The 115,343-nt window shown below is 55.6% G+C and carries 108 protein-coding genes and 6 pseudogenes (2 of these 114 running past the window's edge); 61 read left to right on the forward strand and 53 right to left on the reverse strand.

The window, feature by feature from the left end; translation table 11 throughout:
• The 5 genes from fabF to fabD form a co-directional block, all read right to left on the reverse strand.
• Positions 1–246 carry the beginning of a beta-ketoacyl-ACP synthase II gene (gene fabF / locus R8G34_02730; GenBank protein MDW3221795.1) on the reverse strand. The gene continues 1,014 nt to the left of window position 1, outside the view, so the window shows 246 of its 1,260 coding nt (coding positions 1–246); its start codon is at positions 244–246; the stop codon falls past the left edge of the window.
• An 88-nt stretch (positions 247–334) separates the two neighbouring features.
• Positions 335–868 (reverse strand): GNAT family N-acetyltransferase, encoded by a 534-nt coding sequence (locus tag R8G34_02735; protein MDW3221796.1) that lies wholly within the window; start codon positions 866–868, stop codon positions 335–337.
• Between the two features lie 166 nt (positions 869–1,034).
• Positions 1,035–1,268: an acyl carrier protein gene (locus R8G34_02740; GenBank protein ID MDW3221797.1), complete on the reverse strand. Its 234-nt coding sequence runs from the start codon at positions 1,266–1,268 to the stop codon at positions 1,035–1,037.
• A gap of 252 nt (positions 1,269–1,520) precedes the next feature.
• Entirely contained in the window at positions 1,521–2,258 is a 738-nt protein-coding gene (gene fabG, locus R8G34_02745; GenBank protein ID MDW3221798.1) for a 3-oxoacyl-[acyl-carrier-protein] reductase, read from the reverse strand.
• Positions 2,259–2,267: 9 nt separating this feature from the next.
• Complete coding sequence (gene fabD, locus R8G34_02750; GenBank protein ID MDW3221799.1) at positions 2,268–3,200, reverse strand: ACP S-malonyltransferase; 933 nt, start codon at positions 3,198–3,200, stop codon at positions 2,268–2,270.
• Between the two features lie 203 nt (positions 3,201–3,403).
• Here fabD and R8G34_02755 point away from each other — a divergent pair, with 203 nt between their 5' ends.
• Positions 3,404–4,603, forward strand: a complete 1,200-nt coding sequence (locus tag R8G34_02755) for a cytochrome b/b6 domain-containing protein (protein MDW3221800.1) — start codon at positions 3,404–3,406, stop codon at positions 4,601–4,603.
• A 68-nt stretch (positions 4,604–4,671) separates the two neighbouring features.
• On the opposite strand, the gene R8G34_02760 is transcribed toward R8G34_02755, so the two are convergent.
• Positions 4,672–5,244: a YceI family protein gene (locus R8G34_02760; protein ID MDW3221801.1), complete on the reverse strand. Its 573-nt coding sequence runs from the start codon at positions 5,242–5,244 to the stop codon at positions 4,672–4,674.
• Between the two features lie 420 nt (positions 5,245–5,664).
• Here R8G34_02760 and rpsF point away from each other — a divergent pair, with 420 nt between their 5' ends.
• From rpsF to rplI, 3 genes are read left to right on the forward strand one after another with little or no spacing between them, the layout of a single operon-like run.
• The gene (gene rpsF / locus R8G34_02765) at positions 5,665–6,018 is read left to right on the forward strand and encodes a 30S ribosomal protein S6 (GenBank protein MDW3221802.1); all 354 of its coding nucleotides are present in this window, start codon (positions 5,665–5,667) and stop codon (positions 6,016–6,018) included.
• Between the two features lie 26 nt (positions 6,019–6,044).
• Positions 6,045–6,272 (forward strand): 30S ribosomal protein S18, encoded by a 228-nt coding sequence (rpsR, locus tag R8G34_02770; GenBank protein ID MDW3221803.1) that lies wholly within the window; start codon positions 6,045–6,047, stop codon positions 6,270–6,272.
• Between the two features lie 10 nt (positions 6,273–6,282).
• Positions 6,283–6,912, forward strand: a complete 630-nt coding sequence (rplI, locus tag R8G34_02775) for a 50S ribosomal protein L9 (GenBank protein ID MDW3221804.1) — start codon at positions 6,283–6,285, stop codon at positions 6,910–6,912.
• 88 nt (positions 6,913–7,000) lie between these two features.
• On the opposite strand, the gene R8G34_02780 is transcribed toward rplI, so the two are convergent.
• Complete coding sequence (locus tag R8G34_02780) at positions 7,001–7,639, reverse strand: MliC family protein (protein ID MDW3221805.1); 639 nt, start codon at positions 7,637–7,639, stop codon at positions 7,001–7,003.
• 184 nt (positions 7,640–7,823) lie between these two features.
• On the opposite strand from R8G34_02780, the gene R8G34_02785 reads away from it, so the two are divergent.
• Together R8G34_02785 and R8G34_02790 are read left to right on the forward strand one after the other, a co-directional pair.
• Positions 7,824–8,315 carry a lytic transglycosylase domain-containing protein gene (locus R8G34_02785; protein ID MDW3221806.1) on the forward strand — a complete coding sequence of 164 codons (492 nt, stop codon included), beginning with the start codon at positions 7,824–7,826 and terminating at the stop codon, positions 8,313–8,315.
• Between the two features lie 122 nt (positions 8,316–8,437).
• The gene (locus R8G34_02790) at positions 8,438–10,396 is read left to right on the forward strand and encodes a bifunctional 2',3'-cyclic-nucleotide 2'-phosphodiesterase/3'-nucleotidase (protein ID MDW3221807.1); all 1,959 of its coding nucleotides are present in this window, start codon (positions 8,438–8,440) and stop codon (positions 10,394–10,396) included.
• An 806-nt stretch (positions 10,397–11,202) separates the two neighbouring features.
• On the opposite strand, the gene tig is transcribed toward R8G34_02790, so the two are convergent.
• On the reverse strand, positions 11,203–12,534 hold the full coding sequence (tig, locus tag R8G34_02795; GenBank protein MDW3221808.1) for a trigger factor: 1,332 nt from the start codon (positions 12,532–12,534) through the stop codon (positions 11,203–11,205).
• 375 nt (positions 12,535–12,909) lie between these two features.
• Between tig and R8G34_02800 the strand changes: the two genes are divergently transcribed.
• The 5 genes from R8G34_02800 (at position 12,910) to R8G34_02820 (ending at position 21,069) form a co-directional block, all read left to right on the forward strand.
• A complete protein-coding gene (locus R8G34_02800; GenBank protein ID MDW3221809.1) occupies positions 12,910–14,250 on the forward strand; it encodes an aspartate aminotransferase family protein in 1,341 nt (446 codons plus the stop codon).
• 572 nt (positions 14,251–14,822) lie between these two features.
• The gene (locus R8G34_02805) at positions 14,823–15,155 is read left to right on the forward strand and encodes a hypothetical protein (GenBank protein ID MDW3221810.1); all 333 of its coding nucleotides are present in this window, start codon (positions 14,823–14,825) and stop codon (positions 15,153–15,155) included.
• A 274-nt stretch (positions 15,156–15,429) separates the two neighbouring features.
• Complete coding sequence (locus tag R8G34_02810) at positions 15,430–17,319, forward strand: CHAT domain-containing protein (GenBank protein MDW3221811.1); 1,890 nt, start codon at positions 15,430–15,432, stop codon at positions 17,317–17,319.
• Complete coding sequence (locus R8G34_02815; protein MDW3221812.1) at positions 17,316–19,043, forward strand: hypothetical protein; 1,728 nt, start codon at positions 17,316–17,318, stop codon at positions 19,041–19,043. Before R8G34_02810 ends, R8G34_02815 begins: the two co-directional genes overlap by 4 nt.
• Before the next feature lie 172 nt (positions 19,044–19,215).
• Entirely contained in the window at positions 19,216–21,069 is a 1,854-nt protein-coding gene (locus R8G34_02820) for a hypothetical protein (protein ID MDW3221813.1), read from the forward strand.
• Positions 21,070–21,155: 86 nt separating this feature from the next.
• Here the strand turns inward: R8G34_02820 and R8G34_02825 are convergent, their stop codons facing one another.
• A complete protein-coding gene (locus R8G34_02825; GenBank protein ID MDW3221814.1) occupies positions 21,156–22,010 on the reverse strand; it encodes a hypothetical protein in 855 nt (284 codons plus the stop codon).
• Positions 22,011–22,304: 294 nt separating this feature from the next.
• Here R8G34_02825 and R8G34_02830 point away from each other — a divergent pair.
• Positions 22,305–22,489: pseudogene (locus R8G34_02830) on the forward strand (integrase).
• On the opposite strand, the gene R8G34_02835 reads toward R8G34_02830, so the two are convergent.
• Positions 22,436–22,693: a hypothetical protein gene (locus tag R8G34_02835; GenBank protein MDW3221815.1), complete on the reverse strand. Its 258-nt coding sequence runs from the start codon at positions 22,691–22,693 to the stop codon at positions 22,436–22,438. The pseudogene R8G34_02830 and the gene R8G34_02835 overlap by 54 nt on opposite strands.
• Positions 22,694–22,845: 152 nt before the next feature.
• On the opposite strand from R8G34_02835, the pseudogene R8G34_02840 reads away from it, so the two are divergent.
• A pseudogene (locus tag R8G34_02840) lies at positions 22,846–23,321 on the forward strand (transposase).
• 528 nt (positions 23,322–23,849) lie between these two features.
• Positions 23,850–24,096: pseudogene (locus tag R8G34_02845) on the forward strand (DDE-type integrase/transposase/recombinase).
• Positions 24,097–24,110: 14 nt separating this feature from the next.
• Here the strand turns inward: R8G34_02845 and R8G34_02850 are convergent.
• From R8G34_02850 to R8G34_02885, 8 genes and pseudogenes are all read right to left on the reverse strand, one after another.
• Positions 24,111–24,230: pseudogene (locus R8G34_02850) on the reverse strand (IS3 family transposase).
• 252 nt (positions 24,231–24,482) lie between these two features.
• Entirely contained in the window at positions 24,483–25,976 is a 1,494-nt protein-coding gene (locus R8G34_02855) for an amidohydrolase family protein (protein ID MDW3221816.1), read from the reverse strand.
• Complete coding sequence (locus tag R8G34_02860; GenBank protein ID MDW3221817.1) at positions 25,973–26,626, reverse strand: aspartate/glutamate racemase family protein; 654 nt, start codon at positions 26,624–26,626, stop codon at positions 25,973–25,975. Before R8G34_02860 ends, R8G34_02855 begins: the two co-directional genes overlap by 4 nt.
• On the reverse strand, positions 26,623–27,507 hold the full coding sequence (locus tag R8G34_02865) for a polysaccharide deacetylase family protein (GenBank protein MDW3221818.1): 885 nt from the start codon (positions 27,505–27,507) through the stop codon (positions 26,623–26,625). The genes R8G34_02860 and R8G34_02865 overlap by 4 nt, the downstream gene beginning before the upstream one ends.
• Complete coding sequence (locus R8G34_02870; GenBank protein MDW3221819.1) at positions 27,504–28,433, reverse strand: polysaccharide deacetylase family protein; 930 nt, start codon at positions 28,431–28,433, stop codon at positions 27,504–27,506. Before R8G34_02870 ends, R8G34_02865 begins: the two co-directional genes overlap by 4 nt.
• On the reverse strand, positions 28,430–29,212 hold the full coding sequence (locus R8G34_02875) for a BtpA/SgcQ family protein (protein ID MDW3221820.1): 783 nt from the start codon (positions 29,210–29,212) through the stop codon (positions 28,430–28,432). The genes R8G34_02870 and R8G34_02875 overlap by 4 nt, the downstream gene beginning before the upstream one ends.
• Positions 29,203–30,222: a carbohydrate kinase family protein gene (locus R8G34_02880; protein MDW3221821.1), complete on the reverse strand. Its 1,020-nt coding sequence runs from the start codon at positions 30,220–30,222 to the stop codon at positions 29,203–29,205. Before R8G34_02880 ends, R8G34_02875 begins: the two co-directional genes overlap by 10 nt.
• A gap of 1 nt (position 30,223) precedes the next feature.
• Positions 30,224–31,336: an SIS domain-containing protein gene (locus tag R8G34_02885; GenBank protein MDW3221822.1), complete on the reverse strand. Its 1,113-nt coding sequence runs from the start codon at positions 31,334–31,336 to the stop codon at positions 30,224–30,226.
• Positions 31,337–31,472: 136 nt separating this feature from the next.
• Here R8G34_02885 and R8G34_02890 point away from each other — a divergent pair, with 136 nt between their 5' ends.
• From R8G34_02890 to R8G34_02910, 5 genes are all read left to right on the forward strand, one after another.
• Positions 31,473–32,273: a DeoR/GlpR family DNA-binding transcription regulator gene (locus tag R8G34_02890; protein ID MDW3221823.1), complete on the forward strand. Its 801-nt coding sequence runs from the start codon at positions 31,473–31,475 to the stop codon at positions 32,271–32,273.
• 171 nt (positions 32,274–32,444) lie between these two features.
• Positions 32,445–33,491: an extracellular solute-binding protein gene (locus R8G34_02895; GenBank protein MDW3221824.1), complete on the forward strand. Its 1,047-nt coding sequence runs from the start codon at positions 32,445–32,447 to the stop codon at positions 33,489–33,491.
• On the forward strand, positions 33,488–34,570 hold the full coding sequence (locus R8G34_02900; protein MDW3221825.1) for an ABC transporter ATP-binding protein: 1,083 nt from the start codon (positions 33,488–33,490) through the stop codon (positions 34,568–34,570). The genes R8G34_02895 and R8G34_02900 overlap by 4 nt, the downstream gene beginning before the upstream one ends.
• Positions 34,567–35,499 (forward strand): ABC transporter permease, encoded by a 933-nt coding sequence (locus tag R8G34_02905; GenBank protein MDW3221826.1) that lies wholly within the window; start codon positions 34,567–34,569, stop codon positions 35,497–35,499. The genes R8G34_02900 and R8G34_02905 overlap by 4 nt, the downstream gene beginning before the upstream one ends.
• Positions 35,496–36,311 carry an ABC transporter permease gene (locus tag R8G34_02910; protein MDW3221827.1) on the forward strand — a complete coding sequence of 272 codons (816 nt, stop codon included), beginning with the start codon at positions 35,496–35,498 and terminating at the stop codon, positions 36,309–36,311. The genes R8G34_02905 and R8G34_02910 overlap by 4 nt, the downstream gene beginning before the upstream one ends.
• Positions 36,312–36,416: 105 nt before the next feature.
• Here R8G34_02910 and R8G34_02915 read toward each other — a convergent pair whose 3' ends face one another.
• The 10 genes from R8G34_02915 to R8G34_02960 form a co-directional block, all read right to left on the reverse strand.
• Entirely contained in the window at positions 36,417–37,283 is an 867-nt protein-coding gene (locus tag R8G34_02915; protein MDW3221828.1) for a polysaccharide deacetylase family protein, read from the reverse strand.
• Positions 37,283–38,791: an amidohydrolase family protein gene (locus tag R8G34_02920; protein ID MDW3221829.1), complete on the reverse strand. Its 1,509-nt coding sequence runs from the start codon at positions 38,789–38,791 to the stop codon at positions 37,283–37,285. The genes R8G34_02915 and R8G34_02920 overlap by 1 nt, the downstream gene beginning before the upstream one ends.
• Complete coding sequence (locus tag R8G34_02925; protein MDW3221830.1) at positions 38,788–39,510, reverse strand: aspartate/glutamate racemase family protein; 723 nt, start codon at positions 39,508–39,510, stop codon at positions 38,788–38,790. Before R8G34_02925 ends, R8G34_02920 begins: the two co-directional genes overlap by 4 nt.
• A complete protein-coding gene (locus R8G34_02930) occupies positions 39,507–40,787 on the reverse strand; it encodes a TRAP transporter large permease (GenBank protein ID MDW3221831.1) in 1,281 nt (426 codons plus the stop codon). Before R8G34_02930 ends, R8G34_02925 begins: the two co-directional genes overlap by 4 nt.
• Entirely contained in the window at positions 40,774–41,388 is a 615-nt protein-coding gene (locus R8G34_02935) for a TRAP transporter small permease (GenBank protein ID MDW3221832.1), read from the reverse strand. Before R8G34_02935 ends, R8G34_02930 begins: the two co-directional genes overlap by 14 nt.
• Positions 41,381–42,424, reverse strand: a complete 1,044-nt coding sequence (gene dctP / locus R8G34_02940; GenBank protein MDW3221833.1) for a TRAP transporter substrate-binding protein DctP — start codon at positions 42,422–42,424, stop codon at positions 41,381–41,383. The genes R8G34_02935 and dctP overlap by 8 nt, the downstream gene beginning before the upstream one ends.
• Positions 42,425–42,668: 244 nt before the next feature.
• On the reverse strand, positions 42,669–44,180 hold the full coding sequence (locus R8G34_02945; protein ID MDW3221834.1) for an amidohydrolase family protein: 1,512 nt from the start codon (positions 44,178–44,180) through the stop codon (positions 42,669–42,671).
• A 49-nt stretch (positions 44,181–44,229) separates the two neighbouring features.
• Positions 44,230–45,186, reverse strand: coding sequence for a tripartite tricarboxylate transporter substrate binding protein (locus R8G34_02950; protein ID MDW3221835.1), 957 nt, complete (start codon positions 45,184–45,186; stop codon positions 44,230–44,232).
• Between the two features lie 12 nt (positions 45,187–45,198).
• On the reverse strand, positions 45,199–46,722 hold the full coding sequence (locus R8G34_02955) for a tripartite tricarboxylate transporter permease (GenBank protein MDW3221836.1): 1,524 nt from the start codon (positions 46,720–46,722) through the stop codon (positions 45,199–45,201).
• Entirely contained in the window at positions 46,723–47,208 is a 486-nt protein-coding gene (locus R8G34_02960; protein MDW3221837.1) for a tripartite tricarboxylate transporter TctB family protein, read from the reverse strand.
• 193 nt (positions 47,209–47,401) lie between these two features.
• On the opposite strand from R8G34_02960, the gene R8G34_02965 reads away from it, so the two are divergent.
• The 5 genes from R8G34_02965 to R8G34_02985 all read left to right on the forward strand — a co-directional run bounded on the left by R8G34_02965 (position 47,402) and on the right by R8G34_02985 (position 51,758).
• Positions 47,402–48,196 carry an aspartate/glutamate racemase family protein gene (locus R8G34_02965; GenBank protein MDW3221838.1) on the forward strand — a complete coding sequence of 265 codons (795 nt, stop codon included), beginning with the start codon at positions 47,402–47,404 and terminating at the stop codon, positions 48,194–48,196.
• Positions 48,177–48,863 (forward strand): GntR family transcriptional regulator, encoded by a 687-nt coding sequence (locus R8G34_02970; protein ID MDW3221839.1) that lies wholly within the window; start codon positions 48,177–48,179, stop codon positions 48,861–48,863. Before R8G34_02965 ends, R8G34_02970 begins: the two co-directional genes overlap by 20 nt.
• A 321-nt stretch (positions 48,864–49,184) precedes the next feature.
• Positions 49,185–49,739 carry a hypothetical protein gene (locus R8G34_02975; GenBank protein MDW3221840.1) on the forward strand — a complete coding sequence of 185 codons (555 nt, stop codon included), beginning with the start codon at positions 49,185–49,187 and terminating at the stop codon, positions 49,737–49,739.
• A gap of 668 nt (positions 49,740–50,407) precedes the next feature.
• Entirely contained in the window at positions 50,408–50,770 is a 363-nt protein-coding gene (locus tag R8G34_02980; protein ID MDW3221841.1) for an aminotransferase class III-fold pyridoxal phosphate-dependent enzyme, read from the forward strand.
• Positions 50,771–51,203: 433 nt separating this feature from the next.
• Positions 51,204–51,758, forward strand: a complete 555-nt coding sequence (locus R8G34_02985; protein MDW3221842.1) for a hypothetical protein — start codon at positions 51,204–51,206, stop codon at positions 51,756–51,758.
• A gap of 506 nt (positions 51,759–52,264) precedes the next feature.
• Here R8G34_02985 and R8G34_02990 read toward each other — a convergent pair.
• From R8G34_02990 to R8G34_03015, 6 genes are read right to left on the reverse strand one after another with little or no spacing between them, the layout of a single operon-like run.
• Positions 52,265–53,026: an ABC transporter permease gene (locus R8G34_02990; protein MDW3221843.1), complete on the reverse strand. Its 762-nt coding sequence runs from the start codon at positions 53,024–53,026 to the stop codon at positions 52,265–52,267.
• A complete protein-coding gene (locus R8G34_02995) occupies positions 53,023–53,838 on the reverse strand; it encodes an ABC transporter ATP-binding protein (protein ID MDW3221844.1) in 816 nt (271 codons plus the stop codon). The genes R8G34_02990 and R8G34_02995 overlap by 4 nt, the downstream gene beginning before the upstream one ends.
• Entirely contained in the window at positions 53,831–55,252 is a 1,422-nt protein-coding gene (locus R8G34_03000; GenBank protein ID MDW3221845.1) for a dihydroorotase family protein, read from the reverse strand. Before R8G34_03000 ends, R8G34_02995 begins: the two co-directional genes overlap by 8 nt.
• Positions 55,249–56,043 carry an SDR family oxidoreductase gene (locus R8G34_03005; protein ID MDW3221846.1) on the reverse strand — a complete coding sequence of 265 codons (795 nt, stop codon included), beginning with the start codon at positions 56,041–56,043 and terminating at the stop codon, positions 55,249–55,251. Before R8G34_03005 ends, R8G34_03000 begins: the two co-directional genes overlap by 4 nt.
• Positions 56,044–56,048: 5 nt before the next feature.
• On the reverse strand, positions 56,049–57,086 hold the full coding sequence (locus R8G34_03010) for an ABC transporter substrate-binding protein (GenBank protein ID MDW3221847.1): 1,038 nt from the start codon (positions 57,084–57,086) through the stop codon (positions 56,049–56,051).
• Positions 57,083–57,874 carry a cysteine hydrolase family protein gene (locus R8G34_03015; GenBank protein MDW3221848.1) on the reverse strand — a complete coding sequence of 264 codons (792 nt, stop codon included), beginning with the start codon at positions 57,872–57,874 and terminating at the stop codon, positions 57,083–57,085. Before R8G34_03015 ends, R8G34_03010 begins: the two co-directional genes overlap by 4 nt.
• A 110-nt stretch (positions 57,875–57,984) precedes the next feature.
• Between R8G34_03015 and R8G34_03020 the strand changes: the two genes are divergently transcribed.
• The 3 genes from R8G34_03020 (at position 57,985) to R8G34_03030 (ending at position 61,004) form a co-directional block, all read left to right on the forward strand.
• Entirely contained in the window at positions 57,985–58,896 is a 912-nt protein-coding gene (locus tag R8G34_03020; GenBank protein MDW3221849.1) for a LysR family transcriptional regulator, read from the forward strand.
• Positions 58,897–59,361: 465 nt separating this feature from the next.
• Entirely contained in the window at positions 59,362–60,168 is an 807-nt protein-coding gene (locus R8G34_03025; protein ID MDW3221850.1) for an ABC transporter ATP-binding protein, read from the forward strand.
• A complete protein-coding gene (locus R8G34_03030) occupies positions 60,165–61,004 on the forward strand; it encodes an ABC transporter permease (protein MDW3221851.1) in 840 nt (279 codons plus the stop codon). The genes R8G34_03025 and R8G34_03030 overlap by 4 nt, the downstream gene beginning before the upstream one ends.
• A 54-nt stretch (positions 61,005–61,058) precedes the next feature.
• Here R8G34_03030 and R8G34_03035 read toward each other — a convergent pair whose 3' ends face one another.
• Both R8G34_03035 and R8G34_03040 read right to left on the reverse strand, forming a co-directional pair.
• Positions 61,059–62,105 (reverse strand): ABC transporter substrate-binding protein, encoded by a 1,047-nt coding sequence (locus R8G34_03035; protein MDW3221852.1) that lies wholly within the window; start codon positions 62,103–62,105, stop codon positions 61,059–61,061.
• 153 nt (positions 62,106–62,258) lie between these two features.
• Positions 62,259–63,758: an amidohydrolase family protein gene (locus R8G34_03040; protein ID MDW3221853.1), complete on the reverse strand. Its 1,500-nt coding sequence runs from the start codon at positions 63,756–63,758 to the stop codon at positions 62,259–62,261.
• A 314-nt stretch (positions 63,759–64,072) separates the two neighbouring features.
• Here R8G34_03040 and R8G34_03045 point away from each other — a divergent pair, with 314 nt between their 5' ends.
• From R8G34_03045 to R8G34_03085, 9 genes are all read left to right on the forward strand, one after another.
• Positions 64,073–64,909: a transporter substrate-binding domain-containing protein gene (locus tag R8G34_03045; protein ID MDW3221854.1), complete on the forward strand. Its 837-nt coding sequence runs from the start codon at positions 64,073–64,075 to the stop codon at positions 64,907–64,909.
• A 63-nt stretch (positions 64,910–64,972) separates the two neighbouring features.
• Positions 64,973–65,716: an amino acid ABC transporter ATP-binding protein gene (locus R8G34_03050; protein ID MDW3221855.1), complete on the forward strand. Its 744-nt coding sequence runs from the start codon at positions 64,973–64,975 to the stop codon at positions 65,714–65,716.
• Between the two features lie 7 nt (positions 65,717–65,723).
• Positions 65,724–66,407 carry an amino acid ABC transporter permease gene (locus tag R8G34_03055; protein ID MDW3221856.1) on the forward strand — a complete coding sequence of 228 codons (684 nt, stop codon included), beginning with the start codon at positions 65,724–65,726 and terminating at the stop codon, positions 66,405–66,407.
• Entirely contained in the window at positions 66,407–67,072 is a 666-nt protein-coding gene (locus tag R8G34_03060; protein MDW3221857.1) for an amino acid ABC transporter permease, read from the forward strand. The genes R8G34_03055 and R8G34_03060 overlap by 1 nt, the downstream gene beginning before the upstream one ends.
• 15 nt (positions 67,073–67,087) lie before the next feature.
• Entirely contained in the window at positions 67,088–68,017 is a 930-nt protein-coding gene (locus tag R8G34_03065; GenBank protein ID MDW3221858.1) for an N-carbamoyl-D-amino-acid hydrolase, read from the forward strand.
• Between the two features lies 1 nt (position 68,018).
• Positions 68,019–68,648 (forward strand): flavin reductase family protein, encoded by a 630-nt coding sequence (locus R8G34_03070; protein ID MDW3221859.1) that lies wholly within the window; start codon positions 68,019–68,021, stop codon positions 68,646–68,648.
• Entirely contained in the window at positions 68,645–69,592 is a 948-nt protein-coding gene (locus R8G34_03075; GenBank protein ID MDW3221860.1) for a dihydrodipicolinate synthase family protein, read from the forward strand. The genes R8G34_03070 and R8G34_03075 overlap by 4 nt, the downstream gene beginning before the upstream one ends.
• Positions 69,593–69,616: 24 nt before the next feature.
• Positions 69,617–71,077: a dihydropyrimidinase gene (hydA, locus tag R8G34_03080; protein MDW3221861.1), complete on the forward strand. Its 1,461-nt coding sequence runs from the start codon at positions 69,617–69,619 to the stop codon at positions 71,075–71,077.
• A gap of 11 nt (positions 71,078–71,088) precedes the next feature.
• Positions 71,089–71,736 (forward strand): aspartate/glutamate racemase family protein, encoded by a 648-nt coding sequence (locus R8G34_03085; protein MDW3221862.1) that lies wholly within the window; start codon positions 71,089–71,091, stop codon positions 71,734–71,736.
• A 327-nt stretch (positions 71,737–72,063) separates the two neighbouring features.
• On the opposite strand, the gene R8G34_03090 is transcribed toward R8G34_03085, so the two are convergent.
• Positions 72,064–72,198, reverse strand: coding sequence for a hypothetical protein (locus R8G34_03090; GenBank protein MDW3221863.1), 135 nt, complete (start codon positions 72,196–72,198; stop codon positions 72,064–72,066).
• 1,668 nt (positions 72,199–73,866) lie between these two features.
• Here R8G34_03090 and R8G34_03095 point away from each other — a divergent pair.
• The 5 genes from R8G34_03095 to R8G34_03115 are packed head-to-tail and all read left to right on the forward strand — an operon-like array spanning position 73,867 to position 77,484.
• Positions 73,867–74,505, forward strand: a complete 639-nt coding sequence (locus tag R8G34_03095) for a DUF2796 domain-containing protein (GenBank protein ID MDW3221864.1) — start codon at positions 73,867–73,869, stop codon at positions 74,503–74,505.
• A 13-nt stretch (positions 74,506–74,518) separates the two neighbouring features.
• Entirely contained in the window at positions 74,519–75,220 is a 702-nt protein-coding gene (locus R8G34_03100) for an ABC transporter ATP-binding protein (protein MDW3221865.1), read from the forward strand.
• Positions 75,217–76,467, forward strand: coding sequence for an ABC transporter permease (locus R8G34_03105; GenBank protein MDW3221866.1), 1,251 nt, complete (start codon positions 75,217–75,219; stop codon positions 76,465–76,467). Before R8G34_03100 ends, R8G34_03105 begins: the two co-directional genes overlap by 4 nt.
• Before the next feature lie 16 nt (positions 76,468–76,483).
• Positions 76,484–76,999, forward strand: coding sequence for a DUF3299 domain-containing protein (locus R8G34_03110; GenBank protein ID MDW3221867.1), 516 nt, complete (start codon positions 76,484–76,486; stop codon positions 76,997–76,999).
• Positions 76,996–77,484, forward strand: coding sequence for a DUF3299 domain-containing protein (locus R8G34_03115; GenBank protein ID MDW3221868.1), 489 nt, complete (start codon positions 76,996–76,998; stop codon positions 77,482–77,484). Before R8G34_03110 ends, R8G34_03115 begins: the two co-directional genes overlap by 4 nt.
• A gap of 887 nt (positions 77,485–78,371) precedes the next feature.
• Here R8G34_03115 and R8G34_03120 read toward each other — a convergent pair.
• The 4 genes from R8G34_03120 to pufB form a co-directional block, all read right to left on the reverse strand.
• Entirely contained in the window at positions 78,372–79,424 is a 1,053-nt protein-coding gene (locus R8G34_03120; protein ID MDW3221869.1) for a PucR family transcriptional regulator, read from the reverse strand.
• The gene (locus tag R8G34_03125; GenBank protein ID MDW3221870.1) at positions 79,421–80,881 is read right to left on the reverse strand and encodes a PucC family protein; all 1,461 of its coding nucleotides are present in this window, start codon (positions 80,879–80,881) and stop codon (positions 79,421–79,423) included. The genes R8G34_03120 and R8G34_03125 overlap by 4 nt, the downstream gene beginning before the upstream one ends.
• A 98-nt stretch (positions 80,882–80,979) precedes the next feature.
• The gene (locus R8G34_03130) at positions 80,980–81,333 is read right to left on the reverse strand and encodes a light-harvesting protein (protein ID MDW3221871.1); all 354 of its coding nucleotides are present in this window, start codon (positions 81,331–81,333) and stop codon (positions 80,980–80,982) included.
• Between the two features lie 12 nt (positions 81,334–81,345).
• Positions 81,346–81,501, reverse strand: coding sequence for a light-harvesting antenna LH1, beta subunit (gene pufB / locus R8G34_03135; GenBank protein MDW3221872.1), 156 nt, complete (start codon positions 81,499–81,501; stop codon positions 81,346–81,348).
• 770 nt (positions 81,502–82,271) lie between these two features.
• Here pufB and R8G34_03140 point away from each other — a divergent pair.
• Together R8G34_03140 and R8G34_03145 are read left to right on the forward strand one after the other, a co-directional pair.
• Positions 82,272–82,709, forward strand: coding sequence for a universal stress protein (locus R8G34_03140; GenBank protein MDW3221873.1), 438 nt, complete (start codon positions 82,272–82,274; stop codon positions 82,707–82,709).
• Between the two features lie 14 nt (positions 82,710–82,723).
• A complete protein-coding gene (locus tag R8G34_03145) occupies positions 82,724–84,274 on the forward strand; it encodes an alanine/glycine:cation symporter family protein (GenBank protein MDW3221874.1) in 1,551 nt (516 codons plus the stop codon).
• Between the two features lie 133 nt (positions 84,275–84,407).
• Here the strand turns inward: R8G34_03145 and R8G34_03150 are convergent, their stop codons facing one another.
• From R8G34_03150 to R8G34_03165, 4 genes are all read right to left on the reverse strand, one after another.
• Positions 84,408–87,341, reverse strand: a complete 2,934-nt coding sequence (locus tag R8G34_03150) for an ABC transporter transmembrane domain-containing protein (GenBank protein ID MDW3221875.1) — start codon at positions 87,339–87,341, stop codon at positions 84,408–84,410.
• 600 nt (positions 87,342–87,941) lie between these two features.
• A complete protein-coding gene (locus R8G34_03155) occupies positions 87,942–88,514 on the reverse strand; it encodes a hypothetical protein (GenBank protein ID MDW3221876.1) in 573 nt (190 codons plus the stop codon).
• 91 nt (positions 88,515–88,605) lie between these two features.
• On the reverse strand, positions 88,606–89,328 hold the full coding sequence (locus R8G34_03160; GenBank protein ID MDW3221877.1) for an RlmE family RNA methyltransferase: 723 nt from the start codon (positions 89,326–89,328) through the stop codon (positions 88,606–88,608).
• The gene (locus R8G34_03165; protein ID MDW3221878.1) at positions 89,328–90,443 is read right to left on the reverse strand and encodes a Ppx/GppA phosphatase family protein; all 1,116 of its coding nucleotides are present in this window, start codon (positions 90,441–90,443) and stop codon (positions 89,328–89,330) included. The genes R8G34_03160 and R8G34_03165 overlap by 1 nt, the downstream gene beginning before the upstream one ends.
• A 298-nt stretch (positions 90,444–90,741) precedes the next feature.
• Here R8G34_03165 and R8G34_03170 point away from each other — a divergent pair, with 298 nt between their 5' ends.
• From R8G34_03170 to R8G34_03215, 10 genes are all read left to right on the forward strand, one after another.
• On the forward strand, positions 90,742–91,038 hold the full coding sequence (locus R8G34_03170) for a virulence factor (protein ID MDW3221879.1): 297 nt from the start codon (positions 90,742–90,744) through the stop codon (positions 91,036–91,038).
• 47 nt (positions 91,039–91,085) lie between these two features.
• Entirely contained in the window at positions 91,086–92,012 is a 927-nt protein-coding gene (locus R8G34_03175) for a methylenetetrahydrofolate reductase (GenBank protein MDW3221880.1), read from the forward strand.
• A 15-nt stretch (positions 92,013–92,027) separates the two neighbouring features.
• A complete protein-coding gene (locus R8G34_03180; protein ID MDW3221881.1) occupies positions 92,028–93,110 on the forward strand; it encodes a methyltetrahydrofolate cobalamin methyltransferase in 1,083 nt (360 codons plus the stop codon).
• Positions 93,111–93,345: 235 nt separating this feature from the next.
• Entirely contained in the window at positions 93,346–93,621 is a 276-nt protein-coding gene (locus R8G34_03185; protein ID MDW3221882.1) for an STAS domain-containing protein, read from the forward strand.
• Positions 93,618–93,983 (forward strand): response regulator, encoded by a 366-nt coding sequence (locus tag R8G34_03190; GenBank protein MDW3221883.1) that lies wholly within the window; start codon positions 93,618–93,620, stop codon positions 93,981–93,983. The genes R8G34_03185 and R8G34_03190 overlap by 4 nt, the downstream gene beginning before the upstream one ends.
• Before the next feature lie 9 nt (positions 93,984–93,992).
• Positions 93,993–96,302: a chemotaxis protein CheA gene (locus R8G34_03195; protein ID MDW3221884.1), complete on the forward strand. Its 2,310-nt coding sequence runs from the start codon at positions 93,993–93,995 to the stop codon at positions 96,300–96,302.
• Positions 96,299–96,757: a chemotaxis protein CheW gene (locus tag R8G34_03200; GenBank protein ID MDW3221885.1), complete on the forward strand. Its 459-nt coding sequence runs from the start codon at positions 96,299–96,301 to the stop codon at positions 96,755–96,757. The genes R8G34_03195 and R8G34_03200 overlap by 4 nt, the downstream gene beginning before the upstream one ends.
• Positions 96,754–97,602 carry a protein-glutamate O-methyltransferase CheR gene (locus R8G34_03205; GenBank protein MDW3221886.1) on the forward strand — a complete coding sequence of 283 codons (849 nt, stop codon included), beginning with the start codon at positions 96,754–96,756 and terminating at the stop codon, positions 97,600–97,602. Before R8G34_03200 ends, R8G34_03205 begins: the two co-directional genes overlap by 4 nt.
• Before the next feature lie 37 nt (positions 97,603–97,639).
• A complete protein-coding gene (locus R8G34_03210) occupies positions 97,640–98,026 on the forward strand; it encodes a response regulator (GenBank protein ID MDW3221887.1) in 387 nt (128 codons plus the stop codon).
• Between the two features lie 2 nt (positions 98,027–98,028).
• Complete coding sequence (locus R8G34_03215) at positions 98,029–98,400, forward strand: hypothetical protein (GenBank protein ID MDW3221888.1); 372 nt, start codon at positions 98,029–98,031, stop codon at positions 98,398–98,400.
• Between the two features lie 413 nt (positions 98,401–98,813).
• Here R8G34_03215 and R8G34_03220 read toward each other — a convergent pair.
• Positions 98,814–99,358: pseudogene (locus R8G34_03220) on the reverse strand (integrase core domain-containing protein).
• A gap of 14 nt (positions 99,359–99,372) precedes the next feature.
• Here R8G34_03220 and R8G34_03225 point away from each other — a divergent pair.
• A pseudogene (locus tag R8G34_03225) lies at positions 99,373–99,860 on the forward strand (hypothetical protein).
• Positions 99,861–100,403: 543 nt separating this feature from the next.
• Here the strand turns inward: R8G34_03225 and lon are convergent.
• The 3 genes from lon to tgt form a co-directional block, all read right to left on the reverse strand.
• Complete coding sequence (gene lon / locus R8G34_03230; protein MDW3221889.1) at positions 100,404–102,815, reverse strand: endopeptidase La; 2,412 nt, start codon at positions 102,813–102,815, stop codon at positions 100,404–100,406.
• 197 nt (positions 102,816–103,012) lie between these two features.
• Positions 103,013–103,858: a methyl-accepting chemotaxis protein gene (locus R8G34_03235; protein MDW3221890.1), complete on the reverse strand. Its 846-nt coding sequence runs from the start codon at positions 103,856–103,858 to the stop codon at positions 103,013–103,015.
• Positions 103,800–104,924: a tRNA guanosine(34) transglycosylase Tgt gene (gene tgt, locus R8G34_03240; GenBank protein ID MDW3221891.1), complete on the reverse strand. Its 1,125-nt coding sequence runs from the start codon at positions 104,922–104,924 to the stop codon at positions 103,800–103,802. Before tgt ends, R8G34_03235 begins: the two co-directional genes overlap by 59 nt.
• Positions 104,925–105,019: 95 nt before the next feature.
• Between tgt and R8G34_03245 the strand changes: the two genes are divergently transcribed.
• The 4 genes from R8G34_03245 (at position 105,020) to rimK (ending at position 109,489) form a co-directional block, all read left to right on the forward strand.
• Positions 105,020–106,732, forward strand: a complete 1,713-nt coding sequence (locus tag R8G34_03245; GenBank protein ID MDW3221892.1) for a pentapeptide repeat-containing protein — start codon at positions 105,020–105,022, stop codon at positions 106,730–106,732.
• Between the two features lie 108 nt (positions 106,733–106,840).
• Positions 106,841–107,737: an SPFH domain-containing protein gene (locus R8G34_03250; GenBank protein MDW3221893.1), complete on the forward strand. Its 897-nt coding sequence runs from the start codon at positions 106,841–106,843 to the stop codon at positions 107,735–107,737.
• Positions 107,734–108,009: a hypothetical protein gene (locus R8G34_03255; GenBank protein MDW3221894.1), complete on the forward strand. Its 276-nt coding sequence runs from the start codon at positions 107,734–107,736 to the stop codon at positions 108,007–108,009. Before R8G34_03250 ends, R8G34_03255 begins: the two co-directional genes overlap by 4 nt.
• Before the next feature lie 100 nt (positions 108,010–108,109).
• Positions 108,110–109,489, forward strand: coding sequence for a 30S ribosomal protein S6--L-glutamate ligase (gene rimK, locus R8G34_03260; GenBank protein ID MDW3221895.1), 1,380 nt, complete (start codon positions 108,110–108,112; stop codon positions 109,487–109,489).
• Between the two features lie 42 nt (positions 109,490–109,531).
• Here rimK and R8G34_03265 read toward each other — a convergent pair whose 3' ends face one another.
• The 3 genes from R8G34_03265 to R8G34_03275 form a co-directional block, all read right to left on the reverse strand.
• Positions 109,532–111,334, reverse strand: a complete 1,803-nt coding sequence (locus R8G34_03265) for an NAD(P)/FAD-dependent oxidoreductase (protein ID MDW3221896.1) — start codon at positions 111,332–111,334, stop codon at positions 109,532–109,534.
• Positions 111,335–112,338: 1,004 nt separating this feature from the next.
• Positions 112,339–112,821, reverse strand: a complete 483-nt coding sequence (locus tag R8G34_03270) for an IS3 family transposase (GenBank protein ID MDW3221897.1) — start codon at positions 112,819–112,821, stop codon at positions 112,339–112,341.
• Positions 112,822–112,829: 8 nt separating this feature from the next.
• On the reverse strand, positions 112,830–112,961 hold the full coding sequence (locus tag R8G34_03275) for a hypothetical protein (GenBank protein ID MDW3221898.1): 132 nt from the start codon (positions 112,959–112,961) through the stop codon (positions 112,830–112,832).
• A 311-nt stretch (positions 112,962–113,272) separates the two neighbouring features.
• Here R8G34_03275 and R8G34_03280 point away from each other — a divergent pair, with 311 nt between their 5' ends.
• The 3 genes from R8G34_03280 to R8G34_03290 are packed head-to-tail and all read left to right on the forward strand — an operon-like array spanning position 113,273 to position 114,578.
• A complete protein-coding gene (locus R8G34_03280) occupies positions 113,273–113,635 on the forward strand; it encodes an SUF system Fe-S cluster assembly protein (GenBank protein MDW3221899.1) in 363 nt (120 codons plus the stop codon).
• Positions 113,636–113,644: 9 nt separating this feature from the next.
• Positions 113,645–114,211 carry a sugar O-acetyltransferase gene (locus tag R8G34_03285; GenBank protein ID MDW3221900.1) on the forward strand — a complete coding sequence of 189 codons (567 nt, stop codon included), beginning with the start codon at positions 113,645–113,647 and terminating at the stop codon, positions 114,209–114,211.
• Positions 114,212–114,233: 22 nt separating this feature from the next.
• Positions 114,234–114,578, forward strand: coding sequence for an iron-sulfur cluster assembly accessory protein (locus R8G34_03290; protein MDW3221901.1), 345 nt, complete (start codon positions 114,234–114,236; stop codon positions 114,576–114,578).
• Between the two features lie 3 nt (positions 114,579–114,581).
• Here the strand turns inward: R8G34_03290 and R8G34_03295 are convergent, their stop codons facing one another.
• Positions 114,582–115,343 carry the 3' portion of a 2-oxoglutarate and iron-dependent oxygenase domain-containing protein gene (locus R8G34_03295; GenBank protein ID MDW3221902.1) on the reverse strand. Its footprint extends 144 nt past the window's final position, so 762 of the gene's 906 nt are visible here — the last part of the coding sequence; its start codon lies off the right edge, out of view; the stop codon is at positions 114,582–114,584.

Raw genomic sequence — 115,343 nt, forward strand, 5'->3', positions numbered from 1 at the left:
AAACATGATAAAGGTATCGACCTTGCGCTGATCTTTCGGCGCCAGATACGTATCCGCATTGAAGGTCCCGTCCGAGCCATCACCCAACGGAACTTCGCACGCGTATTGTGTGACCAGTTTTCCGGGGTCAAATCCGGTGATTGGTCCCGCGCCTGATTGACCCTCAAGAAGCCGAGACCAGCTCGCTTCAACCCCGTCAGCCAGCGGTGTAACCAGTCCCAAGCCTGTGACAACAACTCTGCGCATCGTAATGCCCCTCTTCTTTTCGTCTCCCCCCATACAGCCTTGCGAGGTTTTTGTGCAAGGGCGCGGCGGGGTGGTGACCTTCGACCTATTATTGCGGCGGGCCTTTTCGCACCATCAGGCGTACGGGACTGCCCTCATATTCGGCATCGCGCAAATGCACATACCCCGCGGCTTCGGCAATCTTTACGGATGCGCTGTGTTCGGGCGCAATCATGCACACCAATTGCCCCGTCACGACGCGGTCAAACCAGTCATGAGCGGCACGTACCGCTTCTATCCCGAATCCCTGACCATGGGCCTCCGGGGCCAAAACCCAACCCGCCTCCGGAAACTCATCGAAATCCTCACCCAGATCGCGCTTGTTGTAGGAAAAACCAACCTGACCAGAAATCTGCGGCATCCGGTGTTGCTGAATGGCCCAAATCCCGAACCCAGTGATTTGCCAATGGCCGGCATGGCGCAGGAACGCCGACCATGCTTTGCTCCGGGGCCAGATTTCTCCGTTGATATGCATCACAACTTCCGGCATGGCCCAGATTTCCGCGAACCTGCCGAAGTCCTCAGGCCGCATGCCACGCAACGTCAGCCGGGATGTATTGATCGTCGGAATGGTGCGCGACATCTCGCTGCCTCTGTTCTGGTGGCGGGGTTTTGCGCCCTCTGGACTGAGAGTTGCGCAATAGGGTGCATCTTTTCAACCCCCAAGCGATGTCGCAATAGCAAAAGGCGTCCCTCCCTGCGGAAAGACGCCTTTGTATTTTTAAAGAGCGGGCAGAACCCGCATACCTTCAGGAGGCTTCGGTAATGAACTTCACCGCGTCACCAAAAGTCTGGATGGTTTCGGCAGCATCATCGGGGATCTCTATGCCGAACTCTTCCTCAAATGCCATCACCAGCTCAACAGTGTCGAGGCTGTCGGCGCCAAGGTCGTCGATGAACGAAGCGTTTTCTGCCACTTTGTCCTCTTCAACACCCAGGTGCTCCACAACGATTTTCTTAACGCGATCTGCGATGTCGCTCATATTAGTCCCTCATTCGTTCGGGCCAAAACTGGCCCCTTTCGGTTGTTCCCCGCCTCGGCTCTGTCGAGATCGGCAAACGTGTGCCCCAAAAAGGGCGGCTCTGCCCAGCAAATCGCAAACACGCTGCGGTTTTGCCGGATCGTTCTGCATGCCTCTACGCACATACAGGGTCAAAACTTTGCCCCCTTTAGCACAAGCGGCACGGATGGCAAACGGAATGTGCACTCTCTATACGGGAGGCACAAACCGCATCTACAACATGGCCATACCACCATTCACATGCAAGGTCGTACCTGTAACATAGGCGGCCTCCGGACTTGCAAGGTACAGCACTGCTGCGCTGATCTCGCCAGGCGTTCCCATCCGGCCAGCGGGAATTTGTCCCATGATTGCAGACTTTTGATCATCGTTGAGCTTGTCCGTCATCGCCGTTTCGATGAATCCCGGGGCCACGGCATTTACCGTGATGCCCCTGCTTGCAACCTCATAAGCAAGGCTTTTGGACATGCCGACCATGCCCGCTTTGGAGGCGGCATAATTCGCCTGTCCAGGATTACCGGTCGCCCCAACTACGCTCGAAATATTCACGATCCTACCCCAACGGGACTTCATCATGCCACGCATGACGCCCTTGCAGAGCTTGAATGTCGCAGTAAGATTCACATTCAGAACGGACTGCCATTCGTCATCCGACATGCGCATGAACAGGTTGTCGCGCGTAATCCCGGCGTTATTCACCAAAACATCGACCGACCCCATCGCCTCCACGGCTTGTTTGGGCAAGGCGTCTACCGCCTGCATATCGCTGAGGTTACAGGGCAAAACATGCGCGCGTTCACCCAATTCGGCCGCCAAAGCCTCCAATGGATCAACCCGCGTGCCAGACAAGCCGACCGTCGCGCCTGCCGCGTGAAGCTGGCGCGCAATTTCGGCACCAATGCCCCCGGATGCGCCGGTGACCAGCGCGTTCTTTCCCGTCAAATCAAACATAACCACCCTCTATCCTTCCAATGCCGCTTTGATGTCATCGGGTGTGCCGATGTTGCGCGTCGCGCAGTCCTTCGCAATGCGCCGGATCATACCGCTGAGCGCTTTTCCAGCCCCAATTTCCCAAAACTCTGTCACGCCCTGCGCCACCATCCACTCTACGGAGGATTTCCAGCGCACGCGCCCGGTGACCTGATCAACCAACAAGGAAGCGATCATAGCAGGATCGCTTACAGCCTCCGCAACCACATTTGCGACCAGCGGCACTTTTGGCGCTTTCAAGGTGACGGTTTCCAGTGCCCGCGCCATTTCAGCCGCCGCCGGTTCCATCAACGCACAGTGAAAAGGCGCCGATACCGGCAGCATCAACGCGCGCTTAGCGCCCGCTTCCTTGGCCAGACCAACCGCGCGCTCAATGGCTTCCTTGTTTCCGGACACCACATTCTGAGCTGGGTCGTTTTCATTTGCGACCTGACAGACCTGACCTTCAGCCGCCCGTGTAGCCACATCAGAAGCTGCGTCAAAATCCAAACCCAGAATCGCGGCCATCGCCCCCACGCCCACCGGTACGGCTTGTTGCATAGCCCGTCCCCGAATGCGCAGAAGACGCGCCGCATCCGCGATGCTGAAAGTGCCGGCCGCTGCCAGCGCCGAATATTCGCCCAGCGAATGGCCTGCCACAAAACCCGCGCGCTCCATCCCCAGGCCCTCTGCCTCCAGGCTACGCAGCGCCGCAATTGACGTTGCCATCAAAGCAGGCTGCGCGTTTTCCGTAAGCGTCAGGGTTTCGATGTCCCCGTCCCAGATCAGATCGCTTAGCTTTTCGCCCAGAGCATCGTCCACCTCGTCAAAAACCGCACGCGCGGCCGGATAGGCATCCGCCAGAGCGCGGCCCATGCCAATGGCCTGTGCGCCCTGACCCGGAAAAACAAATGCGATGCTCATGAAATCGCCTCCCCCTCTTTTTTGTTACATCCCGCTTAGCCTGCGCGCGCAAGCGAGGCAACGGTCCTCCCCGCAATTTCATGGACATCGCAACCAGAGCCATCCCTCGCGGTCGCGCGCAGAAGCTGTGCGTGCGGGGCCATTGCCGTCTGGGGAAGAACCGTTAAGTTGACAACAAAACGCATGAATTTGTGAGGCGCGCAATGTCACTGTCAAATACTGCCACGCATTACGGCGCAGTCACCAAAACCTTCCACTGGCTGACAGCTCTGCTCATTCTTACTCTTATTCCGCTGGGCATCTATGCCAACGGTCTGCCTTACGAAACGTCAGAGCAGCTGGCTCAGAAAGCCTGGCTGTTCTCGCTGCACAAAACACTGGGCGTCACGGTCTTCTTTACCGCGCTGGCGCGCATTCTCTGGGCGCTGAGCCAGCCAAAACCTGGCCTGCTGCATCCGGATCGCAAGTTGGAAAGTCTTGCGGCTGAAACCGTGCATTGGCTGCTTTATGGATCGCTGTTGCTGGTGCCGCTTTCCGGCTGGATACATCACGCCGCCACCGATGGTTTTGCACCGATCTGGTGGCCATTCGGGCAAAACCTGTTTTTCGTGCCAAAGTCCGAAGCCATCGCCGGTGCCGCCGCCGGGTTGCACATTGTCTTTGAGCGTGTTCTCGCGGGTTCAATATTGCTGCATTTTGCCGGCGCTTTAAAACACCATTTTGTCGACAAGGACGTAACCCTGCGGCGGATGCTGCCCGGTACCCCCACAGTATCACAGGGCCAAAGCGGTCACCGTATCGCCGCGCCCCTCTTCAGTGCCCTCGCAATCTGGGCGGGCGCTCTTTTCATCGGCAATGCGCTGAACCTCTATGCGGGCCATGATGCCAATATCACGGCGGCGTCTCTCGAAGAGGTTCAATCAGATTGGGCGGTTCAGGAGGGTGATCTGGCGATCGTCGTGCAACAGTTGGGATCCGATGTGCGCGGCACATTCGCGGATTGGACTGCTGACATCAGCTTTGATGAAACCATCGAAACAGGCGTTGCAGGTACGGTCGAAGTCACCATTTCAATTGGCTCGCTCACCCTTGGATCAGTAACAGGGCAAGCTCTTGATGCGGATTTCTTCAACGCAGAGGCTTTTCCAACCGCCCTGTTCCAAGCTGATATCCAGCGATCCGAAACAGGATATGTTGCAGAAGGCACCGTAACGATCAAAGATCAATCCAATCCCGTCACGCTCCCCTTTACACTCGAGGTCGTCGATGGGGTCGCAACCATGCAAGGCAGCACGCAATTGGACCGCCGCGATTTCGCGATTGGAGACAGTCAAAAAGACGAAGCATCGCTGGGATTTGGCGTGGACGTTGAAATATTGCTGACTGCTGTACAAGCGGAATAAATTCCGGCGCGAACGAAAAAGGCCGCGCTGAACAAAGCGCGGCCTTTACCTTGAATATCGGTGGGCGATTATTCAGCCTTCATCGCCTCAATGGAGATGACAACTTCGATCTCGTCGCTGACGAAAGGCGCAAAGTTGCCGACGCCAAAGTCTGAGCGCAACAGGGTTGTGGTTGCGTCAAATCCTGCCCAGGGCTTGCCGGCTTGTGGGTGATCGCCCATCTGGTTCAGTTTTGCGTCCAGCACGACGGATTTTGTCATGTCATTCATCGTCAAATCGCCGGTGATCAACGCAGTGTCGTCCCCGGTTACCTCGATAGCCGTTGACGTGAATGTGATCATATCGCTCTCCTCCGCGCCGAAGAAATCGTCCGACATGAAGTGATTTTCGCGTTTTTCCCAGCCTGTAAACATGCTCATAAGCGGCATGGAGACATTCACCGATGATCCGCTTGGGTCTGCTGGGTTCAACATGATTTCGCCCTCAAAACCCGAAAACATCCCATAGGTCGTCGAAAACCCTAAGTGGTTGTAGCTAAACACAACCTGGCTGTGACTGGCATCCAGCAGGTATTTTTCGGCGGCGGCTGATGCCATGCCGGCGGTTGCGGTCAAAGCAGCTGCAAGAAGAAGCGATTTCATTGAGAGAGACTCCTGTTGGTTGAAGATATGTTTTATGTGGGGTGACGAGGCTGTATGGCAATTCTGCAGCTACAAACAATTTCTGCGCGTTCATGAACAAAGAGCGCGATATTTTTTGGTTATCTTGCGACAGCGCACAATATACTGCGCTCTGTTACGGGCGTGCATCCCCGTGCCCAAATGTCATCAGCGCTTCAGCCATTCTCTGCGCAATCAATTCACCCCCGAACCGCGCCCCATCCATGTCAGTCTGCGGAGGCCGTTTTAGTCAAAACGATCAGGCTTGCGTCACGGGCCAGAGCGTGTATATCGGCCCTTCCTTTTGCAAACGTTTTTGAACCGCGCAGTCTCTCGTGGCGGGGCCGCAAAAGGATCAGGCCCCCCCTTTGAAATGCGCCTTGATATAAATAAGGAAGTCACATGCCAAAGTATGAGCATGTTATGATCGCGCGTCAGGACCTGTCCAACACGCAAGCCGAAGGGCTGATCGAACATTTTGGAGCCGTCCTGTCCGACAATGGCGGCGCACTCGTGGATCACGAGTATTGGGGCGTCAAAACGATGGCCTATAAGATCAACAAAAACCGTAAGGGGCACTATGCCTTCCTGCGTTCGGATGCCCCTGCACCGGCCGTTCAGGAAATGGAACGCCTGATGCGTTTGCATGACGATGTGATGCGCGTTTTGACCATCAAGGTTGATGATCACGCCGAGCTGCCCTCCGTGCAGATGCAGAAACGTGACGAACGGCCTGACCGCCGTGAGCGCCGTTGATCGACATTAGGACAAGGATATAACCCATGGCCGCTAAACCATTTTTCCGCCGTCGCAAGGTCTGCCCTTTCTCGGGTGATAACGCGCCGAAAATCGACTACAAAGACACACGTCTGTTGCAGCGCTACATCTCTGAGCGTGGCAAGATCGTGCCTTCCCGTATCACCGCAGTCTCCGCCAAGAAGCAACGCGAACTGGCCCGTGCCATCAAACGCGCCCGCTTCCTCGCCCTGCTGCCCTACGCTGTGAAGTAAGGAGAACATCATGCAAGTTATCCTACTCGAACGCGTCGCGAAACTGGGTCAGATGGGCGAAGTCGTCGATGTGAAACCCGGCTACGCCCGCAACTTCCTGTTGCCACAAGGCAAGGCGTTGTCAGCTTCCAAAGCCAACATCGAAGCCTTCGAAGAGCAAAAAGCGCAACTCGAAGCGCGCAACCTTGAGACCAAAGCCGAAGCCGCTTCGCTGGCCGAAAAACTCGACGGACAGCAGTTCATCGTGATTCGCTCTGCCTCTGACGCTGGCGCTCTTTACGGCTCCGTCACCACGCGCGACGCCGCCGAAGCCGCCACAGAAGCTGGTTTTTCAGTGGATCGTAAGCAGGTTGTGCTGGAGCCCATCAAGGAACTTGGCATTCATGTCGTTCAGGTTGTTTTGCACCCTGAGGTCGATGCCACTGTGGAACTGAACGTTGCGCGGTCGCCCGAAGAGGCCGAATTGCAAGCCGCCGGTAAATCCATTCAGGAACTGGCAGCCGAAGAAGAAGCCGCAGCAGAGTTCGAAATCTCCGAACTCTTTGAGGACATCGGTGCTGCAACTTCTGAGGATGACGATCTGGCCGAGGCCATTTCTGAGCCGTCCGGTGATCAAGAAGACACGGCTGGCAAAGCCTGATCTTCCGCCATATCTACAATCCAATGCCGGGCTCTTTCTTCAAGCGCCCGGCTTTCTTCTGCAATGTGCAAACATTAAAAAGCTCTGATCAGCGTTCCTGTGCGATCACGCAAGAAAAGGTCGCCCCATCAGGATCAGGGTCGCGATAGCTCGCTTCGTTGCCCTTGATCCAGATAGACCTGCCAAAGTTACCCTCGTATTTCGATCCGGACGCGGTTGGCACGAGCGTGCCTGTGTCAATCGTATCGCCACGCTCAAACCGAACGCTTGGCAGTGTTGTATCAAAAAACGACGTAACGACTTCGTTTGCCGGATTGTCGTCGCATGCCCAAAAAACCACGGATGCCGGGCTTTGCAACATCCATTCAGTGACAAGCTGGGCCTCGCGACGCAGATAGGAAAACGCCACGCAATCTCGTAAATCGCTGGCCTTCCAACACTCATCCCGCCCCTTGATCCATCCCCGTTGCGTGGCGCGCAGCTTATTTTTTGCGTCCTCAGTACCACTGTCCATGCCATTGATTACATCAATCGCAGCCGCATATCGCGCTGATACCGTCTGATCCAAACGGGCTAATTCGGCGTCTTCGCACACCAGTTCTTCAGCCGAACTCTCTGCTTTGGTGCAATCAAACGAAGGACCTCTATCTTGTGCAAAAACCGGGGCCGTTCCCAGCAGCAAAAGTGCAATTGGTATCCTGACCATATAGCTATAATTCAACCTCATTCATTGCAGCCCTGAAGCCAACCTTAGTCCGGGGGCTGTGCAACTCAAGTCAAAGCCGCGGGCTGCAAGCCGATAGTTCTTGTCACCACATAAAGCGACACGCCGCCGACCTCCCCATTTATCGCTTGAACAGACAGACAGGGTCCATAGTGTCGCGCTTAAATTCAACGGAACCCGGAACACCATGTCCCACAGTTTTCACCAAAAGCAACGGCAGACCAGACGCGTCTTTTTAGCTTTTTCAACGGCTGCTTTGCTTTGTGCATGCTCTGCGTCTGATGTGGACAGTCTTGATCCACCACTCTACCCCAATGAGACGCCTGAGTTACGCGCGTTGATCAACCAATACGCTGATCTCTACGACCTGCCCCGCCCGCTTGTGCACAAGCTGGCCATTCGCGAAAGCACGCACAGGCCTTGGGCCCGGAATGTTCCCTACTATGGATTACTGCAAATTCTGCCGCAGACCGCGCGTACGATGGGGTTTCGCGGGCAACCAAACGACCTGTTGGATGCCGAAACCAACCTTAAATATGCTGGGAAATACCTGCGCGGTGCATGGTTATTGTCGGACGGAAATCAGGATACTGCGATCAGTTGGTACGCGCGCGGGTATTACTATGAGGCCAAGCGGCGCGGGATGCTGGTCGAAACCGGGCTGCGACCTGCTGTGTAATTGCACCCATAGCGTGAATTCCTGACTTGACGCGCCCCTGTTTGTGAGATGATCGTGGGGTGGTCAAACTGCGCGGTTTGAATGGCCGTCGTTTTCCAACACTCACACAAAGGATGCATGTCATGACCCTTCGCCTCTCTCGCCGTTCCTTTATCGCTGGCAGCGCGGGCCTGATGGTGCTGCATCCGTTTTCCGTGAACGCTGCGGCAGGTCAGGCGCACCTGCGTTTGATGGAAACAACCGACCTGCATGTGCATGTTTTTCCATATGACTATTATGCTGACAAACCCCGCGACACCGTGGGGCTGGCACGCACGGCCTCGATTATCGGCGACATTCGGGCCGAGGCGACAAATTCCGTTTTGCTCGACAATGGCGACTTTTTGCAGGGCAATCCCATGGGGGACTACATCGCCTATGAGCGCGGCATGAAGGACGGCGACATGCATCCTGTGATTGCGGCGATGAACGCGGTTGGCTTTGATGCCGCTACGCTGGGCAACCATGAATTCAACTATGGTCTTGAATTTTTGATGAAATCTTTGGCCGGAACCGATTTCCCTGTGGTTTCCGCAAATGTGGTCAAGGAAATGGGCAGCGCGCCCACGCAGGATGTGACGTTGGTGAAACCCTACACCATCATCGAACGACAGCTGACAGATGGGGCGGGTGAAACGCATCTGATCAAGATCGGACTCATCGGGTTTGTGCCACCGCAAATCATGAACTGGGACCGTCGTCATCTTGAAGGTAACGTTCAGACCCGCGATATCCTCGAAGCCGCGCGGGCCTATGTGCCCCAGATGAAGGAAGAAGGGGCCGACATCATCATCGCATTGTCCCATTCCGGTATCGGGTCAGCGGATGAGACTGAGATGATGGAAAACGCATCTGTGCCCTTGGCTGCGGTGCCGGGAATTGATGCCATCCTGACCGGACACAGTCACCTGGTTTTCCCCTCGCCCACCTATCAAGACTATGCCGCCGTCGATGCAGGCGCAGGCACGATCCATGGCAAGCCCGCGACCATGGGCGGTTTCTGGGGCAGTCATCTGGGCCTGATTGATCTGATGCTGGAGCGCGATGGCGCGGGATGGCGCATCGCCGGGCATACCAGCGAAGCCCGACCGATTTCCAAGCGCAATGAGGATCGTTCTGTTACGGCGCTGGTCGAAAGCGACCCAACCGTCCTTGCCAGCGCGCAGCAGGCGCACGACGAAACATTGGCCTATGTGCGCCGCGCGGTTGGGAAAACTGACGCCAACTTGCACAGCTATTTTGCGCTGGTCGCGGATGATCCCTCCGTGCAGATCGTCTCAAACGCACAGGTATGGTACATTAAAGAAATGCTGCAAGGCACTGAATACGAAACGCTTCCAGTACTATCTGCTGCCGCTCCCTTCAAAGCTGGCGGCCGTGGCGGTCCAGAGTATTACACGGACGTTCCCAAAGGCGATGTCGCCATCAAGAATGTCTCTGATCTGTACCTTTATCCCAATACCGCGCGGGCGGTTCTGGTCACGGGAGCAGAGGTCAAGGACTGGCTGGAACGCTCTGCGGGTCTGTTCAATCAGGTAACGCCCGGCCAGGCAGATCAGGTCCTGATCAATGACAGCTTTCCATCCTACAATTTCGATGTGATGGACGGTGTGACCTATCAGATTGACCTCAGCCAGCCGTCAAAATTTGACGCCAAGGGCGTGCTGATCAACCCGGATGCCAACCGCATTACCGATCTTAGGTTCGACGGGCAACCGATTGATCCTGATCAGAAATTCATCGTGGCGACCAACAACTACCGTGCCAGCGGTGGCGGCGATTTCCCTGGCGCAAAAGGGGATAGTATCGTCTTTGAAGGACCCGATACCAACCGCGATGTCATCGTGCGCTACATTGTGGAAAATGGCACCATAAGCCCGCGTGCGGATGCAAACTGGACGTTCAAACCGCTCGATGGCGCTTCCGTGCTGTTTGATACCGGCCCCAAAGCGCAGGATTATGTAGATGACGTCAAGGGCATCACGCTCGCGCCGGCTGGCGAAGGCACGGATGGGTTTGCCCGGTTCCGCATTGATTTGTAACTGGCCGTCTCTCCAGTTTGTAGAGGTTTCGCACCTTCCGGGTCGCGGTTCCGCGCGACGGGGTGACTGTTGTTGCGCGAGGATATAACCGCGTGGTTCCACACGCCCGGTGTATCACAATCGCGCTTTCGATCACCGGTGACCTGTCCTGCAAACAGTCAAAACGCCGCTTGCGGACACAAGACGTGCAGACCTAGCAACGTGCTGAAGAACGAAAATCGCGTTCCGGAACTGACGCGGCTTCAACGCTTTCAACGATTGCGCCTGCCTAGAGCGCCCATCGCGCCACGATGGATTTGTCGGATACACCTTGCGCCACCTGCCATTTTTTGCGTGCCGTTGCCGCCAGCGCCTGACCGGTGTGACGGCCACAGATGCAGACCCTCTCGCGAGCGTCTCGTCGTTCCGCGGCATCATGCAGTGGTATGTCCGCTTAAACACAAAGGACGTCCCACGACAAAGCGCTTATCTTTGCCCGCCAGGCCAATTCCTCTCTCGGGGAAATAGGTCGAGCTTGCCCGGCAATATTTGGCAACGCGAAAAGATCCAGACAGGATGACCGACTCGAAAGCGCGACACATATCAAAGCCATTTCAGGGCACAAGCATACGCGCGGCGCAGAAAAGGCGATCCTGCAAAGTACTCACGCGATCTTGCGGCACGTGGGGTTCTCTGTTCAAAAACAACAGGTCAACGGCCAGTTTTTAACGCTCGCCTCGCGCAGATCTGTCTTAATCCTTCATACGCCAACAAAAAAGGCCGCCCTTACGGGCTACCATTTCCTTGGGCATACGCCATCAGACGTCTTACTCTTCTTCCAGCGCTTCTACTGCTTTCTGCAGATCGTCTTTGGAAACCGTCTTTTCATTCAGCGTGGCCTGCTCAAACACATGATCCACGACTTTGTCCTCAAAGAGGGGCGCGCGCATTTGCTGTTGCATCTGCTGGTTCTGCTGCACGAATTCAAAGAACTGGCGTTCCTGACCGGGATACTGACGCGCCTGGTTCATAATGGCTTGCGTCATCTCGGCATCTGTCACTTCAACTTCGGCCTTCTGACCAATTTCCGCTAGCAAAAGACCCAGACGCACGCGCCGCGTGGCCAGTGTTGTATGCTCATCCGTGGTTTCGATTTCCGGGTGATCATGCCCTTCCACATCGGGGTTATCTTCGTGCCACAACTGATGTGCGATCTGCTTGGCTTCGGCCTCGACCAGAGACGGCGGCAAGTCGAAATCAACCAAACCATCCAACGCGTCCAACAGTCCACGTTTCATCACTGCGCGCGCAGCACCCGCATATTCCGCCTCAAGACGTTCGGAAATCTGGGTTTTCAGCCCAGCCAGATCTTCGGCCCCAAATTTTTTGGCCAGCTCATCATTGATTTCTGCGGCAACGGGGCCTTTGACTTCCTTGATGGTGCAGTCAAAGACCGCCTCCTTGCCCGCAAGGTTCTCTGCCTGATAGTCATCGGGGAAGGAAACCGTTACGGCCTTCTCTTCGCCCGCCTTGCACCCCACCAGTTGCTCTTCGAAACCGGGGATGAAGGAATTGGAGCCCAGCACCAGCGGATAATCCTCAGCAGCACCGCCGTCAAAAGCTTCGCCATCTACCTTTCCAAGGAAATCCATGACAACCTGATCGCCATCCTTGGCTTTTGAGCCTTTCTTGCGGGCTTTGAAATCCTGTGCGGTTTCCGCCAGATTTGCCAGCGCTTCCTCAACCGCTTCATCCTCGGCCTTCACAACCATTTTTTCCAGTTCGATCGTTGCGTAATCAACGTCGGGAATCACAGGCAGCGCTTCATAAGACATCGCAACCTCGACGTCGTCGCCCTCTTTCCAGTCCTCGTTGGTCATTTTGACCTCAGGTTGCAAGGCTGGGCGGTCACCTGAGCTTTCAAAGTGGTCACTCATCGCGCCGTCAATGCTCTCCTGCATCGCTTCGCCCATGACTTTCTGGCCAAACTGTTTTTTCAGCAGCGCCATCGGCACCTTGCCCTTGCGAAAGCCCTTCATCTCGACCTGAGGCTGCGCTTCGGCGAGTTTTTCGTTAACCTTGGCGTCCAGTTCAGCGGCAGTGACCGTGATGGCATAGCCGCGTTTCAGACCTTCGTTCAGCGTCTCGGTGACCTGCATGTGTGCTCCATGTAAATAAGGCGCGCCGGGCGGGCGCGGGCAGAAATTTCCGCTCTTCTATTTGGCCTGCAACAAAGGTGCAAGAGGACTTCACCCCAAAGCATTTGCAGCACACCGTATCAGGCATTGATCCGGACCTCGGCAAAGCCAGATCCCGCCCTGATGTGACGATCACAATCCGGACGTTCAAATCACCCTGCAACTTGTAAACCCAACCATTCTGGCGTTAGGTCAGGGCACGGGATAAAGGCCGGTCACCTGAGGTCCCTGGGCATTTGCAGGGTGATGGATGGCGCGTGATTATCCCAAGTGATCCCTAAAAGGTTCTGCAGCATGGCTCAGAACGCTGAATGACAAAACCAAAAGGATTGAACCATGAGCCATGTTTTTCCGCGCCACTGCCATTCAGATTTGCCAACTGCCTCCGGGGGGGATGGCTGCTTTTTGATCGACACGGAGGGCAAACGGTATTTTGACGGCTCGGGCGGGGCCGCCGTTTCTTGTCTGGGTCATTCCAACGCCCGGGTGACGGAGGCGATAAAGACCCAGGTCGACAAACTGGCCTTTGCCCATACCGGGTTTTTAACCTCTGAACCGGCTGAGGCGTTGGCGGATCTCTTGATTGCTCACGCCCCCGGCGATCTGGACCGCGTCTATTTCGTGTCTGGCGGATCAGAAGCGGTTGAAAGTGCGATCAAACTGGCGCGCCAGTACCATCTGGAAAACGGCCAACCCGAACGTCGCCACCTGATTGCGCGACGTCAAAGCTATCACGGCAATACGCTGGGGGCGCTGTCAGCTGGGGGCAATGCCTGGCGACGCCAGCAATTTGCGCCTCTATTGGTGGAGATGAGCCATATCGCGGCTTGTTATGAATATGCCGAACGCCATGATACCGAAACGCTGGAAGTATACGGGCAGCGCGTCGCGCAGGAACTGGAAGACGAAATCCTGCGGCTTGGGCCGGAAACGGTCATGGCATTCATAGCGGAACCGGTTGTGGGCGCGACCCTGGGGGCGGTTCCATCTGCGCCTGGTTATTTCAAACGCATCCGCGAGATCTGCGACAAATACGGGGTTCTGTTGATTCTGGACGAGGTCATGTGCGGCATGGGACGCACCGGGCATCTATTCGCCTGTGACGGCGACGGTGTGACACCGGATATCCTTTGCATCGCCAAGGGATTGGGCGCGGGTTACCAGCCGATTGGAGCGATGCTGTGCAGCAAGACAATCTATGAGGTGATTTCGGCAGGCAGTGGATTTTTCCAGCATGGGCACACTTACATCGGTCATCCGGTGGCCACGGCCGCAGGGCTCGCGGTGGTTCAGGAGATTCTGGAGCGTGATCTGATAACGCAGGTCCGCGCGCGTGGCCAATATCTGGAAACTCAGTTGCGCCGCCGCTTTGCACAACATCCCCATGTGGGCGACATTCGAGGGCGTGGGTTGTTCTGGGGAATTGAATTCGTCGCGGATCGTAAGAGCAAGCAACCTTTTGATCCCAAACTGAGACTGGCCGGAACACTGAAGAAAGCAGCCTTTGCAGAAGGGATGATTTGCTATCCGATGCCCGGTACACGGGATGGCCGCAGGGGCGATCACATCTTGCTCGCGCCCCCCTTCATTGCAAGTGAAGCCGAACTGGATCAAGCTCTGGACATGATGCAGCGTGCCATCGACGTGACTTTGGCAGATGCAGGCGTTTCCGCCTGACCCGCGCTGTTGGAGGGATATGAAGACCATGCGCCAAAACAGGATGGTGCCCTCCGGGTGCGTCGACGATAGTGGGCAGTCGATTTTTGTCCGGCCTCCTCTGTTGGGCGATGATCAACCGGACGCAAAAACACGATAGCCCATCCAGGGCATGGCAAATTGGCGCGTATTATTTGCGGTGATTTGGCAGGCCCTGATGCGCCCCGCCAAATCGCGGCTTTTGAACCGTAAATCAGAGCGCGCGGGGAAAAGCGTGCTGAAACCGAGGCCGCACTTGGCGTTTCCGTCCGGTCCAAGGGCCGCTCCGCAGGACTCAGAGAACTGCGCCGCATACCTTTATTTTCAAAGGCTTATGGTTCACTAATCCTGTTTTTAGAAACAGTGGCGCATTTGAGCAGAGCAACCTAGAGCCATTTGGCGCAGACGACATTTTGTCTGAGATAGAGGGTTAAGCAAGCATTCTTGAGGCTAATCCAGAAGTTATCTGAGTTCGCAGCACAGGATGATCCAGGCGGTTTTGAAAGGTAAGACGCTTGAAACACCGGTGCGTTTTGCTTGCCGGAGATGTCGCCATGACACAGAATGGCAGCAGAATTTCCGGTCAAAAAACGGCCACCACGTCCAAAGCAAGGAACGAAAGGCCCGGACGCAAGGCAATTTCACCTATCGCGTTGCGGCTTGCACCAGGGGAGCGCAACAAGCTGGAGGAGATGACAGCACGCATGACGCTCCGTGCCTTGATCCGCGCGTGTATATTTTCGGAAGAAACCAAACGCCGGAAACAACGCCCCAAAGATGTAATTGCCGATCAGAAAGCGGCGGCTGAGGCCTTGGCATTGCTGATTCAGTCCCGGATTGCCAACACCCCAATAAACTGGCGTTTCAAGCCAACATTGGAGCTTTGATACGTGGGGAACCCGAGACAGCGCAGGTTACTGAAGCGACGAGGTATCTTGCAGACTTGCGCTCAGTTTATTCACGCCCTCGCTAAAGCATGAGATCAGCCGCGGCGCGTGACTGCCGTCATTTGCAAAATAAAGGCTTCCGATGATAGACTTCTGACATTAATTTTATTGGTTCATTATGAACGTTTTTTCGATCCAAATTCGACCTGCCGAGACCGATAGGGAATTCGCTGTTCACATTGGAAAAAACGGCACGTTCAGCGCGCCGAGTGACTTGGCAATTGACCTGTCGGCCACGTCCAGGTTTAACCGGGTCGTTGCTGATATTCGTGACGGGTATTGCAAGCTTGACGATCTGAAAGACGCCGGTGCACATCTGTGGTCGGGTGTTGTAAATGACGTCAACGAGCGCATTTTTCGTGAGATGCTCGAAGAGGCAGGCGCGCAACCTGTTTACATCGCGCTCGATGTTCCCAAAGACTTGGCGCAATTGCCCTGGGAAAGCATTTATGACGAGACGTGCAACCGGTTCTTTCTGCTGCAACCGCAAATTCGTTTTATTCGCAGTGTTCAGGATGCCGCCCCTCCCAGCCCTTCACCAAGCCTAGGTAGCAACGACAAACTGCGCGCGCTGGTTGTTATTCCGGATGTTGCGGATCTGAATGCTGGTCAGGAATGGACCAATATCAAACGCATATTCGAAAGCGCGGAAATCGCCGAGCGTGTGCATGTTGACCGCTTGGAAGGTCGGGTGACAATTGATCGGCTGGACGATGCGATAAGGGACGGTAATTACGACATTTTCCACTTTATCGGGCATGGAGAATTAGACGAGAAACAGAATGTCACGATACGGCTGAACCAAGAGGATGGTGTCGCCAATGAGTTCTGGGCCAATGGTGAATCTTTTGCCGAATTATTCAGCGATAGCAGTATCCGCCTGGCTGTTTTGAACTGCTGTTTTGCAAGCCAAAGCTCAGCGAACAGACGGACTAGCGGATTAGGCGAAGGGTTGTTAAATCGTGGGCTTTCAAGCGTCGTTGCCATGCAATTTGAGGTGGATGACGAGCAGGCAATTCAATTTTCTGAGACCTTTTACAAAGAACTGCTGCTGGGCAAAACACCGGGCCAGGTTGGCGAAGCAACGCGATTGGCGCGTCGAAAAGTTCATATGAACAGCAAAGACAGCACCCGGCGAGGTTTCATCGCACCGGTGTTGTTCACACGCCCTGACGCAGACCCGACCTTTGCCATCAATCCGAACCAGGATAAGCCAGTGTCCACATTGGCCGCGCCACCAACGGCAGCAGTAATCGAGGATACAAAGCTGCCACCCGGGCTGGTAAATGCCGTACGAAATGGTCGCTGCCTACCGGTGATTGGGCATCATTTTCTCAGCGAATCGACAACGCGTCGCGGACCGTCCACGGGGGCAGGTCCATTACGACTGGCACGATTTCTGGCGGCAAAATGCGATTATCCTGCGATGGATGAATTGGATATTGGCGAAACATCTGCCGCTTGGTGGGCGTCGTCGGTTTTGCAGCGGGTTTGTGAGTTTTATGTGAGCCGGGAAACCGGATTGCAACGCATTGATCTTTGCGAGGCGATCCGCGACCACTATGACAAAAATCAAGTCCCGGAAAGTTTCCGCTCCATTGCCGGATGGAATATTCCAGGGGCAATTTGCACATATTTTGACGGGCTATTGGCCCGCGCATTCGAGGAAGATCGACGCTATCCAAAAGTATTGTCCAACGCTGCTCAGTCGACAGAAGATGTCGATGAAGAACCCCGTCTGGTTCATATCTGCGGTTTACCCCGGGAACCGGAATCGCTGGTTCTGACGGAGACTGATCATGACATGATGTTTGATCGGCTGGAGGAACCGGACGGAACAAGATCGTGCATGGTAAACAGCGCCTATGGGCTGTCAGTGTTGATGCTGGGCGTGTCACCCCGTGATCCAATGGTGCGCAGATTGGCAAGCATCCTGCTGCGCGCTGATGCCGGCCGCGGAACCATCCCTATCCACTTTGTCAGTACCGAAGACGAGCCATTGGCGAGACTTTTTTGGGGGCGATTTAACGTAAGTTGGTATCAAACCTCGCCTGAAGAATTCGTTCAGCAATTGACGGGAATTGCGTCGGAGGACGCGCAATGAGCGATATTGCACTGTCTTCGGTCGATGTGTCGGTTGATGGCGCCAAGACCGCTGATCAAAGCATATCAACGCGCGACGCACTGGATAAGGGTGTTTCAAAATCCGGGCCGTTTCAGTTTCTCGACTATTTCAAAGAGAAGGATAGCGCCAAGTTCGCAGGGCGCGAGCAGGAGATCACCGATATTGTCGAACAAATCACCCGCGCGCGAACCACGATTCTTTATGGCAAATCCGGCCTTGGCAAAACGTCGCTTTTGCAGGCTGGCGTGCTTCCGGAAATGCGTAAACGTCGTTTCACCCCAATCTACGTCAGGACATTGCAGGCCCCGCTGGACGATTTCATTGTAACCGTCGATCATGCTGTGGCGGACCACTTGACTGACCCCGACGCAATCTCCGAGGCCAAGGGTGATTTGGTCAAGGGTTTCATCGCACTGAACGAGGCCAAGGGGCCCGTGGTCGTCTTTTTCGACCAATTCGAAGAGTTTTTCATTCGGTTCAAAGAAAAGCGGGCAGAGCGCAAACTTTTCATCGACGCCGTCATCGGCATCGCGAAAAACACATCAATCGATGTCCGAGTTGTCTTTAGCCTACGAGAAGACTATTTGGCCGCGCTCGATGATTTTCGGTTTGGCCTGCCCAACCTGTTTTCAAACGCAAATCGCCTGATGCCTTTAACAGCCTTTGGCGCCCGCCAGGCAATACTTGCGCCACTGCTTGCCGAGGAGGTCCCGTTTGATCGCTCGATTATTGCAAACATCGTTGATGGGCTCGAAGTGCACAATTTTGATCCGCCGTTGCTACAAATCCTTTGCACAGAGGTTTACCGCGTCGCATTTCAGCGGGACGGCGAAGAGGCCGCCCTCAAGAGCTCTGACGTCGACGCCGTTGGCAGTATAGACGATATTTTTGAAAGCTACATTCAGCGCCTTTTGGATCAGACACCCCAAAATTTGCATTTTCTGGTAAAACTTGTCCTGAACAAGTTGATCACCAGCGATAACACTAAAATGGCCTTGCGCGCCGAGGACCTTACCCACGGCAATTTTGTCATCACCCTACCGCAATGTCAGGAAGTATTGAAATTTCTGGTCGCTGGGAAAATTGTGCGCTGTGACACGCGGCAAGGTACGGATTGGTTCGAGTTGGTCCACGAACATATTGTTGATTTCATTCAGCGATGGCTCAACGATGATCCCGACTTTTTCGACTTCCGGCAAACCATTGGGCATATTGAAAACGGCGTGCGCGCCTCGGATTGGGACGAACGGATTGACCGGTTGCTGCCCGGTGGCTTGCTGGAAGACTACGTTTACCGTTTTCGCAAGCAGCTTCGCCTAGAACCAGACGTGCAGAAATTTATTGTGCGCAGTTGCATTGCCGCGCGCCAGTCAAGCCAGTTGTCTTTTTGGTGCCACCGTGTGGGTGAAGAGGAAAGCAAGGCCATCATTGAAGACATGATGAAATCAGACGAAGCCGCAGCCAGGGCGGCCGCCGCCGAAATGGCCAGCACTGTCATCGAGGGACACGGACTTGCAGGATTGCACCTCGAAAAGGCGCTGACAGACGAAGACGAAGACGTGCGACGAAACAACGGCGCCGCATTTGCAAAGGTTGCGACGAAGGCTGAGTTGATTTCACTGCGCCAAGCATTGAATGCGCATGCAACCCGCGCGCGCGCTCTGGATATACTGGCAGATGTATATGGCCATGCAAGATATTGATCGCAAAACCATAAAGTCCGTCTTTTCACGGCGCCAGCTCCGCAAAAGTCGCAAGATTTGGCGCCGCCGGACATTGGCACCGCATTTGGATAACCTTAACGACGCCGCCGCTGGCGGGGCCTTGGCTGGATTCCTATGCACATTCCTGTTTTTTGTGACCTGCGGAATCTCAATGATATTTTTCGCCATTTGGACAACGGGTTTAGATTTGGTCCTTTACGAGGATGGTTGGGTATTTCTTGGATTATCCATCGCGGGTTACAGTCTAATTGTTTTGGTTCTGCTGGGCACATTCATGGGCTGGCGCATGGGAAAAGGCGCAACCAAATTGGCCGTGCTCAGCGACTTTTCAATTCCCAAAATTGCAACTTCTCCGTGGGCCACATCCATCAGTCTCATGCCCGCAGCGGGTCTGCTTATCTTTTTCGCGATCATGATCTTTTTGGTTTTCATTTTGGAGTCATTTGCGCAATTCCCATCGATGGAATTGTTTTTTGTTGAGTCATTTACGTGGATAGACCGTAGAATGTCGTCACTTGAGCTCACAAATGCTACTCTTTTTGTGACTTCACTGGTTGTTATTTGGATCGTGATCATAGCTGTGCTGACTGTCATTGTGCTGTTCGTGGCATTTGGACTGGCCAGGATCGTGGGACAATTGGCCAGGCTGCAGTTCTGGTTGGCAGGATATCACAGACCAGACTCGATAGCCCAAAAACGCCTTTTGAGACTGCGTATGTGGCTAGCGACATTCGCGTTGACTGCATTCGCAATTGTGTTTTCACTGGGTCTTGTGTGGTTGTTTATCGAATTCATCGTCTATGGTGAGTTCGCAATTTTCAGTGATAGCGTACGCAGGGAAATTGCATCTTTTCAGCGTGATATGGAGCGTGATCCTGAAATCTGGCTGGTGTTCTTTTTGTTGTTTCTGGCGACCATCCTGCAAATAATTACCTATTCCACAATCGCGACATATATTTCGATCTCGACGCTTTGGGCAGGACACTACAAAGATCGCATTCCGGAAAAAATTCAAACAACATCTTACAAACGCCGCGTCGCTGGCAGTGCCATTTCAATCGCCATCCTTGTCGTATCAATCGGATGGTATGAGGCCCATTATAGTTTCACAGACAGCATTCCCTTTGCCGGTCCAGATTACCAAGTATCTTTGACCTGCAACGACAACCGTGCATCTTTGCCATTACCAGAATTTGGACGGGGTTTTCCAGATACCCATAACCAAACAATAATCGTGAATGAGGAATCAGGACGGGTCGGGTTCGACACCCATTCTATCGTCGCGGTTTACGCTAATCTGGACAAAGGCGTCAGCGCGAGGTTCAACGGGCGTTACATAAGCGATTACAACAATTTTGCGCCAGAAGAGGCTGCATTTTTTGTACCCAAAGGCCGCGGCTTTGCTGGTCGCCTAAATTCAGCCAGTCATGTGCACAACCTATCGGAAGACCAGCGAGACAGTGGCGAGTTCGCAGATAGCGAATTTTCTGCAATCATCGAACGGAGATGTTTGCATCCAACCCAATCTTTGCAGATTGAAGGAACCTCGCGGAAGTACGAACTGATTGAATTGACGCCATCAAGAACGGCGAATGGCCTGACTGTGTGGTCCACCGATGTCAGTTTTAGTTCTGACCTAACTCTCGTAGACGTCCCCCGGTTAGACATTCATTTCTTGTTCTTTTCTGGGGTCGAGTATCGGGATTTAAACATTGACGCAAACTTGCGCATCACAGGCACCGCACAAGGCGAGACCTACGACCTTCGGAATGCACGATCAGACACAATCGTGCAAACCAAAGTCGGGTTTTGGTCCCTAAAGGAAAATTATCGAGAATTTTCCGATGCCTATAACGGCATGTCCTTTCGCCCAAATCTGCCGGAAATTGGTGGCGAACATCTGACATTTAGGGTTTTTGAGATTGCAGAGGACGCGCAAAACGAGTTAGGCGCGCTGCCCGTGTCCGAATTGCCAAAAATCTCGTTGGTATTGTCACTGCGCTAATGCGTAACCCGGGGGGGCGCGCGGACAGTCTTTGAGCAAACCTAAGGCGTCATCCCCATCGGTTACGCCACCTGGAGACGCCCGTCTTATGACGTCTCGTTCCCCAAGATGTTTTTCCATTCCGCATAGGCCTCTATCGGCATCCCGCGTTCAAAAAACGTTTTTATTTGACCTCTGAAATCCAACCAGAAATTCCCATCGATCAGACGAGTAACCCATCGGGTTGTACTGAACGCTTGGATGTACCCTGCTGCATCAATCGGATCTGACCCATCCGAGGTTTCAAGGACCAGTTTCAATGAATGCGACTCGATCTGCAATTGAATGGTGTCGTTGGCATCCTCTAACCGCCATCTTGCGCCGGTACCCATCATGATTTCGGTTTCGACACAGCGCCTGGAGGCCTCGACGCTCAAATCGCCGGTTTCCAGCCCAGCGTCGATTTCAACCCCTGCAGACGCCCCGCCCGCCGGATGCACATTCATTGCGTCAAGCGTGCCCTTGGCCGACATATTCAGTTTTCCCGAAAACGTGCCCCGTGCCAACAGTGTCTCTCGCTCGGCAGGGTGCAGTTTTAGCACGCGAAACTCTGCATTGTTGCCGTCGGCCATGAACAACCGAAAAACACATTCGATCCGGTTGAAACCCGAATGCCGCTTGGGAAACAACGTCAACGGGATTTCAACATCCCAGAGTTTATTGTCAGGTTTGGTCGGGGTTTGATCGCCCGCATGGGGCCGGATTACCAATTGTTCGTGAAAACCAACGAGCTCTTGCTCGATCGTCGCCTTAAGTTCCAGAATCCTGTCTTTTGGAGAGGTTTTTGCCCCCGAACGACCAGATCGCACCTGCCCCGCCTGGACAAACGCATCGTCCCAGAGATCCGCAGTAACATCCAAAGGGGAAACCTGTCCGATCAGGGCATCTAGTGCTTCGGCCATTGTAATCTCCTTGGCTCAAATTCAGTAAAATCAATAAATCACTTTCCTAATATGTACTCTAAATCCAAATCTCGCAAATTCCTGTTATGACTACGCGAGCTTCGGGCGCCAAGTCAGAGAAGAAGCGAACCATGCCGCAACTGACCTTTGCAATGCGAGACATTGAACTTTGGGAACACTGCCGAAAATCGCACTGCAATTTCCAATATCGACTGCCACTCTGCGCATATTTGATTTGGCGATCGGTTTTCTTACAGAATGATCGGTGGGGGTGGGAGAGAAATGCGAACCAGTCTCGAGCCTCGTGGAGCCGGAACCCACTCGTTGCGACAGACCAAAGCGCCGGAAGTTTACACAAACCCGGCAATCTTCGGGCGGTGCAGCTTTTGCTGGAACACACGAAGGTAGACAGCACAGTGCGCTGCTTAGGCGTCGAGCTTGAAGATGCGCGGAGCATCGCTGAAAAGATCGGCCTTTGAACGACCGTGGCGGGTGGCGATTGCCATGGAAGCAGCAAAACTGCGGCTTGGATGAGATTTCCAAAACTGCTTTGCAATGACCGTTTCCGCGACGCGGGCTGCAACGCAGCAAAACATGCACCGCTTATGCAAAGCACTTAATGCAGTCATTGGAGCACATGCGGCAAATGGTGATTTTGTTCCGTAGAATGTGAGTTCAATCAACTGCGGATTTTGCGAGCGCGGCGAATGTCGGCAAAGCGGGCTGCGAGTACATCATTGTTATGTTGTGGCCAACGGCGGCCAGTGGGATGTACAGGCTGCTTCACCCAGCAGGTAAGCTGAGCGAAGTTTCACCTGCATAGAGAAGAAGTAGCATGGCAAAGACTGATTTGGGTGAGGTGATGTCGATTGGGACTGACATAAGAAAAGACACATTTCACATTGTGGCGTTCGACCCTGATGGCAATTCGGTAGTGCGGCGACAAATCAAACGGCTGGCACGGGTTTTGACATTTGAAATGCTACCAAGATGTGTGGGTGGCATGGAAGCTCCCCTCAGTGCCCATCTCGTCAGTCGAACGTTGCGCGAACATGGTTTGCGCCTCGGATTACGCCAGCGATCTATGTGAAGCCCTGCATCAAAGGACAAAAGAACGGCTTCAACGATGCGGAAGCGATTGCCGAAGCGGCTTTGCGCCCCAATCTACCGGTGGTACCGGAGAAGAGCCAAGACTGGCTTGATCTGCAAGCGCTGCATCGTGTCCGGTCGCGGCTTGTGTCGCGTCGTAGGGCGACGATCACTCCGAGGCGGGCTTTCTTAATCGAACAAGGGATCATGGTCCGCAGAGGATTGCGGCAGAGCAAGCGCTTGAATTTCGGTTGTTCAAAAAAGCATGACAGGCCCCCCTCATTGAGTGCTTTGCAATCAACTGCCCGGCGATGGGGGCAGTCAGGAATGAGGTATCTATTGCCGGGCAAGCGATTTGGCTAAGCCAAATCTGGCCAGAGGGCAGCGTCCGAGAGGCGGGAGATCATCTGGTTGCTCAAAAAAGTCATCCATCAGCGCGTCAGACATGAGTCAAACTCGGCATCCCCCGGACGACTTTCTATGGTTCGGATGATCGGTACCTTCAGCGCTGCGAGGCCGGATTGCAGGATCAATCCTCCAAACCCAAACACGTTTGGAACCGCGTGCCTGACGCGGTGACGGGTAAGGTCGTCGCTTTGCCTTCCCCAGCAGCACTTCCTACGATTAGTATACGCGTGTGTCGACGGCGGCGTTGACGCGCTGGCAACCAATCCCCCGACCGAGACTGGTGTGGAACATATCCCGGACGATATCCGCCAGGCATTCGTCGAATTTGCGCTTGACTGCGAGGATCTGACTAAAACTAGGGCCCATTTGGAGATCTACGCGGCCGATGAGTTCCATCACAAGACCAGCCGCATGAAGGAGTTGTGACAGAACCACGATCACCTATCTCAAGTTTATTGGCTGGGGCTGGTTTTATCTCAGCACGATACTGGACGATTACAGCCGCTACATCATCGCGTGGAAACTCTGCATCATCATGCGAGCCGAGGATGTGACCGGCACCCTTGAACCAGCGCTGGACGCTTCGGGAAGCTTATAACTGCCGTGGGAGCAGTATTGACTGCCTCGATCAGTATGATGAACGCGCGCCTCGGGCGCTTGTCGCAGCGCAACGGACGTATTCAATGTCCGTGGCGCTAAAAAACGTTTCATGCGATTGCTGACCACTGCCCGGCAGTGCATCGTGCAGGAATATCACGACAGGGACCCGCCCATTCTTGATTGGGCCGATCTGCTTGGAGTTCGGTCGAGCGGGTTGCCGCGAGCAGTTGATTTCGGAACTGCTGTAAACTTTCCTGAGTGAACCCTTTGTGCAATCTGGAAAGGCCAAGAGGCCAACTTGCCCGCCTGAGCCCCAATACTGCCAGCAACACCTCTTTTTTCAAATAGCCTGAAACCAGCCGCATTCGTCATTTCCTAATACCAATCGCGATAGAAATCCCGCACCGGTTTAATCAGGTCCGAGGCTAAACGCCGAAGCGCAGCTTCCGCATCCGTATCAGGCCGGTTCAGCGCCATCGCGATATCCGCCAGCACCTCTTCCCGGTCGACATTGGGAAATTGACCTTCATGATAAACCATTTCACCTTGGACAAGCACTGTCTGGACCGCCCCGGCCTTGGCCCGTCGCAAAAGGACATCGATCAAAGGTATCGCCTGATCCTGCCATGGAAATGTCACAGCATCCCAATCCAGAAGAACGATGTCAGCTGCCATACCGGGAGCAAGCCGGCCAATGCAGCCCGAAAAGGGCGTTGTCGCAGCGCCGTGCTCTGTTGCCATCCGCAAGATGTCATCAGCGCTCGGCGATGGTGCATTGTGGCCCGCGGGTCGGTGCAAAGTCAGAGCGAGACGCATTTCCTGCAACATGTCGCGGTCATCGTTCAGTCCGGCTTCATCAATTCCAAGGGCTACTGGCACACCGCTCGCCAGAAACGCGTTCAAGTCTGCGATGCCGCTTTTTAACCGCAGGTTCGACGAACAGTTATGACAAAGACATCCCCCACGCTCCGCAAGCAGCGAGAGATCGTCATCCGTCATCCAAACCCCATGTCCGATCGTCAGCTGGGGACCCACAAGCCCGAAACGATCGACATGCTCCATCGCCGACCCACCGCTGCGCCGCTTGGCATACTCCTTTTGGTAGGGGGTTTCGAGGAGATGCATGTGTAAGGGCGCGCCCGTTTCTTCAGCCATCCGCGCCGCACTTTCCAGAGCAGCATCTGACAACCAATGCAGGTTCGACGGCGCAATCTGGATACCCACAAGCGGGTTCTTCACCCAATTTTCACGGAGCACGTGAAAAACTGCGATCTGCTCGGCAAGCGGCAGACCGAACCCGCCCAGATAGGCTGCGGCAGGTGCTTGCAGCGCCTCGGAAAGCGACGCGATAAAACGCTCATCCGCCTCGTAGATCATCCGGTTCTGGTCGCGCAGCGCAAATGAATAGGACACACGCATGCCAACTTCGGCATACGCCCTGATGATGGCGTCGCTACGCGCCAAAACCATACTACTGTCACCGGGCGCCCGGCTTTGAAGGTGCTGCACACAGGTAACGCCGGAGGCGATCATCTCGAAAGCCGAGAACAACACGTCAAGTCGCGGGTCCACGTCCCGCATCACGAGTCGCTCGGGAAACCAGAGCTCCAGTGGTTGATCCCGCGCGCCAAGCTGAAACGGCGTGAGGCCGACATGATGATGCGCATTGATGAGCCCGGGCATCGCCACCCTGCCCCGCCCGCCAATTTCGCGGGCCCCGGGAGCGGCCCGTCGCATCACAGCACTTGCACCAATCTCGACAATTTCGCCGTTCTCGATCAGGACAGCACCATCCGACACAATCAGTGGCGCGCCTTCGCTGTCGAAGCCACAAATGACGTGATCAGCAACTATCAGCGTTTGGGTCATACGCAAACCTCCAGTCCCAGACGCGAGAAAGTTAAGCGTACAGCTGACGGAACAGGCTCTATCAGCGGAACAGGCGACTGCCCCGCAAGCGCGCGGGCGGCCATGGCAAGCGGACCGCCTCCGATTACGACAGCAATCACCTCCGCCTCGGCGACGGCCCTGGCAATCGCAGTACGAAGAGCTTTTTGAAGCGCTGCCGGATCGGCCAATAAAGCGGCAGCGTCCCCCGACGTTGTCCAGGTTCCGGCAAAACCCGCGTGCCCCAAGCCGGCGGCGGTATCGGCAATGCGTGGCGCCAGATCCGGCGTTGTTGTCACGACCGCAAAACGACGACCGCCTGCCCCCGCTTCTGCCATGGCTGCCTCGGCAATTCCTGTGACCGGTATTTCAAGCCTGTCACGTAGAGCCTGCACGCCCGGGTCTCCGAAGGCTGACACAATGACCGCATCGAAACCTTCCAAGACCCGTGCAAGGACAGCGACGGCATCAGTAGAGACGTCAAGTGCATGCGGCTCGGTAATGAGAGGCACCCCAAAACCGGCGGTGAAACCAGCAATTGTCACGTCAGGCCCAGCCGCCTTAGCAGCAATTTCCACCATCCTTTCGGTGGTTTCGTCTGACGTGTTCGGATTGACAAGCGCGATCCTCATGACACCGCCTTGGAGAAGGCTTCTGCGATGTCCATTCTTCGGGCTATCCATAAGCGTTCTCGTCGGGCCACAAGCTCCTCAAGAACACCTGTGAAAGCCTTGAACCGTCCTGGCCGTCCGACAATCCGGAGGTGAAACCCGATATTCAGCATGCGCGGCAGGCCGTCTGCCGCTTCCTTTTCCAGCACGTCAAGGGCGTCGGAGACGTATTCGGTCATTTCCCGGGCCCGTACGAACCCATTGGGATGAAAAAACTTCATGTCATTGGTATCGAGCGCGTAGGGCACGACGACCAACCCCGAAGGATCGCGGTAGGGGATATCGTCGTCAAAGCCATTCGACGTGTAGAGGTATCCGCGCTCCGCGAGCAAATCACGGGTCCAAGGGCTCTCTGAGCCCCGGCAGAAAAACCCAACGGGTGCTTTTCCTGTCGCCCGCTCAATGGCTTCGGATGCGCGATCGAGGTCTGCGGCTTCAGCCTCGCGACTTTCGTAATCCGCATGAGGCCGCCAGAGCCAACCATGGCAGGCAACTTCATGCCCGTCGCCAGCTAACATGGCAAGAACGGGAGCCGCGCGTTCTGCCGCGCGTCCGCAGGCAAAGATCGTCGCCGGGATCGCGCTGTCCCGCAGCGCCCTTGCCATTCGCGAGGCCCCGGCGCGGGTCCCATAAGCAAAGAGTTGTGCCTGCCCCAGGTCAGGCCGTCCGTCTGGCACAACCGAGATCACTTCGCCAACCCGCTCGCTTACATGATCGCCGTCAAGCACTTGCTGTTCGGCCCCCTCCTCGAAATTTACCACAACAGATACCGCAAGACGCGCGCCGTTAGGCCAAGTGAAGTCTGGCCAATTACCGCCGTATCCAACAAGATCTCGGGTCAAGCGAAATCCCCGCGTGGCGTTGCAGGCGACCATTCGGGAAGCCCCAAACCGGCGCGCCATGCGGTCGCAATTTCGGCCCGCGTCGCGAACCAGACGTCGCCCAAGCCAAGCGCGTGGTCCAGAACCGCTTCAAGCCCACCGATGCGTGCGGGCCGTCCGATGATCCGGGTGTGAAGACCAATCGACAGCATGCGTGGGGCTTTTGCACCTTCCGCATGAAGCCGCTCCAACGCTGCAATCGTATAGCGCGCAAAGTCCTCGGCAAAAACGAACCCGCCGCCATTGTAAAATCGCATGTCATTCGTGTCGAATGCATAGGGAAGAACAACATGCGGCCCGCGCGCGGTCTCGACCATATAGGGCAGATCATCGTCGTATGCATTGCTATCATACAAAAAACCGCCCTCATCGACCAACAGATCGCGGGTCCTTGGAGATGTGGCCGAGCGTGTGTGCCAACCTACCGGCCGCGTCCCGCCGGTCTGCGTTATTGCGTCCACAGCCCGTGAAATGGCCGCACGTTCGGTCACAGCATCCATATGCACATGCCTCTCCCAGCGCCACCCATGGGCCGAGATTTCGTGACCATCGGTCACCGCCTCTTCGATCAACCAAGGTGTCGCCAGTGCCGCGCGCCCACAGGCATTGATCGTGACGCGCACGCCCCGGGAGTTCAACGCATCGCGGATGCGTGGCCAGCCTGCCCTTGGACCGTATTCGAAGTGGCTTTCCATGCACAGATCGCGCTCACCCTCGACCACCTCAACCGCCTCATAGATATGCTCATTTCGCTCGTCTCCATCGCTGAGCGTCAGCTCGGCCCCTTCTTCAACATTCACCACAACAGACACCGCCAACCGCGCGCCGCCTGGCCAGGTGATATCCGGCGCTGCTCCCCTGTAACCTTCGAAGTCGCGTCTGGTCATTTTTGCGCCCTTTCCATGAAGCGCCGACAAAGATCCATATCCCATCTGACAAGATCGTCTTCATGTGCGCCTTGCCGCATCAGCGCACTCGACACGATAACGCCGTCGCTGGCCGCCAAAGCCTCAGCAACGTTTTGCTCGGTCACACCTCCGCCGATCAAGATTGGCTGTGTCGGTACGGTCTTTTGCACAGCCTCGATCCGCTCCAGCGTGTCCGCAAAACTGGTGCCCGTAATGATCAACCCGTCTGCGCCGGTCTTGGCGGCCCAGTTCGCGGCAAAGGGCTGGCTTTCATCCGAAAGCGGCCGCGCGGTCCTGTCGTGCACATCCGCAAGAATGGCGATATCGGCCCGTCCGAGATCTCCACGATACCTGACTGCTGCTGCACCAAGCCCGGTCCGTGGTCCGTCTGCCGTCATTGCGCCGCCAACGAATATCTTCAGGCGCACAAAGTCGGCCCCGGACGCATAAGCGACGGCAAGAGCCGCCATCGGGTCGTGCGCCTCAACGATGATGCCCAACCCGATCCCGGGTACCTCCGCACGGATCAACCGCGCGAGCGACGCCATCATGGCAAGCGTGTCCGGCGCGGCGGTGTCTGCTGTTCGCGTCTGGTCCTGAAGCTTGAGATAGGGCACGCCCGCTTGCGCAAAAACGCGCGCGTTCGCGACAGCGTAGTCCTCGTACCAGGCGACACTTCGATGTCGCGACAGCGCGAAATCCGGAAGATGCAATGCAGCGATAACAGGCGGAACACCTTCAAACATTTTCAGAGACATGCTGGCTCCTCAGAGTTGAGCAAATTACGTGCCGCCTCCCGGTCAGCCGGCAGCGCACCATCCGCCCCAAAAGCACCAACAATGCGCGCCGCTGAAATTGCGCCGAAACGGGCCGCGGCAATCGGGTCGCTGGTCTCAACCAGTCCCGCCAGAAAGCCGCCTGAAAATCCATCACCCGCACCGGTTGGATCAACCGTTTTAACTTTATGCACCGGGACCAGCACCGTGGATTTAGTCGTCCGGTCCCATACCAGAGCGCCCATTGAGCCAAGCTTCACTGCCACAGCGCCATCTGTGCGGTCCGCAAGTTTGGCCAGCGCATCCGCCAGGCCTGCATCGGGGACAAGCGCGCGCAATTCGACCTCGCTCGGTAAAAAAGCATCCAGCCGTGACAGGATCGGACCGATCTCATCCAGTGGGCGGGCTGCGAGTTGCCATCCCGGATCAGCAGTGACAATCGGCACCGCAGCGAACCGGTCGAGCATGGCCATCATGACGTCCGGCTGACTCGGCGCAAGGTGAACACCTTTGGTGTTCACCCATGTCTCCGGCACCTGTACGGGCATGAGGGGATGCAGATCGCGGAACTCCGAATAGCCGATCTCGTCGTCATTCTGTCGTTCCGCGAGTAACAACCGCCATTGAGCAACCTGCCGACGCGTAAGGTGGTCACTGGGAAATCCCGCAGCAGAAAGAGCCTCAGGCGGGCTCGTCAGGCCCTCATCGCGGTCACCGGCATCATCGTATATGAACCAACTGCACGCAGTGAGACGTTCGGAATACCAGGAGACACCCGCCAGATCGACGCCCGCCGACTCCAGTTTGGCAAGTGTCGCCTTTGGATAACTTTCGACTGCAGCGCTTACAAGACCGATCCTGTGAGCCCAGATTGATGCGCCGACAGCTGAAAAAGCCCCGTTTCCGCCTGCCAGTTCCAAGGCAACCCGACCTTCCGCCGAAACAACATTGTCGACCGTCAAGCCCCCGACCGTAACCAGATCGGGGGTCATGTCAGACACCCAGCCGCGGGGCACCGAGACCGATGGCATCCCGTTCCATCGCGGCATGATACCCAAAGAGGTGCAGCGGCACGCTATATACGATCGGACGGGTATCTTCAGCAACATCCGGCAGATGCCAGGCGATGTCTGCAACTTCCGAAATCTCGGTTTCGCCTTCCGGCAAAAGCGCTACGCAGATGCCTTCGCTGGCGTGGCTCATGATTGCCGTCTCAAGTGCGCGCTCATGACTGGATTGGTCCGCAGCGACGAGGAACATCACGTCGCCCGCCTTCTGCGTCCGGTAATGATGATATTCTTCCAGTGGGAAGGCATAGGCATGAATTGGAGCAAGCTCACGCAACTTGGCCGACCCGAATTCCGCCGGCGCCAAGTATGGCCCCGCGCCTGTTAACAACACAAGGTCCGCCGAAGCAAAACGCTTCGCCGCCTCGCGCGCAGGCTCAAAAAAACCATGGGCAACAGCGTCGACCTGATCGGGGAGCGCCTCCAGCGCCGCCCGTAGCACGCTTACGTCCTGCCCTTTGGCCTCAGCGACAGAAGCAGTCAATGCGAGTTTCAGGCTCATCGCCGCGGTCGACGACTGCGTCGGCCAGCCGCCTCGCGTGGCACAGATTTGGAGCGCGCCCGGAAACTCTTCCATGAGCGGCGAGCCAAGGGTATTCGACAGACCAATTGTGTAAGCGCCACGTTCAGCAGCGCCTTTCAAGCCATCAATGACCGGTTCGGTTTTACCGGACGAGCTGAGGCCAATAACGACCGCCTCGGAATCAATGGTGTCGAGTCCATAGGTTGCAAAATCAAATGCTTCGCTGGGTTCAGCCACTGCGCCAAGATAGCGCTCAATTGTTTGTCTAACGCCCACTCCAGAAACCCAACTGTCACCGCAGCCAACCATGACAACCCGGCGAATATTGCGTTCCGCCAGATCCTTTGCGATTGCAGCCAGCGGCTCAACATTCGCCTCCAGCGTCGCTCGGATCGCTGCGCCTTGCGTCATCATCTCGGTTTCGGTCAGTGCAACGCGCCGAAAACGCTCAGGATCGCCCGGGGCATCAGAGGAAGACTCCCGACGGATCTCTTTAACTCGCCGTTCGAAATTCACGATAGCACCCTCCTCGCGTTTAAGATCAACAAAGCGTTGCGCACGATCCCGATATCGCAAATTCAGCAATCACTCGCATCGTGTTTCGATATCTGATACAGCATCATAAAATGCAAGTCGAATAAAAAGGCAAGCCGTGACCGACATTGCGAGTACACAGACTGTCAATTTACGCCAAGAGCAAATTCTTGAGATTCTGTCTCACGAAAAAGTTGTTGACGTCGTGCAGCTTTCTGAGCAGCTGGGCGTTTCAGCAGTCACAATACGCTCGGATCTGGATACGCTGGATCGGCGCATGCTGCTCCGCCGGATTCGTGGCGGAGCTACCTCCGTGCAACCTGCACGTTTCGTGCGCCCTTTGGAATTGTCGAGCCAAAACTTCAGCGCGGAAAAAGAGAGGATCGGCGCGATGGCGGCGCGCATGGTACGCAATGGCGAGACAATTATACTCGACGCCGGGACAACGGCCCAGGCAATGGCTCTGGCCCTGCCGGAGGAACTGCGGGATGTCGTTGTCATTACGAACAGCCTCGAAATCGCGATATCCCTTGAAAAACATGATGGTGTCACGGTTATGGTGACAGGTGGCACCATCAAGCGGACGGGCCGAAATCCACACTCGCGCTCGCTGATTCCGCCGCTTGCCGGACTCCTGCTTGCACAGGTAAACGCGGATTGCGCCTACCTCTGCTGCGCCGGAATTGATGCCACGCGGGGCTTCACAAACGCACATTTCGAGGAGACCGAAGTAAAGCAGGCGATGTTATCGGCCTCTCGCCGCACCGTGATGCTGGGAGATCACGGCAAGATCGGACATGTGGCGGGCGCCCGCATCGCCGCACTGCACGAAGTATCGACGCTGGTAACCGACAGCGCGGCCCCGCCTGCCGACGTGCATGCGCTTGAGTCGGCCGGGCTGAATGTCATACTCGCATGATTATCCAAGCGCCGAATTATTCAGCGATCACGTGAGGCGTCGATCAAAGAACACGCAACCTGGAAACTTTCGAATCTTTTTCTTTACATAAATTTCGCAAAATATCGTATGATAAGGCGTTGTTGAGTCGTGGACAGAGATCCGCGGAAACCTTCTGACAGGGGAAATAAAATGAATTTGAAAAGACGCACGGTTCTGGGTGGCCTCGCTGCCACCACGATACTTCACACACCCACGGTTCTGCGTGCACAGTCGCGCGAACTCGTCATGGTCGGATATGGCAACGAATCGGACGCCCCACTCATTGCTGCAGGCGAAGAGCTCGGGCGCCGCAACCCCGGTGTTTCACTCCGTGTGATCGGCGGGCTTTCGACAGAGGCGCTTGCCCAGATCAAAGCGGCGCGCGGAAATTCGCCCTACGACCTCGCGGTGATGGGCTCGCCTGCGATCGTCAATGCCCTGGCGGAAGACGTGATTGTACCGCTGGATTTTTCCAACATTCCGAACTCCGCAAATGTTGATCCACGCTATACGCCATACGGTTACGACGTGGGTCAACCCATTTGGTTTGAGGGTATCGGCATTGCGTATGATACGTCCAAGATCGAAAACCCGCCAACGACCTGGGAAGCCCTCTGGTCCGGCGAGTACACCGGCAGGATCGGCATGTGCCGTCCGCAATCAAATCTCGGCCTGGGTGTATTGGCGGCAACCTGCGAAGCCTTTGGCCAGCCTCAGGATAACATGCAGTTTGCGCTTGAAAAGTGGGCGGAACTCGATCCGCTCGTTGGCCGCAGCCCGCCGCTTCTCCAGCAGATGATCGAGCGTGGAGAGGTGGATCTTGCCCCCTTGTGGCACGTCAATTCGGCTTTGGCGGCAAACTCAGGGCTTCCGATCGGATACGTAAAGATCGCAGGCCCGGGCCCGTTGATGCTGCCGACAAATATCGTCCAGTTCATCAATACAGCGGAAGGTACCGCAGACCTCGTCACCCAGTTTGCCGATATCCTTCTGACCGAAGAAATCCAGAAAATGGCAGGCAGCGCGCCGATCTACTTTGGGACTGTGGTCGAAGGTATTCCCGTGGCCGCAGAAGCCGCCCCCTACGTGCCCTCCTCACCCGAAGAACTGGACGGCACGACCTCGCTCGAATGGAAGTCCTTTGCTCCGCTACGGGGCGAGACGGTTGAGACGTTTGATCGAATGTTTGCAACATGAAGCACGGGGCCACGGGTCCCTCGACGAAAGTTGCCGCCACGGCCTCTGTGCTCAGCATCGAGGCCGTGAGCAAGCGTTTCGGTGCAACAAAAGTGCTGCAGGAATGCTCCCTGGACATTGATGAGGGAGAAATCGTTACGCTCCTCGGGCCATCTGGTTGCGGCAAAACCACTCTGCTTCGCTGTATCGCTGGGTTCTGGGACGCCGATGGCGGCTCCATCGGGATTGACGGCGAAGATATGGCGGACGTGCCGGTGAACCGCCGCCCCGTCGGTGTCGTTTTTCAAAGCTATGCCCTTTTTCCACACATGACGGTCGCGCAGAATGTAGGATATGCGCTCAGGATGAATGGCACACCAAAGGCGAGCGCCAAGGAAAAGGTCCTGGCGGCACTGGCCACCGTTTCTCTCACCGGTTTTGAAAATCGCTATCCAGCGCAGCTCTCGGGCGGCCAGCAACAGCGTGTCGCCATAGCCCGGGTTCTAGTGATGGAGCCCAGAGTGCTTTTACTCGATGAGCCTTTCAATGCGCTTGACGCAAAACTGCGCGGATCAATGCAGATTGAACTGCGCCAACTGATCAAAACGCTTGGCCTGACCTCGATCTTTGTCACCCATGATCAGGAAGAGGCGCTGACCATGAGCGACCGGATTGCCGTCATGCGCGCTGGCCAGATTGAACAGGTAGACAGTCCGGACGAGATTTTTGATCGCCCGGCAACCGCATACGTTGCGGATTTCATCGGCATTTCAAATTTTTGGGATGCTCAATCGAACGCCGGACAAGTGATTTTGCCCGACGGGCAGTCGGTCGTTTCGGACATCGAAGGACCCGTACAGGTCATGGCGCGACCTCACAACTTGCGCCTTGCGCCGCCGGATGCAGGCGACTGGACTGGCACGATTACGTTTCATCGCAATGTCGGTCCTTTGATTGAATACTACGTCCAAACGTCAACAGGCGAAACGCTGCGCATCGCGACGATGCGTCAAGAGCGCGGCCGGCCCATCGCCGACCATGCAAACGTCAGCATTAAAGTGATCGAGCCGGCCGATTGCGCGATCTATCCGCGCTCATGACCGATGCGAGGGTGACCCAAAATTACGCGGCACCACGTTTCGGTGAACGACTGGCAGATGCACTTTTGTCAGGCCGTGGGATATGGCCTGCCGTTCCCGCGATTGCCGTGCTTATGATCGTCGCGGTGATCCCTTTTATTATTCTGTTATCGCTCGGTTTTTCGGACATCGAGATTTCACGTGGCGACATCGTGAGCCAGACTTTCTCACTGGTCCATCTCTCAAACGCGCTCAGTGACCCGCTTTACTGGATCACCTTCCAGCGCTCGCTCAGCCTCGCCCTGACCACAACCGCGCTTTGCCTCCTCTTCGGTTATCCTGTGGCTTATCTTTTCCTGTCCGGGGGAAAGTGGACAAAACGGGTGATCCTCATTCTGACGATCGCACCGCTTCTGACGAGCGGCATTGTGCGCACCTATGCGTGGCTGGTCATCCTCGGGGGTCGCGGCGTTGTCAACCAGACGCTTATAGGGCTTGGCCTGATCGACCAACCACTTCGTATCATGAACACGCATTGGGCGGTTCTGATCGGCATGGTGCAGATCCATTTGCCCGTCATGATCCTGCCGCTGATCGCGGTAATGAGCAGGCACGACCGCGCAATCGTGGAGGCGGCCGAAAACCTTGGTGCCTCACGTCTTGCGACGCTGCGAACGGTCATCTTGCCGCTCAGTGTTCCAGGCGTTGGCACGGGGGCTGCACTTGTCTTTACGCTCAGCTATACAACTTTTGTTGTCCCGCAGCTGCTCGGTGGAGGCAACTATCTCAATGCGGCAACCATGATTTACGAGCAGGTCGTCTTTTCACTGGAGTGGTCCAAGGGGTCCGTCAGTTCCCTGCTTCTGATGGTAACTTGCCTGATTGTTCTGTTGTCTATCGCGCTCGTGACGAACCATTATACACGCTGGACGAAGGGACGCGATACATGAGGCGTCTGAGAAAGACATCACTCGGCGATGCGCTGGGAATCGGGTTGATCTTCGTCGTGGCCGTTTTCTCCCTGGTGCTGCTCGTAGCGCCGTCGTTGATCGTTGTAATCATCTCATTCGATACGCGCGCCTACGTCAGTTTTCCGCCCGAAGGTTTCACACTCAAATGGTATGGCGAAGTCTTTAAACAGGGTGAGCTTGTCGAAGCAATGCTCAACAGCCTGCAGGTCGGCGTTACGGTGACACTACTTTGCATTTTGCTGGGCGTACCTACCGCACTCGCCTGCGCGCGCGGACGTTTTCGTGGCACAACAGCACTATCGGTGTTTGTCATGGTGCCGCACATGGTCCCCGGGATCGTGCTCGGCGTTGCAGTTCTTTTTGCAGGTGCGCTGATAGGGGTCTCGCCATCGATCTGGCTACAGTCAATTTCAATCACTGTGTTTATTCTTGCCGTTATGGTGCGCACCGTCCAGAGCCGCCTGCTGCGGCTTGACCCTGCGCTTGAAGAGGCGGCCGCCAACCTGCGCGCGACGCCGTTCAACAGCCTGCGTACGGTGACTTTCCCACTTTTGATGCCAGCGATCCTTGCAGGCGCCGTCTTCACTTTCGTTGAAGGCTTCGACAACCTGTCGGTCGCGATTTTCACGCATGGTTTTCTGGACAGGCCACTTCCTGTAGAGCTTTTGTCGCTTGTGCAGTTTACATCGTCGCCGCTTGTTGCTGCTGTATCAGGGGTGCAGATCGTACTTGCCATTGTTGCACTTGTGATCGTCTCAATGGCGGTCGGCCTCGACAAGATAAATGAGTAGAAAATAAACCGGCTGAGCCTGTGCTTCTTATGAGGAGTTGGTCTTTTCGGCTGTGTACGCAGATGCGATCAGGCGTTTGCAGGACAGTCACCGGAAACCGTGAACTTACCCTACGGCCAGATGCGGCTCGGCGAGAACAGCGGCGTAAATCTCTTTCGGAGTGGTCGCCCAGACTTCAGGCATCGCTGCAATTTCCGCAAGGGCTGCAATCACTGGACGCGCACGCCACGGCTGGCCGGAAATGAAACTGTGCAGGACCACGCTCATGACCACCGGTCGCGTGCTCAGTGCAAACTCATGGGCCTCATCGAGGAGGGCCGTCGCGAAGGTACCGGGGTTCATTTGCCGTCCCACCATCGTGGTGCTGTCGTTCAATTCGGCAGCGTATGGTATCGAGAGAATGCGCCCTGCTGCGCTCATCAGCCAAACCGGCTGATCGTCGAGACGGAAATCCAGCACATACTTGTACCCGGCGGTTGTCAGGCTGGCCAAAGAGGTCGGCGTATGGGCCAGCCAGGGGCTCGACCAGCCATCCGGCAGCTCCCCCTCGTTTGAACCGATGCGCGCGCGCACGTCAGCGACATACTCGCGTTCCGCCTCACCTTTCAGATCCGTAAGGCTGTCGGAATTCGATTTGCCATGCGCCACAAATTCGGCGCCCGCAGCGCGCGCGGCAGCAATCACCGCCGGAGCCTGGTCGTAAAGATCCGTGTTCAACAGCACCGCAGGCGGAATGCCTGTACGCGCAAGGCTGTCGAACAATCGAAACGCACCGACGCGATTCCCGTACTCGCGCCACGCCGCATTCACCAGATCAGGGGCCGCACCACGGGGCAGAATATCCTCGGTCATGCCCTCATCAGGTCGGTAGCTCTCGACACCGACGGCCACCCAGAGCGCCACTTTCACCCCATTTGGCCAGCGACCTTCGGGACGATCGGGTGTTGCGGAGTAGGTCCAGGGCAGCATCATCAGACTTCCTGTTTCAGCTTGCGGGAAAAGCCTAAATCGATAGCCGCCGCGCGGTCGTGCATGGCGCGGTAGATGGGCACCAACTCGGCCACCTCTTCTGCGGCGCGGCGCAACACGGGTGCGATGCCGTCAAAGACCACCCGCGCCTCGGCCAAAAGGGCTGTTTCGTCAATGCTGGTGACATGCCCGTTCTCAGCAACAACGCGACCAGCAACCATCGACAACCGAACGGAGGTGCCTTGTTCCACATGCACAAGCTGTCGTGGCAGGTCGTTCAGCGGCAGAAAGGCCAGTGTTGACAGATCCACAAGGATCAGATCAGCCGGTGCACCAAGAGCCAGTGTTCCAAGACCAGGCTGGCGCAACGCATGGCCACCGCCCTCGGTTGCCGCACGCAGAATCTGCCGGGCCGAGGGCCACAGATCCGGATCATCGCCAGACAAGGTATGGATCATGCCGGCTGCCTTCATCACGGACCACATATTTACCGCGTCATCAGCAATTGCTTCGTCCACGCCAAGCGAGACGCTGATCCCACGGTCGAGCATGTCACGCAGTGGCATGACGCCGGAGCCGAGCCGCAAATTGCTGATCGGATTATGCGCAACATTGGCACCGGTATCGGCAATCAGGTCCAGATCCTGCGCATCCACCCAGATTGCATGAATGACCTGCATCCGCTCGGACAGCAGGCCAAGGTCATGGGTATATTGCACCAGCGACCGCCCGCCCAATTTCTCTTGACCAAGCACCCGTTGCAGCTTGGTTTCAAGCATATGCGCCAGAAAGGGCAGATCATGGGTGCGGCTCAGCGCGTCCAGAGCGGCAAAATACTCCGGGGTGACGCGTTGCGGCGCGGAACAACTGACCGCCGCGCTGATCCGCCCGTCTGCCGCCCCGTGCCACTGCGCGATGAGGTGATCATAGAGCGCTAGAAGAGCACAGGCCTGCAGTTTCGGCCGCCGCGCAAGGCTGGCATGGAACTGCTCCGGCGCGATGTCCTCCAAAAACGGCAACTTTTCGAATTCCGATAACTCCGGCTCATCCAGCGCCAGTTTCGCCCGCATTCCACTATCGGCATAAGCTTGCGCGACCGCGTCGATGATCTCGGGTGTCGGCTCCGGCACGAAAAAGCAATCGTCCATGACCGCAGTCGTCCCGGTGCGCAGCATCTCGATACATCCAAGCATTGTACGCAGATAGGCTTGCCGGGGCGTCGGCCGCAACGTCTCTAAAGCGGGGCTCTCAAACAGCATGAACACCTCGAGCGGCAAACACGGCAGCCGCCCTTTCATGTGATTGACCGATGAATGGAAGTGAGCGTTCACGAGACCGGGCATCAGCAAATCACCCTTGCCATCGATCGTCGAAACACCCTCAGGCGCTGTAATGTTTGGCCGTATGACGGAGATCCTGCCGTCTTCGACCAACAGGTCACAGGCAGCAGTCATGCCATCAGGATGGTCAAGGTCCAGCAGATGCACGTTGCGAAAGAGCGCGGCACTCATGTCCTCTTGCCCGCAATCAGATCGGCAAGCGACGCGGGCAGCCCCAAGGTCCCCGCCACCGGCACCGGGCGTTCCGGCAGTGTCTCACCTGTCGCGATCCGTTTCATGCACAGCGGAACGGCTGCTGCCGCGTCGCTTACTGGGATCGCTGCGCGCAGAGCAAGGCGCGCAGCCATACCCGCCACCACCGTGCCCAACAGAACCGCGACCTTAGCACCGCGACCGGCAAGGCGCGCAATCGCGTCAAGCACAGCCGCATCATGCGCCTTTGCGTCAAGATAGGCTTCGCGCGAGGCAAATTCGACAACCTCCCATGCGATCGGGTCGCGCCCGTACCCTGAAAGGAGACGCGCATAGAGCGGCTGGCTCGACGCCCCGAAACACACCACCCCAAGCGGCCCCCTGCCCGCCTGCGCCAACGCGGCTTCGGTCACCCCGACCACAGGCACAGGCAGCACTTCGGACAGAGCGCGCAACCCGGTATCAAAGGAGATCGCAAGGATCACGCCGTCCACACCTTTGGCATGGTCTGCCGCCAGTTGCAGGGCTGCATGGGCGGCGATCAGGTTTTCAGCCTCACTGGTGACAATGCGTGCGCCGAAAGCACCTGTAACGCCCTCAAATGTTACCCCATCCGGTGCAATCCGCCGCGCTTCAGAGATAAAAGTCGCCGTAACCTCGGGCGACGTATTGGGATTAAGGGCGAGAATCCGGGTCATATCAGGATGCCGGGAAAGATCGTGATCAGTGCCACAACCGAGAGGATGCAGAGACAAAATGGCAAGACCCCCACGATCACCGTACTGACATCACCACGCCCCCGCACCGATTGCGTCACATAAAGGTTCATGCCGACAGGCGGTGTGATCAGTGCCAGTTCGCACATCAGCACAAGGAAAATGCCAAACCAGATGCTATCATAGCCGATCAACGTTACAATCGGCAAAATGATCGGGATGGTTGCGATCATCATTGCCAGTGCATCCAGAAAGCACCCCAGCACCATGTAAAGAACCACCAGCAGAAGGATCATGGTCACGGGCTGGACATCAAATGACGACACAAACGTCGACACTTGCCCCGGCACACCAAGCACACCCAGAATGAAGTTGAGATAAAAGGCCGCCACCAGGATCAGCAGAGTCATGCCCGTGGTGGTGACCGATGACAGCATCGCCTCGCGCAGCATGCTCCAGTTGAGCGTTCGGTAGAAAGCGGTCAGCGCAAGAGCTGCCATGACGCCAACACCGGCGGCTTCGGTGGGTGTGGCAAAGCCAAGATAGATCGACCCCATAACCAGAATGAAGATCACGATGGGTGGGACCAGATCCACAAGCCTCTGACGGCGCTCCGACCATGGGGCCATGCGTTGCGGACGGCCTGCAATGGCCGGGCTGATGATGCAGGCAATCATGATCATGCCCATGAAAGCCGAGGCGAGCAATATGCCCGGCAAAATACCCGCCGTAAAAAGCGCCCCGATCGAGGTATTGGTTATTGCGCCGTAGATAATGAGGTTGATCGAGGGCGGGATCAAAATGCCGAGCGTCGCGCCCGAGGCCACGCTGCCTGCGACCCAGGCTTCGGCGTAGTTCTGGCGCCTGAACGTCGGGAAAGCCACTGTCCCGATCGTTGCAGCGGTCGCGACCGAAGACCCCGAGATTGACGCAAAGACCGTCGAGGCGGCAATATTGGTGTGCAAAAGCCCTCCCGGCAGGGGACGGGTCCAGTCCGACAGGGCCCTGTACATGCGTTCGGTGACACCTCCACGCACAAGGATTTCTCCCATGAAGACGAAGAGCGGAATTGCCACCAGAAGGAAGTTGTTCAGTGTGCCCCACATCATCGTGCCAAAAGGCCGGATCATCGTGTCGCCAAAAAAGGTGTAAGCTCCGAGGGCTGCTACAAAGAAAAGAGCCGATGCGATATGAAGCCCGATAAACAGCAAGAACAGTAAGAGCCCGAAGCCGAGGGCGGCCCCTTCAATCCCGAGCATCGTGGCTGTTCCTTTCTTTGGTGTCGACGTATTGCTCAACCTCTTCGGCCACCGAAGGGGATCCGTAGAAAAGGCTGACGGCACGCCGGTCCGTGAAGTAAAGCCAGATCGCGTGAGCCGATGTCAGACAACAGGTCAGCGCAAAGAAGATCATGCCCGCCAGCCAGATCGATTGCGGTACCCAGAGCGGTGTCTGCAGCGGCGTATTGGTGATAGCACCGAAGCGCAGTGTTTTTTCAAGCTCACCCCAGGCCTGCCAGGCCATGAAAACCGCAAACCCGGCAATCGTGATTTGCGCCAGTACATTAAGTGTGTCTCGTACCGCATTGGGAAAAAATCGAAAAAACAGATCGATCCTCGGATGCCCCCGCCGCATGAGGGTCAGCGCCATGCCCAGCGACCCGACGAAGGCCAGAACATAGCCGCCAATTTCATCGGTACCCTGCACCGAGACGCCAAAGACGTCACGGCCGACAATGTCGATCGTGATGAGAACGGCCAGAAGCGCGATGGTGATGCCCGCGCCCAAGGCCAGCATTGTGCTGATGCGTTCGACCGCGCGCAAGACGCGCGGCCGTTCGGTTTGAACTGCGTTACTCAATGGTCAAGCCACGTGCCGCTCCCACGGTTTCGTTCCAGATGTCCTTACAGCCGGGATAGGACGCTTCACAGGTCTCGGCCCAGGCCGGAAGGATGGCCGATACGGAGATATCCGCGACCTTGTCCTTGTCGACTGCGCTGACAGACACGAGGGACATGTCATAGGAGGTATAAATGCCCCCTTCCGGGCAGTCCCCGCCGGTGGAGCAGGCCTGCGCTGTCCCATTCGTGTTGATTGCCACGTCCCACAGGGCCGCCTCCATATCGGCCATGATGCCTTGGAAGGCGGCGCGGTCTTCTTCACTCAGGCCCTCAAGCCACGACAGATTGACCATATGCGCCTGAACCGATCCCGAGACCGACAGGGGATACAGGTTTGTCGTGACCTCCGGCCATTTACCGGTGTTGGAAGAGGTCGGCGACGTCACGCCGCAGGTGGCGACACCACGTTGCAGCGCCGGATAGACTTCGGGGAAAGACAGGGTCACCGGCGTCGCCCCGAGGTTTTCCAAGAGCGTTGACATGGATGCTGTGAAAGACCGCACCTTCAGCCCGTCGAGGTCCGCGAGCGAGGTGATCTCGGCGTTGCAAAGAAACACCTGCGGGCCAAATGGCCAGATCGCCACTGCGGTCACACCGAATTTTTCTGCCAGACGTGCGTTGAACACATCGCGGTAGGCATCCACGGCAAGCTTTAGGTCGTCCATGTTGGTCGACACGCCAATCAGGTCGATGCCTTCCAGAAACGGATCGTCCTTGGCCACGCTGCCAACCTGGATGGTTGCCATTGCGAACGCGCCGTCACTGACCAGTCGCAGCCCGTCGGCTAGATCAATCCCCAACGCTTGAAATTCGCTGCGGTTCACGTCAAAGCCAGCCTCTGCCAGCGCCGTCATCGCATCCATCTCTGGCGGATGTTGTGCACGCTGATCCTGATTTTGTGAGACAAACTGCATCGCCTGTGCCGCCACGCCTGACGCCCCCGCAAGGGCAAGACCGGCCGCCATGGCTGAGGTCAAGAGTAAGTTGGTTTTCATGTTTTTTCCTCTCTGGTGGTATAAGGGCAGCCCTGCCGCCCCGCATGTTGTCAGGGCCGCATGTCTTTGGCCCCATTGGTCAAATCTCCAGGCATGCCTGAGACAAAAACTGATGGTGTGATCGTATGCGGCAACGACGTTTCGTCGATGAGCGCTATGCTTCCACGCGTCCGGAGCAAGCGAGGTGCCTGCGTTTTGCGCATTTGGCATTTGATCGCCCGCAAAAAGTGCAGATCGCGCAGCCTCATAGGGTGCCTCCGATCCGTGCAGGGAACATATCGGCCGGAACTGGCGTGGCACAGCAGCGCTGGTAAATCTGTTCATAGGGAGCGCGCAACCGCGCCACGGAGGCTTCGGCCGCCGCGATGTCCGGTGCGAGCCGTTCCGCTTCCGCGTGTATCCGTTCGAGCACTTCGTCCTCGTCGATCTGAGTGAGCGCCCCGTCCCGGAGCACAATCCGACCATCGACCACCAGATGACGCAGACCGCGGCCCGTTTCCGCAAGGGTCAGTTGCTGTAGCGGCGCATTCAGAGGGGTCAGCGCGATTGACCGCGTGTCATAGAGCGCCAAATCCGCCTTTGCCTCTTCCTCGATCCGCCCGATATCCCTGCGACCCAACGCCCGCGCGCCGCCCTCTGTCGCTGCCCGGAAGGCCTCTTGCGGTGTGATCCAGCGCGTATGATCCGTGTCCCGCAGCGACTGCGCCAGCGCCGTCTGCGCCATCACTCGCAACATATCGACGGATTCGATTGAGCCACAGCCATCAGTCCCTAGCGACACATTGATGCCCCGGTCCAGCATCTCGCGCATGGGCATGAGGCCACTGCCAAGCTTGAAATTGCTGTTGGGGTTGTGCTGCACGCTTGCCCCGGATGCCGCGATCAGGTCAAGGTCGTCCGGACTGACCCAGACCCCGTGGATGAGCGACGTACCGGGTTTGAGAAACCCCAACCGTGCCAGATGCGCGACCATGGAACAGCCATAAAATTCGTGCCCTGTTACCACCTGAAGGCGGGTTTCCTGAACATGAATGATCACTGGCGTGCCGTTCTGATCTGCGAGGTCGCGCACTTGCAACAGGAAATCATCGCTGCACCGCTGCGGGGCGGACGGGGCCACGATGAAAGCAACCCTGTGCGCGCTGTGATGGCGCCTTTTCGCAAGCTCGTGCGCGAAGCTCAGAACATCGGCAGGCGGTGTGGCTTCATTGGTCGCTAGTTCGGCCAGCAGATCGGGCGGAAAATGCTCGTCGACAAACGGCATTCCGCGGTAGAAGGGCTTGTCAAAGAGCGTAATCCCGAGATGGGCGCGGATACCGATATCTTCATAGGCGCGAAACGCGGCCTCAACGTGATCTTCGCGCAAAATGGGGCTGACGTTCATATCGTCAACGATCGTCGTCGTTCCTGTCCGTAGCGCTTCTATCGCGCCAATTAACGTGCGTAGATAAACTTGCTCGGGCGTCATGGGAATTGGCTTCAGCGGCCTGACAAGGTTCATCCAGAGCTCAAGCGGCAACCCGGAATAGCGGCCCTTCTGGAAATTCTCGTGGCTGTGATGATGCCCGTTGATATGCCCCGGAACCGCAAAGAGTGTGGTGCCGTCGATGACTTCGGCAGCACCAGGCTGGAGGCTGCCCGGTGCTGCGATCTTTTCGATCTTGGTGCCCGCAATAGCCAAATCGACGCGCAGCGGATCTTGCGCAACCGCGTCGGGTCGTTTTGCCAGAACATTGCGGATCAACAGATCGGTCATCTCGTACTCCGGTTAGCGGACGCCCCGACGGAACGCCCGCTGCAAAAGATCAATTCGAAGCGCCGACGAGTGCAGCAACTTCTGCCATCGCGGCGATCTCTTCGGTCAGAAGTTCACCAAACGCCTCGTGATCGGCGAACTGGATTGACGAACCGATGCGACCGATCAGCCGCAGGAAGCCTTCGTCTGCCATCAGCGACTCGAACCCGTCAGACAGAGCCGCAACGACTTGGGGCGGTGTCCCTGCGGGTGCGAGCACACCGCGCCAGAACTGAAAAACCACATCATAGCCCGTTTCAGGACAGGCCGCGACATCCGGCAGTGCCTCGATGCGCGTTGTGTCCGTCACACAGAGCGGCACCAGCGCACCGCTTTCGATATGCTCACCGACGACGCTGATATCGCCTGCATAGGCCATTGTCTCCCCCCCCAGAAGACGCGCAATCGCGGGGCCGCCGCCACCGTACTCCACGCCGGTCATCTCTGCGCCGGTGCGCGCCTTGAGCAGCTCGAAAACCGTGTAGGTCCAGCCATTGAGGTTGTCGGAACTATAGACCAGATCGCCGGGATTGTCAGTGGCGTAAGCGACCATTTCCTCCATCGTGGCGAAAGGCGCATCGGCACGGGCCACAAACACCGCCGGGCTGTAGTTGATGCGCGCGACCGGCACGAAATTGTCAACGCCGTAGGGGAGATCTTCGACCTGTGGCCGCAACGAATTGATCGTCGGATCGCCAAAGAGCAGCGTCAGACCATCGGCGGGCGCATTGGCAACTTCGGTTGCGCCAACCGCGCCACCGCCACCCGCGCGGATCACAGAAATCAGCGATTGACCGAAATGCGGCTCGGCTGCGGTGGTGATGATACCTGCGTGCAATGAGTGGGACCCGCCCGGTGGATAAGGTGTGACAAAGCGGATGGGTTCATCAAATGTTACCGACTGCGCTGCCAGTGGTGCTGCGGTTGCCACAAGGGCTGTCGTGATCACGGTTGCAAAGAGTCTCATGGTGGTTCTCCTTTATCGTTGGGAGTTTGGGTTAATGGTTGTGGAAGATGGATCGGGCGCGCCTTTCCAGCCGCGCCAGGCAAAAAGCACAAGGATCCCGGCCAGAATGAGCAAAAGGACAAGAGACGGCGGTTTTTCGACAAAGATTGTCAGCGATCCGCGGGAGACAGCCAGCGATTGCCGCAATGAGTTTTCCAGCCCGGGCGCCAGCAGTATACCAATTACAAACGGTGCAATCGGCATGCCGACCTTGCGCATGATGTAGCCAAGTGCGCCACCGGCCAGCATGATCATGATGTCGAAAGCCGCGTTGTTGACCGCATATGCACCCGCGAAACAAAATGCGGCGACTGCTGGATAAAGCAGCGCATCCGGAATCAGCACGATCCGCTGCATGTAGCGAATGGCCCAGAGCCCTACGCACAAGAGCATGACGTTCGAGACGATGAGAAAGGCAAAGATTGCATAGATGGTCTCTGCCTCGCGCGCGAACATGAGCGGGCCCGGTGTCAGCCCCTGCGCCATGAAAGCACCCAGCAGAACTGCTGTGATCGTATCGCCGGGGATGCCAAAAACCGTCATTGGGATAAGTGCTGCGGGGCACACTGCATTGTTTCCCGCTTCAGAGGCTGCGACGCCCTCGGGCGCGCCCTTGCCGAACCGCTCGGGCGTTTTTGATCTGCGCCGGGCGATGCCATAGGAGACCCAGCAGCTAATTTCGGCCCCCAACCCCGGAAGCGAGCCGATGGCGGTGCCGATGCCCGTAGATCGCAGAATGGTGGGCATCAGATGGCGCAGCCCCGACAGCGGCAGCTTTGCCGCCGCGTGCGTGGGATCAATGGCGGCTTGTGTCTGCCCGCGCGCGCCGGCCTCTGCGCGCAACAGGATTTCGCTCAATGCGAACATACCAATGAGCAGTGGAATAAGGGAGATACCGCCGAGCAGGAAGGTCGTTCCGAAAGTGTAGCGTTGGGCGCCCGTCATCGGGTCTAGACCAATCAGCGAGACCAAAACACCAAGAACAGCGGCGATCAGACCCTTGAGCATATCCGTGCCGGACACCGCCGCCACCATCGTCAGCGCAATGGCATAAAGCAGCGTGAATTCCGGTGAGCCAACCTTGATGGCCACCGAGGCCAGCGGGGCGGCAACAGCAATCAGCACGAGGGTGGCCAGCAGATCCGCAATGACCGACGCGTAAAGGCTGATTTCCAGCGCCTGGCGGCCTTTGCCCGCACGCGCCATCGCGTGCCCATCCGCTGCCGTCGCCGCCGCCGCCGCCGTTCCCGGCGTGTTGATCAGGATCGCCGGGATCGAACCTGCGTAAATCGCCCCCTTATAGACACCAAGCAGAAACGGCAGGCCGATGAGCGTGTCCATCATGAAGGTAAATGGCGCAAGCACCGCCACTGCCATTGTCGCCGTCAAACCGGGTAGCCCACCCACAACAATCCCCGCCAGCAAGCCGGCAAGCGCGGTCAGCAGGACCAGAGGATCCGCCAAAAGGGAGAAACCTGATGCCAGATCCGCCAGCATCTAGAAAAACCCCGTTGGCAAGAGCACATTCAGCACGCCGCGGAACAAAGCTTCAATTGCGAGCGGCACCAACCCCGCCAGCAGGCACACTTGCAGCGGCCGCCGCTCTCCGAAAATCAAGCACAACAGGGCAATCAACGCCGCAGCAGTGACCAGAAATCCGAGCCAGAAGATCGCAACGCCGGACGCCCCGAGAACCGCGCCCGCATATATCACCTTGAGCGGCACGGCGCTGCCAGAGCGCTTTGACGCAGCGTGGCTTTGCAGTGATCTCAAGACGATACCGACAGATAGGGCAAGCAGCAGCGACCCCGACCACAGCGGGAAAAAGGCGGCGCCGCGCGGGTTGGCAAACTGAGACCAGCCACTGGGCGCAACCTGAAAGGGGATCGCAAGCAATGCTGCGACAGCGACGGCCGTACATATCACGCCAATCCAAAGATCAGACTGGATCAGGTCTGTTTGCTCTGATTGCATATGCGCCATTCCCCAGCATTCTGCATACAATTTAGAGATACCCCTTCGAATGCCGAAAGCAAATTCCTCGGTTGATTGCTAAATGAGTGGCGAATTTTTGATTTTCGCCGAAATTTTGCGCATCTTCATGCATAAAATTTCATTGAGCTTTACTGTTTTGCATGCAATATTTTCGAATGGATTGGAGTTATGGAGAATGCGCATGACGAAGGCGTGGGCCAATGAGCTGTCGCCTGCAGCGGCTTTAAAGATACCTGATCTGCGGATCGGCATGCTCGTGCCGTCCTCGAATACAGCGCTGGAACCCGCCACGGCGGCTTTGACCTTTCCTGTGTCAGATCGCGTTGGCGTGCATTTCTCCCGATTTGAAGTCACGCGGATCGCGCTTGATCATCAGGCTGACGCACAGTTCTCCATGGAACCTATTCTCAAGGCAGCCAGGTTGCTTGCCGATGCCAAGGTTTCCGTCATCGCCTGGAACGGAACATCTGCCAGCTGGCGGGGCTTTGACACGGATGATGCTCTATGCAGGGAAATCGAGCAGTCAACAGGTTGCCCGGCGACCTCTGCAATTGTGGGGCTCAATTCCGCTTTGCGGGCATTTGGCACACGCCGCCTGGGACTGGTTACGCCTTATACGGAGGATGTCGAGGCGGCGATCATCGCGAATTACGCGACAATAGGCATCGATATCGTGGCCGCTCGGCGCGAAAACCTGCAGGACAACTACAGTTTCGCCGATGTTCCGCCCGACAGGGTGGCCGAAATGTGCCGCGAGGTTGCGGCACAGGGCGTGGATGCCGTTGCGATTGTCTGCACGAACATGCGCGGGCCCTTGATTGCGCCCCAGATCGAGGCAGAATTCGGGATTCCCGTGATCGATTCCATTGCCGTGACGCTCTGGGGGACGCTCAACATGCTGGGCATCGATTACAGCGTGCTGGCCCCTTTTGGACAGCTATTCAAGGTAACGTCCGATGACCCTGAGCGACTTTGACGCGACATCGGGCGGCACGGCAGCCCCGCTCGACCTGCACAGCCGCCTGATCGCCCAAATCCGCGACTTGATCGTCCGGGGCGCGCTGCCGTCTGGGGACCGCGTGCCAGAAGCGCATCTGTCCGAGACACTCAATGTTTCCAGAACACCCTTGCGAGAAGCCCTGAAAGCATTGTCTGTCGAAGGGCTAGTGACGCTGCGGCCAAATCGTGGCGCTGTGGTGACACCGATGGATATTGAGGACCTGAAAGCGGTATTTGAAACCAAGGGTGTGATCGAGCATTTCATCGGACTGAATGCTTCCGACAAGGCATCGGATGAGGACATCACGCACCTCAAGAGCATTCACGACCAGCTTGTCGCTGCAGAGATCGCACACGCCCGCGCCGACTATACCGAACTAAACGAACGTTTTCATCGACGGATGGCCGAGTTGGCCGGCAACGCTGAAATCGTCGCGATCTACGAGCGGTTGCAAACCAAGGTTCTGCGCGCCAGATATCGGGTGAACGATGACCCGAGACGTGTGAAAGCCTCGCTCGTTGAACATGAAGGCATCATGGCGGCCCTGCGCATCCGCGCGCGTTTCGATGTCGCGGACCGGTTGGTGCGCCATAACTCAGCAACTGCGGAAGCTGTCGTCTCCTGCGTTATGTCCCGGAATTAACCGAAGGCGCCAGCATCTTGTCAAAAACCTCGCCGCCGCGCATCACGTCGACGGCCGCTGGAAAATTTGATGCGATCAAAAAGGCGTTGCGCAGCGCTCCTGTCAGGGGCCGTTTGGATCAGCCATGTGTCGCAGCTTCGGCGTGCGCCCGAACCCAGAGCGAAGCGACCGCTGGCACCCCGCGCGGCAAAAAAACTTTGGCGATGTCTTTGCCGATCCCTTTAGAACCACCGGCGACAATTGTGCTTTTTCCTGCAATCCAAGTCAGCATGGCGTTCCTTTCATTGGATGTTCTGAAAGCAAACAAGAGAGGAAGGCGCAGTGGCGCAATTGAATTGTTGTCATCGGCAATGTGATTACCTTGACTGCCTCAAAATGGGCGAAAATTGCAGATACTGCCGGAATACGCTACCAGAACAATTTCATTGTGCGACTGAAAACCGGCCTTCAAAGCAATTGTTTAACTGGGGTTTATCCGATACCGCCGAGGTCACTTTGTTGACCGTTTCTGAAAACGCTACCGTCATCATCCGCGATCCGGCACACACGGCCACGGTGATCCTGCGGATGCATCGACTGAGTTTCCATACCGTCGATGAAATCAGCTCGGAATTGGAATGGACTGAGGCTCTGCGAGCGGCAGCTGCAGGGGAAACTACTGCGACGATTCCGACCGAAACGGAGGATCACATTGCCACTTTTGATGACGGCATCAAGACACGTCACCGTTTTGCTTTCGCTCTTACGAAAGGGACGCAACCTAAAGCCGTTGCGGATATGGTGCCCGGTTTCGCGAACTTGGGACAAATTTCTACCCGGCTCCATGCGCATACCGAAAAGTGGCAAGTCCCATCCGGATTCACCCGCAAGACCTAAGATTTTGAGGCTGCCTTCGGGCCCAACACCCACTGGGGACCATGACGGAGTGCCTTGGAGCTGACGCCGCGTGGCGCAGATGTCTTGCAAACGGCCCTCGACCGGCTTGCCACCCGGCTCAACACCTATGACAAGGCCTCGGGAAGGTTCGGATTGATCTAAGTCGATCTGCGCCTTGCCTATTTGCCATCCCGCCGAGGTGGTCTAAGGCGGATCGATTTCAACGACTGCGGATACTCCTGGTTCATGTATGAGGTCGCGGCGGCGATTTCGTTTCTTAAGCAAACTCCCATCGTGCCCGATCTGCAGACCGCCTGGCTACAGGGCTAACGGGAAACTCGGACGCTCTCTGCCGAAGTCGTTGCCATGTTGCCTGATTTTGTGTTCTTGTGTCGCATCTTGCTGTCTACATGTACTGCCAGCGTCCAAGCGACCGAAACGACCCGTAATGCCGGTATGGAATGCTATACAGACTGCTCAATCGTGATTGCGCAAACCTATCTCGGGCTATCATCAGCGGGGTTCGACCGATCCTCACTACTAACGCCTTTCGCCAGGAGGACTCCAGCTGTGCCGCACTGAACCGGCGGCTGTCCAATTTCCGCGCGGCCTCCCTGCTCTTTTACCGTGATCCCATCGAGATGGTGGGCGCTAAGAAGGCAACAATAATGTCCCGATATGGCCGTCGCAATCTGGATTTCTACAACAATATCCCCTCGGTTGGGCACACCCATCCCAAGGTGGTGGAGGCGGTTCCGCGCCAGATTGCGACGCTCAATAACAATACGCGCTATCTGGTCGAGATCGTTGATACCTACCTTGAAGCACTGAAGTCGCGGCGGCCGGACAGCCTCGGCAATATCGTTATGACCGGCTCCGGCAGCGAGGCGAATGATCTTGCACTCCGTGTTGCAAAGACGGCCACAGGCGGCACCGGCGTTGTAGTGTCCGAGGCTGCTTTTCATGGCTCCACTGCGCTCACCACTGTTGTCTCCTCGTCTGCGCTTAAGCAAAGCACCCTTCCCGGCTGAGTTGTTGCCATAGCGCCACCAAGTGCAACGCGGTACCGCAAAGACATTGCGGGCGGTATCTTCGCCGACCCGTCAGGGTGTTTGGCAGCCGCCGAAAAAGCGATGCGCAAGTCCCGTGGATTGTTCATCGCCGACAAAGTGTAAGCAAGGCTCGGGCGCACCGGCACGAATTCTGGGGCTTTGGCGGGCACAGGCTGATCCCGGATATCGTCACCAGGGGTAATGGTTTTCCGAAGGCTGGAATAGCATCGCGCCCAGACCCCCTTGCGGCTCTTTGCATTGATGTTGGCGATTTTCACACCTTTGGTGGCAATTTCGTGGCCACCGCTGCTGGACTCGCGGTGCTTGACGGCATCCCCGAGGAAAATCTTATGAAGAATGCGCAAGATATGGGCGCACCTGATCGCGGAAGTGCAGGGTTCAGGCACAACCAATGGGCAGCGGTGGGGTGATGATCGGTGCGGAGGGGCTCTATAGCGCCGCGCTGAGGATCCGCCCGCCTCTCTGTCTGACACGAGAAGAAGCTGACTGCTTCCTCAAAGCCTTTGGGAAATCACTGCGCCAACTGTCGTTTATTCATGCTCGAAAAATGGCACATGAAACCAGTGATGTCGCATTTGAATTCCAGATCTCCAAATCTGATGCGATGACAGATGGAAGTTCGCACAACCTGAAGATCAGGCAAATATCCCATTCTGTAACTTTTGCCCTTGCAGGTGCTCGCAAGTTTGAGGTGCATGCGATGCGCCCCAGCACCGATATTCATTGCTCCAACGGCCTGGCACGGCGGCCGAAAGGCATTGTCGAGATCGAACGCGCAGGATCATGTGCATCGACCCGCGCAGGCATTGCCATTCATGACGGGAAATCCGGCGCAGGCGCGCGGTCGATCGCGCCAATCCGATCATGCTTGATAGGAATAGAAACGGGCCTGTTGGTCCATGATTCATCTCCAGCAAGACAGTGCCGAGGTGATGCGTTGTCATAGTATACCCCCAACAGTTGACCTCGACGCGGAAAGACCGCAGATCCATGACGGGCGCGAGCGGCACGTCAATGCCGGGAACTACTTCGGTGCGGTCAGGCCAGAATGCGCAGCAACCGGACGTCCCTTGCGACGTGCAACAGTGCCCACCGACTGGGTCACCGTTTCCCGAAAAGATGCATAAATCGGCTGGATATGAATCCGAGAGACAGCCATCGGCGAGTCAACTGAATGTTGACGATCCTGTCTTAAACGGCAGCCTTCTAAGCGCCAGATACGATCCGCGAAACGCGCCTTTGCTTGGGTCGATGACGACAACAAGCGCTTCTGCGACAAGCTCATCATATGTCGTGCGTGATAGATCCAGCTATGAACGCTTTGGATTTCCCAACTGACGGCGAAAAAAATTGGGACACTTTCGGCAATGGCCGGACCCATCAAGCTGAGAGAAACCACGGCTGGAGGCTACAGTTTAAGCGTTGGATTTCTTCATGTTGGTTTTTTGGATTTCAAGAGAGTTCTTTTCGCGTCGCCCAGCCCGTCATGCGTCGTTCCAAAAGGGCGAAAATGGCATAAAGCGAGACCCCCATCGCGGCGAGCACCATCAGACCGGAAAACACCAAGGGCACGTTGAACTGCGAGGAGGCGATCAGCATCATGTTTCCGACCCCCTTGTTGGAGGCAACGGTTTCAGCAATGACAGAGCCAACGAAACTCAGCGTGATTGCCACCTTGAGTGCTGCAAAGAAGTAAGGGAGCGAGCGCGGCAGGCCGACATTCCACAGGATTTCCCATCTGCTCGCTTTGAGAGACCGCATAACATCTTCCAACTCGGGTTCAACGGTCGCGATGCCGGTTGAGACGTTCACGACGATGGGAAAAATGCAGATGATCATCGCCGTCAGGATTGCGGGCACCGTGCCAGCCCCGAACCACAGGACAAAGATCGGCACAACGGCGACCTTTGGGATCGAGGAGATGCCAACCAAAAGCGGATAGGCCGTGTCGTAGGCAAGCTTTGATGACCCGATCAGCACGCCCAGCGACAAACCGATCAGCACGCCAAAGAAGAACCCAACCAGTGTTGTGTACAAAGTCTGCCAGGCATGCGGCGCAATTGCCGGCGCAAATTGCAGGAATGCTTCCATTATTCGGCTGGGGCGAGGCAAGATCAGTTCTGAGATCCCTGCAGCAAGGCAAAACACTTCCCAAAGGACAAAGACGCTTATGATCAGCGCTGTAGAGGCGAGTTTTTGTCTGCGCGGGTTCATGCGGCGGCCGCTTTTGCACCAACTGGAGCGTGCACGATCAATTGTCGCAGGTCTTGAACCAGTTGTACAAAGTTAGGCTCAAAAGTGACATCAATCGAGCGCGGCCGCGCAAAAGACACCTCCCGGTTTTCCAGAAGGCGGCCGGGTCGAGCACTCATCACGCAAATCCTGTTTGCCAGATAGGCCGCTTCGCGAAGGTCATGTGTGACCAGCATGACCGTCGACTGTCGATCGAGCCACAAGTCCTGCAAGGTTTGCCAAAGTTCCTCACGGGTAAACTGATCCAGCGCACCAAAGGGTTCATCCAGCAGCAGCAAGTCAGGGTCGTGCACCAACGCACGGCACAGGTTCGCCCGCTGCATCATGCCGCCAGACAATTGCCAGGGGCTTTTGTCTGCAAAATCGATCAGACCTACCTGCTGCAGCAAAGCATCAACCCGATCCTGGAATTCGGTGCGCCGCTTGGCCCGAAAGTCCTGCTTGAATGGCGCAACGATTTTGAGGGGCAACATGACGTTGTCCCGTACGGTCATCCACGGCAGCAGCGATGCGCTCTGAAAGGCCATGCCGACGCGCATCGGTGTTGCGCCGAGCTCTCTTCCGCCAAAGAATATGTGGCCTTGGCTGGGTTTGAGTAATTCGCCCACCAGCTTCAGAATCGTCGATTTTCCGCATCCTGATGGGCCTACAAGAGCAACAAAATCTCCCTGCTCAATGGTCAGATCCGTTGGACACAGCGCTTCAGTCTCGTCCGCCCCAGCGCCATAAGTCACACCCACACCTTCCAATTTGACAAACTCTGAGCTACTCATGCTGTCCCCCTGCCCCAAGTATATGCGCAAGGCTTTGATCCACATTGCGGGGGCGCGGTGCAGGCATGGATTGAATATCCGTAACTTGTGTGCCGTGACCCGCCATCCCTTCGCACATGGCCCGGTCCCGCTGGACGAATACGCCCCTCACCAGCGTATGAACCGGCGCACCCACGGTCTTGCGCCCCTCAAACGGCGTGATCTTGCCACGGCTGTGCAGGCGGCTTGCGGCGATCACCTCTTTCCGCGCCAGATCAACGGCGGCAATATCGGCCAATGCCCCGACAGCAATGCGCCCCTTTGCCGGCCACATGCCAAAAGCCCGTGCCGGATTTGCCGAGGAAATCTTCACATAGTGTTCCAGGGTCATCCGCCCAGCCGCGACTTCGCTCAACATAAGCGGCATCTGCGTTTCCACGCCGGGAAATCCACAATCGGCTTTCCAGATCACGTCGTTTTGCTTTTCCTGAGGCGTATGCGGGGCATGATCGGTGGCGATCATATCAATGACACCGCTTTGCAGGGCGTCCCAGATCGCCACGTTGTCCTTGACCTCGCGCACCGGAGGGTTCACACGGATCACACTTCCCAGCCGATCGTAGTCGCCAGAGTTCAGGAACAGGTAACAGGGGCAGGTCTCGCCTGTGATCTCGACCCCGCGCGCCTTGGCCTCTGCCAGCGGGCGCAACTCTCCGGCGGAGGAAATATGCAACACATGGATGCGTGCGCCTGTCCATTCCGACAGGATGGCAGCCCGGGCGACGGCCTCGACGGCGACAACCTCTGGTCGGGCGGCAATGTGATAGAGCGGGTCATTCAGCCCTGCCGCCTCCAGCTTGGCCTGTCGCCACGCCATGATTGAAGCGGTCTCGGCATGCAGCGATATCCGTAGACCGGAGCCTGCGATGATCTCAAAGCCTTCCAGCATTGCCCCGGTCGACGGCGACGGCAGATTGCCAAAAGTATTCCCCATAAAGCATTTGAACGCATTTGCGCCCGCCGCGATCAGTCCCGGCAACTCGTCTATGTTGTCCTCGGCCAGAAGACCGTAGATGCCGAAATCAACGCAGGCTTTCTTCGCGAAATCCTGCTTTTGTCGGAACTCGGCAACAGAACGTGTTGGCGGATGGGTGTTGGGCATTTCGAAGACGGTTGTGACCCCCCCCATCGCCGCGGCCCGCGTGCCGGTTTCCCAGTCTTCCTTGTGGGTGTACCCGGGCTCGCGAAAATGCACATGCATATCGATGGCGCCAGGGATCAAGTGCAGCCCGCTCACATCGACCACCTCTGCGGCGTCCCCCAGCGAGCCCGACGCGCCAATGGCGCTGATGCGCCCGGACTTGATGGCCACATCTGCGACATCTCGCGCGGTTTCGTTGACCACAGTTCCGCCCGTCAAGATTAGATCCGTCATAGTGCTGCCCATCCTCCGTCTACTGGCAGATCGACCCCTGTCAGTTGTCGCGCCCGGTCGGACGCAAGAAACAGCGTCGCAGCTGCCACGTCTTCGTCGGTGCTGACCCGTCCAAGGGCGTAATCTGCGGCGTGCCTTGAGGCGGCGTCCTCAAGGGATATACCATGCTGTTCAGCGACTTGCGGTACAACCTTGTCACGGAACCTAGGGCCGTCCACCATGCCAGGGGCCACCAGATTGACGTTGATGTTATCCGCGCCAAGCTCGAGCGCAAAGCTCTTGGTCATCCCCCTGAGACCCCATTTCGAGCTGGAGTAGGACATCCGCATCGCACGTCCCCGCATCCCGAATGTCCCGCCCACATTGACGATCTTGCCACCACCACCCGCCTTCATGACTGGGGCAATGGCATGGATCAGGTTAAAAGGCCCGAGCACGTTCAAGCGCAGGATCTCGTCGAACTCGTCCGGCGTTGTCTCCAGCCCTGTCTTGCCAATTGGCCCGGTGCCACCCGCAACGTTGACGAGCACATCGATACGGTCGCCGAAGGCCGCGAGCGTTTTGGCCACGGCCGTGTCGACGGAACTGGCCTGCGTGACATCGCATGCAAATAACTCCGCCTTCACACCTAAATCCCGCGCGGCCTGGCACACAGGACCGATCGCCGTTGTATCCCGCCCGAAAAGCGCCAGATGCGCGCCCTCGCGGGCGAAACCAAGAGAAATCGCGGCGCCCATACCCTTGGCTGGACCAGTGATCACGGCGATTTTGTCTTTGAGTTCAAGATCCATTTTGATTAGAGCAGCTTGTAGATCCGCTCGTCTTCTGCCGGCAGAAAGGCGTTGGAATAGATCTCCTCCGGCGCCGGTGTCCGTGGCAGGCCATTGGCCTTTACCACCAGATCGATGGCTTTTTTGAAACGGTCAGGGTCCACATTGCCAAGGCCAGTTTGCGCAAGTTCGGGATGGTTCATCTCGTCCTGCAGCGTGGCAATCAGGCGTTCCTTTTCGATCTCCTTGTTGATCAGCGGTTCGCGAGATGCGACGGCATCAACCGCAGCATCCAGATCGGCCAGCGTATCCTTGACGCCTTGGTTAATAGCCCAACACATGCCTTTGACCATTTCAGGGCTTTCCGCGGCCATCGCCTTGGGAATGATCAAACCGTTGGAATAAAGATCCATGCCGTAATCACCATATGAGATAAACCGGATATCCTCATCCGGGTTCATGCCCGACAGTTTCGCAGAGAAACGGATCGTGTTCACATAGCCGAAGACGCCTTCGACTTCCTTGTTCTTCAGCATCTGTTCCCGCAGGTTCGATTTGAAGTTCATTATTTCGATCCCGCTCGCGTCCAGTTCCGCCACATTGGCGAAGGCCGGGAACAGCTTGAGCGCGCCATCATTGGCAGACCCGCCCAGCAGACGGCCCTCCAGATCAGCCGCTGTTTTGATGTCAGAGTCCGCCAGCACAGCAACCGTGAAGGGCGGTTTGTTGTACATCTGGTAGACACACAGTGGCGCTTCGTCGGGTTCTGTCCCCGCCAGCCGGATCAGCGCGTTCACATCGCCAAAGCCAACATCGTAGGCACCACCAGCCACATGGCCAACTGCCGCGCCAGAACCATTGCCCTGGTCCATTGTCAGGTCTATGCCAGCTTCTTCAAAATAACCGTTATCCTTGGCCAGAAAGAACCAGGATTGCGGCCCCTGATACCGCCAGTTCAAGATCATTTTGATCTCGGTTTTGCCCTGCGCCAGGGCCGGGGCCGCCAATGTAGACAGGGCCGTGGCACCGGCAAGTTTCGTGAATTTGCGTCTTGAGATATTCATGGTTCAACTCCCGTTGGGTTTTGTGGTGAAATGGCTGCCAGAATGTTACGAGACATTGCCGCAAAGCCGTGGAGCAGCCGCATGAGGTATTGGATTGCGTTAGCCAAGTGAGGCGCGGAAACGGTTGCAATGGCGTCTTGGACCAGCACCGCGTCAAAGCCTTTGGAACGGCAACCTGCAACAGTGGTAAAGCCGCGTTGATCGAGATTGATACCGCGGAAAAACAATGTCTTGATGTTGAGCCGCCTCAGGATGCGGTCCAAAGGAGTGTCGCAAAAACCCGCAAGAAGATCCTGGCCGACTGACATGCCCCCTGCGTTTATTTGCAAGGCAGGAGCCGATTGCTCACTCCGATTTTCGTCGAACAAGACCCGCCTCGGGTCGCTGTTATCTCCATCCCATCGTCGCGCTTGGCAATCGGATGCATTGTCCACCACTTTAGAGGACAGAATGACGCCATCGGGTCTGGTGACCCAAGCGACATGAATGATTGGCACGCCAGCCGTGCGGAATGCGCGCCTAACGGCAAGTGTTTGACCAATGACGGTAGGAAATGTCGTCACCTCCAGACCACAGGCCGTGGCGAAACATCTATTCTCCGTCAGAACGTCTTTCTGCATGTCGATGTTCAACATGGTAGATCGGGACAGACCGGCCTGGATGGGAAGATGGTTGGTTGAGATGGAGACCAGCCTCTGGCGCCATAAGGGCCTTATCAAAGGCTCAGCATCAGCGTCGTCGCGCAACGACCACTTGTCATCATGTCCCTTTTTTCCTCGACGTTTCATCACAGCTCTCCGAGACGTGGGCTAAGGGTGCGCATTTCAAGCGTTGCTGTCTTGTGCTATTTTTTATCCATGGCGTTGCTGAAAACCAAACGCCGCTATAGCTTGACCAAATGAAGCACCTCACAACCTTCCGTGTCATTGACATGATCGCGCGCACCGGATCCATTCGGGGTGCTGGCGAACAATTGGCTCTGACCGCCTCGGCGGTTCAGCGGCGGTTGCAGGCATATGAAGAAGAAATCGGCTTTCAGATCTTTGATCGCAAATCGCACGGTGTCGAATTGAATTCAGCCGGTGAGCTTGTGCTCTTGCATATTCGTGAAACTTTCGCCGAAACGAGCAAACTCAGCTCGCGCCTTGCCGACCTGTCGGGCATGCGACGCGGTGACGTGCGCATAGGATGCAGTCAGGCGCTTGTGCCATACTTCATGTCCCGTCACATCAGCGCCTATCAGGACAACTTTCCAAATGTGAATTTCGAGGTTGTGGTCCTGGAACATCGCGCCGCGCAAAAGGCACTGATCGAACACACAATCGAACTTGCCCTGGTCTTTGGCGCGACGGATGTGCCGGAATTCAAGACCCTGTTGGGCGTCCGACAGCAACTGGCTGCGGTGATGGCGGCAAACCATCCGCTTTCCAAGTCCGAACAGTTGCGGTTGCGCGAGTGTTATCGATACAAGGTGGCGCTTCCCGGTTTGGGCTTTGGCAGCCGCACCATGATCAATGCGGCGCTTCAGGAAAAGTCCTACGCCCGCGCGCCAGAGCTTGAAAGCAACTCTTTTGAATACCTGAAATCCCATGTTTCCAACAACATGGCGGTGACTTTTCAGATCGAGATCGGTGCACCACTACCCCCGATCAAGGATCAGCGATTGACGGCGCGGTTGATAGATACCCGGGATGTCGCAGCTGGGACACTGTGGATGGGTCAATTGGCCGGGCGCAGTCTTTCGGTTGCGGCCTCGCGCTTTGCCGAACAAATCGGGCGCGACTTGTCCAACCGGTATTTGCACATTTAGGCAGAACTTGCACATCGCGCCGCGCCAATATTTCTTAAAGGACGTGGAAACACTTAACACAGGTCACACCCGCTCTCTGGACGGGCACAACTGCTGCCGGACCAAAACGCTGCGATGTGTGTGGATGCTTTCTGATCGACCGCTGGATGACCTACACGGTCTTTTCGCGAGGGTTCATCATCGTCATCCCAATCGTGTAAACCCTGCTGGTGACGAAAAACCAGGCGCTTTTCCTCTGGTCAAAATGGCCTGTTTGAGTAAGGGCCTGCTGATATCAATCCGTTCGAATTGATTTGCCCGCGGCGCAGTGATGGTCCCGGGCGCGGCCAACCAAAAGCTGCTCAAAAAAGCATCACTTTCAAGGTCGAGGCGGTACTATCTGGAAATTCACCTTAAACATCTGGACGTTCAACTGTGTTTCCGCAGAGTCGTTGGAAAGACAGCGGGATGTTTGGGGATCTCAGAATGAAAGACGCGGCAATAGCCGAAACGCTGATCGACATTTCCGATGTCGACATCGTCTACAGCGGCGCAGAAGGCGGTGTCGAGGCTCTCAAAGGAACGACGTTTTCCGTGCCCAAAGGCGGTTTTGCGGCGGTGGTCGGGCCGTCAGGCTGCGGTAAGTCTTCATTGATGCGCTTGGTCACGGGTCTGATCCCACCCACGCGCGGCAATGTGAAAGTAGCAGGTCAGGTCGTAGATGGCCCGCTCAAGATCAGCGGTATGGCGTTTCAGAACCCCACTTTGCTGCCATGGCGGACAACCCTGGACAACGTGATGCTACCGCTTGAAATAGTGGAGCCGCACCGCAGCAGGCTGCGCAGTCAAAAGCGGGAGTACGTGGACCGCGCAATGGCGCTTCTGGCGTCGGTCGGATTGGCGGATTTTGCCGACAAGTCGCCTTGGGAGTTATCCGGCGGGATGCAGCAACGGGCCTCTCTCTGCCGTGCGCTGATTCACGAACCGGAACTCCTGATGCTGGACGAACCCTTTGCGGCCTTGGATGCGTTCACGCGCGAAGAGTTGTGGGGCGTCCTGCAAGAGCTGTGGATGGAGCGTAATTTTACCGTAATCCTCGTCACCCATGACCTGCGTGAAGCGGTCTATCTGGCGGACAAGATACACGTGATGTCGGCGCGTCCGGGCCACATCGTAGCCACCCGGGATATCAACATGCCTTTTCCCAGAACGCTGGACGATACGTTCAAACCCGAATTCGTCGATGTCGTACACGATCTGAGGGCACATATTTCACGCGAGAGGCAAGCATGAGCGATGTAAAACCCAACGGGACCCAGACCCCGCGCGCAACCATCACTGCGGCCAGGCTGGTCGAAATGTTTGGCCCTTGGCTGATTGCTGTTCCAACGCTGATTTTGTGGGAATTATACGTTCAAATCTTCAACGTGCCGAAATTCGTTCTGCCCGCCCCCAGTGCGATCATTGCGAGCCTCTGGACGTGGGCCCCCGTGATTGCAATCCATGCGTGGCAGACTCTCTTTACAACGCTCGTGGGATTCTTCTTTGCCGTATTGGGTGGGCTGCTTATGGGTGTCGCTGTGGGCTGGTCACGCCTGTTGTACCGTGCCCTTTATCCGGTGTTGATTGCGTTCAACTCGGTGCCAAAGGTCGCCATCGTTCCGATCCTCGTCATCTGGTTCGGGATTGGCACCGTGCCTGCGGTGATCACCGCTTTTATGTTGTCCTTCTTTCCGATCGTCGTGAATGTCGCGGCGGGGCTGGCCACAGTCGAGCCTGAGCTGGAAGATGTTCTGCGCTCTCTGGGTGCGTCGCGAAAGGACGTGCTGATCAAGGTCGGGCTACCACGGTCGGCACCCTATTTCTTTGCCTCGCTCAAAGTCGCGATCACGCTTGCACTGGTGGGCTCGGTGATTTCGGAAACCATCGCTGCGAATGCGGGGATTGGATATCTGATGTTGAATGCCAGCTCTCGTTTTGACGTCCCCCTGGTCTTTGCCGGTCTGGTGGTGGTGGCGATTATGGGCGTGCTGATCTATGAGGTCTTTGCCTGGATTGAAAGACGCACAACCGGGTGGGCCACGCGTGGCCAGACGCAGGTCACGACAACCGCAGCCGGAGGTGGTTAGAAAAAAGGCGCCCATAAATATGGGGCGCCTCCATTAGTTTCGTTTGAACCGGCTTTACTGGTGACGTGCTTTGGCCACGTCCGGAATCTGTCGATCTGCCAGCGGCGGCAAGAAAGATCCGTCAAAGTAATCATCCATGTTAGGCTCAACCGCGATATCGAAAGCAGCCGCCACCTGTTTGGCCGCGGTCTCATACCGCTCCCGGTCCACGACGCTGATGCCGTTCTCCAGAACACTTGGGGTCAGCAGCGCGAGTTCTTCGGCCAGATACCAACGCGCTGTTTCGATCTCGACGTCGATCAGCGGCTCTTGTGCCTTGAGCAGTGCAATCCCCGCGTCAGGGTCTTTGAACATGTCGATCATGCCCTTCACTGTCGCGGCAACGAACCCTTTGACGGTTTCGGGATTCTCAGCCGCCCAGTCTTTGCGCACAATGATCGAGGAGCTGTAAGGCTTCAGGCCATACTGGGCCATCGTGAAATAGGTTACGTCTTCTTTGGCTAACCCTGCCTGCTCCATGTTCAGAACCGTGGTTGTGGAAAAGCCGAAGGTGGCATCCGCCTGCCCCTGAATGACCATTGAATCGCGCAAAGACGGCTCGACAAAGAGATATTCGATGCCATCCGGGTCCAATCCGTTCAACTCTGCAAAAACCGGCCAAAGCAACACTGTTGCAGCGTTTTGTGTCGCCGAGACTTTCTTGCCCATCAAGTCTGCCGGTGTTTTTACGCCGTTCTCAGCCGTCGAAATCACGCCAGTCGGGGACTGATCGTTGATCACCAGTACCGTAATCACCTGGTCATCCGGGTTCTCGGAGTTGAATTTCAACAGGCTGGTGCCTTCCGCAAACCCCATCGGATAGGCTTTGGCCGCGATCTTGGAAATGGTGTCGCCGGATCCGTAGCCACGGTCGAACGTCACTTTCAGACCAGCCTCCTCATAATATCCGCGATCCAGCGCCAGCAAGAAAGGCCCGTGCATCCCTTGCCATGCCCAGTCAAGCGAGAAGTTAATCTCGGTCAAGTCTTCCGCCGCGGCCGCGGTCTCCACTCCCAGTGCCGCCACGCTCATGGCGGCTGCGCCCAGTAAATTCTTTAGCATTATCGTGCTCCCAAGTGTTTCTACGTCAAACGCATATATCTACGCATGATCAGCACGATGATGATCAGCGCGATGGTATATCATCTGGCTTGGCCGCAGTGTTCCGCGTCTCAGCGGGCAGTTTGTCAGCAGTCTGACCAAATTTAGGTCACTTTAGAGTCGCGCAATCCTGCAAGGACCACAGTCAACCGCATGAACGCGCTTCACCATCGACAAGATATCAGGGTGCAAGGCCGCCGCTTTCTCCAGCAGGTCTGAACTGTCTGTCACCAGCCGTGCCGCAATCTCGCGGGCTTCCTCCAGTATCGCTTCGCGATCAACGCGGGTGGGTTTGCCATCTGCGATCACCTGTTCCCCTGCGACATAGACATCCGCCACGCCAGCACCGGTCTCGTAATGCACCAATTGCGTTTGTGGCTCTCCCAGAGGCGTCATGGTCAGCGCGTTCTGGTCCAGCAAAACCATATCCGCCGCTTGTCCCACCGCCAGCATCCCGCGTTGCCCTTCTGCCCCCAACAGACGCGCCCCGTTCACCGTCGCCATGCGGAGCAAGGGTCCGGCGGTCAGCCAACGGCTGCTGTCGGTTTCGGTGACCCGGTGCAAAAGCGCAGCCAAGCGGGTCTTTTCAAACATCACCGCATTGCCAGCGTTCAAACCATCTGAACCAAAGGCGACGGGCACTCCCGCCTCGGTCAGCTTCAGCAAAGGCTGGACGCCCGAGCCGAGGATCAGATTGCTGGACGGGTTATGCACCACAGTCGTTCCAGCCGTAACCAAATGCTCCAGATCTTCATCGGTAAACCAGATGAAGTGCGCGAAAGAGCTGAGCGGCCCGGCCAGACCACACTCCGCCAGATAGGCCACAAAGCCACGCGGATCTCTTTGCTTGGACATCGCCCATTGGGTTCGCGCCTCAAGCAGATGGGTGTGATTGCCGATCCCATGATCCATGCAAAATGCCCCTGCCCTGCGCAGTAACGCATCAGAACAGCGTTGCGGGCTGTCGGCACCCAACATTATCGTCACCAAGGAGTTGTCTTTCCAACGCGACACAGCTTCGGCCACAATCTCGAAATAGGCATCATGGGGTACCGGATCGGAAGGCAGAAACCCGAGCTTGTGAGTATCAGGTCTGTCTTCTTCAAACGGCAGTGTTTCCACAAAGGGCAAATCGGAGAACATAGGCGCAACAGCGGCCCGCATCCCCACATCCGCATAAGCTTGACATATCGCATCCAGGGCGTCCGGCGTATGTGCCGGTCGATGTGAGCAATGATCAAGACACCCCGTGGTGCCCGTCGACACCATTTCAATCGCCCCGAGCATCGCGGAAATATAGGCATCGCGCGCAGAGCGCTTGCCCGCGCCGGCAATTGCATTGATCATGAAGACGTCCAGAGGCACCGCATCGACCGAACCTTTGAGCAAGGCTCCGTAACTGTGCACATGCCCGTTCACCAAGCCTGGCATTACAACGCGCCGCGCGCCATCGACACGGGTTACTTTTGTGCCTTCTTCCGGCGTGAAGCTCCCCTTTTTGCCAACCGCGACAATCCTATCCCTGTCAAACCAGATGTCGCCCTCTTGGATGACCGTTTGATCGGCGTCCAAAGTGACCAGGGTCGCGCCGTCAATCCATGTCAGCTTTGCCATATTCTTCTCCGGTGCGTGGTCCAAGGGATCATCAAGAGGGAGCCAGACCATTTCAACGTGCCTGAGCGATATGCATCAAAATCACCTTTTTAATTGAATGATTGCAAACCATTCAGGCCAGACCCCGGTTCCATACCCTGTTGACGCCCAAAAATGCGGCAAATTCCCCGGTCTGGGTTTCCAAAGCCCCCTGAACATTCTGGACGCTTGAAATAAATCCTCGTCACATGCCTGATCTCTTGGTATCCAAAATGGCATGCCATCCTCGTGCGCCTGTCTCAAAAAGCAGAAATTAAAAAAACCGGGAGTTAAACATGAAAATCACAAAAATATTCGCTTGCGCTCTGGCCGTCCTGGCTGTGTCCGGGCCTGCCATGTCTCAAGACGTATACAAAGTCGCGCTCGACGGCACGTTTGCGCCGCATGCCATGCCAAAACTGGATGGCGGGGTCGAAGGCTTCAACGTTGATCTGGCTGCCGCACTTGCTGAACAAATGGGGACCAAGTTCGAATTGACAGCCGCGCAATGGTCCGGCCTCTTGCCCGGCATGCAGGCGGGCACCTATGATTTTCTGGTCGCCCCCACAACAGTCACCGAAGAACGCAGCGAAAACATGCTGTTCTCCGAAGGATATCTGAACACGGACTATCAATTCGTTGTCAAGGCAGGGACGGATCCGGTGGAGTCGTTGGAAGGTTTCAAAGACAAGACCATCGCCGTGAACAAAGGCTCTGCATACGACAAATGGGCGCGTGGTCTGGAATCTGAGATCGGCTGGACGGTTGAGTCCTACGGCACCAATACCGACGCAGTTCAGGCCGTTCTGTCGGGTCGCGCCTTTGCAAATGTTGCGGGCAATACGGTGTCCGCATGGGCCGTCAAACAAACCCCGCAACTGGAACTGTCCTATCTTCATTCAACCGGCCGTGTCTTTGCAATTCCTTTCCCCAAAGCCAGCGCGGAATTGCGGGTAAAGGTTGAAGGCGCGCTAGAGTGCCTCAAGAGCAGTGGCAAAATTGCCGAGCTGTCCGAGAAATGGTTTGGTGTCACACCAGCTGCGGATTCCGCCGCGATGACGGTCTATCCGGGATTTGGGATCCCTGGCATGACCGGGTATGATGAAACCGCAAACACCCAATCGTGTTCCTGATCGCAACGTGCCCTGCTCCAGGCGGCGCAGGGCATCGCGACGATGGCGCGGCGAGACACTAGAATGCCACCCCCAGACGCGCTTCTCTCAATCGCGGGCCTGCACCTGAACTATGGCGCGTCTGAAATCCTGCGCGGCATCGATCTGGACGTGGGCTGTGGCGAGACGACCTTTGTGATCGGGCCATCAGGATCAGGCAAAAGCAGCCTGCTGCGCTGTTGCAACCGACTGACGGAACCAACGGCAGGGCAGATATTTATTGAAGGGCAGGATATTACTTCCAAAGGCACAAATCTCAATGAGGTGCGCCGCCGCATCGGCATGGTGTTTCAGTCCTTCAATCTTTACCCCCATCTGTCGGCTTTGGGGAATGTCAGGCTGGCGCTGCAAAAGGTGCTTAAGAAATCCCGCAAGGAAGCCACTGAAATTGCTCTGGCGCAACTTGATCGCGTTGGTCTTGCTGATCGCGCACGCCACTATCCTGCGCAACTGTCTGGCGGACAACAACAACGCGTCGCCATTGCGCGTTCCCTCGCCCTAGAGCCGCGTATCATGCTCTTTGATGAACCGACCAGCGCGCTTGACCCGGAACTTGTGGGCGAAGTGCTCAAGGTTCTGGCAACTCTCAAAGACGAAGGGATGACCATGGTCGTTGTCAGCCATGAGATGCGGTTCGCGCGCAGCGCGGCTGACCGGGTGGTGTTCATGGCAGATGGTGCAATTGTCGAGTCCGGCCCGCCATCGCAGATCTTTGACGCTCCTTCACACCCGCGCACACAGCAATTCCTGCTGCAAACTGCCGAGTGAGGGTCGCATGACACGCTCCGAGAGGTTCCTTGATACTTTTTTCAATGCCAACGTCATGCAGCAATATCTGCCTGACATCGTCAAAGGTTTCTTTGTGACCTGTCAGGTCGCTGTTCTGGTGGTTCTCACCGGGCTGTGCCTCGGCCTGATACTGGCGATCATCCGCAGCTATCGCATCCGCGTATTGAACATTGTTATCGTTCTCTGGGTGGACTTGCTGCGCGCGCTGCCACCTCTGGTGCTCATCCTTCTGCTGTATTTCGGCCTGCCCAATGTTGGCGTCACCCTGTCGGGATACATGGTGCTTTGGCTGGTGCTGTCGCTTGTCCTGGCCGCCTTTGCGGAGGAGATTTTCTGGGCTGGCATCCTGTCGGTTGACGATGGCCAATGGCATGCCGCACGGTCGACGGGCATGGGTTTTCTGACCACGCTCATCTATGTCATCCTACCTCAAGCCGTGCGCCTGACGATTGCACCGTTGACCAACCGAACTATCGCAATTACCAAGAACACGGCCCTTGGTATGGTAATCGGTGTCGGCGAGCTGTTGAACCAGGCCACGACGGCGCAGTCCTTTGCAGGCAATGCCACGCCTCTGATGATGGCAACCGTCGCCTATCTGATCCTGTTCGTTCCGGTCGTTTATCTGGGCCGCTGGATCGAGACCCAATTCGCCTGGAAACGCGCCTGATGGAGGCGTTGATACATCAATTCTTCAACCTGGAAATCATGATCAAGACATGGCCTCTGATGGTCAAAGGGCTTGGGCTGACGGTCCTGCTCTGCCTTGCAGTTATCCCCATGGGTCTGATCGGCGGGCTTTGCGTTGCATTGGCCTCAACGTCCTCAATGCGCCGTATCCGCTGGCCCTTGGCGGTCCTCGTGGATATCTTTCGCGCGGTGCCCCCTCTTGCGCTGCTCATCTTTATTTCGGCAGGATTGCCATTTGCTGGCATCCGGCTCAGCCCCTTTGCAGCAGTCTGCGTCTCGTTCTTCCTGAACAATTCGGCCTACTACGGTGAAATTTTCAGAGCAGGTCTGGACTCAATTGGCTCGGGACAACGCGAAGCCGCTCGTTCCACCGGATTGAGCGCTTTTCAAACACAGGTTTTCGTTGTTCTGCCGCAGGCTATCCGCAACGTATTGCCCGATTTGGTGGGCAATTCCATCGAAGTTGTTAAACTGACCTCGCTCGCCTCGGTCGTGGCATTTGCTGAATTGCTTTACAGCGCCGAAATGGCCCGCTCCGTGACCTATAACGCCTCGCCGATCGTTATGGCGGCTGCGATGTATCTGGTGCTGCTGTGGCCCGCCGTGCGTCTGGCCAGCCGGTTGGAGCACAAACTGAATGCCTAAAGAGGAGACATGCACATGCGTGAAGTCGTGACCGCCGCCCTGCAAATGGGACCAATCCAGAGGGAGGAAAGCCGCGCGGAAGTTGTAGCGCGCATGATTTCGCTTTTGGAGCAAGCCCATGCCGCTGGTGCGACGCTGGCCATCTTTCCCGAACTTACGCTTACCACGTTCTTCCCTCGCTGGTACATGGAGGATCCTGCCGAGGTCGATACGTGGTTCGAACGCGAGATGCCGGGGCCAGCGACACAGCCGCTTTTTGACCGGGCGCGCGACTATGGGATGGGCCTGTCTCTGGGGTATGCGGAACTGACGCCGGAAGGGCGGCATTTCAACACCTCGATCCTGACTGGCACAGATGGCACGGTTATCGGCAAATACCGCAAGGTCCATTTGCCGGGCCATTCAGAATTAGACACGGAACGCGCCTTTCAGCACCTTGAAAAACGCTACTTTGAACCAGGTGATCTGGGCTTTCCTGTCTGGCACGCCCATGGCGGGTTGATGGGGATGTGCATTTGCAATGACCGGCGCTGGCCCGAGACCTATCGCGTGATGGGCCTGCAGGGGGTGGAAATGGTGATGCTGGGCTATAACACGCCGTCAGTGAATTCGCAGATGTCTGCAGAAGGCCCCTCGGATCGGTTGTTCCATCACCGCCTATCCGTCCAATCAGGGGCCTATCAAAATGCCACCTGGGTTGTCGCTGTGGCAAAGGCCGGTGATGAGGACGGCCATCAGCTCATCGGAGGCACCGTGATCGTTGATCCCAACGGTAAAATCGTTGCTGAATGCGACAGCGAGCAGGATGAGATGATTGTGCATGCCTGTGATCTGGATCTATGCACCTTTGGTAAATCAACGATCTTTGACTTTGCTCGACACCGGCGAATTGAACATTATGGTTTGATCACTGAACGCACTGGCGCGGAACCACCCAAAGCTTGATATGTTTGTTGATTTCACCAAAACTGCGCCACAAGAGCGATACAAGCTGCTGACGGCGACAGTCATTCCCCGCCCCATCGCGCTGGTTTCAACGCAAGGTACTGACGGCACCCTGAATGCCGCACCTTTCAGCTTTTTCAATGTCTTTTCGGAAGATCCGGCTCTCGCCGTTCTCGGTTTTGAGGACCGGCGCGACAACGATCGTCTCAAAGACACGACCCGCAACATCAAAGAAACCAACGCGTTGGTCATCAACCTTGTCGATCATGCGCTTGGCCCTGCCATGGCTGCCTGCGCCACCGCGCTTGATCCGGGGGAAAGTGAGTTTGGTTTTGCCGGACTGACACCCGCCCCGTCGCACCACATCAATGTTCCCGGCATTGCTGAAGCGCCGGTCCGACTTGAATGTCGTCTATTCGAGTTGCGCCAGATCACCGAGCGACGCCACCTTTGTATCGCTGAGATCCTTGCCTTGCACGCGCGGGAGGGCATCATTGACCCGCAGAGTTTTTACGTAGATCTTGCCGCCTATCGCCCTTTGGGAAGACTGTTCGGCAACAGCTATTTTGATGTGACCCAAAGTTTTGACATCCCGGTGCCACCGCGCCCTGAAAAAGAGCCATCCATATGACCCTCTGCGAGGCCACCTCCGGCGTCTACGTCATTTCAGCAACGCCGTTTCTTGCAAGCGGAGAAATCGACTATGCCAGCGCTGACCGTCTCGTCGAATTCTACCTCTCCAAAGGCGTCAGTGGCCTGACGATCCTCGGCATGATGGGCGAAGCCACCAAACTTTCTTTTGAGGAAGCCAGCACATTCGCCGCCCATATGCTGACCCGCGTGAACGGCCGTGTGCCGGTTCTCGTCGGGGTGTCAGCAGCCGGGACGGGAATGCTTGCTGCGCTCAGCCGCGACGCGATGGACAAAGGCGCGGCAGGTGTGATGATTGCTCCGCCGCGGGGTATTGCGACAGATGATGCTCATTACGGTTACTACGAACAATGCTTTACTGCCCTTGGACCGCACATCCCGGTCTGCCATCAGGATTTCCCGCTTTCGACCGGCGTACATCTGTCCGCCGCGCTTTTCACCCGCATGGTGGCGGATTTCGACCAGCTTGTGATGCTCAAGCACGAAGACTGGCCGGGCCTGAACAAACTCTCTGCCGTGCGCCAAATGGCGAAGGATCAGGGCACGCGGCGGGTATCCATCCTATGCGGGAATGGTGGTGTCTTCCTCCCCGAAGAAATGCAGCGCGGCGCTGATGGTGCGATGACCGGCTTTGCCTATCCCGAGATGCTGGTCACGGTCGTGAACCTGTGTAACACGGGCCAGGTTGACCGTGCGTCGGATATTTTTGACGCTTTCCTTCCGATCATCCGGCTTGAACAACAACCGGGTGCCGGCCTTGCCATCCGCAAGGAAATCCTACGCCGGCGCGATGCCATGACATGCAATGCACCGCGGTTGCCCGGGCCCAAGCTCAGCGCTTTGGATATGGATGATATTACACGGCTTACCACTCGTCTGGAAAGGCGGTTGGAAGAGCTCAACGTCACGGAATTCACGCTATGACCAATATCGAAAGGGGGCGCTGACGTGTCAGATTACGACCTTGTCATCAAGGGCGGGCTTGTCGCCAACGCCTGTTCCAGCTTCACCGCTGATGTAGGGATCATCGACGGCAAGATCGCCGCACTTGGTCTCGGCCTTCAGGGCCGCGAGACCATCGACGCGCGCGGCAAATATGTATTGCCCGGCGGAATTGAAACGCACTGCCATATTGCACAGGAATCCGCCACCGGGGCAATGACAGCGGATGACTATTTGAGCGGCAGCATCTCTGCGGCTTTTGGCGGGAATACGACCATCGTGCCCTTTGCCGCGCAGCACCGGGGCCAGACCATTGCCGATGTGCTGAAAACCTATGACAACCGGGCCGCACCGAACTCGGTGATCGACTATTCCTACCACCTCATCGTCTCGGACCCGACGGACACCGTTTTGCATGAAGAGCTGCCCGCTGCCTTTGCCCGCGGCATCACCTCATTCAAGGTTTTCATGACCTACGACAAAATGATCGTTTCGGATGAACAGATGCTGGATATCCTCGTCATGGCGCGTGACAACGGCGGGCTGACCATGGTGCATGCAGAAAACAACGCGCTCATAAAATGGATGGTCCAGCGGTTGATTGAGCGTGGCTACGATGCGCCAAAATATCACGCTGTAAGCCATCCCGCCGCTTCCGAGGTGGAGGCGGTGCGTCGAGGCATCGCATTGGCGTCCTTTGTCGAGGCCCCATTGCTTTTTGTTCATATCTCAACAGACGCTGGCGCGCGTGCCGTGGCAGAGGCCCGAATGGATGGGCGCATGATTTTTGGCGAGACCTGCCCGCAATACATGTTCCTGACTGCGCAGGATCTTGATCGACCTGGTGCCGAGGGCGCAAAATTCTGCTGTTCGCCGCCGCTGAGGGATCTGCAAACGCAAACGGATATGTGGCGACATCTCAACGCCGGCACTCTGCAACTCTACTCTTCCGACCATGCGCCATATCGCTTCGACAAAACCGGCAAGCTTTCGGCAGGGGACAATCCGGCCTTCAATAGCATCGCAAATGGTATGCCGGGCATCGAGTTGCGCGCGCCGCTTCTGTTTTCAGAAGGCGTACAGAAAGGGCGTATGTCGCTGAGCACTTTTGTTGCGCTGACGGCAAGCAATGCTGCCAAACTTTTCGGAATGGACGATCGCAAAGGGACCATCGCCATCGGTTATGACGCTGATATCGCGATCTGGGATCCCGGCAAGGTAACCCAAGTGACCGCCACTGGCATGCATGACAATATGGACTACACCCCCTTTGAGGGTTGGCAATTGCAGGGTTGGCCTGTCAGCGTGATCAACCGGGGGCGCATGATCGTCGATGGCGGGGAGCTGAAAGCCAAACCGGGCGATGGTCAGTTTCTGGCGCGCAAACCATTTGATTCCACGGGCTTCTTGCCGCCCCGTGCGCCCGAGATGCACGCGGACACCAATTTCGGCGCACATCTTTTCTAAGGGCTCTCACGATGAAACGTATCCTGGTCATCAACCCAAACTCGAACCAAGCTGTCACGGATGGTCTGGCCGCCGCGCTCGCCCCCCTCGCGATTCCGGGCAGGGTCACGATTGAATGCGCAACACTGACAGAGGGCCCCTTTGGCATCGAAACACAGCTTCACGCGGATTCAGTATTGCTGCCCCTCCGGGAGATGATCCTGCGCCGCGACGATGCCGATGCCTATGTCATCGCCTGTTATTCTGACCCCGGCTTGGCACTGTGCCGCGATGCAACACCAAAACCGGTCTATGGCATTCAGGAAAGCGGACTGTTTGCCGCCCTGCAGCGCGGCGACCGGGTTGGTGTCATTGCATTGGGGCCCAAATCTATCGCGCGCCACCTGCCCTACATCCGCGCGCTGGGACTGGAGGGGCGACTTGCGGGCGAACGCGCCTTGCACCTGACGGTTGCAGAAAGCGAAGACGACGCGGCCTTTCCGCGTGTTCTTGAGGTCGCGCGTGACCTGATCGAGATTGATATGGCCGACACCCTGTTGCTGGGCTGTGCAGGGATGGCCGGTCACAAGTTGAAGCTGTCGCAATCCACGGGCATCGCGGTCACCGAACCAACGCAAGCCGCGGTGGTCCAGGCATTGGGGTCCGTTCTGCTAAGCTAGCAGTGGGAAGGATTCTTGCTTGCACCCATGACGAGAAGCTCGAGTCTTTTGAAGCAACAGGCGATTTCTTTCCCTACGCGGACTGCATAGCGTGTCTTTTTGAAATTGATGCGTCGTCACTGTCGTTCGGATCGACCGTTTTCCTCGGCCTACCTTCCTCCACAGGGACAAAAACATGTAGACAAGGACCCCGATGCGCCTGCCTTGGCAGAAAAGCGCGGCAACGACTGAAGAACCTTCGTCCAAAGGCACCAAAATCGGATCACATGGACATCGGAGTTGGCCGCCATATCATCCGAAATCAAACCCTGTCGCCCCTAGGTCAAGCTAATCCATGACCTTGGAAATCGGTGTCCACCCCGGTCCAGATGCAGCCAGTTCCACTGGCTGGCCAACCGCAACGGGTGCGGCCTCATATTGCCATATCTCGACCTCCGCCATGATTTGGCTGATCTCTCCCATGTCCCTAATCGCCTCGGAGGGCGTGTGTTACGCAAAAAATTGCCTTCATTGAGGAACACCGCGATCAAAGCGGAGTCGCGTTGATGTGCGGCGCCCACTTTCATGATCATCTGGCTGTGGACCATGATCCTGAACGAGCCTCGGATCACGTCAAGCAGGAGGCCTGGCTGCGCGATGCGTTAAAGCGGGTTTGGGAATAAAAACTGTCTGTCTGAGGGGCGCGCAAACTGTGGTATGCGATGAAACGGGCAGGCTTTGGTATGGCCCGCTGTACCGTTGAAAGGGTGATGCGCGACATGGGTATTAACGACGTTCAGCGCGGCAGACAGGCCAAAACCACGCACGGTCAACCTTCTGGATTCGGCCTCGTACACGGCGAACTCGCCTTTTCGCGTATCAGGATCTGGCCCGCTCTGGGTGCCCGATTTTACAGGCCTGTCGCCATGGCGCGGATTTGGCTATGTGGCTTTCGATATCGACAGTTTTGCCTACCGGATCGTTACCTGAAAGGCGGCGACGTCCCACACCCGGTTCGTCCCCGATGCTTAGGATCAGGGCAATTACGCCCGCCGCCCTGCTGAACAGCGCCTGCCCCCCTCTGATCGCGGCTGCCTGTATGTATCGATCAACTGCTTCGAAAGGCTGCGCACTGCTGTGGAGAAGCCTTGTGACGTCAGCCCTGGTGCTTCATCGAACACCGCGCTTGCCAAAACGACATTCGGTCTGTTCTGAACCAGGTCATCATTCGCGGGAGAGAATGGAAATCCAAAACCGAAATCGCCTGGTAAACGCGCAAATGGGGTTATGGGGTCAGCATATACCAAGCTAAAATGTCTCCAGCAAAACCGCAGGGGGGGCGGAGTTCAACACTTGAGCGAACGCTTGGAGTTACCCCAATACCTTTTCTCTGTTGTGGCTCGATAACCTTGCTCAGCGGAAGTTCCATCTCAGCTGCGAAGAATTTGGGGATTGAAAATCGCACCCAAAAGGATGTTTACAGCCGCTCGAGTTTTTTGCTTACGCCCGATATCCCGCAGCAAAACCCTGCGACCTTGGCAAAACCCCCTTGCCTGAAGGTCTTGCTTCGCTTTTTTCCGCCAAGCTCGGCGAGGTTTGGCAAAACTGTTTGCGACGCGCTCGAAAGATCCTTCCTCCCATCAAGAAAAATGATTGCGTTGCGCCGCTTATTGCAAGTTAGCGATTTGCCTTTTGTTATATTATAAAGTAACCTAAATGAAAGTAAGTGGAGCGTACGTGACATGGACACACAGGTTGAAAAACGACAATCCAAAGTCTTGGGTGTTCAATCCAAACACCAGGAAAATATGATGTTTGCGGGCAAATGAGAGCGCATCAACCGAGCGTTTCGCCCCGCACCATCCTACGCGCGGCTTTATTGCCCGCGGCTCAGGCGCGCGCGCGTAAACCCAGGTCAATCATGTCTTGGGTAATGTACAGTTACGCGCATCGCATCGCTGATCCATCTCTTTAAATCAACCAAACCTACCCAGCTCATGCCGAGCACGACGGCGCGCCATTTCGTCAGGCACAAACTTCTGTCTACTCCAAGTCAACCTTACATATCGCACATCACTTCGTCGAAATACATGGGTCCTGCAAATACTGCGCCATATGAAATCAAACCGAAATATCCAAAGGATTACAGAAATGAAATCACTCTCACTTCTTGCCCTGCTCTCTCTCAGCGCTTCACCGGTTCTGGGCGGCGAAACGCGCCAACTTGATGCTCATGAACACGGTGTGGGTCAGTTGGATATCGCCATTGAAGGTACGCGGATTGAAATGGCGTTGCACGCGCCCGGCGCTGACATCGTCGGTTTTGAATACGCAGCGCGCTCGGCAGAGGACAGAGCGGCCGTCGACGCCGCTGTTGCCATCCTGGCCCGGCCGCTGGATCTGTTTGTTCTTCCCGGGTCCGCCGGGTGTAGCGTGGTGGCCGCTTCGGCCGAGTTGGAAAGTGAGGCCGCTGAGCATGAAGAACACGCCGGTCACGAGGGTGAACACGGGCATGACGATCATGATGAACATGCGCACGACGATGAACACGGGCATGATGATGAACATGCGCATGAGGACCATGAGGAGGCTGCCGGGCACACCGAGTTTCATGCCGAGTATCAATTGAATTGTGCCGATCCTGCTGCCATCTCCAACATAGGTTTCGTGTATTTCGAAACATTTCCAAATGCTTTGGAGCTGGAAGTTCAAATCATAACAGAGCGGGGCGCGCAGGCGTTCGAAGTCATGAAAGATGCACCGACGCTGGATCTTCGCGGTATGTTCTGATATCCGTCCCGGCGTGCAAACCCCAACACCGATCGTAAGTCTTGACGACGTCCGTTACCGCTGGCGGGGACAGGATTCCTTTGGCCTGTCCATACCGAAAATGAGCATAAAGACCGGAGAAACGGTCTTGTTGCTCGGAGAAAGTGGTTCGGGAAAATCTACGCTTCTGTCTTTGATCTGTGGAACAATCACCGCGCAGTCAGGCACTGTATCAGTGGCCGGAACAGACATTTCCGAGTTACCTGCCGGCAAGCGCGACGGGTTTCGTGCAGAACAGATTGGCCTGATTTTTCAGCAGTTCAATTTACTGCCTTTCGCTGCTGTTTTAGATAATATCCTGCTGCCTTTGCGCTTCGCTCCGGGCCGGCGCAAGCGCGTGATGTCGCCAGATGAGGAAGCGGAACGGTTGTGCCGAGATATGGGGTTACCAGAGGAAATCATGACCATGCGTGCTGGTGAATTGAGCGTGGGACAGCAACAAAGGGTCGCGGCGGCCCGCGCCTTGATTGGCACTCCGCCGCTGATTATTGCCGACGAGCCCACCTCTTCGCTTGATGCGGCAACGCAAAGCACCTTCCTGAATTTGTTGTTCACTCAGTCGCGCGGCAATGACACGACGTTATTGATGGTCAGCCACGATGCAAGGTTGGCGGATCAGTTTGACCGCGTCCTGCAGATGAAAGACATCGCTCAGGCCGGGCACACGAGCGCATGATATTGCGGCTGGCACTTGGCTCGCTGATCGCGCGCGCTCTGACAGTTGCGATGACCATTCTGGCGATTGCCTTGTCTGTCGCGTTATTCTTGGGTGTGGAAAAAGTACGCACAGGCGCCAAAGCAAGCTTTGCGGATACAATTTCCGGCACCGATCTTATCGTTGGCGCGCGGTCCGGATCGGTACAACTTCTGCTGTATTCAGTTTTTCGAATTGGCAATGCCACCAACAACCTCAGTTGGGAAAGCTATTTAGACGTTGCGAACCGGCCAGAAGTGGATTGGATCGTCCCAATTTCACTGGGTGACAGCCACCGTCAGTTTCGCGTGATGGGCACCACAGTCGAATATTTCGAGCGTTATAAGTACCGTTCAGGCAGATCACTGGCATTGCGAGAGGGGGCTGTATTTTCAGACCTGTTTGACACTGTGATCGGCGCTGATGTTGCTGCGACGCTCGGATATGATATCGGGGATCCGATCGTGGTCTCACATGGCATTGCCTCCTTCAGCCATCATGACGACCAGCCCTTCCGCGTATCGGGTATTCTGGAAAAAACCGGCACGCCCGTGGATCGCACCGTCATCGTCGGCCTGCGCGCCATCGAGGCCATCCATGTCGATTGGCGCAGTGGTGCCAAAATTCCGGGCCAATCCACGCCCGCTGAGGCAATCCGTCAAATGGATTTGCAACCACAAGCCATAACAGCAGCCCTTATTGGCGCCAAAAGCCGCCTGCAGGTGTTTGGGTTGCAAAGGTCGATCAACGAATATCCGCTGGAACCGCTTCTCGCGATTCTGCCCGGCCTCGCGCTGCAGGAGTTATGGCAAATTGTTGGCATCGCCGAAACGGCCCTCATTGCCGTCTCAGGAATGGTGGTGGTGACCGCTCTGATTGGCATGATGGCTACGATTTTTTCCAGTTTGAACGAACGGCGCCGGGAAATGGCAATTTTTCGGGCCATGGGCGCGCGACCGCGGGTCATCGTCGGGATGCTGGTTTTGGAGGCCGCCGTCATGGCGACTGTTGGCGCGCTTTTGGGTTTCGCGCTGCTTTATGTCGCCCTTTTCGTGTCTCAGCCGATGGTGGACCGTGCCTTTGGCCTTTGGTTGCCCATCGATGCGCCAAGCATGCGCGAATTATGGGTGCTCCTCGGTGTAACCACAGCTGGCGCAATTGTGAGTTTGCTACCGGCGCTGAGGGCCTATCGAATGTCGCTCGCGGATGGTATGCTCGTGCGAAACTGAAAAGAGGGTCCCACAGATGAAAATCTCACGCCGCAGTCTTTTGACGACAGCAGCCGTCGGCGCCCTACTCCCCCGCATTGCGCGCGCTTCTGGCCCGCGGCAAATTGGATGGGATGAATTGATCCCGCCAAACGTCCCCTATTCGGAGATCATTGGCGAAGGCGAAGTCGACGAACAAAACGACTATTGGCGCCCATTGTTTGATGAAAATGCGACCAAACTGAACGATGCGCTCAACGGAGCATATATCAAAATGCCCGGGTATATCATCCCATGGGATGTGACGTCGGCAGGGATCACAAGCTTCATTCTGGTGCCCTATGTCGGGGCGTGCATTCATGTCCCGCCACCGCCGGCGAACCAACTTGTCTTTGTGACGACACAGACCCCATGGCCGAGCGACACTTTGTGGGAAGCCGTCTGGGTCACGGGCAAAATGCAACACGAATTTCTGTCCACAGAACTGGCCGACATTGGCTATACGATGCAGGCGGATGCGATGGAAGTTTTTGAATGGGATGAAAACGGATGAATCGCAGAACGCTGATGAGGGGTTTCGGGATGCTCGGCTTGATGCCCGGCACCGCTTTCGCTGATGCCTATCTTGACCTGAATTGGGCTGACCTAGTTCCCGAAGGGGAGAGCTTTATCCCCCCCTCCCTGCGCGGCGTCATTGATCACAGCTCCTCCAGCCTCATCAGCGAGCAACCCGAATCAAGCGGCCTGCGCACGGATTGGAACGGTCAAATTGTGCGTTTGCCGGGCTACATCGTGCCCATTGACTACTCTGGCACCGGTGTTACAGCCTTTATCCTGGTTCCATTTGTTGGCGCCTGTGTGCATGTTCCGCCACCGCCAGCCAATCAGCTGGTGTTTGTAACCACAGAAAAACCTTACGAAAGTTCGGGCCTGTTTGAGGCTGTCAACGTCATTGGCATGTTTGGGACTGCCTCGATGACCACGCAATTGGCAGAGATCGGATATGCGCTGTCTGCAGATGAGATCGAACCGTTTTGAAAGCTGAGTTTAAGACTGTGATCAACCGGGCGCTCACAAGGTTTTCATCCCGTCGTTAAATTGAAAGTCGTTTGCAGACCTTGCCGAACTCACAGTGCACGGACCAAATGAGATCATTTCACCACACGCTCTTTTAATATGATCTCGTCATTCCCAGCTTGTCTTCACCCGCAATATGGGTCGTTAGTTGCGTCCAATCTCATGCTCTGCTGAGGGAAAATTCGCAGCAACGTGTTGAATTTGCTGCCTGAACCCCCGCGGAGCAGATTGACCGCGTTTTGTTCGGTGGCAAATAGGTTCGAAGCGCAGTCTCAGCCGCTTGCAGAGAGTTCTTTTCGGGCATGGAGACTGAACCTTGACGAGTTGTGCCGCAGGCGAAGCTTAAAGCTGGCATCGTTGGGTCCGGACCATCCGGCGGTCCGTAAACAGTATGCGGCAAAGGCCCCCCCAACACATCGGGACTGGCGCCACCTCCCGATATGCACACCTGAACGGGCCCTTAAACACCAAGTCTTGTCCGGGCGAAAATCTAATTTACAAAGCCGCTGTGCGAGACCAGTCACGAAAGAAACTGATACGACCAGAGCGCTTGACGCCCGATACAAAAGTCAAAAATCTCGGAAAACCTTCAACGTCGATGCAGCTGGTTCATCTCGAAGTCGTAAGGACACAAGGAACCTTCAATCCCAATGTCGGACACTTTTTCCCGGACATGTGTGGAGCCTTGTTACCGACACGCGTGAAAGCGGCACGCGTGCGGCTGTCGATCTCAATGAGAACTAACGCGCGATACTGCCAGCAAAAACACGAGCCGCGTTTTCTGCGGCTCGTAACTGACATTTGACAGGTTGGCCGGCAACGCTTTTTCCGGCCGCAAGACCTTGGGCCTAACGCTTGACCAGCGTCGGCAGGCCAAAGAAGCGCGAAAAAGAAAACCCTTCGGCTCCATCTGCCTCTGCTCTTTCGGCGTGTTTGATCACAAGCGGCAGTATGAAATCAGCCATGCGTCCATGGCGCGGAATGGCCGACTCGTTAAATGGCTTGCGTTTGCTGATCAAAGAGATCGGGAAATTGGCCATCCGTGCATGTCTGGGGAAAGCGAACTTGTCGGTAGGCTTGCGTTTGCTCAACAGCGAGATCGGAAAATTGGCCATCCGCGGTCCCTTGGGCATCAATGAGTTGGTGCCCGTTTTGCCATTGATAAGATGCGGAAACGGCCAGTTTGCCATCCTTTGATGACGCGGGATCAGCGACCCGGTGTAGGGTTTTCTCTTGCTCAGCAATGGGATCGGAAAATCAGCCATCCGTGCATGACGCGGAAAGGCGAATTTGTCGGAAGGCTTGCGGTCGCTCAGCAGCGGGATGGGAAAATTGGCCATCCGCGCATGTGGTGCAATGGCAGAACCCGTGTAGGGTTTGCGGCGACTAATCAGAGGAATTGGCCAATTTGCCATATGCGCATGCCGCGGCTCGAGCAGTGACTCGGCAAAAGGCTTGCGTCGGCTGATCAGCGGGATTGGCCAATCGGCCATGTGAACGTTCGTTGCGTAAGGATCTCTGCGTCTGGACAATATTAACGGGTGGTCCTGCAATATGCTGACGCTTGGCGCCACCGGATCCTCGACATAGACCTCTTCGACCATCTCACCCAGATCTGATGCACCCATCTGTGTCATCACATCACGAGCGGTTTGCGCAACGCTCAGCGGTTTGAAGCCCGCCCGCACCAGCAGAACTGCGCCCCCCTTGGACAAGCGTTTTTGATAGGCTTTCGCGGTATCAACATCCACATCTGCGGCTGTCAGATCACCCGTGACGCCGTCTGCGTTTTCATAGAGCGCCACAATTCTCTGGGAGAACCGTCTCCGATACACCAGCTCGTTTCGTACCGCTCGGGCCTTTTCCGTGCTATCGAAATACCGTGTGATTACCTTCGTCATGACACCTCCACCGGGTTTGTGTTTGCGTTTGAATGCTCAGGACCAGGTACGCACGTCTCCGGCTGATTTCTTCGCTTTTTCATGTTTCTGACAAAAGGCATCGCCACCGCAATTGCCGATATCAAAAACACAATCTCTATTGTGAATACTACATTGTAGGGCGTTTCAGATGTGTTTCCAGACGCCCCCTGAAAACCGATGATGACATCGCGCAAAATGCCTGCCAGCGCGATTCCAATTCCGGCCGATGTCGCCTGTACCGCGCCCCATGCGCCCAAGGCCAGCCCAATGCGTTCTTTGGGCGCAGCGCGGATTGTCGCTGTCAGCGTTGCGTGGCCAAACAACCCCGCCCCTATCCCGGTCGCCAAAACCCCCATCAGGAACGCGGGGATGCCGGCCCCTTGAGAGGACAGTATGATCGCAGCAAAACCCGGCACGCCGATCGCCGCACCATAGATCCCGAACCAGGCAGGTGACCCGTTCTGAGCCAGCCCACGAGACGCAATACCAAAGCCCAACAGCGTTCCAGCCGCAAAAAGCGCCGTCAGCTTGGTTGTATTCGCAACGGAAAGACCAAGCGCCTGACCTCCGTAGGGCTCCAGCAAAACGTCCGCCATACCGAAACCAAAAGTGCCCAAGCCAATGACAATCAACAAGCGCAACATGCCTTTTGATTGCATCAGGAGTTTCCATGCATCGGAAAAATACATCGGCTCGGCCTGCTTCATCATGCGCGCGCGCTCTCTGTCACGCGGTTCCTGCTGCCACATGGCGTACATGTTCAAACCGACCGTCACAACCGCGGCCCCTTGGATCACCTGCGCCAAACGTCCCGCAGAAAAGGTTTCCAGCAGTGCACCAAAAATCAAAGCGCTGACCACCATACCAACCAACAGCATGACATACATCAAACCGACAACTTTTGGCTGGTCTTGCTCTTTGACAAGATCAGTTGCCAGAGCAAGACCAACGGTTTGCACCATATGCACGCCAGCCCCGACAAGGAGAAAAGACAGGGCGGCGGAGATGTAACCGAGCCAAAGAGGCGCGTCGGCGGCGTAGCCATAGCGCGATAGCACCAACAGCGCAAAAGGCATGATGGCAAAACCACCAAATTGGAAAAGCGTGCCCTTCCAGATATAGGGCACACGGCGCAGCCCCAGTGCAGAAACATGCACGTCGGATTTGAATCCGATCAACGTTCTGAATGGGGCAAAAATCAAGGGGAGCGCCAACATAAGCGCAACAAGAGAGGCAGGGACCGACAATTCAACGATCATCACACGGTTCAACGTGCCCACCAGCAAAACCAGTGCCATACCAACAGTGACCTGAAACAGGGACAGCCTGAGCAGGCGTCGCAGCGGCACTTCGGCTGTCGCCACATCCGCAAACGGCAGATACTTGGGGCCAAGGGCCGCCAATTTCCGCGTGGCAAAGGCGCTGTAGTCAAACATTTCTTTGATCAATTTCCGTTCATACCGCGAAACGCAGTACAAACGTCCTCAATTGAGAAACGATTGGGCCCGGCAACTGATGCTACGGGCCCGATCTTTTATTGAGTAATGACCGAGTGTGATCCGGAACCAGCTGCCGTGGCGTGAACCTCTGGCGGCTGAAGAATCGCTTTGACGGGCGTGCCATCTGACATGATGATTGTCACCTCACGCGCGTCCTGTCCCGATGGCATGACATATGTGGCTTTCGCCGCGTTCATGTCCGTGTCACTCAGGATCGCCGCAGATTGCTCCCCCGATCCCAGTTCGTTGCCTGACAGGAAGTCAGAAACCCAGGTGGTGTTGCTGAGAACCGCCACGTGAACCGCGAAGGATCCGATTGCCACAGCGCTCAGGAAGATCGGAACGCCTACGGTCGGCTTCACAACGAGCCACATCTTTGCATTATTCATGACGTGCCTCCTTTATCCGAGCCAAGGGGTCGCAAACGCGACCAGAATGTGAGCCAGTAGCGCTATTGCGCCAAAAACGCGCGTGCCATCAATAAGATAGCTATGCACCTCTTCTGCCTCGTCGAGCGTCAGGCCTGTTGGCCAAACTTTGTCGTCACTTTCCGCCATATTCCGTCCTCCGTTAATTGACGTAATCAGACGTACTCGGGAATTCATTTGCCTTTGCCCGAGAGGTCTAACCTTAAAGAACGCACACTGTACCTGACAATGTGTCACGGATTAATTACAATCACAACTGTAAATTTAACCTTACACTGCAGAAACGCGTTCACAGTTTCGAAATCCGACGATCAGAAAACGCCTTCCCGATCCATTGGGCAAGAAGTGATGAGCAAACAGGCCCTAGGTCCAATTCAGCTTCTGTGATTTGGCATGAAGGTCTCAGGCTGGAGATTCCCAAAATCGACAGATCGAACCTAAACTATTGAATTCATGTTATCCTTTAGGAGGAATTGTTCGACACTCCAGAACTCTTTGTTCGAAACTGTCGAATGCGTAATTCCAGAAGTGTAACGCCGCTCAACAAACGAAGCACATGTCCCGCGTTCGCCGTTTTGTCCGCCAAAACGCACGCCCCGCATAGCATCTCCGCTCACGCAAGTGGCGCAAAACGAGCGATTCTTGCGCTTGCGGCTGAAACTTTCAGCCCTTTTGCGGCACATGAAACTAGTCACTTTTCCTGCATATTTATGAAAAAAAGGGGATTCCTCCGTTCAAAAGCAAATTGAAGGCGGAAAAACCAACCACTTTAAGTAAAATGTCCGGAACGCGACCCGTGACATCTTTGAACCGGATTCCAAAATTTGGTTTGCCGAAAAACACGTATGCGTTGAAACTGATCCGTACAACGGAACAAAAAACTAAAAAAGGGACAGAAAATGACCACTAAACTGGTGATTGGCTTGGATGGGCAAGGGTCAGGTGACCGCGCCGTATCCTATGCCAGAGATCTGGCGGAGAGGATTGGAGACTGTGAGCTTTTGGTCGCTTATGTGATCGAATGGTCGCCGTATTCTTTTCAGACGGCAGAGGAAAACGCGCAAAGACACAAACGGCGTGAAGAAGAAATCTCGATGGCAAAGGAGCGGATTGTTGATCCTGCGGTGACCGGCCTCACCGAGGCGGGAATGAAAGCGTCGGGCATCGTGCGCCACGGCGATGTCGCCCAGACACTCAACAGCATCTGCGAAAAAGAAGGTGGGCATCAGATTATCGTGTGCCGGTCATCAGAGGGTGGTTTTGCCACACGTATTTTCGGCAGCTCGACAGCCAACCTTGTCATGAGCGCAACCGTGCCAGTCACGGTCATTGGATGAAAGGGACAAAAACCATGAAATTGTTTAACAGAGCTTTGCTCGCCGCCATGGCGACCGGAGCCGCATTGCCTGCTTTTGCGCAGGAAGCGATGTCGCTGGATGAAAAGGTAAACCAAACCTTTGCCCAGTTCACCGGCCCTTTTGTCAGCCTGATTTTCGCCCCCCTGCCCGGCACCAGTTTTCCCTGGATCGTGTTGTGGTTGGTTGTGGCGGCTTCTGTCTTCACCATCTACTTTTCGTTTGTGCAAGTGCGTTACTTTTCGCATTCGATCTCGCTTGTGAAGGGCGACTATTCTGACCCGGATGATGCCGGTGAAGTTAGTCACTTTCAGGCGCTTGCAACGGCGTTGTCCGGGACCGTTGGTCTGGGTAACATTGCCGGGGTCGCCGTCGCTGTCGGCATTGGCGGTCCAGGCGCCACTTTCTGGATGATCCTCGCGGGTCTTCTTGGAATGGCTTCCAAGTTCACAGAATGTACGCTGGGCGTGAAATATCGCAACGAATACCCGGATGGGACCGTTTCCGGTGGCCCGATGTATTACATCTCCAAGGGCTTTAAGGAACGCGGACTGCCGGGCGGTGGTGCATTGGCGATCCTGTTCTCTGTGTTCTGTATTCTGGGTGCGCTCGGGGGCGGTAACATGTTCCAGGCCAATCAGGCACATGCGCAGATCTCCGGTATTGTCGGTGACTATCCCGGTTGGATCACAGGCATCATTTTTGCCGGCGTCGTTTTTGCGGTGATCGTGGGTGGTATCAAATCCATTGCGAACGTCACAGAAAAGGTTGTTCCCTTCATGGGCATCCTCTATGTCGGCGCCGCGCTGGTCATCTTGCTGGTCAACTATGACCAGATTGGCTGGGCTTTTGGTCAGATCTTCGCAGGCGCTTTCACGGGTCTCGGAGTTGCGGGCGGATTTGTCGGCGCGTTGATCCAAGGCTTCAAACGGGCGGCGTTCTCGAACGAAGCCGGTGTTGGTTCCGCGGCCATTGCGCACTCTGCGGTGAAAACCAAAGAGCCGATCACAGAAGGTTTTGTGTCTCTGCTTGAGCCGCTCATCGATACAGTTGTGATTTGTACAATGACGGCTTTGGTCATCACCATCTCCGGTCAGTTGATCATCGACGAGGCAACAGGTCTTTATGCGCTGAACGAAGCGGGTTCCGCGATTGCCACGGTTGGCGACACCAGCGGTGTGGCTCTGACCTCTGCGGCATTTGCCTCTGGCATCAGTTGGTTCCCGTATGTACTGGCGATCGCGGTTGTGCTCTTTGCCTTCTCCACGATGATTTCGTGGTCATACTACGGGCTCAAAGCGTGGACCTATCTCTTTGGCGAAGGGAAAGCTTCTGAGCTGACATTCAAGGTCATTTTCTGCATCTTTATCGTGATCGGTGCGGCGGCAAGCCTTGGTCCTGTCATTGACTTCTCGGATGCGGCGATCTTTGCCATGGCTGTTGTGAATATCACGGCACTTTACTTCCTGATGTCGATTGTGCGGGAAGAACTGGCGTCCTATTCCGCACGCCTCAAATCTGGCGAAATCAAGAAGTTCGCTCACTAAATCACAATCCCAAGGCGGCACTACGTCGCCTTGGGACCCTCATACCAACCGTGACTTCTGCTCAGTTTGGTGTTCATATTTTCGATGCGCTGAATGGCCTCTGCAGATCAAACTTTTGCAGCGTCGCAGAAGCTTACTTGGCGTAGCCGGCAACCACCTGCAAAAGCTTGAAAGAAGTTGCGGCATCATGCTCGACGACTGCCAGAAACTCTTCCGCACCCAGTCGAAGCGCTTCCAGATCAGTCTGGGCGCGCATGCTCAAAGCACGCGGGACATTTCTGATAAGACCCAACTCTCCAACCAGGCTCCCTGGTCCAACTGTGGAGACATGGGTCTCCTCCGCCTCTGATTTAGGTTTGTACAACTCAGCTGATCCCGCAAGGATCACATATGCCCCATCGCTGGGCGCATCGTTCTGGTTGAAGATCACATCCCCTGCTGACGCCTCAAACCATTTCGCGCCAAAGGCCAGCAATCGCAATTGTTTACGACTCAGCCCGGAGAAAAGGGGTGTTCCCTCCAACGCTCGCCGTTTTCGCAATAGATCAGCCTGCGCTGCGCCGTCCTGCACGCCATTTTCTGCTGTCTGCGCCGTGATCATCCGACCTTGACGGATTTCAAGAAAGACGTCGAAGTCCTCGGAATCCTCAAATTGATCGGCAAGATGAATAATTGTGGTATCAGGCAACAGGTCGCGCAGCTTACGATAAACGTCACGCTTGGCCTCGGGATCAAGGCCACTGAACATCTGATCAAGGATCAAAATATCGGGGCGCTTGATCGCAGCCCGGCTTAATGCGAGCGGTTCGGTCAAAATGGCTGGCAAGCTTTGGCCGGATAACGACAAAGGCAGATCATACATCAAATCAAAAACGGCTGGTTTGAAACCTTCTTCTTCGAGAATGTCTGATACGATCTTGCGCAGATCATCCGCACGCGCGCCGGCACCTTCCGAGATCTTGCCATACAATGCGTTCTCGAGGACCGATAGTCCGGGAATTATCCGGTCAGCGCCCAATGGGACGTAGAGAGCACTTAATTGATCCTGAATCTTTGCAGTATTTGAACGGCGCGCCTCCAAGATGCGTTGCTGCATGTCCTCACTGAACGCCGGGCCAATTTGCTCGGCTGAAATCAAGGCCGGGATGGTCAGGAGCATGTTTCTGTCTGCATCGCCAAGTACGGTTTTGGAGGCGGAGTCGCGGGCGCGCAATACCTGGACAGAACGTTCATATAAATCTGGATCCAATCCCAGTTTTCGAAACAATGGATGCCCGGTACCATCCGCGCCAAAGGTCTGCGATAACAGATCAATGACGTCTTGGGAAACCTGCAACAGGCTTTCTTCCAAACCACATGTGCGAAAATAGTCAAACAGATCAGTATGTGCCGCAAGTTCCCTTTGCGTCATGCTCTGTCGCATCATGGCAAAAAAAAGGTTGCTGGTAACAGGAAGGGCCGGATTGTAGCGTTCAGGATCAAATCTGAAGACATGACGGTCCAGGCCCGCCGCAACAACAGCTGACCAGATTTTGGGGCGTAGTGCGATCAACCCGGCATGCAGCCTTGAACCCGTGTCGGCATCCATTTTCTGGTCCAAGGCACGTCGGTAAAGGTCCCCGCCCTGCCCGATGCTATCCAACAGCGAAACGCCCCAATCTCGTAACGCCTGATCATCCTTCAGGCCGGCAAGAGCCGGATCCAGCCATTTGGCATCGGGGGAATCGACGCTGTTGCCCGCGGCATGTGCTTCCTGACTTCTTCGCAATTCGTCCTTGGAATTTTCGCCGGTGGGGCGCTGTTTCAAGGGCATCATGACATTGTCGCCAAAGCTGCCCCTGAACAGCCCGGGGCGCTGGTTTGCCAGACCGATGCGGGCAGCGATGACCGATTGATGCAGGGATGCTAGGTTTCGATCACCAAGCGTCACCTTGCCTGACACCGGCAAGACCTCCCGGGTCAGAACTTCTGTCAAAGCGCGCCGATCCTCTTCACTTGGGGCAAGGACAGCCACCAAGTTACCTGGCTCGAACCGCGCCGTTATGCCATCCAGAACCGGGTTTCCATCTGCATCTTCCAATTTGATTTCATCCAGAATGATGGACTCGTTCAATCGCGGGATCACATCGGGTACATCGGTCATCAAATCCGCATCAATGATGCCCGACGGGGCGAATTTTTCGGTAACTGTTTCCCAACGCAGTGCCATATCCTGCGCTTGATTGTAAAAGGTCAGCAACTCTTTCCAAGGTGAGGTCAAGTCTTTGTAGGCAGCCAATGCCGCAACCAATGCGCCAAGCGAAACAGCCCCCTGTATGACCAGATATCCGCCAACAGAGAAAAAGAAGAATGGTGTAAGCTGAGCGATGAAGTTGTTGATGAACTTCATGAAAAATTTCTTTTGGTAGATTTGCAGGCGGATGTTGAAGACACGCCCCAGACGATCGCTCATCACTGCAAGCCGATGGCGCCAACCACCATGAATGCGCAAATCCGCGGCACCAGCAGCGCTCTCACCGATCAATGCCGCAAGCTGGCGCACCTCCTTGATACGCTCTTTGTTTATCAAATTGATTTGACGCTGCAGCATCGGGATTAACCAGGCCTGCAGGGGGATCAAAGCAACCGCTGCGAGCCCAAACCAGACGCTCTGCAAGAACAAGAACAACAGAATGGTGATCATCTGGCCCGCCTGCAAAACCGGCTGGGTCAGCGCGTCCCCCATCATGCCACCCATGGGTTCGGTTTCTGCGGTTATCATCGTGACCATCTCGCCTTGAGAGGTACGTCGGAAATAGGATTGCGGAAATCGAAGCATCCGCGAAATCAAACCGTACCTCAGGCGCCGCAACATCCGCTCCGACAAAACGCCTTTCATGGTGTTGATTCGCATTTTTAGCAGTCCGTGCATCAGCACACAAAGCAGAAACACGGCGCACAAAAGCATCAGAAATCCGACTTGGGTGAATTCCAGTCCCAACACATCAATGCGTGCGGATTGGGAGCCAATCGCGTCATTGATAATGCGTTTGGGCAGTTCCAGCGTCAGATACAGGAAAGGAAACAAAGTGCTGGTGAAGAGCAACAAGATCAGCTGGTCGCGCTTTGAGTACTTCCAAATAAATTGAAAGAGAGTCTTTTCGATGGTCCGCACCCCCATGCATTTCCCGGGCCATAAGCATCTACGCACCTGGACCTGACACAGCATAGCGCAACAATTAAATTAAGCGAAATCCGAATGTTACTTCTACCATGGCGCGAATTTCCGACATTCTCTTGGCCGCATCATCCAAACGGTACGGGGAGGCTAATTGCCATGTTTGCGCGTGCCAGGTTTGAACAAACCCAAGCCAAACCGGGTCTAAATCGACTGTTTGATTTGTCGACATTAAGTCGAGATCTCGCCCGATCTTTGCCGCAGTCGTCTGTCACAACAAAGCATGCAATTCAGGTGAGGATTATAAAATGTCGGATAGTCGGCGAACGGAAAATGAAGGTCGCGCGCAGTTGTTTGAATTGCTGCGGCAAAGACATCAAGCTGATATGACAACTGAACGTATGCGCAATATCCAAACCCATGACGTCACTTCAGATGCCTTGGCGGTTTTGCAACGTGCCGCTCTGACGTCGTTGCAGGCGGATCATCAGACCCACCTGCAATAGTGTTTTAAAAGAAAGCTTCCGCGTTCAAGCCGATGGTCATCGCGCCGACAACTTCGCCTGTTGCGGGGTCTGTCAAAGCGATGGAAACCTGGCCCTGGTAAGCCTGCGTGCTTTCGTCAAGTTCGATTTCATCCACGAAAATGGACCCTGCACCAGCACCGTAAGTCTTGGCGTGCTTGTCTTCATCGCCCTGCCAGTAATCCGAGGTAATGTCGCTGGCAGCAACATTCAGCCCAACGGCGTCCATGACGAAGATTTCGGTGATACGGCCACCGGATGCAGCAACCTGCTCGCTGAGGAATGCCGACAGCGGCTGGCCCATGACAGCGCTGATCAAAGGCTGGTTCGCCGCACCGACTTCAGCACGCCACTGAGTGTCCCACTCTTCAATTTGAGCGGCACTGACGCCAGAAGTTTTTGCGTTTTTAGCATTGATCGCGTCGATCACCTGCGCATCCTGCGCCCATGACATGATGTCGGATTCGACGAAGGCTTTCATAGCCGGGGGAGCATCGACGGCGTGAACAATACTTGCCGCGACCAGCAGGGGCGCGGACATAAGAAGCGTGCGGAACATATCCAGAGTCCTTTTGTTGAAATTGGTGCGCCCGAACGGCGTTACCACTGGCGGCAAAGTAGGCACGATAGTTTTAATGACAGGTAAAAGGTTACACAGGCCCACGGAAACCTGTCGCCACCACAAACTTCTCTGAACTGTCAGATCGAGAGGCAGGCGGCTTGATGTTCGCGACCTTTGTGAAGCGCTGTTTCAACAGCTTTTGCAATTCCCCTTCCGCACCGCCTGCAAGGACCTTGGCAACAAATGTGCCGCCTTCTTCCAGCACATCAAACGCAAAATATGCGGCGGCTTCACAGAGGGCGATGATCCGCAGGTGATCGGTTTGTTTGTGACCTGAACTGCTAGCAGCCATGTCAGACATGACCACGTCCGCCTTGCCATCCAGCAAACCCTTCACTTTGAGATCTGCGTCATCCTCCATGAAGTCGAGCACGTGTAACGCGCAGCCCGCAATGGGTTCCATTTCCTGCAAGTCTATCCCCAGGATTGTCCCGACTGCCTTCCCCGAGCGCTCATTCAAAGCATTGACGCGTTTGACGGCGACCTGACACCATCCCCCCGGAGCCGCCCCAAGATCCACGACACGCGCGCCCGGCACCAGAAAGCGGTATTTGTCGTCCAGTTCCATGATCTTGAAGGCCGCCCGACCGCGGTATCCTTCAGCTTTCGCACGCTTGACATAGGGATCGTTCAATTGCCGTTGCAACCACCGCGTGGAGCTGAGCTTGCGCCCCCGGGCCGACTTGACCTTCACCTTCAATTCGCGTTGGCCGCGCCCTGATGTGTTTTTGCCCGTGGGGGTCTTTCCCATCAGAACTCTCCGTCTTCCAACACGCCATCCGCGCTCATCTGGGCATATAACAGGCCTTCGCGCAAACCGCGATCCGCTACGGACAATCGATCCGTGGGCCAGCACCGCATCAATGTCTGCAAAATGGCGACCCCTGACATAATCAACGCCTGTCGATCCTGACCGATCCGCGGGTCTGCCCGCCGCCCGGCCGGTCCAAGCGCCAGATAAGACCTGATGACACGGTCGATCTCTTCGCTGGTCATATGCAACCCGTCCACTTTCGTGCGGTCATAGCGTTTGAGACCTAAATGGCTCGCAGCCACCGTCGTCACGGTGCCCGATGTACCGACAATTTGGAATTTCTCATGCGGCTGTGTGTCGTGATACGGGGCAAATCCCCCAAGGTTTTCCTCAAAGAACCAACTCATCAGTGCGAAACGCGCGGCATCGTCTTCGACATCGTTGAATTGTTCGCGCAGTGTCGCAACGCCCAACGGAACTGAAATCCAATCCACGACCCGCGCCGCCGGGACATCGGGAAGGGCTTGCTGAAACCCGCTGTTCAGCCGCATGATGGCTTTGGGTCTTTCGCGCGCGGGCACATCCTTCAGATCGATCCAAACCAATTCCGTGGAACCGCCGCCAATATCCACAACCAGAAGGTTTTCAGTGGATTTCCCAACCAGTGGCGCGCAGGAAACCACCGCCAGTTGCGCCTCTTCCTGTGGCTTGATGATATCCAGCCGCAGACCGGTTTCACGCTGCACACGCTTTATGAACTCTTCTGCGTTCAAGGCCCGTCGGCAGGCTTCTGTGGCCACAAGACGCATGCGGCGCACTTTGTTACGTCGCAGCTTTTGCTGGCAAATGCGCAATGCTTGTATGGTGCGCGTCATGGATCCGCGCGACAAACGCCCGGTCCTCTCAAGCCCCGCGCCCAATTGCACGGTTTTCGAGAAACTATCGACCACATGAAAACCTGTGCCCTTGGGTTGGGCGATTAACATGCGGCAGCTATTCGTGCCCAGATCAAGTGCAGCATAAAGCTCACCGGATCGGGGTTGAACGGGCGCGGGGCTCAGAGCCTGCTGCTTTTCGAGCGCGCCCGCACCTCTGGGACGCTTTGGCGCCATCTTGTGCGCCTTTCATTACGAGTTGGAATTAAACTAGTCTCTGGCAGGGCTTGGCGCAAGCGGCAGCATCAAATCACATCTTCTATTTGTGTGCTGAAAAAACACGGGCAGCGCGTTACGCCTTGTCAGACAAGGCACGCGGCATTTCGCGAGTACCCCAACTGATGTTTCTTGAGGTTCATCTTGGATTAGGTTGCGTGCTTTGCGTCGCGGAAAGATGTTGTTTTGTCGAAAACCGGCCTCGAAATCAGATTTGATGTCGTTAGACAGTTTGGAACGGATCAAAGGGAATCAGTTCATGCCAGACGTCACGATTGTATATTGGCGCGATATTCCGGCGCAGGTCATTGTTGGCAAGGGCCGCCGGGGCTCCAAACGCCCCCTGCCCGAACGGTTTGAGCAGGCGATTGATCGCGCAGCCATGAAGGTTGGCGCGGAGGACACGGATGCTTATCTTGCAGAGTGGCGCAAGGCAGCCCCTTTTTCCGTAGAAGGCGATGCTGAAGCTGTCGCAGATGCGCAAGCCGCGCGACTGGATGCAGAATATGACCGCGAGCGCATCAAGGCGCTGATCAACAACGATGGCTGGGCCTGACCCTGACCAGACTATTCGACACCCTTTTATCCCGAAAGGACCACCTGATGGCCTTGTTGAGTTTCAAAAAGAAAGACGCAGCCCCCGCCACGCCCGCCGACCCTGTGGTCGAAGCATTTTTGCGTGACTATTCCATTGAGGTGATGCCGCGCACCGCAGAGAAGGTCGAAAACTTCCGCGACCTGCTCCCCGACGGCACACGGGTCTACGTCGCCCATATTGAGGGGACGCCAATTGAAGACATGGTGGCCACGGCAAAACGCCTGAATGCGGATGGTTTTCCCGTCATGCCGCATTTTCCGGCGCGAATCATAAAGGACAAAGCCACGCTTGCCGATTGGATTGCGCGCTATCAAGGCGAAGCGGATGTCAAGCAGGCGCTGTTGCTGGCGGGGGGCGTTGAAACACCGCACGGTGATTTCGACAGTTCGATGCAATTGATGGAAACCGGTCTCTTTGACCAAGCCGGTTTTGAGCGCCTGCACGTTGCCGGGCATCCCGAAGGCAATCGCGACATTGATTCTGATGGGTCCATGCAAAATGTGACTGCCGCATTGCAATGGAAAAATGACTTCCAGAGCCGTACGGATGCGAAAATGGCAATTGCGACGCAGTTTGCCTTCGACGCAAAACCCATCATTGCCTGGGCGGATAATCTGGCGGCGGAAGGCATCACCCTGCCCGTTCACATAGGTATTGCGGGGCCCGCCAAGCTGCAAACACTGATCAAGTTCGCCATTGCCTGCGGTGTGGGACCCTCTCTCAAAGTTCTGCAAAAGCGGGCGATGGACGTAACCAAGCTGTTGATGCCCTATGAACCTTGGGATGTCGTGGCACAACTTGCCGCGCATAAAGCCGCCAATCCGGACTTCAACATCAGCAATGTGCATTTCTTCCCGCTTGGCGGGATCAAGACCAACGCCACATGGGCCACCGACAACGGGGGGCCTGACGCCGCCCCTGCAAATGCCTGATCCAAGGACTGCTTCATGACCAAGACCATCGTCGAATCAAAATCCAAGACCGCCATCATCGGTTTTGATCAGCCGTTCTGCGTGATCGGAGAACGGATCAATCCCACGGGTCGCAAAAAGCTCGCGATGGAACTCGAGGCGGGGGATTTTTCCACCGTTGAGGCGGACGCGGTGGCGCAGGTCGCCGCTGGTGCCACGGTGCTCGACATAAATTCGGGAGCGGTTTTCACCAACAAGATGGCCCAAGACAAACGCTACGCGGATAATAACTTTGTGGAACCACCCTTGATGAAGGAACTGGTTGAACGTGTGCAAGCCATCGTCGATGTGCCGCTGTGCATCGATAGCTCCGTGCCTGGTGCGCTGGAATCAGGTTTGGCCGCCGCTGAGGGTCGGCCCCTTCTGAACTCTGTCACCGGCGAAGAAGAGCGGCTGGAGCTGGTATTGCCGCTTGTCAAAAAATACAATGTCCCTGTGGTTGCGATTTCCAATGATGATACCGGGATTTCCGAAGATCCTGATGTGCGGTTTGCAGTAGCCAAGAAAATCGTCGAACGCGCGGCGGATTTTGGCATCCCTGCTCATGACATTGTTGTTGACCCGCTTGTTATGCCGATTGGCGCCATGGCAACTGCTGGCCATCAAGTCTTTACTCTGGTTCGACGGCTACGCGAAGAACTGGGCGTCAACACGACATGTGGCGCATCCAACATCTCCTTTGGACTGCCAAATCGACACGGGATCAACAATGCCTTTCTGCCTATGGCCATGGGCGCTGGCATGACATCAGCAATCATGAATCCGGTTGCTCTGCCAGTGCCCGTCGCCAGAATAGAGGCCAAGAAACTTGAATTGCAGGCCGCTGGCGTGGTCTTCCCGGAGGAAATGGATCTGGAGCTGTTTTGCCAGTTGACCGGTTTGGGCTCCACGAAATCACGACCCGGCAAGGAAATGGAAGCCATTCGAGCGGCCAATTTCCTGACCAATAATGACCCCCATGGCGGGGCGTGGATCGCCTTCAACAAAGAAGCGCCCAAACCCGGTCAGGAAGGGCGTGGACGCGCCGCGCGAACCGGCGGGCGCCGCAGACGCGCTTAACCGCTAAAAAGCTTTGTAAATTTACCCAGCCCCAATGCGCAAGCCTTGGGGTTTTTCTTGTGGTTAGAGGCCGCAAAACCAAGAAAACCAGGCCCTTGCAGGCGATCGGCAAAAAGTTCTCGGCTAGTAACGCTGTCTTAACGGACTGCGCTCTACAACCTCTCTTATTCAATTAGGCAGCCGATGTGGAGAGAGCGATGCACCTGCAAAGATCTTGTTATTTAAGGGCGGCATTATGAGTGATCCAATCACCCTCGCTCCCCGTCTCGATTTACCTGCGGCTTCCGCTTTGATGACCACTCTGAAGGATCACAAAGATGGCGACCTTATTATGGATTTGTCCGAGGTAAGCCATCTTGGTGCGTTGTGCCTGCAAGTCATGATCGCGGCTGCAACAACCGCTGTCGCGGCCGGACGCTCCGTTTCTGTGTTGAACGCGTCAGACCGCGTGATTGATCAATTGCGTGTCATGGGCATGACACCTGAAGCCATCGCAAGGGGGCGTGTATAAAAATGGAAATTCTGGCCGTGGACGACAGTCGAACAATGCGTGACATGATCCGCCTGGCATTGCTGCCTGCAGGCTTTAATGTTCATACAGCCGATGATGGCGTGCATGGCATTGAAGTGCTTGATGGCATCGAACCTGATGCGATTATCACAGACATCAATATGCCGCGTATGGACGGTTTTGGCTTTATTGACGCAGTCAGAGGACAAGACAAGCATCGCGCTACACCGATTTTAGTTCTGACCACCGAAGCTGCGCCCGAATTGAAAGCGCGTGCTCGCAGCGCCGGTGCGACCGGCTGGATTGTTAAACCATTTGACCCATCCAAGCTGATCAAAGCTTTGCAAATGGTCGCAGGATAAGAGGCTCGTATGACTGACTCCAATGACCCAATGGCAGAAATCCGAGCGTCATTCTTCATCGAATGCGAGGAACTGCTAGAAGCACTGCAAGACGGCTTGCAATCGCTCGACGATGGCGATGAAGATCCGGAAACCATCAATGTCGTGTTTAGAGCCGTGCACTCGATTAAGGGCGGCGCCGGGGCGTTTGGCCTGGAAGCTCTTGTGCGATTTGCGCATCGTTTCGAAACGGTTCTTGACGAGGTGCGCGCCGGTCGCATGACGCCAGATTTGGAAGCATTGAAAATTTTCTTCCAATGTGCGGACCACCTGTCAGACCTTGTACGCGCTTGCCGCGACGATTTGGCCCTGCCAGAAGAAAAAACAGCTACTCTGCTGACCGCGCTTGGCGGACTACTTGGCGATGCGGGTGTTGAAGAAGAAGAGGAAGTCGAAGACGAGAACATCGATTTCCAACCAGCCACAGTATCTTTGGACTTGGACTTTGGCGGGGATACCGATGACGATGACTTGCCAGGTTTGCCAGCGTTGGAAGACTTGCCGCCGCCTGTGGGTACTGGATACCGCATTACCTTTAGGCCCGACAATGAATTGTTCGAGACAGGCAATGAGCCTTTCCACATGCTGCGCTCTATTGATGAGATGGGTGAGTGCGAGGTCACATGTCACTTGGACAAATTACCCGACTTAAACGATATATCGTCAGAGCACTCTTATCTCGCCTGGACGATTGATTTGCACGCCGATGTCGAAGAGGCGGAGATCTCCGCCGCTTTCGAGTTTGTCGAGGGGCTTTGCACCTTGGAAATTGAGAAATTAGACAGTCTTGTATCACAGGGTGAGGATCAGGCTGAAACCGACGAGTCCTCACTCTCGCTGAAAGATGAGATGCCCGAAGCAGTTTCTGCATCAACGGAGACAACTGCTGCAAAAGATGGGGTGGGTGATTTAGACATCGAAGTTGCTCGCGAAGCAACTCCCGAAATCACTAGTACTTCTGATACACAAAATTCTGCTGCGGCAGCCCCACCGGCGGTAACGCCCTCACCTGATCAAGCAAACAAGAGCGCACCTTCTTCAAAACAGGCTGCATCTGCCACTGCAGCAAAGTCTGTAGTGCGGGTAGATCTTGATCGCATTGAAAGATTGGTAAACTTGGTTGGCGAGCTTGTGATTAACCAAGCGATGCTTTCGCAGAGCCTCGAAAGCTCCGGGCTATCGCCGCATTCGGATGCCATGAACGGTTTGGAAGAATTTCAACGTCTTACGCGTGATATTCAAGACAGTGTGATGATGATCCGCGCGCAACCAGTGAAGTCTCTTTTCCAACGCATGTCCCGAATTATTCGCGAAGCATCCGCAGCAGTCGGCAAGGACGTCCGTCTTCATACTGATGGAGAAGGCACAGAAGTCGATAAAACTGTTATTGAGCGCCTGGCCGACCCTCTGACTCATATGATCCGAAATGCAGTTGATCACGGCCTAGAAGGTCCTGAAGACCGAATTGCTGCGGGCAAACCAGAACAAGGCCGCGTAAACCTAAGCGCAGCACATCGATCAGGCCGAGTGGTCATCGAAGTGTCTGATGACGGTGGCGGGATTAATCGTCCCAAAGTCCTGCAAATCGCAATTGACAAGGGTTTGGTCCCGCCAGATGCCTCACTATCAGACTCCGAGATCGACAACCTACTATTCTTGCCGGGTTTCTCTACCGCGACAGTCGTATCGGATCTTTCTGGACGGGGCGTCGGCATGGATGTTGTCAGGACTTCTATCCAGGCATTGGGTGGTAGAATAACAATATCCTCAACGCCAGGTGAAGGCACGACATTCTCGATTTCACTACCTTTAACGCTTGCCGTCTTGGATGGTATGGTAGTGCAAGTTGCTGATGAAACACTGGTCTTACCACTGAACGTCGTTATCGAGACACTGACTCTGTCGAATGAAGACGTCGAAATGGTGCGTCCTGGCGCGAATGTTGTTCGTGTACGCAGCGGTTTTGTCCCATTGTTCGATTTGGGCAAGGAATTAGGCTATCGCCAACCGGTTGTGGACTATGAAGGTTCCGTGGTCTTGCTCATCGCACATGAGGATGACAGCCACGCTGCTCTAATCATAGATAGCATTCAAGATCAAAGGCAGGTTGTGATTAAAGGGCTGGATGACAGTTTCTATCGAGCGCCAGGTATTGCTGCCGCGACAATCCTAGGAGATGGGCAGATAGCATTAATCCTTGATACCTCTGACATTATTTCCAACGCAATCGGCGCCTCGGGAAACACACCCGCTCAGACTCTAGGAGGAGCATCGGCATGAACGATAAAGAATCCCCTGCCACCATTGAACTGCTGACCTTTCAACTCGCTGATCAGGAATACTCACTGGACATTATGTCAGTTCGAGAAATCCGGGGTTGGACTCGTACAACGCCGTTACCACACGCGCCTTCATACATGAAAGGTGTTATTAACCTTCGTGGGACTGTACTGCCTGTCATGGATCTATCCGAGCGACTTGGATTAGAACCGCAAAAACAAACTGACCGTAACGTGATTATTGTCGTCAACCATGATGATGTGATGACCGGCTTATTGGTTGATGCAGTTTCGGACATTATTGCGTTGACGGCAGACGATCTACAGCCCCCACCGGAAATGCAACCAGGATCGACGTCAAATGTTGTCAGTTCACTGACTCTGATCGACGAGCGAATGATCCGTGTACTTGATCTCAGTTCAATAGTTTTGTCGGTGCAAAGCAGTGCCGCATGATGAATAACCTGACATCAGAAACTGGTATTGACCCTGATAGCTTTAAAGCCATCGCTGAGTTGGCTTACCGTGAAAGCGGGCTGATATTGGCCGTTGAAAAAACTTCTATGATTCAATCCCGCCTGCGTCATAGACTGAAAGCTCTCAGCCTCTCGAACTTTTCCGAGTACAGCACTTTAGTATGCTCTGACAGTGGTTTTGACGAGCGTCGGCATATGATTTCGGCACTGACCACAAACGTGTCTCATTTCTTTCGAGAGAAACATCATTTTGATATACTTGAGGAGCAATTGCGCTCTACGTTGCTTCCAAAATTGAAAGCTGGCGGTTCGGTAAGGATTTGGTCGGCCGGCTGTTCCAACGGTCAAGAAGCCATGTCAATCGCAATGACCCTTTTGGAAATCGAACCCGAGATCGAAAAACTTAACGTAAAGGTATTGGCAACAGACATAGATGCGCAGGTTGTAAGTTTTGCAGCCGACGCTTGCTATCCTGAGCGCTTGACGTCAGGAATACCTACTGCGCTGTCACATAAGTACTTTGACCAAAAAGATAGCGGTGGCGAACGTTTTTTCTGTGCATCTAATTCGCTAAAAAGTTTGATTTCTTATCGGGAGTTGAACTTGTTGAACGAATGGCCAATGCGCCAGCAAATGGACGTTATCTTTTGCCGAAACGTGGTAATTTATTTCGACCAGAAAACTCAAAACAAATTGTGGCCCCGCTTTCGTCAATTGCTAACGCGGGAAGGATTTCTATTTCTTGGCCATTCCGAACGTATTCCTGAGCCACAAGACGCCGGATTTCAAACCTACGGGCCAACAACCTACAAACCAGCCGCTTAAGTTACGTCAAAGCCGCCCAAACTGAAGGAAAAAAAGTATGTCACTGCGTGATCAATTGCGCATCATGGTTGTAGATGATATGTCCACCAGCCGTGGGCTAATAACGCAAGCCTTGGATGCATTTGGGATCAGAAACGTCGCTACGGCCGAAAACGGCGTCGACGCGCTGAAAGCGCTGGCGACGAGCCCTGTCCATCTTGTAATTTCCGACTACAATATGCCGCAGATGGATGGCCTACAACTGCTCCATCAATTGAGGGCGTCACCGAAAACAAAAGGCGTCGGGTTTATACTCATAACAGGGCGAGCTGAACAACAAATCGTGGACCATGGCAAAAAACTGGGTATGAATAACTATTTAAAAAAACCTTTTGAGCAAGATGGGCTTCGTAATTGCATTGAAGCTGTGGTTGGGCGTCTTTGACCATGACTGGGGAAACTGAGGCTATCCTCGCCGAAGACATACTGTTGCGTGTAGCAAGCTATATGGATAGCTTGGCGGGCCATGTTTTTGATATTGAGGAAACTCTTGGAGATACGGTTTCGACCCAGCTGGCTGGTGATCACGTCGCCATACAGAATTTGCAAGTTTTGGATTTCTTACGACAATCTTTAGAAGACTTAGCGATGATGGCGCTAATTCTTAGGGATCCCAAAACACGGCCGTTCACCGATGAAACAATTAAAAAAGCTGGAAACAGACTTAAACTTAAAGCTACTCGCAATTTACTGGACGGTACTACAGCTGGCGAATCAAAAGTAAACTTAGACAACCTTGGAGAATTAGATCTATTTTGATCTCTACGATGATTATTTCAAACTGAGAACCTTAGATCAACCGTCATTGCTGCCTTGTCAGCCTTCCAGTCGGATGTATTGCGCTCTAGCTATGGCGCTAATTATTGACGCTTTAGTCCTAACTACGATTGATCTATCTGAAGCGCGTACGGTTTGCTGGAGGCTCTGACTGATGAGTAGGATAGAGCATCCTGATTAAGACACCGAACAAATACACACCGGAAGTGCACGAAGGTGCTGTGCAGATGGTTTTGAATTGCGAAGGGTAGCATGAGAGCTGTTGGGCTGCGATTGTATCCCTGTCGTCGAAGATTGGATTTGCGCCGCAAACGCTGAACGACGGGGTCAAGAAGGTCGCGGTTGATACTGGCCAGCGAGATTGAGGAGCCCCACTTGAGTGGTTCAATTGAAAGTTAGTGCATGATTGGCCTTTGGTCCATCGGTACAATGGCCTCTAGCGCCGGTGTGCGGTAGCCCAGAGCACTGTTAGGTCGTTTGGTGTTGTAATGTTTCCTCAAGCTATTAATGATTATTTGAGCTTCGCGCAACGAGTAGAAAATCTCGTCGTTCAGCAATTCATCCCGCATCCCTCGGTTGAAGCGCTCGCAATATCCGTTCTCCCAAGGTGAGCCAGGCTCGATGTATACAGTCTTCACTTTGACCGCCTTGATCCAATCCCTGACGGCCTCGGTGATGAACTCAGGGTCATTGTTCGACCTGATGTAGCTGGGAACGCCACGCAGGATGAACAAGTCCGTCAGAGCGTCGATAACCTCACTCGAGTTGAGCTTTCATTTCACACGGATTGCACGCGCCCATTGTCCTCGGACCAATGGCGGACTAAGTCACATCATTGCTGGCGATGCTCGCCCAGAATGTTCCGTGTTCTGAATGCCCGACCATCATCCGTGCGATGGTGTACAAAGTCGTGCGACCACACGTGATTGCGATACTCAGGGCACTGCCAGATTAGTCTTCGATGCTTTGGAGCAGGCCCTTCATCAACGCTGGCCGGCGCAAGGCCAATTGGTGTATCACTCGGACCGTGGGTCGCAATACCTGTCTATCAAGGAGACCGAAAGGCTGGCAGAGGCTAAGATCGCACCGCCTGTCAGCCGCGCCAAGGAGTTCCAAAACAACCTTCTGGCCAAAACGACCAACGGCTTGTTCAAGACCGAGGTCATTCACAAATGCAGGCCATGGCGCTGCATTGAAGCGGTGGCTACGCCAACCTCCAACGGGTCGATTGGTTCAACAACCGACACCTGCTCGAGCCTATCGGGACCATCCTGCCAGCCAAAGCCGAGGCAAACTTTTACGCCGCTCCGGAAAGATCAGACATGGCAGCGCAACTCAGACAAATCAACTTCCGACAGACAAACACGGCGCGGGTCAAAAGCCGATGCTGTACGGCTTTCTTCACTTGGTCGCCATTGTGGAATGGGACACGCATGCACTAGGTAAAAGCGATAACTGCTGAGATGTTAGCACGCTCCATAGCGTAGTGCTGGTGTGTTGAACGACGTTGATCTGGCGGCCCAAAGGCAGCTTACATACAAATTTCGCCATCACAGGAAAGAGTTTCTCAAACGTGACAGTAATCTCGTCGGTCTTGTACATTTATTTGCCAGTCTTGAACTCGCCTTCTCCGAGCCCTAAACGCCAAAAAGGTTAAAGCGCAAGGCGAAAAGTTCTGTTTTAATTGCATTAATACAGGCAACCAATGCACAATAGTGGGGTCACCAGAGTCGGCCTTTATGCTGTTGGTCAAACCAGCGCATCACTATTTGAGGTTGTGTCGATGGAACGTTAATTTATCATCGCAAACTAGTTATGCCAGAAAAACCTCCGCCTTCAAAAGCGCGTAATGTTCCCATTCGAGTTGTTTAAAAATCCGCTGATCCTTGCACGTGGGACATTTTACTATCATGCAGAGACTTTGAAAATGGCAATCCTGACACGCAACAAAACATTGCGCATCTGAATTGCCGTCGCAGTTTCGCTCAATGTGCAATTGCGGTATCGGAATTGTCGTTCCGCGAGGCAATACTGGCGGCTGCGGCAGCTTCCTCTGCTTCTTGATCCCATTCAATGGCTTCCGGCGTGCGTACTAGGGCATGCTCTAAGACCTCGGACGCGTGGCGGACGGGAATAATTTTCAAGTTGGATTTCACATTATCTGGTATTTCAACTAGATCTTTAGCGTTTTCTTCCGGAATAAGGACGGTAGTGATGCCCCCGCGAAGTGCTGCCAACAGCTTCTCTTTCAAACCCCCAATAGGCATCGCATTTCCGCGCAAGGACACTTCGCCTGTCATCGCGATATCTTTGCGCACCGGAATCTGCGTGAGTACAGACACTATAGAAGTGACCATCGCCAATCCAGCACTTGGACCGTCTTTCGGCGTGGCCCCGTCAGGCACATGAACGTGTATATCGATTTTGTCGAACTTCGGTGGCTTAACGCCGATTTTGGGGCTAATGGAACGTACGTAACTCGACGCTGCATCAATCGACTCTTTCATAACGTCGCCAAGCTTTCCAGTGGTCTTCATTCGCCCTTTACCCGGCAATCGAAGTGCTTCGATACTTAGAAGCTCCCCCCCAACAGATGTATAGGCTAGACCCGTGACAACACCAATTTGGTCCTCCTTTTCAGCAAGACCGTACCGAAATTTCTTCACTCCGAGGAAATCGTCAATATTTTCATCAGTTACAGTTACTGTTTCAGCTTGCTTTTTTACAATTCTGGTCAATGATTTACGCGCAACTTTTGCGATCTCGCGTTCTAGATTTCGCACACCCGCCTCACGCGTGTACGTCCTGATCATTTCTGTGATCGCCGAGTCTTCAAGTACGAATTCCTTCGCTTTGAGCCCGTGGTTTTTGATTTGTTTTGGCACAAGGTGTTGACGCGCGATTTCACGCTTTTCGTCTTCCGTGTAGCCCGCAAGCGGTATGATTTCCATGCGATCCAGTAACGGGCCGGGCATATTGTAACTATTTGATGTTGTCAGGAACATCACGTTTGACAGGTCGTATTCCACTTCCAGATAATGATCCACAAAAGTAGAGTTCTGTTCAGGGTCAAGTACTTCAAGCATTGCCGACGCAGGATCCCCGCGGAAATCCTGACCCATTTTATCAATCTCATCGAGTAGAATAAGCGGATTGGTGGTTTTCGCCTTTTTCAACGCTTGAATGATTTTTCCTGGCATAGATCCAATGTAAGTCCGGCGGTGTCCACGAATTTCGGATTCATCCCGAACGCCCCCTAAACTGATGCGAATGAACTCACGCCCCGTCGCCTTGGCGACAGATTTTCCAAGTGACGTTTTACCAACACCAGGCGGTCCAACCAGGCACATGATCGGACCCTTGAGCTTGGCAGAGCGTTGCTGCACGGCCAAATATTCAACAATCCGCTCCTTGACCTTGTCGAGACCGTAGTGATCGTCATCAAGCACTTTCTGAGCGCGTCCCAAGTCTTTCTTCGTGCGCGATTTCACACCCCACGGGATGGATAACATCCAATCCAGATAATTGCGCACAACGGTTGCTTCAGCGGACATTGGGCTCATGTTCTTGAGCTTTTTTATCTCGGCGTCAGCCTTCTCCCGCGCTTCCTTGCTCAGCTTAGTTTCGGCAATTTTTGCCTCAAGTTCAGCAACTTCGTTCTTGCCGTCCTCACCATCCCCCAGTTCCTGTTGAATCGCCTTCATCTGTTCATTCAGATAGTATTCGCGTTGCGTCCGTTCCATCTGGGACTTAACACGCGTTTTTATCTTCTTTTCGACTTGTAAAACGGACATCTCGCCCTGCATCAAGCCATATACTTTTTCCAAACGCTCAGACACACTAAGAGTTTCAAGGAGATCTTGCTTCTGGTTGACTTCAATTCCAAGGTGACCAGCAACTAAATCAGCAAGCTTTGCTGGCTCGGATGACTCGCCGACGGCCGCCAGCGCCTCCTCCGGAACATTCTTTTTTACTTTGGCATAACGTTCGAATTCATCCGATACCGTGCGCAGCAGTGCTTCAGTCGTCGCAACATCGCCCGGCATCTCAGTCAGATATTCGGCTCTTGCTTCGAAAAAGCTTTCATTTTCAAGGTATTCAGTTATGCGGACGCGCGCTTGTCCTTCCACCAACACTTTTACAGTGCCATCAGGCAGCTTCAGCAATTGCAACACATTCGCCAACACTCCGGCTTTGTAGATGCCATCGCTATCGGGGTCATCGACACCGGGATCAATCTGGCTGGATAACAAAATCTGTTTGTCATCCGCCATGACTTCTTCCAATGCGCGCACGGATTTTTCGCGCCCGACAAAAAGGGGCACGATCATATGGGGAAAAACCACAATGTCGCGCAAAGGTAGTACTGGGTAGGAGGCGTTCAGAGGCTCTTGCATGCTCTTTCCTTGTTGTTGGCAAGATGGTTCTGGTCCCGCTCAGGCAGCAACACTCGACCATCTCCAGGCTCGGAAGACTCAGGTGGGGCGAACCACACCCGAAATCAACCTCGCCGGTGTATTTGTTGACCACAGCATGGCTACTGCAGGTCAGAATCACAAGCCTTCAAATCACGCAAGTCCTCAATGAGGTCGATCTAATTTACATGCAATCTATCGGTTAAAGAAACTGATAGAGATGAAACGCGCGTGGACAGCACTTTGACTTCATCAGCAATTACATTGAATCCTTTGCCGGCATCGCCCGCCCGTGCCGCCACAATGGAAGCGTTCGTTGCGACCATGTTTATGACCCGCCCGATCTTTCCGATCTCCATGGCAATGGTATTGACGCGATCCAACGCATCCACCTTGCCTTTGTCATTCAATTCAAGAAAGAAGACGCGCAGTTCGTCGCTGAACGCATTGACGCCCTTGGCAATTCGCGTGCAGCAAAGATCATACATCGTTGGACTTGGTCGAAAGCCCTTGATTTCTCCATCCGCGACAGAGCACCGGTCGGTGATCCGCACCAGTTCTTCAAGAGCAACCACAAGTTCACCAAGCGTATCTGACAAGGACTCCGGCAGATCCAGCTCATGCGTGGTCAGGAAATAGGATTGAAAATCCTTTGCCGCATCGTACCCTTCGCGCAACTTGCTCTTGGCATCTAGAAAATCTTCCGCCGTGACATTGCTTTCTTCGTCGTTGCTCAGTTCCATGTTGTAGATGAGAATTTGCATCGCGGCCAAACGCGTCGGCGCTATTTTCGTCTGCGTTTCATGCAGTGTATAGTCCAACGAGGGACCTTTTACTGTTTCATCGGTCTTCATTTTAGGGGGCATCCGGCCAACTCCGTTAATACACCCTCTCTCTAGTCGGCTTGAAGTTAAACTTGCGTTAAACCGAGGCGGTTTTGGCGGAAAAATCCCAGACGAATTCTCTCTAAATAGGCTTAATATCGCCCTCGGCTCGACATTGATGAAACCCGCTTTGCCAATCATCAAAGCGCTCCAAACTGATCGCAGCACGCATTTCCGCCATAAGATCCTGATAGTACCTCAGATTATGCCAGGTCAGCAGCATAGACGAGATGATCTCCTGGCTTCGAAAGACGTGATGCAAATAAGCGCGGCTGTAATTCTGGCAAGCAGGGCAACCACATTTTTCATCCAAAGGGCGCGGATCATCAGCATGGCGCGCGTTTTTGATATTGACGACACCGCGGCGAGTGAAAACCTGACCCGTGCGCCCGGAACGGCTCGGCAAAACGCAGTCCATCATGTCAATGCCCCGCGCCACCGCACCGACAATATCGTCAGGCTTGCCAACGCCCATCAAATAACGGGGTTTATCTTTGGGCAACATATCGGGTGCAAAATCCAGAACGCCGAACATGGCCGCCTGCCCCTCGCCCACGGCGAGCCCGCCCAGCGCATAGCCGTCAAATCCGATGTCGACCAAAGCCTGCGCACTCTCTGCTCGAAAATCACGCTCCAAACCACCCTGCTGAATGCCAAACAGCGCATGCCCCGGCCGGTCGCCAAATGCATCGCGCGATCTTTGCGCCCATCGCATCGACAGGCGCATGCTTTCCGCAATGGTGTCGCGGGTCGCGGGCAGTGCGGGACACTCATCAAAACACATCACAATATCGGACCCTAACAAGCGCTGGATCTCCATCGACCGCTCGGGCGTGATTTCGTGCTTGGACCCGTCAATGTGGCTTTTGAAGGTCACGCCCTTTTCGGTCAGCTTGCGCAAAGCCGCCAAACTCATGACCTGAAATCCGCCCGAGTCCGTCAGGATGGGCCGCTCCCAATTCATGAATTTGTGCAATCCGCCCAAGCGATCAATCCGCTCCGCCGTCGGGCGCAGCATCAGATGATAGGTATTGCCCAGCAATATATCGGCACCGGTTTCACGTACCGATCCGGGCATCATCGCCTTGACCGTGGCCGCCGTGCCAACCGGCATGAAAGCGGGCGTGCGAATATCCCCGCGCGGCGTCGCAATCACCCCGGTGCGGGCCTTGCCATCTGTGGCCTGTAAATCAAACGAAAAACTCATGTCGCCCCTTTGGCGCAATTGGCCGGGATTTCCAAGCCTCTTGATTGCAATGCCCCGCTTCGCCACAGTGAAACAATTGAAGCCAAGGCCATTTAATGACCGATCAGGACCACCTCGACCGCATCAACGCGCTCACCCACAACGCACGCTCCACATGGTTCGCGTTGCTGGCAGCCCTTGTATTTGTCGGCATCACGCTCATGGGCGTGGAGCACATCGATTTCTACGGCGTCGACCGCGCCACGCAACTGCCCTTGGTCAATGTGGAGGTGCCGACGCGGTACTTCTTCGTGGCGGCGCCAATCCTGATTGCGGCGATCTACGGCTACTTTCACCTCTACCTGATCCGCCTCTGGGACGCGCTGGGGGCGGCCCCTGCCCGTATCAACGGCATCCGGCTGGGCGATGCGGTAACCCCCTGGCTGGTCACGGACGCCGCCCTGCACTTTCGCCGCCGGATGCGCCGTGACAATTCCACGACGCCCCGCACGCTGGAAGGGGGCGCGATGCTGCTGAATTTCCTGCTCGCCTGGGGCTTCGGGCTGATCATCCTCTATTTCACCTGGCAGCTTTCAATGCCCGCGCGCACCTTCTGGATGACCGCGATTGCCGCGATCTGTTTTGCCGCCTCGATCATCACCGGTGCCTCCAGCATTGCCATGATGGCCCGCCGCATGCGCCGCCCGGCGGGAAGCGCGCCGCCTGCGCTCTGGGCGACCGGCGGTCAGGTGTTGGGCCTCCTCATCGGTGGGGTGGCTCTGCTCTGGACCAGCCATCAGCAGACCGAAGGGCCCATCACACGCTTGGCGCACCTCGATCTGTCCGGCGAAAATATCGTGGAACGTCCGGCCGGGTGGCTGAGCCACGGTGACGCGCGCGCAGAGTTTCGCGCGGACTGGTGCAGACGCGAGGCTGTGGAAGACTGTAGCGATCTGGGGACTCGCGAAGCAGCTTTTGCCGCTGAATTCGAGCGCCGACGTGACGCAGCCATCGCCGATATGCGCCGCCCCGACTGGCATGTGCCATCTGGACGACCAACGGACATGGATTTTCGAAACGCCATTCTGGCGAACAGTTTTCTCACGGGGGCGAACCTCAGCGAGGCGCAGATGGAGGGGGCGTTCCTCTGGGGCGCGCAGATGGAGGGGGCGTTCCTCTGGGGCGCGCAGATGGAGGGGGCGAACCTCAGCAGCGCGCAGATGGAGGGGGCGGACCTCTGGGGCGCGCAGATGGAGGGGGCGAACCTCAGCAGCGCGCAGATGGAGGGGGCGGACCTCTGGGGCGCGCAGATGGAGGGGGCGGACCTCAGGAGGGCGCAGATGGAGGGGGCGGACCTCAGGAGGGCGCAGATGGAGGGGGCGGACCTCAGGAGGGCGCAGATGGAGCGGGCTATGTTCGATTATACGAGATTGACAGGAGTCAAAACGGCGTACATCCATTTACAAGAAACAAACCTGAGCATGAGCACAAACCATGGCGGCATGCTCAGGTTTGTTGATCTGACCGGTGCTGACTTTGACGGCGGCACCGATTTCAGAAACGCCTTTCTCGACGGCAGTGTGCGCATGACAGATGCGTTTCGCCAACAGATGGGTGACCCGTGCCAATGGCATGACGATGTTATCGAAGATGACGAAATCTTCTATGGAAGGTGGCGCGGTTGGATTGAGGTCGGACCATTCAACACCTACGCGCTGCAGATTTGGGAATCGATCGCTCCGGAAGGCTTCGAAGGCGTAGAAGCGATTGAGCCAGATCAAGGCTGCACTTGGAAAACCGGACCAATGCCGGACACCGACACCCAATAGGATCGCAGGTTGTCGCTAACCATGATCGGCAAATACCGCGTCATAACTTGCATTCCCGCGCCACCACGCTCAAATTAGAAGTCCCCCCTCACGAAAGGACGTCCACGCGTGGAAATTGAAACCTTCATCCTGTCCCTGATCGAAAACTCACTGGTGTTTTTGCTGCTGGCTGCCCTGTTGATCGTTCTGGTGGTCAAGGCGGTGAAAATCGTGCCGCAATCAGAGAAATACGTGATTGAGCGTTTTGGACGCCTGCGCGCCGTGCTGGGGCCGGGGATCAACCTGATCGTGCCCTTCATCGACCGCGTGGCCCATGAAATTTCCATTCTGGAGCGGCAATTGCCCAATGCCAGTCAGGATGCGATCACCAAGGATAACGTGCTGGTGCAGGTGGAAACATCCGTTTTCTATCGCATCACGGAGCCTGAGCGCACCGTCTACCGCATCCGCGATGTAGACGCGGCGATTGCCACAACGGTCGCTGGCATTGTGCGTGCAGAAATCGGCAAGATGGATCTGGATGAAGTGCAATCCAATCGCTCGCAGCTGATCACGACCATCAAGGCCCTGGTCGAAAGTCAGGTAGATGACTGGGGCATCGAAGTTACGCGCGCCGAAATCCTTGACGTGAACCTCGATCAGGCAACGCGCGATGCGATGTTGCAGCAGCTCAACGCGGAACGCGCGCGCCGCGCACAAGTGACAGAGGCCGAAGGGTCCAAACGCGCCGTGGAACTGGCCGCAGATGCGGAGCTCTATGCTTCCGAGCAAAACGCAAAGGCCCGCCGGATCCTGGCGGATGCCGAGGCCTATGCCACGCAGGTCGTGGCCCATGCGATCAACGAAAACGGCCTTGAAGCGGCGCAGTATCAGATCGCGCTGAAACAGGTGGATGCGTTGAACGCACTTGGCGCGGGCGATGGTAAGCAGACCATATTGGTCCCGGCGCAGGCGATTGAGGCCTTTGGCGACGCGTTCAAGTTGCTGAAGGGGCGCGTCACATGAGCGAACTGCTTGACCTTTGGTGGGTCTGGATGGCGGCGGCCCTGCTGATGGGTTTGATCGAAGTGCTGGTGCCCGGATTCATCTTTCTGGGCTTTGCGCTCGGAGCCGTGGCCATGGCCGGTCTTGTGCTGGTGGCACCGGGGTTCAGCCCTGCCGCGTTGCTCGCCATTTTCGCGGGCTTGTCTTTGCTTGCGTGGATCCTTCTGCGCCTTGCCTTTCGCTCGCAATCCAGTGGCGCGCGCATTGTGCATGAGGATGTGAACGACAATTGAACCACGCTACAGCAGGGGTGCACCACCTCTGGTGACGCAAGTGGTTGAGATCACCCGGCCCACCTGTTACCCCAAAGGCTGGGCATTTGGGGGGTAGCGCATGGAAAAGCTGACTTTTGGCTGGGAAGAATGGATTTCATTGCCGGATCTTGGGCTGCCCGCGATCAAGGCCAAGGTAGACACCGGCGCGCGCACATCTGCCCTGCATGCTCATGACATCGAAGTTTTTGGTCCGGCGAAAAACCCCAAAGTTCGGTTTAACATTCACCCGATTGCCGGGCGCGATGACGTGTCGATTACCTGCTCGGCTCCTTTGGTGGACCGGCGCGAAATCACTTCATCAAACGGTGAAACCGAACAACGATTTGTGATTTCCACAACGCTTTCTGTTGGGGACGAAAAGTGGCCGATTGAAATCACCTTGACCAATCGCGGGGCCATGTCGTCTCGCATGCTGCTGGGACGTCAGGCGCTGAATGATCACATCTCGATCTCGCCAACTGAAAAGCGGCTGCAACCGGACCTCAGCTATGACGTCTACCACACCTCCGCTCTGAAAAGCCGCGCGCCCAAACGTTCGCTGCGCATTGCCGTCTTGAGCCGGGAGGACAACTATTCCACGCGCCGTTTGGTCGAGGTGGGCGAGGCCCGCGGTCATTCAGTTGAAGTTATTGACACAACACGTTGTTATATGGCGATAAATGCGATGGCACCGGAAGTGTATTATGACGGCAAGCGGTTGCCGCGCTATGACGCGGTAATCCCGCGCATTGGCGCCTCCATCACGCCTTATGGCACCGCCGTTATCCGCCAGTTTGAAACCATTGGCACCTATTGTGTGAACGGATCTGCCGGCATCACCGCCTCGCGGGATAAACTGCATGCGCATCAGGTTCTGGCCTCCAAAAAAATCGGGATGCCCACTACTGCCTTTGCGGCTTCGCCCAAGGACACCTCCAACCTCATGGGTCTGGTCGGCACCGCACCTGTGATCGTGAAACTGCTGGAGTCCACGCAAGGCAAAGGGGTCGTTCTGGCCGAAACCAAAAAGGCCGCTGAATCCGTGATCGACGCCTTTCGCGGGCTCAAAGCCAACTTCCTGGTGCAGGATTTCGTCAAGGAAGCCGCAGGCGAAGACATTCGATGCCTTGTCATCGCAGGCAAGGTCGTCGCCGCCATGAAACGCACGGGTGCGGAGGGCGATTTCCGCTCCAACTTGCACCGAGGCGGGTCGGCAAAAGTGGTCCGGATCACCAAAGAAGAACGCGAGACTGCGGTGCGCGCCGCCCGCGCCTTCAGCTTGGGCAAGGCGGGCGTGGATCTGTTGCGTTCTGAGGCTGGCCCTAAAGTGCTGGAAGTGAATTCCTCGCCGGGCTTTGAGGGTATCGAAAAGGCAACAAACAAAGACATTGTCGGCAAGCTCTATGATGAAATAGAGACGCGCGTACGCCCGCAACCCTCTCGCAAACGGCGCGCTTGAAACGGCGTAGAGCGCGCGGATCAGACCCGCGCGCTCCGTGTTTTATCGACCCAAATGGTGCGTTTCCTGCAATCCGTAGACCGGGCCATCCAACCCTTCCATCCGCGCTTTGATCTGCAGCGACAGGAATTGCGAATAATGCCGTGATTGGTGCAGGTTACCACCATGGAACCAGAGCGCGTCCTGCTGCGTCGGCTTCCACATGTTGCGCTGCTCGCCTTCCCAAGGCCCGGGGTCTTTGGGCGTGTCTGAGCCAAGTCCCCAGACTTTGCCAACCTTATCCGCCGTGTCCTGATCAATGATGTCAGCAACCCATCCGTTCATCGATCCATAACCGGTTGCATAGACGATCACATCCGCGTCCAGTTTGGTGCCATCATCCAGAACCAAACCGTCCTCGACGATTTCTGTCACCTGCCCATGCGCCAATTTGATCTTGCCATCAATCACCAACTGGCTGGCACCCACATCAATGTAATACCCCGACCCGCGCCGCAGGTATTTCATGAACAACCCGGAGTTGTCCGCACCCCAATCCAGCCGAAATCCTGCCTTTTCAAGACCCGCGTAGAAATCGGCATCGACTTCCTTGATCTTCTCATAGACCGGGATCTGGAACTCGTGCAAAATCTTATAGGGCAGTGAGGCAAAAATCAGATCCGCCTTGTTGGTGGTCATCCCGGCCTCGACCGCGCGTTCCGAATAAAGATCACCCAGACCGATTTCCATTAAAGGTTCAGAGCGTACGATATGGGTTGTCGAGCGCTGCACCATTGTGACATCCACACCTGCCTCCCAAAGGGCCGCCGAGATGTCGTGGGCGGAGTTATTTGACCCCACCACCACGGCCTTTTTACCCACATAGGCATCGGGTCCGGGGTGTTTGCTGGAATGGTGCTGATCCCCTTTGAAACTGTCCATCCCAGGCAATTCAGGCATATTGGCCTTGCCGGACATGCCGGATGCAAACACCAGCTGCTTGGGTTTCAACGTCACCTTTTCGCCGTCCCGATCCACGGTCACGGTCCATTCCTTGGTCGCCTCGTCATAAGTGGCCGTCTCGACCGTGGAACGCGTCCAGTAATTCAACTCCATGATCTTTGTGTACATCTCCAGCCAATCGCCGATTTTGTCCTTGGGCGCAAAGACCGGCCAGTTGGGCGGGAACGGCAGATATGGCAGATGGTCATACCAGACCGGATCATGCAGGCAGAGCGATTTATACCGGTTGCGCCAACTATCCCCGGCGCGTTCGTTTTTCTCGACAATGATGGTGGGAACACCCAGTTGGCGCAGACGCGCACCCAGCGCGATACCGCCCTGCCCGCCACCGATGATCACAGTGTAGGGTTGCGTTTCAAACCCAAGTTCAGCGCGCTCCTTCTCAAGCTCTTCAGCCCAGTTCAAACGACCCTTGCCGGCCCCGTGTTTGGCTCCGAGCGGACGTTCATACCCGAGAGGCTCCTCATAACCTTTCAATTCGACCATGGTCGTCAACAGCGTCCAGATCAGCCCATCCTTGAGGCGCAGCATGCCATAACCCCGCGCCACAGCGGTCTCAAAGCTGATCCAGGCCGTTGTGATCCCGCCCTCTTCCGTCGCCACTTCGCCGTCCGCTATTTTCCAGCTTGTTGGCTTGGTCGTCGCGAGTTGTGCCGACAGCATGTCGCGCACCTGGTCAGGGCCTTCCATGGTTTTGATGTTCCATGTAAATGTAACCAGATCTCGCCAATAGCAATCGGCTTGGAACATCGCAACTGCGGCATCAATATCATCCTTTTCAAGCGCAGCGCCAAAAGTATCGAGAAACTCAGTGACTTGGTCGTTGATTGTCGTGTCTAGCATTATCCACCTCCCGTCAGATTGATGCCACTGTGCCAGAGTTACGGCGGCCAGGCGACCTATTCCTTAGGATGATTGTCCAAGGCAGTTCCCGGTCTGCCACGCGACAAGAAACGACCCGGAAATTTGCCCTTCGGAGTGAAACCGTACGGCAGCCGTTGCGGCTCATCATTTGGCTTATTTCCAGACGCTTGTCTCGGGAAAGACCTCTCTTCGAACCATTGCCCCAGAGTTGAAACGAACCGTTCCGCAATTCAAAAGCCAGCCGCGACACAAGCGATCGAAGCGAAGTCCTGCTGTGATCAGCCAAACACCTGCCATTATACATCAGGAAACTGTCGTTCCACGCGAAAGACGCCGCGTGGTAACCCGTTCCGGTTCGCAAGCACGCTGCATCTCCTCCTGGTTGCTTGTTTTAACATCTGGCCCGCCAAGAAACGGCGCGTCTTCAATGTAGTAGAACACCAGAAAACGCACCAATCGGAAGTTCCCCGCAGAAGAAAGCGGGTGCCGCCTAAAAAAATGTTTTCATCAAGCGAGATGGCAAAATCGCCGATTGGATGGGTGTCTTGCAAAACCACCCTGAATCTGTCCCCAGAGCGGCATGAAGCGGCATGTGTAACCTTTTTCTCTCAGAGCCGCTGAAGTGCTTCAAACCTGCCTCCATACCGCCTCAAAGCCGCTTTCAAACGATGCTCAAGGCGCAATTTTGCAGGATTTTGCGTCCTAAACCGCGAGTTGAGCGTCCCGGTCTGTTTCAGACTTCCCGGAACTTGACGGCCAGACGGCCGGTTACTCATCTCAGTTAGGAAACTTTTCAACAAAGTTTATTGATGCAGCTTCGGTGGTGAATGGCTTCAACCGCTGCGGTCTTGAGAAACGATGGTGTCGGGAGAACTGAAGCCCGGGTGGTGATGAACTTCGCAACTCAGGAAAGAGAGGCTAAGTCGCTTGGTAGCCCTGATATCGTTGGCAGCTTCGTATCCCACATTGTGGCGGATATTGGATTAAACACAGAACCCGGCCTCCAGTGTATTCGTGACACGCCACGCCAGCAGCTTGCGCCTGTGCCAGTCCAAAATCGCAACCAGATACAGAAAGTCCCTGCGCATTGGCAGATGGATGATATCAGCGCACCAGACCTGATTGGGTCGATCAACGCGCAACCCGCGCAGTAAGTAGGGGTAAATCTTGTGTCCCTTTGCAGCCTTGCTGGGAGTTGGCTTTTGGTAGATCGGCATGAGACCCATTAGCCGCATCTGGCGTCTGATCCGCTTCTTATTAACGCGGTTACAGTCATTGCGCAGGTGCCATGTCATCTGGCGCACGCCGTAAAACGGCGTTTCTAAGAACTGCTGGTCGATTAGGCGCATCAGACCGAGGTTCATCTCGCTTTCGCCTTTCGGCTCGTAGAAAAAGAGTGATCGCGAGATGGACAGCAACGCAAATTGTTTACCGACTGACAAACCTTTGAGGTTCGGCTCAATCATCTTGCGCCTCACTTACCGGTCCAGGGTTTGAGCTTTCCGGCCAAAAAATCATTGGTCACGGCCAACTTCCAGATCTTGGCGTGCAGGTCTTTGACCTGCTCTTCGGCCACTTCCTGCGATCTATGGCATGTAATGGTCAACGCATATCATTTCGAAAGCAGAGGAGAAGATGCTCTGCAAAGTAAGCATTCTGTGCATGCCGCGTTGACGCATATTCGGTCGATTTTTCTACCTTCTCGTAAATACGAGCTGCCTCCGTCGCTACTACCGGCTGATCCGGGTTCTCCTCCAAGAAATTAGTGCTTTGATAAATTCTGAAGGTGGCATTGTTGAAATCGGAGACCGCTGATGTCTTGGCACTTCCACCTCTTCACAATACAGACACCCCGCCCCTTTACCCCCCGCACACCAAACCTTATATAAACACTAAGGAACACAATTGAGGCTATCAATGGACAACACATCCGAACCGTTAGAAGGCGCGCCGCTGATCGCACCCTCAACCACTGATCACCCGCTGTATGAGCAGGTCGTTGAGGCCTGTCGTTCGGTGTATGACCCCGAAATACCGGTCAATATCTATGAATTAGGCTTGATCTATACCGTTGATATCAATGAGCAAAGCGAAGTCGCAATCAAGATGTCACTGACGGCACCTGGCTGCCCTGTCGCCGGTGAAATGCCAGGTTGGGTTGCTGATGCAGTTGAGCCCATCGCGGGCGTGAAACAAGTGGATGTGGAACTCGTATGGGAACCACCCTGGGGTATGGACATGATGTCGGACGAGGCGCGTCTAGAGCTTGGCTTCATGTAACTCGCCTCCATGAAAACCGAAAAACAAAAGATGATTGCCGGTGAGTTATACCGGGCTGGTGATCCGGAACTGGTGAGGGATCGCGCCAGAAGTCAGGACCTTCAACGACAATACAATGCAACCATCGTGTCCGATGCTTTGGATCGTAAATCCATTTTGAATCAGTGGCTTGGAAGTCGAGGTTCATCTGGATCTATCCGTACACCATTTTACGTTGATTACGGCTACAACATCCACCTGGGGGACGACGTGTTCTTCAACTATGGATGCGTATTGCTTGACGGCTGCGCCATCCACATCGGGGACAAAACGCAAGTGGGGCCGATGGTGCAAATCCTCACAGCCGACCATCCCCGCAACGCTGAAGACCGCGACGCCGGGCTGGAGTTCAGCCAGGAGATTCACATTGGGCGCAACGTCTGGATTGGTGGTGGTGCAATGATCCTGCCGGGTGTGACAATCGGCGATGACGCAATTATCGGTGCCGGTTCAATTGTGACGCGGGATGTGGCAGCGGGTGCAACGGTTGCAGGAAATCCGGCGCGCGTCCTTGTTCCACGCAGCGATATTGCCTAAATTAACGTCAAAGGAGACTTCCATGTTTGGCATTCCCGGCAAGCAAGCCGTTACATTGACCCCAAAAGCGGCGTCTCAGGTATCAAAGCTCATGACCTCTGCCGGCCATGCCGGGCTGCGCATTGGCGTCAAAAAAGGCGGCTGTGCGGGCATGGAATACACGATGGAATACGTTGAGGAGACCGATCCCAACGATGAGGTGGTCGAACAGGACGGCGCCCGTGTCATGATCGCCCCGATGGCGCAAATGTTTCTGTTTGGCACAGAAATCGACTATGAAACCTCACTGCTGGAAAGCGGGTTCAAGTTTCGCAACCCCAATGTGACCGAGGCCTGTGGGTGTGGCGAGTCGATCAAGTTCGGCTGATCACTACGTCCGCTGCAAATGCACATAAGTCTCGGAAAAGCGCCGGGACAAATGGTCCCCTGCTAGCAGAACCTCACCTGTGCCGCGCGGCGCAATGTTCGTGTCATAAGATGGATTGAAGAACAAAGGTATCGAGATGCGTTCGCGATCTGTGCCAATCACGCGGTGTGGCGTGGCCTTCACCAAACCGTCCGTCCAAATCTCCATCATCTCGCCGAAATTGATCACAAACTCACCCGGCGGCGCAGAGACAGGGATCCAGCCGCCGCTCCTTTTACGCACTTCAAGCCCCGCATTCCCATCCGTGGCCAGCAGGGTGAGGCACCCGTAATCCGTGTGGGTTGCAATCCCAAAATCACGTTCCGTCGCCCAAGAGGGTCGCGCCGGATAATAGTTGCCGCGTAACAGCGCCATCGGCGTTTCAAACGACGGGTCGAAATAATCATCAGGTGCGTCAATTGCGCGGGCGATTCCCCGCAAAACCACCATCGCGACACCGCGTGCATGATCATAATAACGCTCAATGTCGCGCTGGAATTCGGGCAAGCCGTGGGGCCACTGGTTTGGCGCATAAACAGGAAGATCACTGCGCGGGTCCTCAGCAGGCAGGGTAAAACCACTGTCGAAAAACTGTTTGAAGTCCGGGTTTGCGTTGGGGTCGACTTGTTCGGAACCCGACGCGCCCCAACCCCGGTTTGCCCCGGTTTTCGCCATGTCGATGGATGCCTTATCTGCCTCGGGCAACAAAAAAAACCTGCGATACTG

The organism is Paracoccaceae bacterium, assembly GCA_033344815.1.
Classification (GTDB): Bacteria; Pseudomonadota; Alphaproteobacteria; order Rhodobacterales; family Rhodobacteraceae; genus Roseobacter.

Bases quoted from the DNA above. Each gene is read 5' to 3' on its own strand.
- R8G34_02735 (MDW3221796.1), bottom strand. From the start codon at position 868: ATGTCGCGCACCATTCCGACGATCAATACATCCCGGCTGACGTTGCGT.
- R8G34_02740 (MDW3221797.1), bottom strand. From the start codon at position 1,268: ATGAGCGACATCGCAGATCGCGTTAAGAAAATCGTTGTGGAGCACCTG.
- fabG (MDW3221798.1), bottom strand. From the start codon at position 2,258: ATGTTTGATTTGACGGGAAAGAACGCGCTGGTCACCGGCGCATCCGGG.
- fabD (MDW3221799.1), bottom strand. From the start codon at position 3,200: ATGAGCATCGCATTTGTTTTTCCGGGTCAGGGCGCACAGGCCATTGGC.
- R8G34_02755 (MDW3221800.1), top strand. From the start codon at position 3,404: ATGTCACTGTCAAATACTGCCACGCATTACGGCGCAGTCACCAAAACC.
- R8G34_02760 (MDW3221801.1), bottom strand. From the start codon at position 5,244: ATGAAATCGCTTCTTCTTGCAGCTGCTTTGACCGCAACCGCCGGCATG.
- rpsF (MDW3221802.1), top strand. From the start codon at position 5,665: ATGCCAAAGTATGAGCATGTTATGATCGCGCGTCAGGACCTGTCCAAC.
- rpsR (MDW3221803.1), top strand. From the start codon at position 6,045: ATGGCCGCTAAACCATTTTTCCGCCGTCGCAAGGTCTGCCCTTTCTCG.
- rplI (MDW3221804.1), top strand. From the start codon at position 6,283: ATGCAAGTTATCCTACTCGAACGCGTCGCGAAACTGGGTCAGATGGGC.
- R8G34_02780 (MDW3221805.1), bottom strand. From the start codon at position 7,639: ATGAGGTTGAATTATAGCTATATGGTCAGGATACCAATTGCACTTTTG.
- R8G34_02785 (MDW3221806.1), top strand. From the start codon at position 7,824: ATGTCCCACAGTTTTCACCAAAAGCAACGGCAGACCAGACGCGTCTTT.
- R8G34_02790 (MDW3221807.1), top strand. From the start codon at position 8,438: ATGACCCTTCGCCTCTCTCGCCGTTCCTTTATCGCTGGCAGCGCGGGC.
- tig (MDW3221808.1), bottom strand. From the start codon at position 12,534: ATGCAGGTCACCGAGACGCTGAACGAAGGTCTGAAACGCGGCTATGCC.
- R8G34_02800 (MDW3221809.1), top strand. From the start codon at position 12,910: ATGAGCCATGTTTTTCCGCGCCACTGCCATTCAGATTTGCCAACTGCC.
- R8G34_02805 (MDW3221810.1), top strand. From the start codon at position 14,823: ATGACACAGAATGGCAGCAGAATTTCCGGTCAAAAAACGGCCACCACG.
- R8G34_02815 (MDW3221812.1), top strand. From the start codon at position 17,316: ATGAGCGATATTGCACTGTCTTCGGTCGATGTGTCGGTTGATGGCGCC.
- R8G34_02820 (MDW3221813.1), top strand. From the start codon at position 19,216: ATGATATTTTTCGCCATTTGGACAACGGGTTTAGATTTGGTCCTTTAC.
- R8G34_02825 (MDW3221814.1), bottom strand. From the start codon at position 22,010: ATGGCCGAAGCACTAGATGCCCTGATCGGACAGGTTTCCCCTTTGGAT.
- R8G34_02855 (MDW3221816.1), bottom strand. From the start codon at position 25,976: ATGACCCAAACGCTGATAGTTGCTGATCACGTCATTTGTGGCTTCGAC.
- R8G34_02860 (MDW3221817.1), bottom strand. From the start codon at position 26,626: ATGAGGATCGCGCTTGTCAATCCGAACACGTCAGACGAAACCACCGAA.
- R8G34_02870 (MDW3221819.1), bottom strand. From the start codon at position 28,433: ATGACCAGACGCGACTTCGAAGGTTACAGGGGAGCAGCGCCGGATATC.
- R8G34_02875 (MDW3221820.1), bottom strand. From the start codon at position 29,212: ATGTCTCTGAAAATGTTTGAAGGTGTTCCGCCTGTTATCGCTGCATTG.
- R8G34_02880 (MDW3221821.1), bottom strand. From the start codon at position 30,222: ATGACCCCCGATCTGGTTACGGTCGGGGGCTTGACGGTCGACAATGTT.
- R8G34_02895 (MDW3221824.1), top strand. From the start codon at position 32,445: ATGAATTTGAAAAGACGCACGGTTCTGGGTGGCCTCGCTGCCACCACG.
- R8G34_02900 (MDW3221825.1), top strand. From the start codon at position 33,488: ATGAAGCACGGGGCCACGGGTCCCTCGACGAAAGTTGCCGCCACGGCC.
- R8G34_02905 (MDW3221826.1), top strand. From the start codon at position 34,567: ATGACCGATGCGAGGGTGACCCAAAATTACGCGGCACCACGTTTCGGT.
- R8G34_02910 (MDW3221827.1), top strand. From the start codon at position 35,496: ATGAGGCGTCTGAGAAAGACATCACTCGGCGATGCGCTGGGAATCGGG.
- R8G34_02915 (MDW3221828.1), bottom strand. From the start codon at position 37,283: ATGATGCTGCCCTGGACCTACTCCGCAACACCCGATCGTCCCGAAGGT.
- R8G34_02920 (MDW3221829.1), bottom strand. From the start codon at position 38,791: ATGAGTGCCGCGCTCTTTCGCAACGTGCATCTGCTGGACCTTGACCAT.
- R8G34_02925 (MDW3221830.1), bottom strand. From the start codon at position 39,510: ATGACCCGGATTCTCGCCCTTAATCCCAATACGTCGCCCGAGGTTACG.
- R8G34_02930 (MDW3221831.1), bottom strand. From the start codon at position 40,787: ATGCTCGGGATTGAAGGGGCCGCCCTCGGCTTCGGGCTCTTACTGTTC.
- dctP (MDW3221833.1), bottom strand. From the start codon at position 42,424: ATGAAAACCAACTTACTCTTGACCTCAGCCATGGCGGCCGGTCTTGCC.
- R8G34_02945 (MDW3221834.1), bottom strand. From the start codon at position 44,180: ATGACCGATCTGTTGATCCGCAATGTTCTGGCAAAACGACCCGACGCG.
- R8G34_02950 (MDW3221835.1), bottom strand. From the start codon at position 45,186: ATGAGACTCTTTGCAACCGTGATCACGACAGCCCTTGTGGCAACCGCA.
- R8G34_02955 (MDW3221836.1), bottom strand. From the start codon at position 46,722: ATGCTGGCGGATCTGGCATCAGGTTTCTCCCTTTTGGCGGATCCTCTG.
- R8G34_02960 (MDW3221837.1), bottom strand. From the start codon at position 47,208: ATGGCGCATATGCAATCAGAGCAAACAGACCTGATCCAGTCTGATCTT.
- R8G34_02965 (MDW3221838.1), top strand. From the start codon at position 47,402: ATGACGAAGGCGTGGGCCAATGAGCTGTCGCCTGCAGCGGCTTTAAAG.
- R8G34_02970 (MDW3221839.1), top strand. From the start codon at position 48,177: ATGACCCTGAGCGACTTTGACGCGACATCGGGCGGCACGGCAGCCCCG.
- R8G34_02980 (MDW3221841.1), top strand. From the start codon at position 50,408: ATGTCCCGATATGGCCGTCGCAATCTGGATTTCTACAACAATATCCCC.
- R8G34_02985 (MDW3221842.1), top strand. From the start codon at position 51,204: ATGGGCAGCGGTGGGGTGATGATCGGTGCGGAGGGGCTCTATAGCGCC.
- R8G34_02990 (MDW3221843.1), bottom strand. From the start codon at position 53,026: ATGAACCCGCGCAGACAAAAACTCGCCTCTACAGCGCTGATCATAAGC.
- R8G34_02995 (MDW3221844.1), bottom strand. From the start codon at position 53,838: ATGAGTAGCTCAGAGTTTGTCAAATTGGAAGGTGTGGGTGTGACTTAT.
- R8G34_03000 (MDW3221845.1), bottom strand. From the start codon at position 55,252: ATGACGGATCTAATCTTGACGGGCGGAACTGTGGTCAACGAAACCGCG.
- R8G34_03005 (MDW3221846.1), bottom strand. From the start codon at position 56,043: ATGGATCTTGAACTCAAAGACAAAATCGCCGTGATCACTGGTCCAGCC.
- R8G34_03010 (MDW3221847.1), bottom strand. From the start codon at position 57,086: ATGAATATCTCAAGACGCAAATTCACGAAACTTGCCGGTGCCACGGCC.
- R8G34_03015 (MDW3221848.1), bottom strand. From the start codon at position 57,874: ATGAAACGTCGAGGAAAAAAGGGACATGATGACAAGTGGTCGTTGCGC.
- R8G34_03020 (MDW3221849.1), top strand. From the start codon at position 57,985: ATGAAGCACCTCACAACCTTCCGTGTCATTGACATGATCGCGCGCACC.
- R8G34_03025 (MDW3221850.1), top strand. From the start codon at position 59,362: ATGAAAGACGCGGCAATAGCCGAAACGCTGATCGACATTTCCGATGTC.
- R8G34_03030 (MDW3221851.1), top strand. From the start codon at position 60,165: ATGAGCGATGTAAAACCCAACGGGACCCAGACCCCGCGCGCAACCATC.
- R8G34_03035 (MDW3221852.1), bottom strand. From the start codon at position 62,105: ATGCTAAAGAATTTACTGGGCGCAGCCGCCATGAGCGTGGCGGCACTG.
- R8G34_03040 (MDW3221853.1), bottom strand. From the start codon at position 63,758: ATGGCAAAGCTGACATGGATTGACGGCGCGACCCTGGTCACTTTGGAC.
- R8G34_03045 (MDW3221854.1), top strand. From the start codon at position 64,073: ATGAAAATCACAAAAATATTCGCTTGCGCTCTGGCCGTCCTGGCTGTG.
- R8G34_03050 (MDW3221855.1), top strand. From the start codon at position 64,973: ATGCCACCCCCAGACGCGCTTCTCTCAATCGCGGGCCTGCACCTGAAC.
- R8G34_03055 (MDW3221856.1), top strand. From the start codon at position 65,724: ATGACACGCTCCGAGAGGTTCCTTGATACTTTTTTCAATGCCAACGTC.
- R8G34_03060 (MDW3221857.1), top strand. From the start codon at position 66,407: ATGGAGGCGTTGATACATCAATTCTTCAACCTGGAAATCATGATCAAG.
- R8G34_03065 (MDW3221858.1), top strand. From the start codon at position 67,088: ATGCGTGAAGTCGTGACCGCCGCCCTGCAAATGGGACCAATCCAGAGG.
- R8G34_03070 (MDW3221859.1), top strand. From the start codon at position 68,019: ATGTTTGTTGATTTCACCAAAACTGCGCCACAAGAGCGATACAAGCTG.
- R8G34_03075 (MDW3221860.1), top strand. From the start codon at position 68,645: ATGACCCTCTGCGAGGCCACCTCCGGCGTCTACGTCATTTCAGCAACG.
- R8G34_03085 (MDW3221862.1), top strand. From the start codon at position 71,089: ATGAAACGTATCCTGGTCATCAACCCAAACTCGAACCAAGCTGTCACG.
- R8G34_03090 (MDW3221863.1), bottom strand. From the start codon at position 72,198: ATGGGAGAGATCAGCCAAATCATGGCGGAGGTCGAGATATGGCAATAT.
- R8G34_03095 (MDW3221864.1), top strand. From the start codon at position 73,867: ATGAAATCACTCTCACTTCTTGCCCTGCTCTCTCTCAGCGCTTCACCG.
- R8G34_03105 (MDW3221866.1), top strand. From the start codon at position 75,217: ATGATATTGCGGCTGGCACTTGGCTCGCTGATCGCGCGCGCTCTGACA.
- R8G34_03110 (MDW3221867.1), top strand. From the start codon at position 76,484: ATGAAAATCTCACGCCGCAGTCTTTTGACGACAGCAGCCGTCGGCGCC.
- R8G34_03115 (MDW3221868.1), top strand. From the start codon at position 76,996: ATGAATCGCAGAACGCTGATGAGGGGTTTCGGGATGCTCGGCTTGATG.
- R8G34_03120 (MDW3221869.1), bottom strand. From the start codon at position 79,424: ATGACGAAGGTAATCACACGGTATTTCGATAGCACGGAAAAGGCCCGA.
- R8G34_03125 (MDW3221870.1), bottom strand. From the start codon at position 80,881: ATGTTTGACTACAGCGCCTTTGCCACGCGGAAATTGGCGGCCCTTGGC.
- R8G34_03130 (MDW3221871.1), bottom strand. From the start codon at position 81,333: ATGAATAATGCAAAGATGTGGCTCGTTGTGAAGCCGACCGTAGGCGTT.
- pufB (MDW3221872.1), bottom strand. From the start codon at position 81,501: ATGGCGGAAAGTGACGACAAAGTTTGGCCAACAGGCCTGACGCTCGAC.
- R8G34_03140 (MDW3221873.1), top strand. From the start codon at position 82,272: ATGACCACTAAACTGGTGATTGGCTTGGATGGGCAAGGGTCAGGTGAC.
- R8G34_03145 (MDW3221874.1), top strand. From the start codon at position 82,724: ATGAAATTGTTTAACAGAGCTTTGCTCGCCGCCATGGCGACCGGAGCC.
- R8G34_03155 (MDW3221876.1), bottom strand. From the start codon at position 88,514: ATGTTCCGCACGCTTCTTATGTCCGCGCCCCTGCTGGTCGCGGCAAGT.
- R8G34_03160 (MDW3221877.1), bottom strand. From the start codon at position 89,328: ATGGGAAAGACCCCCACGGGCAAAAACACATCAGGGCGCGGCCAACGC.
- R8G34_03165 (MDW3221878.1), bottom strand. From the start codon at position 90,443: ATGGCGCCAAAGCGTCCCAGAGGTGCGGGCGCGCTCGAAAAGCAGCAG.
- R8G34_03170 (MDW3221879.1), top strand. From the start codon at position 90,742: ATGCCAGACGTCACGATTGTATATTGGCGCGATATTCCGGCGCAGGTC.
- R8G34_03175 (MDW3221880.1), top strand. From the start codon at position 91,086: ATGGCCTTGTTGAGTTTCAAAAAGAAAGACGCAGCCCCCGCCACGCCC.
- R8G34_03180 (MDW3221881.1), top strand. From the start codon at position 92,028: ATGACCAAGACCATCGTCGAATCAAAATCCAAGACCGCCATCATCGGT.
- R8G34_03185 (MDW3221882.1), top strand. From the start codon at position 93,346: ATGAGTGATCCAATCACCCTCGCTCCCCGTCTCGATTTACCTGCGGCT.
- R8G34_03195 (MDW3221884.1), top strand. From the start codon at position 93,993: ATGACTGACTCCAATGACCCAATGGCAGAAATCCGAGCGTCATTCTTC.
- R8G34_03200 (MDW3221885.1), top strand. From the start codon at position 96,299: ATGAACGATAAAGAATCCCCTGCCACCATTGAACTGCTGACCTTTCAA.
- R8G34_03205 (MDW3221886.1), top strand. From the start codon at position 96,754: ATGATGAATAACCTGACATCAGAAACTGGTATTGACCCTGATAGCTTT.
- R8G34_03210 (MDW3221887.1), top strand. From the start codon at position 97,640: ATGTCACTGCGTGATCAATTGCGCATCATGGTTGTAGATGATATGTCC.
- R8G34_03215 (MDW3221888.1), top strand. From the start codon at position 98,029: ATGACTGGGGAAACTGAGGCTATCCTCGCCGAAGACATACTGTTGCGT.
- lon (MDW3221889.1), bottom strand. From the start codon at position 102,815: ATGCAAGAGCCTCTGAACGCCTCCTACCCAGTACTACCTTTGCGCGAC.
- R8G34_03235 (MDW3221890.1), bottom strand. From the start codon at position 103,858: ATGATTGGCAAAGCGGGTTTCATCAATGTCGAGCCGAGGGCGATATTA.
- tgt (MDW3221891.1), bottom strand. From the start codon at position 104,924: ATGAGTTTTTCGTTTGATTTACAGGCCACAGATGGCAAGGCCCGCACC.
- R8G34_03245 (MDW3221892.1), top strand. From the start codon at position 105,020: ATGACCGATCAGGACCACCTCGACCGCATCAACGCGCTCACCCACAAC.
- R8G34_03255 (MDW3221894.1), top strand. From the start codon at position 107,734: ATGAGCGAACTGCTTGACCTTTGGTGGGTCTGGATGGCGGCGGCCCTG.
- rimK (MDW3221895.1), top strand. From the start codon at position 108,110: ATGGAAAAGCTGACTTTTGGCTGGGAAGAATGGATTTCATTGCCGGAT.
- R8G34_03265 (MDW3221896.1), bottom strand. From the start codon at position 111,334: ATGCTAGACACGACAATCAACGACCAAGTCACTGAGTTTCTCGATACT.
- R8G34_03270 (MDW3221897.1), bottom strand. From the start codon at position 112,821: ATGATTGAGCCGAACCTCAAAGGTTTGTCAGTCGGTAAACAATTTGCG.
- R8G34_03280 (MDW3221899.1), top strand. From the start codon at position 113,273: ATGGACAACACATCCGAACCGTTAGAAGGCGCGCCGCTGATCGCACCC.
- R8G34_03285 (MDW3221900.1), top strand. From the start codon at position 113,645: ATGAAAACCGAAAAACAAAAGATGATTGCCGGTGAGTTATACCGGGCT.
- R8G34_03290 (MDW3221901.1), top strand. From the start codon at position 114,234: ATGTTTGGCATTCCCGGCAAGCAAGCCGTTACATTGACCCCAAAAGCG.